This window comes from Methyloligella solikamskensis, from assembly GCF_042676065.1.
GTDB lineage: Bacteria > Pseudomonadota > Alphaproteobacteria > Rhizobiales > Methyloligellaceae > Methyloligella > Methyloligella solikamskensis.
On record NZ_JBHTJO010000001.1, the window covers coordinates 607,753 to 720,063 of the forward strand.

Sequence of the window (112,311 nt, forward strand, 5' to 3'; positions counted from 1 at the left end):
GGCCGAAGAGCATGCCGCCCACGGGCTCGCCTGGGTAACGACCTATGCGGAAGCCATCCGCGAGGCTGCCAAGTATGCCGAGCGCCTGGACGGCGAAGGCCGCTTTGGCGAGATGGAAGCCCTGCTGACCCAGGTCGGCGTCGCGGAATATCTGGCCCAGCTCGCCGGCGGCGTGGTGATGAGCCAGAACGAGATGATCCGGCTGGAAGAGCTGGGCCTCGACGACGACGACCGCCACGAATTCCTGACCGACGACGTGAAGGCCGTGATGGCCGGAAACAATCCGGCCGTGCGGGCGCGGATTGCCCAGATGCTCGACGACGGCCAGGGCAATGTGACTTTCGGCGATACCGGCCTCGACGAGACCTCGGAAGCCATGCGCGAGGAGATGTATCGCTTCTCCCAGGCCGAGGTCGTGCCCCATGCCCATGAGTGGCATCTGAAGGACGATTACATCCCCATGGAGCTGATCTCGGCCATGGCCGAGATGGGCGTGTTCGGCCTGACGCTCCCGGAGGAGTATGGCGGGCTGGGCCTCGGCAAGGAGGTGATGTGCGTCGTCTCCGAAGAGCTGTCCCGTGGCTATATCGGCGTCGGCTCGCTCGGCACGCGCTCGGAGATCGCCGCCGAGCTGATCCTCAATGGCGGCACGGAAGAGCAGAAGCAGGAATGGCTGCCGAAGATCGCCACCGGCGAGATCCTGCCGACGGCCGTGTTCACCGAGCCGAATACGGGCTCCGACCTCGCCTCGCTCACCACCCGGGCGAAGAAGGACGGCGAAAATTATCTGGTGACCGGTCAGAAGACCTGGATCACCCACGCGGCCCGCGCCGATCTGATGACCATCCTGGCGCGCACCGATCCGGAGCAGAAGGGCTATCGCGGCCTTTCCATGCTGATCGCGGAGAAGCCGCGCGGCGATGACGACAAGCCCTTCCCGGCCGACGGCATGTCCGGCGGCGAGATCGAGGTGCTCGGTTATCGCGGCATGAAGGAGTTCGACATCTCCTTCGACGATTTCAAAGTGCCGGCCCAAAACCTGCTCGGCACCGAGGAGGGGCAGGGCTTCAAGCAGCTCATGCAGACCTTCGAGGCGGCCCGGATCCAGACCGCGGCCCGCGCCATCGGCGTGGCCCAGTCGGCGCTCGATCTCGGCATTCGCTACGGCGCGGAGCGCGTCCAGTTCGGCAAGCCGATCATCAAGTTCCCGCGTGTCGCCGACAAGCTGGTGATGATGGCGGCCGAGATCCTCATGGCGCGGCAGCTGACTTACTACTCCGCCCGCCAGAAGGATGCGGACAAGCGCTGCGATCTGGAAGCCGGCATGGCCAAGCTGCTGGCGGCGCGTGTCGCTTGGGCGGCCGCCGACAACGCGCTGCAGATCCACGGCGGTAACGGCTTCGCGCTAGAATATGCGATCAGCCGCGTGCTTTGCGATGCGCGTATCCTGTCGATCTTCGAAGGGGCTGCGGAAATCCAGGCGCACGTGATCGCCCGGCGGCTGCTGGAGGCGTAGGGCGGCGATTATGGCCCAACCCACCAAGCGAATTCAGCCGGACTATCTGAAGATCCTGATGGAGATCCTGATTGCGCTCGCCATCTGCTTCCTGGCGGCGGCGCTGGGCGGCATGTTCACCGAGCCCAATCTGGATTGGTACGAAGGTCTGCAAAAGCCGAGCTTCAACCCCCCGGACTGGATCTTCGGTCCGGTCTGGACCGTGCTCTACGGGATGATGGCGGGCGCTCTGTTCTGGATCTGGCGAGTCGACGTGCCGTCGGAAGAGAAGCAGACGGCATATCGCTGGTTCGGCGCTCAGCTTGTCCTCAACGTGCTGTGGTCGGTCGCTTTCTTCTACATGCACAGCCCGCTGCTCGGCACCCTCGACGCCGTCCTTCTGCTGATCGCGATCTGCGGCACCATCGTCGCGTTCTGGCGCTTGAGCCAGGGGGCTGCGCTGCTGCTGGTGCCCTACCTCCTGTGGGTGATGTTCGCCACGGCACTGACCTTCTCGCTCTGGCAGCTCAATGGCTAATCAGGCGGCCCGCCGCAGCATCCTGATCACCGGATGCTCCTCCGGCATCGGCCTCGCCTGCGTCCGTGCCCTGCGTGACCGGGGGTGGCGGGTTTTCGCAACGGCGCGGAACGATGCCGATCTTGAGCGGCTGAAAGCTCAAGAGAACGTCGAGAGCGTCTATCTGGACTACACCGAGCCGGACTCCATCGCGGCTTGCGCCGATGCGGTGCTCGAGGCCACGGGCGGGACGCTGGATGCGCTGTTCAACAACGGCGCCTACGGCCAGCCAGGCGCGGTGGAGGATCTCCCGGTCGATGTGCTGAAGGCCCAGTTCGAGGCGAACGTGTTCGGCTGGCATGATCTGACCAACCGCTTCATCCCGGCCATGCGCCGCCAAGGCCACGGGCGCATCGTCCAGTGCTCATCGGTGCTCGGCATGGTGGCGGCGCCCTATAGGGGGGCCTATTGCGCCTCCAAATTCGCCCTGGAGGCGCTCGCCGATACCCTGCGGCTGGAGCTTGCCGATACGGGTATCCATGTGGTGCTGATCGAGCCGGGGCCCATCCAAAGCCGCTTCGTGGAGCACGCCCTCAAAGCCTATCGGGCGAATATCGATCTTGAGAGCTCGCCTCATGCGGAGACCTACCGGGCGCGGATCGCCGCCATGGAACAGGGCGGCACCTCGACCTTCAAGCTCGGACCGGAAGCAGTGGCGGCGAAGCTGATCAAGGCGGTGGAGAGCCGGCGGCCCAAGCCGCGCTATTTCGTGACGATCCCAACCTATCTGGCCGATCTTTTCAGGCGCGTGTTGCCGACCCGCGCTCTCGACGCCATCGCGGCGCGCAATTAGTCTCTAGATTGCCGGCAACCCGGCCCAATTTCGGAGTGCTCCAATGGAATCCCTTTTCTCGATCCTCGTTCCGTTCGCCCTGGTGGCCGTCGCCATCGTGCTCATTCTGGGGCTATGGAACATGATGCGCGGCGGGAGCCCGAGCCGCAGCCAGAACCTGATGCGCCTGCGCATCGTGTTTCAGGCCGTCGCCATCGTCATCATCATGACGGCGATCTATTTCATGAGCAAATAGCGGCTTCGTCCATCGAGAGTGTCGAAGGTATAAAGGGGTCGAAGAGGTAAGAATGGTCGTTCTCAACAAGATCTACACGCGCGGCGGCGACGACGGGACGACGGCGCTCGGCACCGGCGATCGTGTGAAAAAATACGATCTGCGGGTGGAGGCTTACGGCACGTCGGACGAGACCAACGCCGTGGTCGGGCTTGCCCGCATGCATACGTGCGAGGCGAACCCGGATCTCGATGGGATGCTGGCCCGGATTCAGAACGATCTTCTGGATGTCGGGGCCGACCTTTGCTTCCCGGCGGAAACCAAGGACGAGCGCGGAAATCTGCGCATTTCCGCCGATCAGGTGGCCCGGCTTGAGGCTGAGATCGACAAGATGAACGGCGAGTTGGAGCCCCTGCGGTCCTTCGTGCTGCCGGGCGGGTCGCCTGCGGCGAGCTTCCTGCACCTGGCGCGCACGGTGTGCCGCCGGGCGGAGCGTCTGATGGTCGAGCTAGCCTCGAAACCGGACGAAGCGGTGAGCGAAGAGGTGATCCGCTATATGAATCGGTTATCTGACTTCTTTTTTGTCGCGGCGCGCTATGCGAACAATAAGGGTGCCGACGACGTCTTATGGGTGCAGGGTCAAAATCGCTAGCAGCGTAGTGCGGGGGAGAGGCTTAAAAGGCCTGAGTTTCAGACGGTGTTTGTTCCTCTCCACGATACCAATCCGCTGAAGTCGATCCGGCACCAATACGTCACCTTCACCATCATTGTGCTGAATGTCGGGATCTATCTCGTCTATCAGAGCGGGCTGGTCTTGCCGGCGAACGCGTATACGGGTATCGCGTTTGCCGTGGTGCCGGCGGAGCTGTTCTCCACGAGCCCCTGGATCGGGGACGCCTCGCTGGGGCCGCCGGGCGTCATCGCCATCCCCGAACGGCTGACGCTGGTCACCTACATGTTCATGCATGCCGGCTGGCTGCATCTTCTGGGCAACATGCTGTTCTTGTGGGTGTTCGGCGACAATGTCGAAGACTCGATGGGGCATCTACGTTTCATCATGTTCTACCTGATCTGCGGTATTTCGGCCGGGCTCGTGCACTCGGTCATGAACCCGCATTCGGACGTGCCGCTGATCGGGGCGAGCGGCGCGGTGGCGGGCATCATCGCCGCCTATCTGATGCTCCATCCCAAGGTGAAGGTCTGGGTGTTGGCGCTCTGGCGCATCCCGATCAAGATCAACGCGGCCTGGGCCTTGGGATTTTGGATCGGGCTCCAGGTGCTCAACATCTTCATCGACAAGGATGGGGACGTCGCCTGGTGGGCCCATGCCGGGGGGCTGGCCACGGGGGCCCTTCTCATTCTATTTATGCGGCGGCCAGGGGTGCCGCTCTTCGACCGTACACGGGGTGGGGCATGAGCGTCTGGGAGCACTTCACAGACCTTGGGTAGCATTGACTACGATAAGGCTCGGCAGTACGTTCCGGGGCCATTTCGCAACTGCGAAAAACTCCGGACTTGCGCGCGTTTTATTTGAGACCGGAAGAGGAATTCGAAGCGTATGAAGATCCTTGTGCCCGTAAAGCGGGTCGTCGACTACAACGTCAAAATCCGAGTGAAATCCGATGGTAGCGGGGTCGATCTCGCCAATGTGAAAATGGCGATGAACCCGTTCGACGAGATTGCCGTCGAAGAAGCGCTGAAGATCAAGGAGCGCGGCGACGCCGAAGAGGTGATCGCCATTTCAATCGGTCCCGCCAAAGCTCAGGATACGCTGCGTACCGCGCTCGCCATGGGCGCCGATCGTGCAATCCTGGTGAAAACCGAAGAGACGACGGAGCCGCTCGCGGTTGCCAAGATCCTCAAGAAGGTCGTCGAGGACGAAAGCCCCGATCTGGTGATCATGGGCAAGCAGGCGATCGACGACGATTGCAATCAGACCGGCCAGATGCTCGCCAGCCTGCTCGGCTGGGCTCAGGGCACCTTCGCCTCCAAGGTGGAGTTCGGCGACGGCAGTGTGAAGGTGACCCGCGAGATCGACGGCGGCCTGGAGACCCTGTCGCTGAAGATGCCGGCGGTGATCACCACGGACCTTCGCCTCAACGAGCCGCGCTACGCGTCGCTGCCCAACATTATGAAGGCGAAAAAGAAACCCATCGACGAGAAGACGCCCGACGATCTCGGCGTGGATGTCTCTCCGCATATCAAGACGCTCTCCGTCGCAGAGCCGCCCAAGCGTGAGGCGGGCGTGACGGTCGAGGACGTTGCGGAGCTGGTGGACAAGCTGAAGAACGAAGCGGGGGTGCTCTAAGATGGCGACTTTGCTGATTGCAGAACACGATAACGAAGAGCTGGCGCCCGCGACCGCGAAGGCGCTCTCCGCGGCGGTTGACTTCGAGGGCGACGTGGACATCCTGGTCGGTGGCAAGGGCGCCAAGGGCGTGGCCGAAGCCGCTGCGAAGCTCGAAGGCGTGCGCAAGGTGCTGCTGGCCGATGCCGATCACCTGGAGCATCACCTCGCCGAGGAGATGGCTGCGCTGATCCTGTCCATCGCCGACGATTACGATGTGGTGCTCGCGCCTGCGACGACCATGGGCAAGAACATCATGCCCCGGGTCGCGGCACAGCTCGACATCATGCAGATCTCCGACATCATCGAGGTGCAGTCCAAGGACACCTTCGTGCGGCCGATCTATGCGGGCAATGCGCTGGCCACGGTGCAGACCACGGACGACAAGATCGTCGCCACGGTCCGGACCACGGCCTTCAGCGCCAAGGAAGAGGGCGGTTCGGCCGAGGTCGAGGAGATCTCCGCGCCGGAGTCCGTCGGTCTGACCGAGTTCGTGAGCGCCGATCTGGCTGAGAGCGACCGCCCCGAGCTGACCTCCGCGCGGGTGGTGATCTCCGGCGGCCGCGGCATGGAATCGGGCGAAAACTTCGAGAAGCTGATCGCCCCCGTGGCCGATCGGCTGAACGCCGCGGTCGGCGCCAGCCGGGCGGCCGTCGATTCCGGCTTCATGCCGAACGACCATCAGGTCGGCCAGACCGGCAAGGTCGTTGCGCCGGAGCTCTATATCGCCGTCGGCATCTCCGGCGCGATTCAGCATCTGGCGGGCATGAAGGACTCCAAGGTGATCGTGGCGATCAACAAGGATGGCGAAGCCCCGATCTTCCAGGTGGCCGATTACGGTTTGGTCGCCGATCTGTTCAATGCGCTGCCCGAGCTCGAAAGCGAGCTTGAGAAGGCCGGATATTAAAAAGAGAAGCGATAAGCGCGATGTCGACAGAGACCACAACGATGGGTGACGAGACTCCTGCGGCCGAGACGAAAGAACGTACGCAAGCCGACAAGCCGATCAAGCGGGTCGGTGTCATCGGTGCCGGCCAGATGGGGAACGGCATCGCCCATGCCGTTGCATTGGGCGGGTTCGACGTCGCGCTTAACGATCTGTCGAAAGAGAAATACGACGCGGCCATGGAGACGATCGAGAAGAACCTCGAGCGTCAGGTCGGCTCCGGCAAGATCACCGAGGAGGAAAAGGAGAAGGCGAAGGGACGTATCACGTTCGCCGAGTCCTATTCCGATTTTTCCGATGCCGATCTCGTCATTGAGGCGGCCACGGAAGAGGAGACGGTGAAGCGCAAGATCTTCGTGGCGCTTTGCCCGTACCTCAAGCCGGAGGCGATCGTATCGACCAATACGTCGTCGATCTCCATCACGCGGCTCGCCGCGGCCACGGACCGGCCGGAGCGTTTCATCGGGCTGCATTTCATGAACCCGGTACCGGTGATGGAGCTGGTCGAGGTGATCCGCGGCATCGCGACGGAGGACGTGACCTTCGGCCGGGCCAAGGAATTCATCACCGGTCTCGGCAAGACCATCGCGGTCTCCGAAGACTTCCCGGCTTTCATGGTGAACCGCATCCTGCTGCCCATGATCAATGAGGCGGTCTACACGCTCTATGAGGGCGTGGGCTCCGTGGATGCCATCGACACGGCCATGCGGCTGGGTGCACACCATCCCATGGGCCCTCTGCAGCTCGCCGACTTCATCGGCCTCGATACCTGCCTGTCCATAATGCAGGTGCTCTACGAGGGGCTGGCGGATTCCAAATACCGCCCCTGTCCGCTGCTGGTGAAGTACGTGGAGGCAGGCTGGCTGGGCCGGAAGTCCAATCGCGGCTTCTACGATTATCGCGGCGACACGCCGATGCCGACTCGCTAAAGCTGCCGCTCTCGCTCCCGCTACAAGCTGACATTCCCGGCATCTGAACAAGATGGGTCTGCGGACGAGATGGGCTTGCACGCCGCAAGACATTTCGCCGCACCTGCCGACACCTTTCCCCCGAACCGGCGTTGAATGGAGAGCCGCCGCAACGGGAGAGAGGGGGCATTTTGCCGATGCTCAACGGGAAGCTTTCTGCAAAATTTCTTGGAGGGGCCGTCATCGGGTTGACCTCCGTATCGCTGTTCGCCGGGGCGTATGCGCTGGCCGACGACGCAGGCTCGAAGGCCGAGACGCCCTTCACGGTCGAGATCACCGGCCATCAGTGGTGGTGGAGCGGCCGCTATCTGAGCAACAGCGAATCCGACCGCACCTTCACCACGGCGAGCGAGTTTCATATCCCCGCCGGCAAGGAGGTCCGCTTTCAGATCCGCAGCGCCGACGTGATGCACGGCTTCTGGGTCCCCAGGGTCACCGAGAGCGTGGACGCAGTTCCGGGACAGGTGACGGAGACCACCATCAAGGTCGACGAGCCCGGCGTCTATCAGGGGCAATGCGGCGTGTTCTGCGGTGCCCAGCACCAGAACATGAAGCTTTCGGTCGTCGTCGACGAGCCTGAAGATTTCGAGGCTTGGTACGACGACCAGCTCAAGGTGCCGGAGCCGCCCGAGGAGGGGACCGAGGCCGCCGAAGGCATGAAGATCTTCGCGGCCACCTGCAGCGGCTGTCATGCGGTGCGCGATACGGCTGCAGGCGGCGTCTACGGGCCCAATCTCAGCCATCTCATGACCCGCAGTACTCTCGGGTCCGGCATGCTGACCAACGACAGCGAGGGGCTGGCCAGATGGATCGACAATCCCCAGCAGATCAAGCCCGGCTGCCGGATGCCCGATCTGGGCCTCGACGAGCAGAAGATCGATAAGCTGGTGGCCTATATGGAGACCCTGGACTGAGGGTTGGGCTCCGGGGCTTCTCAGGCTCAGACACCGGCTAGGTAAAAAGAAGGCCGGCGCCCTTCCGGGGCGCCGGCGCTTTTGTGTCGGCTCCTGGCTTCGGAGCCAGTGCCCGAGGCGGCTACTGCGCTCCGCCGGGATCCTTGGCCTGACGGTCTTCGGTGCCGCCTGAATTCTTGCCGGAGTTATCAACGTCCTCGTCGCCTGAAGATTCTGCGTTCTCGCTGAGGGACTGCACATAGGCGGCCAGTTTATAGACCGTGTCGCCGGCCACCATCGAGCGGAAGGCTGGCATGCCGTTGGGACGGCCTTCGCGGATGGAGCTGGCGATATTCTCCATGGAGCCGCCATAGATCCACACATCATCCATCAGGGGCGGGCCCATGCCGCCGCCGCCGTTGAAGTGGCAGCCGACGCAGTTGAAAGAATGGTAGAGCTGGCGGCCAATCTCGATCGCTTCGGGGTTGCCCTTCGCTTCCTTGGCGGCCTCACTCTGCTGGTCCACGGGCGGCTGGCCGCCGGCGCCAATGGGTACCAAAGAAATTTTCGGCGGGGCCTCGGGCTGATCAGAGGCGGCAGTCTCATCAGGATCGGGCGGCGGCGGCGCGCTCTGAGGCGTCTCCTTCTCGGCCACCTCGGAGGGGTCCTGGCTCGGCGTTTCGGCGGCGTCCTTCTCCGCCTGCACTGTTTCGGTGCTCGTGTTTTCGGCCTTCTCGGCGCTGTCGCCCTCATCGCCGCAGGCGCTGAGAGGCAAGCACAGAGCGAGTGCGAGAAGAGCTGGGGTCAAGGGTTTGTGGAGCTTCATTTCACTTCCCCGAAGCTTGTGGTTTGTCGATACGCGGCACGCCATAGTCCGCAAGGACCGCATCAATTTCCTCGCTGCGCTCTCGAAGCGCCTGCGAGACTTCGCCATGCAGATCGAGGTCGGCATGGCGCGTGCCGATAGAAATCCCGTAGGCCATCTGAAGGACGGGCTGAGAGGGGTCGATGAGGATCGGCGTCAGCTTGAGCGGGACGGGCTCGGCCTTCGCGTAGTACCCGGCGATCGGCCCCCAGACGATGGAGACGTCAACATCACCGTCGGCCACGGCATCGACGACCGGGGAGAGCGGGGTGTCGCTCTCCGGATCGCCATAGACCATGTAGCCCTCGATGTTATCGACGATGCCGCGGCGCCCGAGATCGTGGACCGGCGGCGTGTTGAGCCCATCTTCGCCAATGAGCTGAACGCCGATCTTGAGCTTCTTCAGGGCCGGGTCGTCGTAGGAGCTGATGGTCGGGTCGCCCTTGCGCTGCAGAAAGACATAGGACGACCGGTAGTAGGGGCGCGTGGTCTCCAGGGTTCGCATGGCTGAGGGCACGCCCATCACCACATCGCAATGGCCGGCCTTGATGGTCTCGCGCAGGAAACCCCGCCGCTGGGGCATCCAGTAATATTCGAGCTTCGCGTTCATCTGGTCGGCGAGGATCTCGGCGATCTTGTTCTCGAAGCCCGAACCGTCCTTCTTTGAGTAGGGCAGGTTGTTGGGATCGGCGCAGACCCGAAGGGTCGTCGCCGCAGTGGCGGGTGCGGCCGCAAGCATGGCCACGGCCACACCCGAAAACGCTGCCAGCGCGCTATTCCGGAAGGCGGAACGCATAGAGGGTTCCTCCGGCTGTGGTGTAGTCGGGCAGGTCGGTCATGGCATTGACGAAGCCAAGCGCCGCCGATCCATCGCGCGGATCGAGATTGCCCGCCACGATGGCGCCGGACCAGCCGCCGACGCCGTCAACGACGGAGATGTATTGAGCGCCGTCGGGGCCCTTCCACGTGGTGGGCTGGCCGATGATCCCGGAGGAGGTCTTGAACTTCCAGAGCTCTTCGCCCGTGGTGGCGTTCAGGGCCTTAAACCAACCATCCATCGTGCCGTAGAAAACGACGTTGCCGGCCGTCACCACGGTGCCGCTCCAGACGGGGAAGCGCTCGTTGAGGGTCCAGACGGCCTTCTCCTTCGTCAGATCCCACGCGGTGAACTCGCCGCGATGACCGCCGGGGCCGGCCTTCATGTAGACCTCGGCACCGAGATAGGGCGTTCCGGCGATGTAGCCGACATCCATCTCCTTCAGGTCCATGCAGAGATTCTGATGGGGGATGTAGAGCAGGCCGGTCTCAGGCGAATAAGCGCTGGGCTGCCAGTCCTTGGTGCCTGGGGCGGCGGGGCAAAGATCCTTCTTAGTCTTGCCGTCGCCCGCCGGCATCTTGTCCTCGGCCCATTGGATCTTACCGGTTTTTAGATCCACGCCCTTGGAGGTGGTGATGGCGCCGTAGGGCTTGGCGGAGAGCAGCTCGCCGTTGGTGCGATCCAGGATGTAGAGATAGCCGGTGCGGCCGGGATGGACGACGACCTTCCGCGGCTCGCCCTTCCACTCCATGTCGAGGATCATGTACTCGTTGACGCCGTCATAGTCGTTCCAGTCGTGGGGGCTGGTCTGGTAGTACCAGATGGCCTCACCGGTATCGGCGTCGCGGGCGAACACGCCAGCGGTGAAGAGGTTGTCGCCCGGGCGGATCGACGAATTCCACGGCCCCGGGTTGCCGATGCCCGTGTAGATCATGTTCAGGTCCGGGTCGTAGGACATCCAGCCCCAGGCGCTGCCGCCGCCGGTCTTCCACATGCCCGACGGCCAGGTCTTCACGCCCAGATCCTCGCCCTTGTACTGGTCGTAGAAAGGCTTGAACTTCTCGCCGATCTTCACGTCCTCGTCGGGGCCCGTGCTGTTGGCGGTCCAGACGACCTCGCCGGTCTCGACATCGAGAGCCTTTACCCAGCCGCGCACGCCGAGCTCGCCGCCGGAGTTGCCGATCATGACCTTGTCGCCGGCCAGAAGCGGCGCCGAGGTTATGGTCTCGCCGCGCTCGATCTTGCCGAGTTTGGTGCGCCAGACCTCCTCGCCGGTCTTCGCATCCACGGCGACCGTGGTGACGTTCAATGTGTTGAAGATGATCTTGCCGTCGGTATAGACCGCACCGCGATTGACCACGTCGCAGCAGGCCACGCCCTGGGCGGCCAGGGGCTGGCTGGGCGTATAGGTCCATTTCAGCGGGGCGCCCTCCTTGGTCAGGTCGAGGGCGTAAAGATGGTTGGGATAAGCGGTGACGATGTAGAGCGTATCGTCGACAACGAGGGGGGCGGCTTCCTGGCCCCGGTTGACGCCAAGGGAGAAGGTGAAGGCCAGCTCCAGATCCTTCACGTTCTTCTCGTTGATCTCGTCGAGCTCGCTGAAACGGGTGAGCGCGGTGTTCTTGCCCGGCATGGTCCATTCCGGGTCGCCTGCCGACTTGGCGGCGAACTCCGGCAGTTTCGGCTTGGCGCTGGTGTCGCTAGCTGCTGACTCTTCGCCGGCCGGGCTGGCTTTGTCGTCTGTGCCTGTTTCGGTTTTGTCGGGGGCAGGACTGGTTTGCGGGGCAGAGTCTTGTTCCGGCGGTGCGTCGGTCTCCTGTCCGTAAGACGCAGCAGGAAGGCCGAGCAGGAGGAGTGCCGCGCAGCTTAGTGCGGTCATGCTCGGGATACGCAAAGGAATATGTGGCATGGCTGGAAATCGCTTTATGGGCTTCTCTGTAAACAGGCCAACCCGACGCGTCCCACCGATGTTCCACCCTAAAGCTGCTCTATTCGGTCGCAGTCGGACAAAGTTCAAACGCGGATCTTGGATAGTCTTCCCCCGCGGTCACAAAATTGCCGCGGAACCGAGGAGGCTGCTGCCGCATTCCAAGCCACGCTTATTGCTCGTGTGTTGGAAGGTGAGAGTTGCTTTGGCGCGCCGAATGTCTCATTGACAGGCGTTGCCTTTAAAACCCAACTTTCACAGTCAACAATTCGTCCCCCAGTAGCGGGGCTGAAAAAAGGGAAGGAAACGGTATGATTTCACGCTTCACTACCGCCGCGTTTGCGGCCTTCGCGATGCTCTGCCTGAGCGCCGGCGTCGCTTCTGCCGCCGACCACAAGGTCGAGATGCTGAATGACGGCGGCGACGGCCAGTACATGGTCTTCAAGCCGGAGGTCCTGAAGGTCGAGGTGGGTGACACGATCACCTTCCACCCCGTGGATCCGGGCCATAACGCCCAGACCATGCCCGAGATCTGGCCCGAGGGTGCTGAGGACTTCAAAGGCGAGATCAGCGAGGAAGTCTCCTACACGGTCGAGAAGCCCGGCGTTTACGGCGTGAAATGCCTTCCCCACTACATGATGGGCATGATTATGCTGATCGTGGCCGGCGATCCGGAGAATGCGGATCAGGTCGAGAGCTTCGAGCCGCCGCAGATGGCCGCCGAGCGTTGGGAGAAGATCAAGGGCGAGTTCGAAGAGGCCAAGTAGGGCCGGCTTGCCAAGGAATTTTCGGAAGGGTCGGCGCGCTGCGCCGGCCCTTTCTTTTTGTCTGCTATTCGGCTGAGGCGAGCTTAAGCCCGATCAGCCCAATCACGATGAGGGCTGCGCTGCCGACGCGGAACGGGGTTAGGGTTTCGCCGAGGAAGATCGATCCGATCGCAAACGTGCCGACCGCGCCGATCCCCGTCCAGGCGATGTAGCTGGTGCCAAGCGGCAAGGACTTCATGGCGTAGGAGAGCAGGAAGATCGATGGCGGGATCGTCAGGACGACGATGACGCTGGGGATCAGCCGGGTGAAGCCGTGGGATTCCTTCATGGCCCATGCCCAGGCGATCTCGATCAACCCTGCTCCGATGAGTGCAAGCCACGCCATGGTCTTCGCCCCCTCTCAAGTTTCTTGAATTCGCTGGCGCAGAAGTGAACGAAAGCATCTGGCTTGGCAAGGCGTGGCGAAGGCGCAGGTTCGCCGACGGGCTTAGCCGAGCGCCTTCAAGGCACGGGCGAGCCGGCGCATGGCGGCTTCGGCCCGATGCGGGCTTAGCGCTGCGAAGCCGAGCAGCCAGCCGCTCTTTCGCGCGCCCGCCCTGCCGAAATAGAGCCGGGTCAAGGTCGGCAACTCGATATTCTGTGCCGCAGCCGCCTTCACGGTCTCCGCCTCGTCGAGCCCCTTGTTCAGATAGGCGGCGATATGCAGCCCGCCAGCCGGGTGCTGGGCTTGGGCGAACGGTGACAGATGCTTCTCGAACGCGGTGAGGAACGCATCGCGGCGGCCGCGATAGAGGTCGCGCATGCGCCGGATATGAGCAGTGAAATGGCCCTCGCTCATGAAGCGGGCCAGCACAGCCTGGGGGAGGGTGGCGGTATGTCCGTCGATCAGGGTGCGGGCCGCGACGAAGGCGGGCATCAGGCTTTCGGGCAGCACGAGATAGGCGATGCGCAAGGACGGAAACAGCACCTTGGAGAAGGTGCCGAGATAGAGCACGCGGCCTGACGGATCGAGCCCCTGGATGGCGGAGATAGGGCGGCTATCGTAGCGGAACTCGCTGTCGTAATCGTCCTCGATGATCCAGCTCCCGTTCTCGTTGGCCCAGTGGATGAGGGCCAGGCGCCGCTCCAGGCTGAGGGTGGCTCCGGTGGGATATTGGTGGGAGGGCGTGACGTAGACCGCTCTCGCGCCGGCGGCCTTTTCTCGGAGACGGTCTGTTTTGAGGCCCTCCTCATCGACGGAGACAGGGGCAAGCTTCAGCCCAACACCTTCGAAGCCGAGGCGGGCGCCATGGAAGCCGGGGTTTTCGAGGGCGACCGTATCGCCCGGCTCCAGGAGCAAAGTGGCGATCAGGCCGAGCGCCTGCTGAGAGCTGTTGAGGATGAGGATCTGTTCGGGGCGGCAGGTGACGCCGCGATGGGTGGCAAGGTAGCGGGCGATCTCGCTGCGGAGCTCCGGCAGTCCTTGAGCATCCGCGTAGAGAAGCCGCGGGGGGATGTCGCTCAGCACGCGATTGCTGAGCGTCTTCCATATCGCGGCGGGGAACTGATCCACGTCGGGAAGGATCACGAAGGGATGGGCATCGTTGTGATCGCGCACCCCGCCCGAGCGGGCGATCTCCTTGCCGCGCGCCGAAAGCGCTGCCGTGGTGATCGGTGGACTTGCCTGTGGGCGGCCGGACTTCTGGAGCGGGAAGGCATGGTCCGTCTCTGCGGCGAAGGTGCCGCTGCCGCTCTTGCGCTGCAGATAGCCTTCCAATTCGAGCTGCTGATAGACGCTCTCCACCGTATCGCGCGAGACGCCGGCCTCTTTCGCCAGCAGGCGGCTGGAGGGAAGCCGGTCGCCGGGCGGGATGTGGCCTTCGGCGATCAGGCGGCGCAGGGCGTTCTGCAGCCGCGCCGTGAGCAGTCCGCCATGGGCGTCTTCCTCCTCCAGAAGAGTAATCAGCGTTGCAGGTGTGGAGCGCATAAGCGGTCTGCCTCAAATGGTGCAAGTGGCTGGGTCAAGCAGACCAATCTAGCGCTATGCTTGTTGGGTTGCGATGCGAAATTCTGGGAGATCTGCGGCTATGAGCGTTGCTGGCGATATCGAAACCAAGACCACCTGTCCGCGGGATTGCTACGATGCGTGCGGGATAAGCGTGGTGGTGCGCGACGGCGAGATCCACAAGGTGATGGGCGATCCCGACCATGCCGTCACCCGCGGCTCGCTCTGCCAGAAATGCGCCATCGCGTATAACGGAGCCTTCCTCGATCCAGGACAGCGGCTCGCTTTTCCCATGAAGCGGGTGGGCAAGAAGGGTGACGCGACCTTCCAGGCGGTAACCTGGAATTACGCCCTGTCGGATATCGCCAAGCGCCTGGAGAAGATCCTGGCCAAGCGCGAGGCATCCACGATCCTGCATACCCATTACACGGGCACCGTCTCGGTGATCGCAGGCTCGTTTCCCATGCGCTTCTTCAACCGGCTCGGTGCGACGGAGGTCGATCCCGATACGATCTGCAACAAGGCGGGGCATGTGGTGCTGGAGCATATGTTCGGCACCTCGGTCACCGGATTCGATCCCGAACAGATCGCGAATGCCAACGCGCTGTTGATCTGGGGCGGCAATCCGTCGAGCACCGCGCCCCATATGCATAGCGACTGGATCGGCTCCAGCGACGCCAAGGTGATCGTCATCGACCCGATCGCTCATGAAACGGCGCAAGCCGCCGATCTCCATCTGCAGCCCAAGCCAGGAAGCGACGCGGCATTGGCCTTCGGACTGCTGCATGTGATCAAGCGGGAAGGGTTGCTCGACCGCGGCTTTCTCGACGCTCATGTGCTCGGCTTCGATCTGGTGGAGCCGGCTATCGATGCGGCGACGCTGCAAGTAACGGAAGCGAAGACCGGTGTGCCGGCCGCCCTGATCGAAGAGGCGGCGACGGTTTTCAGCGCCGGGCCTGCACTGCTCTGGCTTGGCCAGGGCATGCAGCGCCAGCCGCGGGGCGGCAACGCCTTCCGGGCAGCTTCCCTGCTTAGCGTGGCGACGGGCTATCTCGGCCAGAAGGGAGCGGGCTTCTGCTATCTCAATGGGGCGGAGACCCGCGGCGTCGATAAGGCGTTTATCGTGGGCGACGAGCTTCGCAGCGATGGCGGCTCCAGCATCAGCCATAATGATCTGGCCGACACCCTGGCCGATCCGGTGCGGGCCTCGGCGCTGTTCACCTGGAACAATAATGTGCTCGCCTCGAGCCCGAGCCAGTCGAAGCTGCGGGCGGCCCTTTCACGCGAGGACCTGTTCACCGTGGTGGCCGATTTGTTTCTCACCGATACGGCGGCCTATGCGGATTACGTCCTGCCGGCGGCGAGCTTCTTCGAGTTCGACGATCTGATCTTTCCCTATTTCAACAACACGATGTCCGCTCAGACCGGGACGATTCCGCCGCTCGGCGAGTCGCTGCCCAATCAGGAGATTTTCCGGCGGCTGGCGCGGCGCATGGGCTATGAGGAGCCGCAGCTCTATGAGAGCGACCGCTCCATCATCGATCGGCTGATGGCGCAGACCAGTTACGACGGTGCCTTCGAGGACTTGCAGGCAGTGGGCACAGTGCGGCTGTTCGATGAGCCGCCGATCCAGTTCGAGTCGCTGGAGTTCGCCACGCCCTCAGGGAAGATCGAGGTGGCGTGCGAAAGCCTGGCGGCGATGGGCCAGCCGCTGGTGCCGGAGCCTCACGCGGACGAGGAGACCCGGGAGGGCTGGCTGCGGGTGCTTTCGCCCGCCTCGCCCTGGCTGATGAACTCCACCTATTGCAACGACCGGAAGATCCAGTCTCGCATCGGCGCGCCGAAATGCTTCCTTGCGAAAGCGGAGCTGGAGCGGCGTGGGCTGAAGGACGGAGACCAGGTCGTGCTCAGAAACGAGACCGGTGCGTTGACCCTGGAGGCGGCCGTCTCCGAAGCGGTGCCCGAGGGCGTCGCGCTGGTCTACAAGGGGCGCTGGCTCGGCCGGTCCCATAAGGACGCCAACGTGAATGTTCTGAATATCGGACTGAAGGCCGACGTCGCCGAAAGCACAGCGGTGCACGGCGTGGCGGCGGAGCTCGTTCCCGCTTAGGTCGCTAGCCGGGCAACCCCCAATTGTGCAGAGTCGTCTGACTGGACGTCTTGATCGTTTCCCCCACACCGCCCGATCTTGGAGGCAGAATGAAAGTTCTCGTATTGCAGCATCTCGAAATCGAGCACCCCGGTATCTTCCTGGACTTCTTTGCCGAGGACGGGATCGAAGTCACCACCGTGGAGCTGGACGAGGGAGAGGCGATCCCCGATCTGGAGCCGTTCGACTTCATGGTCGTGATGGGCGGTCCCCAGGATGTCTGGCAGGAGGACGAGTTCCCCTGGTTCGTTCCTGAGAAAGAGGCGATCCGGAAATTCGTCGTCGATATGGGGCGGCCTTATCTCGGCATGTGCCTCGGCCACCAACTTCTGGCTGCTGCGATTGGCGGCGAGGTCGCGCCCGGCGAGGCCGAGGTTGGCGTGCTGCCGCTTCAGAAGACCGAGGCAGGCAAGGAGGCCCCCTTCCTGAAGGGCGTTCCCGATACGATCAAAGCGCTGCAATGGCATGGCGCGGAAGTGAAGTCAGTGCCGTCAGACGCGACAGTGCTTGCCTCGTCCGATGTCTGCCCGATCCAGATCTTCCGCTACGGTGATTGTGCCTATGGGCTGCAGTGCCACGTGGAGATCACCGAGGAGACGGTGGATGCCTGGGCCCGCGTGCCGGAATACAAGGCCGCGCTCGAGAAGTCGCAAGGGCCCGGCGCGCTGGATGCCTTGCGCGCAGAGGTCGTCGAGAACCTGCCGGGCTTCAATGCCGATGCCCGCAAGCTCTACGACAACTTCAAGGCGATCCTCATGGAGAAGCGCGGCTAACGCCGCTTCAGCCTTCGATCGCGCGCGCGGCCATTTCCTGAGAGGCTTTTTCCAGCACCTTCTGGACCCGGAGCGCCTCGCGCCCATCGGTGCGGGGCGTGGCGCCGGTCGCGATGCAGTCCAGGAAGTGGCGGCACTCTTCTTTGAGCGGCTCTGCCTGGGGCACGGGAACCGGCTCAGCGTCGGCCTTGCTCGGCACGGGCAGGTCGTCGTCCCAGCTAAGCCCGTGGGGGTAGAGCATCAGCTTGTTCTCCCAGGCCTCGCCATCGTTGAAGACGGCCATGGCCTTCGAGCCGATCACCACAAGCTTGTGCTCCTTGAAGGGGTGGAACCAGGAGACGAAGATCTTGGCGTGGGGCTTGCCTGGGAAGTTCAGGTGGATCGTCACGGTATCGGCGACGTCGGGCTTCAGATGGCACGCGCCGACGGCCTCGATCTCGTCCGGCTCCGCGTCCATGAGGGAAAGCACCATGGAAATATCGTGGGGCGCGAGGTCCCAGAGCGCATTCTGATCGCGCACAATGCGGCCCAAGGCCAGCCGGTTGGAATAGACGAAGCGAAGGTCGCCGAGCTTGCCGTCCTCTACGAGCTTCCGCAGGGCCTGGAAGACCGGGTGATACTGCAAGAGATGGCCGACCATGAGGGTCAGGCCCTTTTCCTCGGCCAGGGCGCATAGCTCTTCCGACTGGGCGAGGCTGAGGGTCAGCGGCTTTTCAACATAGACATGCTTGCCGGCCTGAAGCGCTTGCTTGGCGATCTCGTAATGGGCATCGCCCGGCACGGCGACCACGAAGCCGTCGATGGTCTCGTCCTGAAGGGCGGCGGCGAAGTCGAGGGCCCGCGCCCCGTGCTGCTCGGCGAAGGCGGCGGCCGTCCCAGGCGCATTGTCGATCACGGCCTCGAGGGCACCGAGGTCAGCGAAGTTGCGGATGAGGTTCTTGCCCCAGGCGCCGCAGCCGATCACCGCCACGCGTGGCGTCGCCATGCTTCCTCCGCTTCGATTTTCCGGTCGTGTGAGATCTTGCGTGTCAGACATGCGCCACCCGTTTTTGTAGTTCCCCAAGTCGTCTCTCGAGCCCCGTCCGCCGGCCTTCCCTCGTGGGAACGCGCACCTGTGATTGCAGGTGTGCGGCATAACCGATGTCGGGGATTGTCTCTTTTACAGGGCCGGATTTCTGCACGAAGCGCGCAAGGCCAGCAACTCACATCCTGTTACAGTTAATGAGCCGTTGCGGCATAGCGCCGGCTGTCTTCTCCATCCAACGGAAGCCAGGCTCCAGGCACTCAGGCGGACCTCCAGACCCTGAGGTGGAGGGAAGCGCTGGACTCTTCATTAAGGTTGCGTATATTTCTAGATGCAACTTATAGGTTAGTCTGTGGCCGGGTGCGCGGAGCCGACTTCGCATCCGACTGGGGTGGGGCGAGACGGGAGATGAGTACGGAAAAAACGTCCGGGGCGAATTTTTGGGACAAACCGAAAAGTTGGGCATCCACACTTGGCTCCGGAATGTCAGTTTCACGCACGGCATCGCCTACGATGATGAAGGCCAATGTCTACTTCGTGCTTATCGTTGTTGCGCTGCTTCTCTATTGCCTGCCGCTCCTTTTGATCGCTTTGCATTATTTCTCCTACGGGACCGAAGGTACGCCGCTCGATCCCGTTGAGGATACGGTCCAATGGTTTGTGAAATTCGCCACGAATCCCGACCAGCCAGGCGGGACCTTCCACAATATTCTGATGCCGCTGATCACATTCATCGCGGCGACGAGCTTTGCCACGGCAGCCTCCGCCGGGCGCACGCTTGTGCTGTCGCTGCTGATACTGGGCTTCATCTTCCTCGCGATCTTCATGGATGTTGCGTTTCAGGTGAACTTCACCGGTGACGCTTCCAAGCTGGCCCCCTTCTTCAGTCAGATCTCAGAGACCCTCACGACCTACCTGATGCTGATACTCGGTCTCCAGGCGGCCACTGTGGTGGGGCCGGACTACCAACAGATGGTCAAACCAAAGCCGCCCCCGACCGGGGGCGCGAAACCCAAGCCCACGCGAACAGGAGGCAAGTAGCGATGTCCTATCGTTTGAATGTCCTGAGGGTTCTTGTTTTGGGCGTGGCGGTGGCGACGGGTGCCGCGGCTCGGGCGGAGTCGGTGAGGCTGCATTTCATGCCTGATCCAGAGCCCAAGAAGATCATCGTATGGGAGGATTTCTCCTCATCCACCATCAGGCCTCCGGATCCCTTCGAATACGAGCTCAGCTGGAAGGACGGCGATGTGACCCGAGACATCGTCATCCATATCAGCTGGGAGTCCCAATCCGAGGAATTGCCGTTGCGGCTGACCCATCGGCATACGAGAGAGACGGTCTCGCTTCCTTTGAAGGAGCCGCTATTCGAGAGTGGATTTGACGAAGCAGCAGCGCACTGCCGGGACGTTGTCGCCTCCTCATATTCAACGCTCATTCCGCTTTACCTGACATGCCGAGAGCTGTTTCAGCGAACGTCTGACGGCAGCTTTTACAGATTCTGGGCTCTCAAAGGGTGGCTGGACACGGCGTATCGATTGACGACCGGTCATAACAGTCCCTTCCAGTGGGACACCAACGTACAGAAGATCATCGAGGAGTTTGAGGCGAAGGCGAATTCAGACCCGGACTCGAACTTCGCCATAAAGTACCGGAAGGTCTTCCCAAAGACCTATGTGGATCGATTGCTGAGCCAAGTGCGCCAAAGCCAGCTCATGATTGTCCAGGAGGTTCCCACACTTATCAAAGAAGGACGCCTGGAAGAGGCCTTGGCCGTGAACAAATCGGCGATGGAGATCTACTCAGACGTTAGCGCCGAGACCGGGTTGTCGGTCGTCAATGGCATAAACGCTCAGCTTCTTGAGGACAACGAGCGCTACATACGTGGGCGACTGGGAGGCGATAAAGGGTAGCTCCGCCCTAGTAGGGTCAGCGCGCGAAGCTGAGGAGGGCGAAGCGCCAGGCCTCTTGCTTGTCGCCGGGCCAGAGTTCCTCGCGGGTCGGTGGGTTGTGGGGCGGCTCGATGCCGGTCACCTCGGCGGCCATGTAGCGGCCCGTCTCGCGGATGCGCACCGTGCCGTCGGGAAATTCCTTCTCCAACACCTTTTTCAGGTCGTCCGCATCCTCGGCGATGGCGTCGCTGTCGATCTGGCGCGGCGCGCCGTCGATCAGCTCGGCGGTCGCGATCTTGGACGCGCGGAAGCCGTCGTGGACGATGTCGACGGAGATGATGAGGGCGGCCACGGAGTCCGCCCACCAGAAGCCGAAGCCCACGCCCAGGATGCCGAGGGTCGCGGCCAGCCCGGTCATCCAGTCCGCCTTCTGCATGAGGGAGTCGGTGTAGAGCACCTTGTCGTAGAGCTTGCGCGCGATGGGCTGCTTCATGCGGCCGATGATGACGGGCGGGATCACCGAATAGATGAGGGCTGCGATCATCAGCCAGCCCATCCACACTTGCGTGCCTAAGATCTCGATGGGGCCGATGGTCGGGTGCTCCTGCATGATCAGCTTGGAGCCGGCGTCGTAGATCAGATAGCCGCCCATGAAGAAGAGCGCCGTCGCGGCGATGAGGAAGGCGAGGCTGTTGGCGCGCATGAAGCCGAAGGGGAAGTACCGGGTCGGCGATTTGCGCTCGAAATGAAGGGCGAGCAGGAAGACGATGGCTGGGACGAGGCCGAGGGTGTCCTCCACCCAGGCGGATTTCATGGCCTGGCTGGAACCCATCACGAAGGCCATGGCGACCACGATGGTGGCCTGCCAGAAGATCGTCCACCATTCCAGGCGAACGGCTCGGTTGATATCGTCCTGGATGGGCTCCGGCAACTTGCTCATCTCGCGCCCCCTCACTGCGATCTCACCTGCTTCTGCACCAGCATCAGCCAGCGGTTCTCCCCTTTGCGGACAAGGGCGCGGAGCTGAGGCGTCTCGCTCTCTTCGTCCGCTCTTTTCACGGGCTTCGTGACGGCGGCGTGCTTCTTCCACGGCGTGGATTTGGCAAAGCTGCCGATGACGATGTCGAGCTCTCCCGTCTCCAGCTTGGGGACCAGGATCTCGGCCGCGCCTTCGTCGAAAACGGGCTCGGCCTCCGCCGACTTGGCGATGGCCTCGGCTAGGGCCTTCTCGCGAGCATTGTCCTGATCGGCGCCGGCAATCAGCCCGGCGCGCATCTCGCCTGTCTCGCGGACATGCTCCGTGGTCTCGACCGGATCTTTCGGGAAGTCGTCGCAGCCGGCCAGGGTCAGGCCGAGGGCGATAATCGCAAGCGGTATGAAACTTCGTGTGGTGCGCACGGTTGGATCGATGGCTGAGTATCAATTTCCTGGTGTGTTTTCCCAACGCGTGCGCCTTTTTTGGGTTCCTGATGGCTCGGTGTTGGGGGGCAGCCGGAACCGCGCAGGCGAAGGGAGAGGCAGTGATGGCAGAGAACTCAGAACAGGACTCCGAGGCGCAAAAATCACTTTGGATACGGATCCGGGACTCCCTCCTGTCCCATCTGCGGAGCCTCCGCCTGACCAAGGAGCAAGCGCTCCATGCGGGGCGGACGGGGCTTCAGGCGGCGGTCGCCGTGGCCGCCACCTTCGTGGCCATGCGGGCGCTCGGCATGCCGGAGAAGTTCGTAGGGCTGATTTCGGCGATCTTCGTGCTGCAGCCCAGCGTGGGGAATACCCTGGTCACGGCTATCGATCGGCTGCTCGCCACCATCGTCGGCAGCGTGGTGGGCGCGCTCTGCATCTCCCTCATTCCGTATGGCTACGGCACAGCCGTCTCGCTCGCGGTCACCATGTTCGCCATCAACGCCATCGCCGGCATCCGGCCCGATTGGCAATACGGTGTTGTCGCGGGGCTCGCTATCGCGCTGGGCGGCGATGGGAACACTATGGAGACGGCGCTGGACCGGTTCTGGGCGATCGCGCTCGGCGGCTCGATCGGTGTCGCGGTCTCTCTCATCGTCTGGCCCGACACAGGCAACAAGCGCACGCGGCGGAAGCTCTCCACGGCGCTGATGGCCTGCTCGGAGCTACTCGATACCATGATCGCGGCGGTGGCCGGCGGCAAGGCCGAGGAGGTGGACCACGCGATGCAGAACTATTCCAGCGCCATCGGCGAGGCACGGGCCGCGGCGGAAGGCGTCGTGCTGGCCGACAGCAAACCCCTGGAGAACCGGATCGACCAGACGGAGAAGCTCTATACGTCGATCCTCATGCTCAAGCGGGTGACCGAGGCCAACGATTCCCAGGCCATCGCCGATCAGCCGGCGATGCGGGAGGCGATCGACGGCTTCCGCTGCTGCGCCGGCGATCTTGTGGAGCAGCTCGCCCGGGAAGAGACGCTCACTGACGACGCGCTCGACACCTTGAAAGACGATCTCGAAAAAGTGCGGGCGTGCGCGATGAATGACAGCGAGGAGCGCTTCGAGGTGCTGCTCGACAATGCGCTCATGTTCGGGCTGGGCGAGATCGTTCTCTCGATCGAGAATCTGAAGAACGCCTACGACCGGAACTATCGGGGGTCGATCATCGATTGGAGCGCGGATCTCGCGAGCGGCCGTTTCCGGCGGCCGGACCTCGATCCCAGCAAGCTCAATCCGCTGAACGGGCGGTGAGCGGGGTCAGGCCGAAGCCACAGCGTCCAAGGCCCGCTTGCTGAGGTTGGCCAGGGCGACATCGCCGTCGGTCACGTAGTGGTTGACCGTTCCGGTCTCGAGCTTGTCGCCCGCATCGTAGAGGGTGATCCGGTCGATCGCCTTCGCCTGCTTCAGCTCGGCCATGATGAAATCCCGCTCCATGTTGGTGTCGGAGTCCGTAGCGTGGGTGACCTGAAAGGTCAGCTTGGTGAAGGAGAAGCCTGTGTCCTTGGTGCCGGCGCCGATCCAGAGCAGCTCCGCGCCCGGCTTCGGCCGGTCCGTGTTCAGCCAGAATTCCGGCGTCGTCAGCTCGGCTTCGGCCTCCGTTACCTCGGCGAGGCTCTTGGCCCAGAACCGCACATGGTGGCGCCTGCGGGGGCTATCGCCGATGGGCTTCTGGAAGCCGAAATCCTGCCCGCGTCCGAACAGAAAAAGCGTTGAGAAGGGCGCTTTCGGATAGGGCCGGTTGAACAGGAAAGCCTGGGCCATGCGAAGCGAGCTGGTCAGCCCCAGCGGGTCCGCCTCATGCCACCCGGCGGCGGCGAAGGCGGCGCGCAACTCGTCCTCGGTGCCGATGAGGGTGAGGTTCACCGGATCGCCCGGCAGGCCGTCGCCAGTGACCGTGTAGCGGGGGACGTGCTTCCGGAGCTGGATCTTGAGCCCCATGCGCACGGCGTAGGGCAGGATCACATAGGCCCCGATGCCGTATGTGATGGCGAGGGCCAGAATGGTCGGCAGATCGGAATCGGCCCAGTTGAAGACGTAGACGATCAGCCAGACGGCGAGCGCGCCGAGGCCGAAGATCGCCAGGCGTTGCAATGTCAGGAGCAGAAATCTCACAGGCGCAATCGAGCTGAGGCCGGGCTGCCGGCCGGGACAAGAGTTGCGGGATGCTCCCCTGTCCCGAGTGCGGCGTCAAGAAAACGGGGCTGCGCGGCTCCGTCCGCTTGATGCGGGCTGCGAAACGTCGGACCTTGCAGCCCGAGGGCGGAGGCCTATCGACCGCGAGGCGGGGCCAGCCGCCAGATTTGGATGTGAGATGCCGGCGCACGCGCGCCGGGGCGGGTGTTGTGGTGCTTGAAGGTGATGAGATTCAGCCGCTGATCGAGGCGGTCCATGAAGAGTTCGTGCCCTATCTGGGCGAGGGGAAGGTTGCCGACTACATACCCGAGCTCGCCAAAGTCGATCCTCACCGGCTTGCGATCGCTGTCGCGACCGCCGACGGCCGGGTCTACAGCACCGGTGACGACGCGGAAGCGTTCACGATCCAAAGCATCTCGAAGGTGTTCGCTCTGACGCTTGCGCTCGGCAAGGTGGGCGACGACCTATGGCGCCGGGTGGGCCGGGAGCCTTCGGGCACGCCGTTCGATTCCATCATCCAGCTCGAGCACGAGCAGGGCATCCCGCGTAATCCCTTCATCAATGCGGGCGCCCTGGTGGTGACCGATATTCTCCTGTCGGGCTATCAGCCGCGGGAGACGATTGGCCAACTGCTCGAATTCGTTCGGTACGTCGCCAATGACGAGACAATCGCCGTCGACCCGGTGGTGGCGCGGTCGGAGACGGAGCACGGCTATCGGAACCGGGCGCTCGCCAATTTCATGCTTGGCTTCGGCAATATCGAGCACGCCGTCGATCTGGTGCTCGGCGTCTATTTCCATCAATGCGCCATCGCCATGGATTGCCGCCAGCTCGCCAAGGCCGGGCTGTTCCTGGCCACGGGCGGGAAGCTCGCCCACCGGAATACGGGTGTGGTGTCGACCCTGCGGGCGCGGCGGATCAATGCGCTGATGCTCACCTGCGGACAGTATGACGGGTCCGGCGATTTCGCCTTCCGGGTGGGGCTCCCCAGCAAGAGCGGAGTCAGCGGCGGGCTACTCGCGATCGTTCCTAATGTCGGTTCGGTTGCCGTCTGGTCACCGGCCCTCAACAAGCAGGGCAACTCGCTGATCGGCACGCTAGCATTGGAGCGGCTCGCCGAGCGCGCAGGCTGGTCGATCTTCTGAGCTGCCTAGGCGCAGGCCCTAGAAGATCTCTGCGGAGCGCCGAAAGTGGACGACTCTTGCTTGCTGAGGCGCGGGGTTTCGATTTCCCCGTTTCAGTGGCTATGATGACTTCATCCAGCTTCCGCGGGCGTATCGATAGGGAGGGCCATCGTCATGGCGACTGGGGGAGGCCAATGTGTTGGTGCCCGCCGAGCTCTCCCGCCTGCCGCGCGTATGGTGCTGGCTATCGCCGCTTCCTTTCTGCTTGCTTTGGGGCCGGCAAGCGCGGCGAACCTCGCCGAGAAAATCCGGCAGCTCGACGGGTTCGAATGGCAGCTCGTCTCCGAGCAGGTGACGAAACGCCTCCCGAGTATCATCAAAGGCGAGAACGAGCAGGCTTACTTCGAGCGGCTGTTGCGAAGCTCACATGACACGGCAGCGATGCTCCAAGACCTCGAAAGCGGCAGCGACAGATGGCTCGACGCTGTCGCCGCCGATCTCGCCGCTCGCCAACGGGAGAGCGAGCTTCAGGAGATGGTCGCCGATCGCTTCGGCAAGGACTCGAGCACCTACCGATCGCTCCAAGTCGTCAAGCACAGCCGCGAGGCGGCGGAGCGCTTGGTCAGGGCTGCGTTCAAGTCAGACGCGATCGAGGCCAGGAATGCGATCCGCGATGCTCTAACGGATTACGCCGAAGAGGTCGGTACCGAGAAGATCGCCGACCTTCAAAGCGAGGGTGTGCAGTTCTGGAAGGACATGGTCCTGGAGGTCGTGCCGGGCGGCCACCGGCAGGCTTTCGGGTTCACGCCGCTCGATGTCTATCTCCAGATCCTCGTCGATTGGAAGAGTCTCACGGAGAAGCTTCCTTTCGAACTCAACAATGTGGCGTTGGACTGTCTCCAACTGCGCTACGAAAAACTGAGAAGCGACGGGGAGACGGCCCGTCAGGCACGCGAAAGAATCGAGGATACCGGTCTCGGCCCAAGCATGGGGCGGACGTTCGACTGCCGCACTGCAATGGAGGAGCGCGATCCCAGCTACAGTTGGCCTTTGTTCGGCAGCCGTGCCGCCAGCATTGGGAACACATCGGCAGTGGAAGGCGCGCTGAAGCTCGACCGCGGCGAGATTGTCGGTCTCATCCAGCAATATGAGAACGACGGCGGCTTCGAAGGGTACGTGTATTTTTCCGAATGGCTGCGCAAAAGGCTCGCACGCAATATCCGCACGCGGGCCAAGGCGCTGAGGGACGACATCGCCGCAGAGCAGGAGCAGGTGGTTGCGGACCAGCTGTCCGAGGCCGAAAGGCTGCGCGATGCCATCGTGGCCGAGATCGCCAAGCTCGATCGGAGCAGGCCCCGGGAAAAGGATCCCAAAGATCCTGCCGGCAAGGATTCGCCCCTGGCCGGCGGGCCGGGCGAAGAGGACAACACGCCCGAGCGCGCGGCGGACGATAGCGGCGAAAAGGAAGAGCCGAACCCCGAACCCGAAAAACTTACGGTTCAATGCGACAGGCTCACGGCGCTCGTCGCGTCGGCCCGGCGTGCATCCGCCGGCGAGAGCGACAAGGCCTTGACCGAGCTGAGCGCGGCCGAGGCCGGGGCGCGGGAGGAAGGTAATTGCGACGCCGATGTCTTTGCCTCCGCCAATGCGGCGCGAGACCGCCTGCAGAAGATCTCGACCCTCGGCGACCGGCTCCAGGCGGCGATCCGGTCGTGCGATATCGGCGCCCTGCCCTCTCTCAAATCCGAGGCCGCCAGCCTCGGATCGGCGACGTTCGATAACGAGATCACCCTGCTGCAGACGGCACAAACCGGCATAGGCCATTTTGAGCAAGGCAAGGCCACCTACGACAGCGGCAAATACGCCGCTGCCAAAGCGCCGCTCGAACGGGCGTTGGCGGCCTTCAAGGAGCTGCCGCCGGGCGCCTGCCAAACCTATGCCGGCCGGGCGGAGGCCGGACTCGACAGCATCGAGAAGGTCCTGGCGCAGCAGGCCATCGTCAACCGGGCCATCGACCGCTGCAATGTCGACGATATGAAAGCGATTCTCGCGGCGTATAAGGGCCGCAAGTTCCGGTTCTTCACCGACTCCATCGCGCGCATCACGGCGGCGCTGCCGAATTGCGAGGAAGAGGACCACATCATCGCGGAAGGCAAGTTCTGCGACGAGATGCGCGGACAAGTGGATGCCGCGAGCGGTGACTTCATGGCGAACCGGCTGAAAGCCGCGCGGCGGCAACTGAATGCGCTCGACAAGAAGCTAACCCCGTCGAATACGAAACGCTGTCTAGAGCTGAACACACGGGTACGGCGCGGCCTGAACCGGATCGATCGTCTCCAAGCGGAGCAAGCGCGTCTCACCCGGGCGGAAAACGCCTGCGATCTAGAGAGATTGAAAGACCTACCGGCGCGCTACGAGGGCCAGACGCACCCCTGGTTTGAAATTGCGTTGGCCCGGGGACGTAGCGCGATCGAAGAGTGCCAAGACGAGCCACGAGTCACCGAGGCAGAGGCCATCACGGAGTGTCGCCGCCAAACTGCGGCGAAAGGCAAAGTCTACGCCGCGACGGACTACAGGCCGGACGGCACCTATGAGTGCCACTGGTGCGAGAAGGGCCAGGTTTCGAATGGAGTCGCCTGCGTGCCCGATCGGAATGTCGCACAACCGCGATTTGAGCCGCAGACCGGCGGAGGAAAGTGCCGTTTTACCAAGGTGCGATGCCACCCGCGAAAGAACCAGCATATCGACCCGCATCTGGACCAGACTTATCAGCGCTGCCTGGCGGCACAGAGACTGGCGGTGCGGCAGTTCCAGGAGTGCCGGCAGAGGCAGCAGCAAGCGCAGCCCCGCGTTCAACCGCAGCCACGAGCGGCGCGAGACGCGGCGCCGCCGCCGCCGTGCAACCCGGTCGATCCGAACTACGCCAATTGCCGGCGCAGCCAGGGGCTGTCAGTCCCCCAAGGCAACTATCCGCGGTAAGCTAATGAGTACGAAGCAAAGAGCATTCGTCTGCGTCGTCAGAGGCATTCTCGCCGGGGTGGCCGTGGCAGCCATCGTGGCGATGCCCCCTGTTGCGCAAGCCGATGAGGCCGAGATCGAATTCTGGCAAAGCGTGAAGGAAACAACCGTCCCCGAAGAGCTGGAGGCGTATCTCGAGCGCTATCCTGAGGGGGACTTTGCGCCGCTGGCGCGCATCCGCCTCGACAAGTTGAAGAAGAAGGCCGTCCAGCCTGGCCAGGAGACACCATCCACCCACACTGTGGCCAGCGCATCGGGAAACGCATCTACGCCGCCCGTGCATGACTGCGATTGGCTGGCTGCCCATCCGGACTATGCCGTGGAAGGTGTTCTGGGCGTGTCTTCCCACGAAATCGTCACGGCCACGGCGATCGAATCGTGCCGTGCTGCGCTGGAAGAGCATCCCGGTACGGCTCGGTTCGAATTTCAGCTAGCGCGTGCGCTGCACTACGGCGATTCCTTCGATGAGGCGCGTAGCCTATTCTTGTCGCTGGCTGAGCAAGGTCATGCCGGCGCGGCGCTCAATCTCGGGATCATATTCGGCAATGGTCAAGGCGTCGCGAAAGACTATCGGCAATCGGCGAAATGGTTTCGTCAGGCCGCAGAGGCGGATGACGCCGCGGCAATGGCCTCGCTCGGCTGGTACTACAGGAAGGGATTCGGCGTAGAGCAGGACGACGACCAGGCTCTCGCATGGATGCGCAAGGCTGTCAGAAAAAACGCCCCCTGGGGCTTCTACAATCTTGCCGGGATGTATGCCGATGGACGCGGCGTCGCCAAGGACATGAAAGAAGCTGCACGCTTGCGCCGAATAGCAGCCGAGATGGGCGTCGGTCAGTCCATGTTCGCGCTCGGTCGTCAGTACGAGAATGGTGAGGGCGTCGCCCAGGACAAGGCGGAAGCCGTCAAGTGGTACAAGAAGGCTGCCGAGAACGGCTCTGTCTCGGGCATGGTAAGCCTTGGCTATGCCTACCATGCCGGAGAGGGCGTCGCTCAGGACTTCTCCAAAGCTGCGGAGTGGTACCGAGAAGCTGTGCGTGAGGGCGACGCCACGGCAAAGAATAATCTGGCCATCATGTACGACAATGGCCAGGGCGTGCCGCGTGATGGGAAGAAGGCCGCGCGGATCCTCCTTGAGGCGTATCTCGGCGGTGACAGGGCCGCTAAGAAAAATCTCGAAGAACAGAGCGAAGTGCTTAGCCGTGAAACGCGACGCGAGATACAGCGGCGATTGAGAGAGGCTGGTGTTTACGACGGTAGCATCGACGGTCAGCTCGGTCCCGCCACAAGGCGCGCGCTGAGAGCGTATGCGTCGAAGAAACCGACTGAGACTGCACACGACGATCCCGGAAAGCCGGCCGCGAAAGCCGATGATACAAGCCCCAAGTCCCAAGCCATCGAGAGCCTTCCTAACATCGGGGCTTTCTGAGCGCCCGAGGCGGTGCTCTTGGCAAAGGGAATATCGCGACTCACCATCAGCGACGGCGGTCGATCTTCTAATGCGGGTCCTGCAGACGAGATCGCTCCTCAGGCCTCGCCCCTAACTCTTCGCTCCCAGCAACGCCCGTATCTCGCCCAGCTCCTGGCGCATGGCTCGAACCTCGCTGGTTAGGGCCGCCGTCTCCTCATGGACGATCTGCCGTTCGGTTTCGCGCTCCTCCTTTTGCTCGGCCTCGTGGAGGGTCTGCATGGAGTTGACGATGACGGCGACGACCAGGTTCAGGACAGCGAAGGTCGTGATGAGAATGAAGGGTACGAAGAACAACCAAGCCCACGGGTAGACTTCCATCACGGGCCGCACGATGCCCATGGACCAGCTCTCCAGGGTCATGATCTGGAAGAGCGAATAGGCCGATGTGCCGATGGAGCCGAACCAGTCCGGGAACGCGGCGCCGAACAGCTTCGTGGCAAGCACCGAGCCGACATAGAAGATGAGCGACATGACGGCTGCGATGGAGCCCATGCCGGGGATAGCCCCGATCAGCGCCGCTACGACGGACCGCATCTGGGGCACGACCGACAGAAGGCGAAGGACCCTAAGGATGCGCAGCGCCCGGAGAACGGTCAGGGGACCGGCCGCCGGGACGAGCGCGATGCCGACGATGGTCAGATCGAAGATGTTCCAGCCGCTGCGGAAGAAGGACTGTCGATAGACCAGAAGCTTCGCGACCATCTCGAACACGAAGATCGCGAGCACGATTTGGTCGATGGCCACCAGAAGACCGCCCGCGACGTCCATGGCGTAAGACCAGGTCTCCAGGCCAAGGGTCACCGCATTAAAGAGGATGACCGCCGTGATGAATCCGGTGAAGCGCGGCGACTCGACAAGCCTGCGTAGCCGCTCGATGGAATTTTGACCGCGTGGAAGGGTGGCTTCTTGCATCTTCGAAATGGGTTAGAGAGCGCTTTGCGAGCTAGTAGTCCCGTGGGCATCATTCAAGAGGACGTCGTTGAGACCCATGTGCGAAATCGACACGCATAGGTCTCAGGCGCTCGCGGCTAAACGAGGGCGTCCTTGAACTCCTCGGCCACGGTCTCGCGAAACAGGTCGGCGAGGCGCGCAAAGTTGGCTTGCGACGACTTCGTCTTGCGCCAGAACATGCCGATGGTCCTCGTCAGGCCCCGACGTCCGATGTCGAAGGTCTTAAAGCGCGGATCGTTGCGCACGACACTTCGGACATAGAGGCCGGGCAGGAGGCTCACGCCCAGACCCGTGGCCATCATCTCCCGCAGGGTGTCGAGGCTGGTGCCTTCGTAATCGAAGCGTATATTGGCGCCCGCCTCCGCCGCCAGGTTGACCACCAGATCGCGGAGCTGATGGCCGGGCCCTAGGGCCAAAAGATCGACGCCTTCCAGATCGTGGATCGTGATGAGCTTCCGCTGGGCAAGTTCGTGATCCAGGGGTACGGCGAGGTGGAGCGGTTCTTCGAAAAGGACAGCCTCCTCAAGTCCGCTTTGGGTCACCGGCAATGGCGTGACGATCACGTCGTGCAGACCTTCGGCCAGCCCTCGCGGCAGGGTGTGGGGCAGATCCTCCCGCACATAGAGCTTGAGGTGGGGGTAGAGGGCATGCAGGTGCGGAACGACTCTGGGCAAGAGATAGGGGCCGATGGTCGAAGGAAGACCCAAACGAACGACACCGCCCATTCCAGAGCCCAGCCGACCGGTGAGATCGCGGATCCGTTGAGCGTCGCGCAACATGCGGCGCGCGACTTCCACGACTTCGAATCCCAGCGGTGTCACGACGACGTTGGAACGGGACCGCTCCACGAGCTGCGTGCCCAGGCGCTCTTCGAGAGCCCGGAGCTGCTCGCTCAACGTCGGTTGTGTCACGTGAACGCGTTCCGCCGCGCGACCGAAATGTCCCGTATCGGCGACCGCCACCAGATATTCCAACTGACGCAGTGTGGGCATGGGCTCCTTCCTGCTGATTGCAGCACATGTAAGAACCCCGCGCTGGGAGGCAATCTCCATAGGAAATTCCTATCAGGAATGGGCAGGTTTCCGATGAGGCCAGCGGAGGGGCCATAGGCGCTTCCGATCAAACGAAAGGGCGCTTCCGATTGGCCGTCCGGCGTTGCGACACCCACGTCTTCAACTGTCCGAAATCGGTCGGACTCGATGAGCCTAAAGATCAACCAGGAGGACGCTTGAGATGAAGATGTGGAAATCGATTGCTGCCGCTGCTGTGCTCGGTCTGATTGTTGCGGGGCCTGCCCAGGCAAGTGACAAGTCAGGTGACAAGCAGGCTAACCTCTACGAGCGCGTGGAGAACGATGCTTCGTTCTCGACGTTCCTGGCAGCCGTGCAAGCCGCCGACATGGCGGATGCTCTCAAGGGCGACGACAGCCTGACGATACTGGCGCCGACGGATGACGCCTTCGCCAAGCTGCCGGACGGCGAGTTGGACCGGCTGCTGGAGCCGGGCAACAAGGACGAGCTCGCCGCTCTGCTCAAGCACCACATCGTCCCGGGCAGCATCTTCGCCAGCACCTGGGCGAACGAGAAAGTCACCCTCAAGACAGCGAGCGGCGATGAGATCGTGATCGACGCGACAAGCAGCCCCTTCGTGGTGGGAGACGCTCATATCGTGACCAAGAACATCCCGGCGGAGAACGGGATGATCCATGGGATCGACGCGGTGATCCTGCCGCCTTCGTCCTAACGTTTTTCAGCACCCCGACTTACGGCCGCCCGTGGATCCGGGCGGCCTCTTTTTTTGAGGCAAGGTATCGCTCTTTCTCAGCCGCAGTGGCTATCCGCCGCCAATCCTGCCTCTAAGCCGGAGCTGCATCGGCGGGCGGCCTTCCCACCGTCTCACGGCTCGAACGAAGGCAGAGTGGCTGGTGTAACCAAGCTCGCCCGCAACGGCTCCGATCCGCGCCGAGCCGGCGCTGAGGAGCTCCTGCGCGCGCTCCCGCCGGGCATCGTCGAGCAGCTTGGAGAAGGTCGTTTCTTCGGCGGCCAGACGCCGCTGCACCGTTCGCAGACTCAGCCCGCTCGCCTTGGCGAACCTCTCCACCGACGCCGCCCCGTCATCGAGCATCGCGCGGATGAAATGCCGTGCCGTGGTCTCGAAGCGTCCTTCGGCGCGAAGAGGCCGCCAGTCCTTGGACGGATGCTGCAGTCCGGCACCGCGGGCCGACATCAGGAGTGGGCGGTCTAGTACCGCGTCCGGGACGAACACGGTCAGCCGTCCGGACCGCGCGGGCACGATCCTTTGGCCGAGCTTGCTGGCGAGATGTGCCACGCCGAATTCGGGATGTGGCGTGATCTCGATACGGCCGAGTGGCTCGCCGGGATATCCGGTCAGCTTGCAGAGGGATCGTATCAGCGTGGCGACATATTGCTGGACGATGTGGAGGGTTGCTGCGTCCAGATCCAAGGTCATCTGTTCGCTGACGATAACGCCCCCTTGCACTGCAACCACCGAAAAGACTTCGTGGGTGCTGTGGCCGGAGATGGCAGCGCAGAGACGCTTTAGGGCACCCCGGGGCGTTCCGCCGCCGAGCAGCAAGGCTCCCAACTCACCCAGCTCGGCGATGCTCGTGTCTGAAACGACGCGACAGCCGATATCGGGGCCCTCCTGACGGCCCATCGTCTTCATGCAGGCAAGCACCCCGGTCAGCGCTACGAGCTGATCCGGAACCTCCCAAGGGGCGTCGGCCAAGCCTGCCTGTTGAAGCAATTCGTCGATAGGGCGGCCGTTATCGTGCTGCCATCGGACAAAGGGCGAGATGTCGGCGGCACGGACAAGAGGAAAAGCGGACGACATGGGGCTGCCTCGCTTGTCGGCTCAACAGCCATGATCTTGGGGGAAATGTCTGCCGTGCGGCAATCAATTTCGTGGCGCGAAATGCGAAATTTTCTTTCTCCCGGCCGGTAAAATCGGAAGAGCGAATATTGGCGAGCCGCCTTCTTCATTTCCGGCGGCCAAGGATTTTCAGGAGAGTGGGAGCGAATCCCAATCCGGGCGACCTCCCCTCAAGCTGAAGGAATGCAAGGGAGGGAGTGAACAAATGAAAATAGGGCTATTGGCCGCCACGACTTTGGCGGCTGGGGTCGCGCTATGGACCGCGTGTCCTGCCGCGGTCATGGCGCAGGGCTCGAAACAGTCGCTGGAGTCCATTTCGACACCGGACAAGGTTGAGAGCCGGATCGGCACGCTGAAGTTCAAGGACGGCGCACCGGACGCTGAGACCTCCGCTAAGGTCTACGATAATCTCGACTTCACTTACGCGTTCCGGGCCTTCACCGACACGTTCAAAGGCGTCAGCATGCAGGCGCTGCTGGAAGGGTTCGAGGCGGCGGGAATCGAGGACAACGAGATCCTCTTGTTTTCCGAGCTCATGGATTCAGAGTCGCTGTTTCTGACTGCGAATGCGGACACCGTCTACTATGTCGGTTTCCTCAACCTCTCCGACGGGCCGATGGTCGTGGAGACGCCGCCGGACGCGCTTGGCACGTTCGACGATATGTGGTTCCGCTGGGTCATCGACTTCGGCCGCCCGGGACCGGATCGCGGCGAGGGCGGCAAATATCTGATCGTTGGGCCCGGGTATGACGGCTACCTGCCCGAGGACGGCTTCTACGTTGCCCACTCGAAGACGAACCGCGTGGTTATTCTCGGCCGCTCGTTTCTCACCAACGACGATCCGGCGCCGACCGTCAAAGTCATCAAGGACAATCTGAAGATCTATCCTTACGCGCCGGGTGGCGTCGGCATGTCGATCGCCCGCTATCTCGAAGGCGGGGTTCAGCTCGGCCGGAATGCCGAGCCCAAGATGCCCGTCTTCCACGAAGGGTCGGGGCTTGCCATCAACACGATCCCGCCGAACGATTTCAGCTATTACGAGATGCTGGACCGGCTCGTGCAGAGCGAGCCTGCTACGGTCCTCGATCCCGAGCTTATGGGGCCGATCGCGGCCATCGGCATCAAGAAGGGCGAAGCGTTCGAGCTGGACGACAGGATGACGAAGATCCTGAAGGAAGCGGTCGCGGTAGCCAACGCGACCGGCCGCACGCTCGGCTTCGCGCCGCGCGATCCGGATTGGTTCTTCTATGAAAACTCCAATTGGTGGAATCCGCTCTTCGCCGGCGGCTACAATTTCGAGACGCCGCTGCCGGAGATCACCAAGGACGGCGCCAAGCCGTATCCGCCGACGGGTTACAAGCAGAACGATGCGCGGACGTCGTTCTTCTACGACGCCACGGGAATTACGCCGGCGATGGCGATGCGGCTGACCGGCGTCGGATCGCAATATCTCTTCGCGACCAAGGACGCGAACGGCGACTGGTTCGATGGCGCGAAGACCTACAACGTGACACTCCCCAAGGACATTCCAGCCGCGGCCTTCTGGTCCTTTACCCTCTACGACAACCAGACACGCTCAATGCTGAAGACGCCGCAGAAATATCCGCGTCCGGGCTCGCAGAACTACCCGTCGCCGGCCGCCGAGGCAGCAGAAGACGGCTCGACGACCATCTGGTTTTCGCCCCAGCAGCCCGATGGCGTTGCACGCGGCAACTGGATCCAGACGGACCCCGAGAAGGGCTGGGTCACCCTCCTTCGGCTTTACAGCCCGCTGGCGTCGTTCTTCGATAAGAGCTGGCAGCCGAGCGAGATCGAGCCGGTGAACTAGGAGGCGGTGTCGACGGAAGCGGACGGCCTCCAATTTTCGCTTATGCCGAGAAGACAGCAGATTAGAATAGTCTGGTCGGGCGTACGGGGAAGGCCAGGGGCGCGAGATGGATGCGAAGCTAAGCGAGTTGCGGGAGCGATGGCGTGATCCGATCCTCACCGCGCTCACCATCATGCTCTGCTTGCTACTCTTCGTGCTCGCGCCGCTTCGCGCGGAGCGGATCCCCGGCGCGCAAGAAGCAGGCTTTGCGCTTGTTGCGGTGCTCACCGGGGCGGTGCTTCTCCTGACAGGAAAGCGCTATGCGATCTGGGCGCTCGTCACGGCCATCCTGTTCGCAGGCTTCGCCGCGATCCACCGGCTCATACAGCCATCCATGCTGGACGTGTATCTCGATGCCGCTGCGTGGCTGCTCCTGAGCCTCGCGCTGATTTTGGAGGTCGGGCGCACGGTGTTCGGCCCGGGGCGGGTGACCTATCACCGGGTCGTCGGCGCGGTTCTGCTCTACCTGGCGGTGGGGCTCGGCTTCGCGGCCGTCTTTGCCTTCATCGGGGCTGCGTCGGACAAGGCGTTCTCGGGCTTCGTCGTGAGCGACAGCGCGAACCTCGCCGACGTGCTGATCTATTTCAGCTTTGGCGTGCTAACCGGCATCGGTTCCGGCGACATCACCGCGCTGCACCCGATCGCGCGCAGCATCGTGCTTCTCGAAGCCATGTTCGGACAGCTCTACCCGGCCACCCTGCTGGCGCGGATCGTCACCCTGGAGATCGAGGACAGGCGGATCTAGGCATTCGCGCGGACGATCAGAAGATGGTGACCCCGGCTGGATTCGAACCAGCGACCCTCAGATTAGGAATCTGTACGATAGGCCTATAGCAATGTATGGGCAAGCCAATTTTCTTAGGAAAAACAAAGGCGGCTTTCGATATCGATGCGGCTCATTCCGGCGTCTTTCGGCAAATGTGGTTGCTAATTGGTAGCTATTTTGTAGCAATGGACCGTGTTTGTTCTCTCTGCTGAGGGCGATGAAATGAGCGGTCGGCTGACACGGAATGCGCTGAAGAAAATGGCTCCCGGAGACCTTCTTTGGGACAGTGAGCTCAAGGGCTTCGGTGCACGCCGCCAGAGGAATGCGACGACATTCTGCCTAAAGTGCAGGGTCAGGGGACGACAGCGCTGGTATTCCATCGGACGCCTTGGCAGCCCCTGGACGCTGGAGACGGCCCGGCGTGAAGCGCTGCGACTATTGCTTAGCATCGCCGACGGCGAAGAGCCCGTAACTCGCAATACCGACAAGCGGCCCGCGACCGTCGCCGAAGGCATTGAGCAGTATCTCGAAGAGCACGGACCCAAGCTCAAGCCGAGTACGCGCGCAGAGTACACGCGCCTCTGCAGACTCCAGATCATCCCAAAACTCGGCAAGCTCAAGCTCGACGAGGACATGCACCGGGAGGTTGGCCGGCTTCATAGCGGCTTAGCCTCGACCCCCCGCCAGGCGAACCATGTCCTCATGGTCTTCTCAAGCTTCATCAGCTGGACTGAAGCGAACAAACTCCGGGAGGAGGGCAAAAACCCATGCAGAGGGATCGTAAAATATCGGGAGGCAAGGCGGGAGCGCTACCTTTCAGGAGAGGAGCTTGGACGCATCGGCAACGCGCTCGCACGACGGGATGCGGCCGGCGATGAAAGCCCCTTCTCTATCGCTGCCGTCCGACTGCTAATCCTCACCGGCGCTCGCCTAAGCGAGATCCTCACATTGAAATGGTCATACGTTGACATCCCAAGACGCCAACTGCGCCTGCCGGACTCCAAGACGGGGGCAAAGGTCATCCGGCTCAATGACGCGGCGCTCACCGTATTGAAAGCCGTTCCGAGAGTAGCCGGAAATCCCTTCGTGATCGTCGGCGAGAAACATGAGAGCCACATGGTAAACCTGCAAAAGCCTTGGCGACGCATTCGTCGGGAGGCTGGGCTCGACGATGTTCGCTTGCATGACCTCCGTCATTCCTATGCGAGCGTCGCGGCCGAACTTGGCGGGTCATTGCCGATGATCGGCAAGCTGCTGGGTCACAAGCATTCTCAGACCACGGCGCGTTACGCCCACCTAGCCGAAGACCCGATCGACCATCTCAACGAAGAGATTGGCGGCCGTATCGCAGCGGCGCTGTCGTCGGACATCGTGCCGCAACCGCGCAACAGTGCGGAGGACGATAGGCTGCCAAACGCAAACCGGTTGCGCACAGAATGAGCACGTCATGTTGTCAGAAGCGGCGAACGGCGCCTAATCTGCCTGCAAGGTACAGCTGGGAAGCCAGGGCCCTGTCGGTGATAGCGAGAGCTACGCTGGAGGACGCCTCGTCGAGTGGCGTCCTTTTTTGTGGTGTGTCAGTTGCTGGCACTCGGCCTGCGACCGTCCTCGACGATATCCCCATCCTCGATTTTCCAGCCGTCGTTCTTCAATGCCTTGAGGATGAGGTAGCGGAGCGTGGAGCGCGACTTGGCGGCTTCAATGCGCATGGCCTGCGCGAGATAGTCCGGCACGTCCGTTCGGATGGTGACGGACGGGGCGCGAGGTTTTGTCTTCCGCGTCAGAGTTGGGACGCCTCGGGACTTGGCGTAGGCGTCGAGAGTGTCGTCGTCGGCCTTTGGGAGGTCAAGCGATGAGAAGTTCGGCTTGGCGTTGCTCATGCGGCTTTGGCTTTCGTTGGTTGGGACAGAACCGCCAAAACCTCGTCGACGATGGCGTCCAGCTCGGCGATAGCTTTCTTCACTGGCGCCCTTCCCTTGTCCGCCAAATGCGGTGGCATGCCGGAGATGAAGATCTCGCGGTAGGGAGCGCGACGCATCATCAGATTGCTGAAGCGTTTGATGGCGGAACCATCGAGTTCGGCCAACGCGTGACGCTGGTAGAGGGGATCAAGCGAGTCGGCCTCGTTGACCAGGAGGCGGTGAGCGATAGACGAGCCGAAGCGCTGGTTGAAGGCATTGACTTCGCCCAGAAGCTTAGCCGCTTCGCGCAGGTCGGGTTCGGAGAGCTTCGCCGGCGTCACCACCAGGTCCGATGCTGCGATGGCCTTGATCATGGTGGCCTCGTAGGCGCCGGCCACGTCAATCAAAATTGTGTCGGCCCCTCCGGCTTTTGCCGCAAGCAGGGTCTGATTGAAGTTTTCAGGGTCGACCTTCAGCACGGTGATGCCGGTCAGGGACGCGCCATGCTGCTGATGCCAGCGATAGAGTGTCTGGTTCTGATCAAGGTCGAGGATCGCAACCTCCCCTCCCCGGCTCGCCAGCGCGCCGGCGATTGCAGCGCAGACTGTAGATTTGCCCACGCCTCCCTTGGAAGAGGCGAAAGTCATGACGCGTTGAGCGATGTCGGGTCGGTTGCGGGTGTTCATAGAAGAATCATTCGCCGTGCCCTCAGACCGGTCAAGCGGACGAGCCGATCATCCCTCCACTTCGCCATGAGGGGTGTTGCACATATGGCAAAGCGGAGGAGCGTCAGCATGCGCATTTGGGGGAGCCGCCATGTGGGCATACGGCGATGCAGCGGTATAGCGGCATGGACATCCTCACGGACGAGCAAGATGCCGATTGCCTATAAGGATACCTGCACAGGCTTCCGTCCGGAATTACGGCGGCACGGAGGTGAAGCCATCAGGCAGCATTGCCACCCGGATATATGGCGCAGACAGAAACACGGCCTTCTTTCCGCACGGCGTTCCGGGCTCATGGAGACACGGACAAGTGTTCGCATGGAGGCCTGGAGATGAGCCGTTCTTCACGCATTGCGATCTTGCGCGATCGCTTCCGAGGTGTTGCAGACGAAGACGGACAGCGTGACCGGCGAGCCGACTTTCGCGGAGAACGCGTGCGTCTCAATTTGAGAGTACCGCAGAGCCTGGGGCTTCAGCTCGATGAATTGAAGCGTCTCTCTGGTACCGACAAGAACGCCTTTTGCGAGCGGGCCATTGAACAGGCGGTGCGCGAAGCGCTCGTTGGCAACCAAGCGGATGGAGGGGGCTCGTGAAAAAACCGGTCTCTGGTGCGCTCACGCATCTGGTGGTTCTTGGCGGCATCTTGGTTAGCCTGGGACTGATTGCGGTTAGCGCCACACTGAACTTCCGGATGGCGTATCGGATGGGCGACAGCGAGCTCGACGGGCTGATCTTCGGCAGTGGCGCGGCACTCGCCGATTGCCTGAAGGCGATGCTGGTCTTCTTTATTTTCTGGGGTTGGCGGCAGCGGGAATGGTTGGCGGTGTCTGCTGGCTCTCTCGTGTTCGTCGTGTGCAGCGCGTATTCGCTCACCGCCGGCATTGGCTATGCGGCCCAGCTGCGCGCGCACTCGGAAGCTGTCCGGACCGATGCATCACAGGCGCGGTCGGCTGTGACGTCAGAAATCGAGAGGCTTGAAACCCGCCAAGAACAGCTTGGGCCGCAGCGAAGCGCGAGGGAGATTTCTGCGGCTATAGAGACCGTGTACGCCCGTGTTTTGGGAAAGACCACTGTCGGCAAATATTCCGAAAACTGCACCACCGGCGGAAACTGGTCGCGCCATTCGTGCGAGGAGGCTGCGAAGCTACGGCTGGAATTGGCACAGGCCGAGGAGGCGGAGAACGTCGCGCTCCGACTTACGGAGATGCGTGCGGAACTGAGGTCACTAGGTGCGTCCGGTGCGGAGGGTGGCTCGGACCCCCAGCTGGCCGCTCTCAGCGGGATCTTGCAGACGACCGGTCTCGGCGCTGATCAAGGCGGCGTACGTCTTGCGCTGCTGGTGCTCGTCGGGTGTTTGTTCGAGCTTGGAAGTGGTCTGGGACTTTATGTGGCGACTGTTCCCTGGCGAAAGTCCCGCAATGGTCAAGCAGCGATGCCACGCGAGGTCGGTGACGTCGAGGATTTCGCGGTGGAGCGATTGGTCCCGCGACGCGGGGAGGGGCTGAGTATCACGGCACTCTTTTGCGAGTATCTCAGATGGGCCGCTGCGACCGGCGCAGACGCACTGCCGGAGGGCGAGTTTGCGGAGCGCTTTGCGCGTCTCGCCGGTGAGTGTGGGTTGCCGACACGGTACGAGCAGATGCGGCTGTTCTTGCCAAATGTTGGGCTGAGCCAAACGGGAACAGCCGCCACAGATCGCACCGCATAAATACAAATGGCCGAAGGCCTTCGTGATCGTACAGCGCTTAGGATTCGCCGCAGTGGAAGCTTTGGGTGTTCAGGCGCTAGCGAGACACCACGAACCAGAATTATTCCCCGATTTTCTGTTCAGCTAAGCGCATTGTTCATGTGGCGAGAAGGCCCGCTTATCCACAGCCGGGGCGGTCTCTTCTTTCTCTAATAGTCTCTAGAGTAGTCTCTAAGGCTCGCTAAGCATTTGAGCCTTTGCGAGTTTTCAGGGAGGCTGTGGCGGCGCCTCCTAAAACTGCGACCCCACTTCCGGAATCTGTGTGCTGGATTCCGAGAACTGTGACCTCGCCTCCGCTTCTGCCGCCAGGAAATGCAGCGACGGAACTTCAACGACTTAGAGGACGATATCCCATCGGGACCACGGAGAGATGTGACCGCCGTTCCCGGATATGTGATCGCTGTTCCGACTGCTGTGGCGGCCGTTCCGAGAACTGTCGTCGTTGTTCCGAAGTGCCGCTCGTCCGATGAGGGCAAGGCTGGCGGCCATGGTTGCGTCGATCACACAGATGGTTGCCCAATTATGTGGCGACTGTTCCCAAATCTGTTGCCGCTGTTCCCGTGATCGGCTTACGCTGTTTGGGAATGCAAAACACGTCTACCTCACGCGAACTCTCAGCCGCCGAGAAGAAGCGGCTTGAGCGGGTGGGTAACAGACGAGGGCGGAACCGACCGTCTAAGGTGCCGGCAAGACTTGCGCGAACCAGTGCATTCGCACCGAAGCGCCGTGGCCTCATTACGGATTCATCCTTTGAACGTCTTTACATCGTGCGCGGCCATTCTGTGGTCCGCGTCAGCGGCCGCGAACTAGGTTCTCAGCACCGGGATGCTCTCTACGCTGTCTTTCGACTAGGTCACGAGAGAGAGACGGTAAGAGATCCGTCCGCGACGGTGGGGCTGCGTAACTATCTGAAGGTCGAGACCACTTGGCGCGAGCTGCTCAAGTGCATGGGGCTCACCCAGCACGTCAACAACGTCGCGGCGCTTCATTACACTTTCGAGGATATCAAGAAGGTGGTGGTGACCATCTATGAGGGCGACGAGCAGCGTCTGCTGGAGAAGTTTCGTCAGGGCAAGCTGCCCAAAGATGGCGGTAAGATGGGGAACATGCTCCACGATGTGGAATGGACTGGGCTCGGTCTCGACGACCGGGTCTGCGTTTACTACGGGGAGTGGAGTGCTGCCATGGTGGTGTCGGCGAAGCTGGTAAGCCTCAATGCCGACGTGCAGTTCGCGCTCGGCTCTGACTACGCCAAGTCCTTCTGGCCGTATATCGATAGCTTTCAGAAACACACCTGGGTGGACGAAGAGCGTCTCGCGGAGCTCGTCGGCCGCGATCTGTGGGGGCCGCATGAGAGCGCGGAAACCCGTCGCGATTTTCGTAGCAAGTGCCGCAAGGCCCTCGACGACATGGTCAAGGCGGGAGGGCTACGCTCCTGGAGAGCCGAGGTCAAAGGCGACGGCCGCCGTAAGTCCCGGCGCTATCACTATGAGCACGGCCTGGATGCGCAGCTTGAGTTGCCGATGGCGTCGCAAGAAGTCCTTGGGATCGAGGGCAAGGATGAACGAGCAGTGGTCGAGGTCGTCGACGCTTGAACGTTCTCGTCGATAGCCAGCGAAACCTCGTCGCTCCTGCATGGTCGTGCTGCCAGACAATCCAGCAATAGCGTTGTTTGGCGATCGACGTAGTCGCCCGGCTTGGATCCCCGTAGGGCCAGCAGGTGCATTCGTCGAGCGCATAGATGACCGCCGGCGGATTTCCCACGTAGAAGTTATGCCGGATGGGGTGACACAGGCCGCTTAGATTCATCAGCATCGCAACCTTGCCTCCTGTCTCCTTGGTCAGACGCAAAGCATGCCGCACGAATGCATCAGCTAACCCGCGCCCGTAAGGGGGATTGGTGACGATGTGTCTGGCGAGCGGTCGCCGCTCGGCGAGGAAGTCGCGGTCCGCTTCACCGAAGCCGTAATCGACGAGATCGGTGGACACCACGTCGTGGCCGTTCTCAATAAGCACTTTTGCAATATGGCCTTCACCACACGCGGGCTCCCAGATACTTCCGTCGAAGTCTTCTGCGGAGAGGAGGGCACGCGTGGCCTCCGGGGGTGTGGGATAAAACTCGTACGCGGCGCGCATGGGATGAAGTTGCGGTCCCATGCGAAAGGCGCGGGCGGTCTCGGTCACGACCACATGGGGATTAACGAGACGGGCCGGCTTCTGGCGCAAGTCTGTCGAGGGATGGAGCAGGAGCGTCATCGGTCGGAGCTTTCGTTAGCGTCCCACGTGTAGGCGGGATTGTTCTCGTAGTGCTCGGCGAACAGCGCCTCTGCGAGATCGTCGAGCTGATGGGGTGTCAGTCCGGGGTAGGTCTCCCCGAACTGACCGCGCAGGAATGCGCGGTCGGTCGCGGAAAGGTTCATTAGGCCGCTCCTCCTTGGGTGGCCTCGGCCTTCTCCTTGCGGATGCGGATGACAAGTCGTCCGTCATTGCTGGTCGGTACGTAGTCGAGGCTGAGGTTTAGACCTTGCCCGTCCTCATGGATCCAGGCGGCGCCGATCTTGGTCCAGAAGGCGTTCTTGCCTTCGCCGCGCACGTGGCAGATGTCGTGCGTGGGTTTGCGGTTGGTGGTTTGCTGATTGGCCATGGTGGCTATCTCCTGTTTGGTTGAAGGCCACACCCGTTGCGGCCTGTCGGCGGTCAGAAGAGCCATCGGCTGGGACGGGATCGCCATAGGGGAGGGGCATCGCCCGACTGCACGAGGCATATGCCGAGGAAGTGAGGGGAGACCCCTTGGCGAGACTGTGCCGTGGCTCACACCGGCCGACCTTGCTTGGCCGCAGAGGAGGGGAGTCCATCGGACGTAGGAGATATCCAAAGGAGGAGAAGTCAGCACCAGCCTAGCCGAAGCAGGTCATCGGGTTGTGCTCTCGCGAGATGCAACGCATAAATATTGGCTTTGCGTCAGAGTCGGGGGACGGGATGGGCTGGGAGCATATGATGAGACGCGCAGCGTGGAATTTTGGCTACGCTGTCGGTGACAAGATTGGCGAGGCGCTCACGCGGCCCCGGTCGCAGCCGAAGCCGCCCCTTAAGAGCCAAAGGGTGCAAAGCGCACCGGCGAAACGCGTATCCAAGACAGTCCGCTTTTCGGCCCCGGAGTCGCGGCTGGCCAACGAGCTTCCGATGCGGTTGGCCATCTGGGGCAAGGCTAACCCCCTCCTGCTGTTCCGTGAGTACCTGTCAGTCGTCGTCGCCAATGATCCCGATACCCGGCATATGAGCGACGAGCTCATTTCCAGGGTGTACGAGCGGGCGTATGCGGATCGGATGAATCCCATCATCCAGGAGCTCTTGCTTGCTTTCGATCATTTCCGAAAGACCAGGCCAGACGTGTTTCAGCAGATGATCGCCCTTCTAGTGAAGGGCTACCCGGTTCTTGGCGCTATCATCGCGAGTGGAGACTACAGTCCAAACCGGGAAAAGCAGCGCCACGAGGATCACAAAACCTGGCTCGCGTGGCTCTTGACGCACAACCCAAGCCTATTCGCGGAAGCCTATTTCGAGCTGCTATGTCAGTTCATGCCGGAGCTGAACCAGGCCTCACGAGCAGATCAACTAAGGCACATTGACCAACTGGTCTCCAACCACCGGAATCGGAGCTCGATTCAAAAGAGCATCTGCGAAGGATTGGATAGCTGGGCAAATCGAGACCCAAAGGGGTGCAGGCAGTTCCGCCGCAAGGTCGAGTTCATGAGGCTGAGCGTGCGCGCGGCTGAGGAAGCGGGAAGGCGGGAGAACCGCCCACGCTGGGTCAGCGATCGCTGATTAGGGGTCGTACTGTAAATAGGTGATCCGCCATGACCGACTATCATTGGCCATGCCACGTGTCTCAGGACGAAGACGGTAGCTACCGCGTCAGTCCCGCTGGCATGGCGGGTTGCGACGGTACCGGCAAAACCCAGGAAGAAGCCGAGGCCCGTGCTCGCCAGGCGCTTCAGCACTTCCTTCTCTCCAGCGACGAGGAAGCGCTTTTGGCAATCGGCGTTTATCAGCATGGCGATATCGAGAGCGCCCTAACGGGCGAAATGATCCGCCTGAAGGTGGACCTGCCCGATTAGCAGCTCTCACCTGCCGAATCCCGCTTGACCGTGTTCCTATTTTGTTCTGATTTCTCGCCATGCAAGAGGGGCAGGAATTCACCTTCCGGATCGAGGTCCTGGAAGACCATGGCTGGTCGGTCGAGCACGTGATGGCGGGAGCCGACCAGCTGCTCGTCGCCTACGCCGCCTTCCATGAGACGGTGAAGCAGAGACCGGGCCGGCGAGTTGTTCTCTGCCAGCGGGCGCGCATCATTGCCAAGAGTTGGGAATAGCGGTCCGGGGCAGCCGCCGCCATAAGGATAGAGGGGCCATCCGGTCTATTCGGCGGCGTCCCACCGAAGAGGACGTGGTATTGAGCTGCGCCCGGCGCGGCGCAGCCACCGCCTTATTCGCCAACTGAATGGTGGCCCGCACCAATCCTAGGCTGAGACCATTTCAACCACAAGCTGCCTAATCGCTAGGCACCGTTGCTGTGCGCAACTTCTTCAACAGCGGATCGTCGGCTTTGCGGGGACGTTCAACGGTTGGCTGCTGCGGCGGAGGCGGGGTTACACCCATCAGAAGACGATCAGTTATATCGAGCGCCTGCTGGAGCGCATGCAGCGTGCGCGGCGCATCGGCATCAAGGGCGCATTTGAACGCCCGGTCGATGTCCGGCTGACATTGCGGTGGCATGGTGCCGGTGGCTTCGCGGATGAAGTCCATGGTGTCGGAGACCACAGCGAGGCATTGCCGACGCAGCAATTCGTATGGTGAGCGCGACGCTGTGCGGGCCAGAGCCTCAATCTGCTCGTCCAGCTCACGGCGTCGGTCTGCAATCATGCGTTCAGGATAGCACAAGAATTGCGCAGCGGAGTTGAGCGCGGGTCGGCAACCTGCGAAAGTTGCTCGTAATCAAAACAATGAAATCGCTCGCGCCCGTTCGTCTGCTTGGCCTAGTGGTCTGGCTGGTGGCATGGAGCGCTGTCGCTGTGGCCGACTGCACCAGTCCCGACGGTCAGGAAGGGACGATCGACTACAATTCCACCACCCATCAATTCGAGTATTGCGACGAGGCGGATGCGTGGCAGCCCCTGGGCTCCGGTGGCGGTAGTCTGGCTACGCTGTCCGATGTCTCGGCGAGCACGCCGTTTGAGGGAGCGGTGCTGCGCTACAATAATTCGGCAAGCAGATGGGAGACGGTAGATGTCTCCACGGCCATGAGCACCACCAGCATCCAGTCAGAATGGCCGGATGCAATTATGTGCTTCATATCAAACCCGAACTACGGGATGCAGATCCTCTACAAAAGCTCGGCTACGCCAGGTGGAGTGAAGCATTACTCAAAGATTGGACCAGGGACCCAATCGAACTCGATGGATGTAAAATTTGCGAGCGATGGAGCGTTTAGCTCGTACTCAAACATCACAACAACTGACTGCAATCAGAGCATCTCATGGCTGTATGCTAACGGGCGGGCTTTCAACTTCATAGGCGGTACCAGCGGCGATACCGCTGCTCTCGGTGACCGCATCACCTCCGGCACGCTGGCGGTGACGGCGGTGAGCGAAACCGGCTTCATCAATCTCTCAATCGCCGACACCACGTGGGGCTACTTCGGCAACGCGGTGAGCTACCTGCCGACCATATCGGCGACCAGCGTTCGCAGCCGCCATATCTCGTCGAGTTATGTGCAGCTGACCAGCGCCACCACGACGCCTACCTGCAACGCCGGCGCGACCGGAACCATGCGCTACACCAGCGGCACAATGCAGGTCTGCGATGGCTCCGCCTGGGGCAACATCGGTATTGGCGTTCCCACCGGCACCATTGCCGCCTTCGCCCGCAGCAGCTGTCCCACCGGATGGAGCGAGTACACTCCCTCACGCGGCCGCTTCTTGCGGGGGATTGATAACGGGGCGGGGAATGATCCGGATGGCACGCGGGCGGCGGGTGACACCCAAGGCGACGAACTGCGCTCCCATCTGCATTCAGTCGACCCTCCTCTGACGACCACTAGTACAGACGGAGAGCATAATCACCGTAGGTGGTTTCGGGACAACTTGTCTGGGGGTGGGAGCGGAAATGAAGTAACGGGATCGGGTGGTGCCGACAACTACACAACCACAAGCGATGATGGCGCTCACAGTCATGGTGTCGACATCGCGGTGTTTGACAGTTCGGCGACCGGCGGTGACGAAACCCGGCCCAAGAACGTCGCAGTGACCTTCTGTCAATACAACGGTTTTCAAAGTCAGCTCTCCACCGGCGTTGCCACATTGGCCAGCCTGAGCGATGTAAGTGTCGGTGGCGCGACGTCAGGCCAGGCCTTGGTGTTCGATGGTGCCAGCTGGGTGCCGAGCACGACGAGCAGCGTTGGCGGCTTCGATGACCTAAGCGATGTTGACACCTCCGGCGCGTCAGCCGGCGATGTCATTCGCTTCGACGGCTCGGGCTGGGTCGTCAGCACAACCGGCGACAGCACCGCCCTAGGCGACCGCATCACCTCCGGCACGCTGGCGGTAACGGCGGTCAGCGAGACCGGCCTCATCAATCTCTCCAGCAACGACACCACGTGGGGCTATCTCGGCAATGCGGTGAGCTATTTGCCGACCATCTCGGCGACGAATGTCCGCAGCCGTCATGTCTCGTCGAGCTATGTGCAGCTGACCAGCGCCACGACGACGCTTACCTGCAACGCCGGCGCGACCGGCACCATTCGCTACACCAGCGGGACGATGCAGGTCTGCGACGGCTCCAGCTGGGGCAATATCGGCATCGGCGTTCCCACCGGCACTATCGCCGCTTTCGAGGCGTCCAGCTGTCCCACGGGCTGGAGCGAATACCAAGCTGCTCGCGGCCGCTTCCTGCGGGGGATTGATAATGGTGCGGGGAATGATCCGGATGGGACGCGGGCGGCCGGCGATATGCAAGGTGATGCTTTGCAGGGTCACCGGCATGCCCATTACAATACGACAGTGGGTGCGACCTCGGGCAGCAGCGGTCACCTTCATAGCGCTGGCGGAGGGAACACAACTCAAAGTCACGAAAATACTGTAAGAGATCCTATCACGGATGGTACTAATGGCACGCCGCGCACAGCAAACGAAACTCGCCCCAAGAACGTCGCCGTCACGTTCTGCCAATACGCCGGCTTTCAAAGCCAGCTGCAGACCGGCGTTGCGACCCTCGCCAGCCTGAGTGACGTCAGCATCGGTGGTGCGAGCAGCGGCCAGGCTTTGGTGTTCGACGGCGCCAGCTGGGTGCCCAGCACGACGCTCGGCGGAACCACCGCCGCCAGCAGCACCGGAGCCATCCAGTTCAAAGCCGCCGCCGGCGGCCTCGGTGGTGACACGTCCAATCTCTTCTGGGACAATGCGAACAAGCGCCTCGGTCTCGGTACCGACGAGCCAGACCACACTCTGGAAGTCATCACCGCGAACACGTCGAGCTATGCCGCGCGCATCGCCAATACCGGCAATGCGACAACCGCGCATGGGCTGCAAGTTGTCGCCGGCGTCGACGGCACCGGAAGCGGCGCGATGCTGATGCAGTTCACGCGGCCAGACGGTACAGTTCTCGGCTCGCTCAGCCAGTCCGGCGCGAACACGATGGTTTACACCGCTGTTTCCGACAGGCGCACGAAGACCGGCATTGTCGAAACCCGCTTCGGACTCGAAGACCTCATGAAGGTCCAGGTTCGCGATTTCAACTATAGGTCCGACCCATCCCACACCGTGCAAACCGGCTTCATCGCTCAAGAGCTTCAAGAGGTATTCCCGGAAGCGGTCGCCACCAATGGCGATGACGGCCAAGCGCCGCTGGAGGAGGGCGCTCAACCCTGGTCGGTCGATTACGGCCGGCTGACCCCGCTGCTGGTAAAGGCTGTGCAGGATCTGAAAGCGGCCAATGACAACCAGGCGGCGGAGCTTGAGCATCTGCGGCAGGAGCTTCGCGAGCTGAGAGAAGGCCAAGCCATCCGCTAAAGGCTTGATTACCGCTGAGGCGCTATAGCTATCCCTATGGGCAACGTGATCCAGCGGGACTTCAGGAAGAGGGGGCGAAACACGCGTCCCCCCATCCGTGACCAAAGACATGGCCGGCGGAATAGCCTTCGGGCCATATCTCTCCTACTCATCTTGATGTGCCTGTGTGTAGGCGCGGTATGGCTCGTGCTCAGCTCAGGCCAGATTGAGATTGGACACGAGGGCAAGTCGGCGAGCATCACAGTCCTCGATGGAGACACTGTCGAGACCTCTGAGGGCGTTTTCAGACTCGTCGGGTTCAATACCCCGGAAATAAGGGGCGACTGCTCGGAAGAGCGTGCGTTTGCCCGACGAGCTCGTGACCGGCTTCGCGCTCTGGTTACAGCGGGCTCGGCCAACCTGCGCCGCGTCCCGTGCGCATGCCCACCCGGTACCGAAGGGACACGAAGCTGCAACTTCGGCCGCTTCTGCGGTGTGCTGAGCGTCAACGGCCGCAGGGCAGGGGACATATTGATCGGGGAGGGGCTCGCTGAGCCTTATCACTGCCATGGCACGTCTTGCCCTCGGCGGCGAGACTGGTGTCGTTAAGCAAGGCAATCCTCGACGCATATCGCTGACGCCTGGTAGCTGTAGCGAAGTCGAAACGCTCCGCACCTACCCATTTCGGCCGGGACAGCCGTCGGTAGCCATTCTTTCAAAACTCTAAGGAAGGCTTGCGACTGGCTAGGAGACTTTACCTCCCAGCCAAATCGCCAGTTCATCTACTGCAGCCGCTCTATCGAGCCAAATGCTCCAGCGAGAAAAGATGTTGAGACTCGCTCAATGGTGCATGACACGACCGACAGGTATTGAGATCCTTATCCAGCCGCTTGCCATCCGGCGAGAAGATGGCGAAGTCCCAATCGCCATTCTTTAAATCGTCAGGGAATTTCTCGCCCCAACCTTCACCTTTTTCCATGACAGCGATTGCCGCGAGCTTCCCGCGGATTCGGCGGCCTAGCGAGCTGGTTACAACATTACCATCGTCGTCGGTCTTTGCCTTATAGACCTCGCCTACGATGACAGATCCGTAAGGGAGCTCGCGTCCTTGTCCGGCTGCCTCAATAGCTGCGTCATTGGCGAACAGTCGGATGATTTGATCGTGGTTCTGTACCCGATCAAGGCTCAGGTAGTTTTCGAATTGTTTGTAATCAGCTGGAAACGATATGCGCTCCTCCTTAGCGAGCGCGACGCTGGCAATAACGCTGAACCCTAATAACAAAGCTATAGTTCTCTTCATGATTGAACTCCCCATCTCAACGACACCGCACTTGACGGACGGTGATAGGTATCGAGCCTGCCTCTCTGCCAGCGTGGGACTCAACGACATTTTGAAGGCAACTATTGCCGCTGGGTGGGGAATACTTCCCAACACGACAACAAGCTATGCTTTGCATTCGCGCTTTCTAGAGCGATTGCGTGAGGCCTCTCGATTTGGCAACAAAGATTGTGTTTCGAGGCATCACAACGGACTGTGCGATATGAGCTATGGGTTGCGGAGTTGTGCGGATAGATTCCCGCAGCCGGTGCGACTCCATGGGGAAACGAACACATCCAGAGTGCAAGGCTGGCTAATAATAAGAGAACGCTATTGTGAACGTATTGGTTCTTGGGGCAGGTGGCATCGGAGGTTATTTCGGCGGGCGACTGGCCTCGGCGGGGGTCGATGTATCATTTTTGGTCCGGCCGGCGCGCGCCAAACTGCTTTCCCGAAACGGGCTAACGATAAGCAGTCCTCTCGGTGATGTGAAAGAGCAGGTTCGGATTTTGACCGAGGCCGATATGGCTTACGATGCAGTGCTCTTAGCTTGCAAAGCCTACGATCTCGACGCGGCCATAGAGGCGATCTCACCAGCCGTTGGTCCGTCTACACTCCTGGTGCCGTTGCTGAATGGCGTCCGCCATTTGGAGCGGCTTGATAGCTGCTTCGGTCGCGAACACGTCCTCGGTGGACTTTGCCATATTGGAGTCACCGTGAGCGATGCCGGTGAGATCCAGCACCTGAACAAGCTAGAACGCTTTGTCTTCGGCGCGCGGACGGAAGATCAGTCCGAAAGCGCGGAAGCCTTGTACCGAGTTCTCGCGCGTGGCGGATTTCATCCTGTGATGAGCGAGACGATCCTCCAGGAGATGTGGGAGAAATTCGTCTTTCTGGCCACGTATGCGGGGATGACTACACTGATGCGCGCGCCCGTCGGTGCGATTGTCGCGACGCAGGAAGGAGAGGCCGTAATCCGCGAAATGCTGGAGGAGTGTACGGCGACAGCGGCGGCAAGTGGGTATGCTCCGCGTGCGGAGGCAATGCGGTCGATGGTGGGCTCGCTGACCGAGCGAGGATCGAAGGGAACGGCGTCTATGTATCGGGACATGGTCAATAACAAGCGCACGGAGCACGAGCATATTTTGGGCGACATGCTCGAGCGCGCACGGGCCGCAAGCGTTTCCGCACCACTTCTGCGGATAAGTCTGACGAACATGCAAGCTTACGACCAAGAGCGTGCGGTCTCGTGATCCGTTCGCGAGCGCTGCATGCTCCAGGAAGCTAGAGCAGTCTGGCGAAGAAGATCAGGCTCATAGTAGTCCCTGTGACGATCACAATGGCGCGGATGACCTGCGTTGGTAAGGCGCGCGATAGTGGAGCGCCGCAATATCCGCCAGCCACTGCAGCCACCATCATCAATAACCCTTCCGGCCAGGCGACAATTCCAGCCGCAGCAAACGTCAGGAGTGAGATAATTGAGATTGCGATGGAGAGGACGTTCTTGAGGCTGTTCATCACATTGATGTCGGTCATGCCCCAAAGTGCAAAGAGAGCCAGTAGGACGATCCCGAGGCCGCCGTTGAAGTAGCCACCATAGACGGACACAGCGAATGTTCCCGCAGCACCGTAGGGCGTGAAGCTGAGCGACTGATAAGTCAGCCAGCCGCGCAGACGTTTCTCCATTGCGAAGACGACGGTCGCGGCCAGGAGTAGAAACGGCACGATGACGTTGAATGCGTTGTCCGGGGTGACCACTAGAAGGCACGAGCCTATCAGGGCACCGACCATACTCGCCGCTACTGTTCTACCAAGATCACTGCGATCGACTGTGCGCAGCTCGGGTAGGAAGCCCAAAGTCGCCCCGACATAACCGGGACAGACCACGATCGTGCTTGTCGCATTCGCCGCTACGGGCGAGATGCCCACATAAACGAGGGCAGGCAACGTGAGAAATGTCCCGCCGCCTGCGATGGCGTTGAGGACACCGGCTGAGAAGGCGGCACCGGCCAGCACTAGAAAATCGATCATGGATATGGCGGTCTTAATCCAGGAGGCGCAGGGCGTCGAAGTGAGATGAGCGAAAAGACATAAATCAAATATTTCTTTATGAGCGTGCTCTTGATAACCTCGGTGATGGAGAAGCTGTCAAGAAGCTATTCAGGGAGGAAAGCTTCATGAGACTGATGAATATGCCCACTGTATCTGCAATCGCCGGCCTGGTGGCCACATTGGCGTGCGGACCGGCATCGGCGGATAACGCGTCCAAGCACACCGCGGAACTTCAGCCGTTGAACGAGTCAGTGACCGGAAGCGAAACCAAAGGAAAGGCAAGCTTCGTTCGCGACGGTGATAAGCTGACGATCATTGTGGATGTGCAGGGAGCGCCTGCCGGGATTATGCATCTTCAGCATTTTCACGGATTTGCCGACGGCGAAAAAGCAGCTGCCTGTCCGTCCGCAGAAGATGACTCAAATGGAGACGGGATTGTCGATCTGAAAGAGACAGAGCCCAAGGCAGGAACGACCATGGTCCCGTTCCATGACAAGCCTGCGAGCATGGAGATTCCGAGCGAGTCCTACCCCAAGGCGGACGCCGATGGATCGTATCATTACGAACAGACCGTCGATCTTGCCAAGCTGCAAGAAGCCTTTGCCGAGGCGTTCAACGGTCAGGATCTTGACCTCGAGCGCCGGGTGGTTTTCATCCATGGTGTTGATCCGAAGACCGAGTTTCCTGACTCCGTCGCCTCGCTCGGCGATATCCCCGCCCACATCACGCTGCCCATCGCGTGTGGTAAAATTGAAGCAGCGGATTAAGCGAGAGGTGCCAATGCATCTCGCTATTTAGATGATGGAAGGAGGACATTGGAGATCATGTCCTCCTTCCGCTATTAAAGATACTATCGGAATGAGCAAGAAAAGCTGATCGCCTATGCGGCTGACGACCTTCTCGGACTACTGCCTGCGTATTCTCATATTTGTCGGCGTGCATGATGATCGTTTGTGCACGATAGACGAGATCTGCACTGCCTACGGCATATCGCGAGGCCATGTGATGAAGGCCGTTTATCGTTTAGGACAGTTGGGCTACCTCGACACCCTAAGGGGGAAGAACGGCGGAATCCGTCTGGCCAAGGAACCTTCAGACATTGGGGTCGGTGATCTGATCCGACACACCGAGGAGGACATGGCGCTTGTCGAGTGCTTCCAGGCGCCGGGTAGCGGCCGATGTTGCATTGTTGGAAGTTGCATACTGCGCGTCGCCCTAGCTAAGGCACTGGATGAATTCTTATGCGCACTCGACCGCTATACCCTCGCAGATCTCTTGGGGCCTCGGGATCGATTGGCGGCCCTGTTGAGCTTGGACAGAAAGGTTCCTGGCCGGAAGAGTTCTGTCACGAACTGATGAAATTTCTAGCGACGTCGGTTCAGAAATAGATAGGCAACATCGACGCCTCCTGGCCGATGTGGAATGCGAGCGTGCTCGAGAGCCGATTCGACAGCTTCCAGGCCTGCAAGGATGAGATTGTCGTTCGTGTAGCCAAGATGACCGAAACGAAATGCCTTTCCGGCCAATTTCTGTTGACCCATTCCCAACGAAATGTTGAACCGCTCCCGAGCGAGCTTCCTAAACGCGTCCGCGTCGTGGCCAGACGGCATGACCACAGCTGTCACGACAGGAGAATAGTCGCGTGGAACCTTGCACCAGATGCCGAGGTCCCAATAGGCGATACAGCGACGGACGGCTTCCGCATGGCGCTTATGACGCGCAAACACGTTCTCCAAGCCCCATTCATTCAGCATGATCATGCTCTCGGCCAGACCGTAGATTAGGGATATTGGCGGCGTGAACGGGAAGTATCCGTCGGCGTTGTGAGCGAGCATCGATCTCCAAGCCCAATAGGATTTCGGCAGTTTCGCGCTCTTTGCCGCCTCGAGTGCCTTTTCGCTTACGACGTTGAAAGACAGCCCCGGCGGAAGCATCAGGCCCTTTTGAGACCCGCTGATAGTGACGTCGACATTCCATTCCTGGTGTCGATAGTCCATCGCTCCGATGGAAGAGACAGCATCGACGAGAAGAAGGGCCGGATGCCCGGTGGCGTCGATGGCGGCGCGGATGTCGCCAATCTGCGTCATTGCGCCCGTCGAAGTCTCATTGTGCACGACGCACACTGCCTTGATCTTCCGGTCAGCGTCGGAACGAAGATAAACTTCGAGTTCCGCAGCGTCGGCACCCCTATGCCAATTGCTTTCGAGCACGCGGACGTCGAGACCGAATTCCGCCGCCATCCGCGACCACAGCATCGAGAAGTGGCCGGCGACGAGAAATAGAACGGCGTCGCCAGGCGAGAGAGTGTTTACCAGCGCCGCTTCCCATCCTCCGGTTCCGGAAGATGGGAATAGGATCACGGGATCTGTACTTCGAAAAATCTCTGGGAGGCCGTCCAGGACCTCACGGGTGAGAGTCTGGAATTCGGGTCCTCTGTGATCGAGCATTTGACGGTGCATGGCCGCAAGAATCCGTTCCGGGACAAAGGTCGGACCTGGAACCTGAAGGAAGTGCTCTAGATCGGAGGATTCGATTGGTTGGGATGGACGAGTCTGCATGTTGCTCTCCAATCAGCTTCAAGCGCGCGTGGAATTTGAGACCGTTCTCACGGTCAGGCGGTGGTGACGCCCGTCATTGCCTGACCATTGCATCTCCTGCCCGGGTGAGAGGCCGAGTAGCGCGGCGCCTATGGGCGTTAGAATTGAAACCTTTCCCGCGCTGATATCGGCCTCCGCCGGGAGAACCAGTTGAAGCTTGAGCTGCTTGGCATCATCCAGTTCGACCTCTGCGACCGAGTCGAGCCGGATAACGTCGGAGGGCATCTCATTGTCGGGAACCAGGTCTGCGCGCTCAAGCTCGCGGAGCAGAACGGCAGCCACTTCCGGAATGCGTTCGGACGCGCCAGTCGCCATCGCGGTCAAACATTGTTCCTCGACGAGGCTTATGACGATACGAGGAAGTGCATCGGAAAGAACATCAGGCATTGTGGTGTCTCACGAATTGTCGGCACGCGAGTGCGCGACGACGCAGGAAGGCGCGTGCGACCCGATGGTCACCCGCACCTATGAAAAATGAATGTTGTGAAGTAATCCCCGCGCGAGCGGCAGCGTCTCGCCGGGGCTAGATGCCTGCGTCGTTGCTTCCTCTCAGAGGGAGGCGCAAATGAAATGACAATATCCGAGACATTGATCTCCTCTAGGCCGCCAACGGCAACTTGTCAATGCGAACACAGAGTTCGATCGGCAGGCCTCTCCGATGCAATAAACGTCGGTATGGTAGAATTGTCGTGATGGTTGGTATCCCGCGATACAAGGAGTTCAATGGGCCCGCCCTTTTCCGGCAGGGCTTTCGACCGTTCTTCTTGGGAGCGGGGCTGTGGGCTGGCTTGGCGATCTTGATCTGGCTGATCGTCATCCGTGGAGATGCATCCTTACCCAGCAATTTCCCACCAGCTCAATGGCATGCCCATGAGATGCTGTTCGGATTCGCGGCTGCGGCGGCAACCGGTTTTTTGTTGACCGCGATTCCAAACTGGACAGGGCGGATGCCGCTCCAGGGAGTGCCCCTTATCGTCCTCTTCGGTGTTTGGGTGTTGGGACGCGTGGCGATGTCGATTTCCGACGCCATCGGAGATATCGCTGCGGCTGCTCTGGATCTTGCCTTTCTGGCTTTGTTGTTTGGTGTCGTGCTCCGGGAAATCCTCGCCGGCCGGAACTGGCGCAACCTGCCAGTCGTCATTGCGGTCGGAGTGTTGTTTGCCGCGAATGCCATCACGCATCTGGAGGTCAATAGTATTCTGCCCAGTACCCTCCTGGGCGAACGGCTTGGAGTGGCGGTCTTTGTGATTTTGATCAGCCTCATCGGGGGACGGATAATTCCAAGCTTCACGCGAAACTGGCTCGTGAAGCGTGACAGTCCGGTCCTTCCCGTGCCTTTCAGCCGCTTCGACACGGTGACCTTGGTTCTGGTTTTGGTCGCGTCCGCATTTTGGGTGGCGCTGCCGACGTCGACGTTGACGGCGTTTGCCCTGATAGCCGCCGGCGCGATCAGTGCTGCCCGGCTCGTCAGGTGGCAGGGATGGCGAACCTATTCAGAGCCACTGCTCTGGGTCCTGCATCTCGGCTACGCATGGGTCGCATTTGGCTTGGTCTTGCTAGCCGGCAGCGTGTTGTTCTCAGCCGAAATACCTTATGCAGCGGGGCTGCACGCTCTTACGGCCGGTGCTATTGGCACTATGATCCTAGCGGTCATGACGAGAGCTTCGCGTGGCCACACCGGCCATCCACTGACTGTCGGGCTGCCTACCGCGGCGATCTACGCACTGGTAACCCTAGCGGCGGTAATGCGGACTGCGGCTCCATTCACGTCAGGATCCTATCTCACGCTGGTATCGGTTTCTGGCTGGCTTTGGATCTCCGCATTTGCGCTTTTCGCCATCTTATACGGCCCCATACTACTAGGAGACAGGCCAACGACCTCGGGCGTCAAAGCCCGGCAAGAGTGAACTCCGTTGGGCCTGCGTGGGATGGCTCTAGCCGATCGATCATCCGTGCGGAGCCGACCGCTAAAACAAATACGTTGTATATTGCTTTATCCGCTGATCTCTGGATAAGATGTATTTCCTGTGCATGTTTAGCGGTTAAAAGCATATGTCAGAGGTTCGGCCTTCCGAAATGGTAGGAGAACGGAGCGCCTCCGCAGCGAAAGAAGCGATCGTTCGGCTTGTAGACAGCTTCTACGAAAAGGTGCGTCAGGATCCGCAGCTTGGATCTGTCATCGGCAGCCAAATCGGTAATGACTGGACCGGGCACATTGAGAGGATGCGCAGCTTCTGGTCGAGTCAGATTTTACCTGACGAAGAGAGTCCGCGTGATCCAGAGGGTGTACATCTGCGCCTGACCATCGACGAGAAGCTGCTATCTCGGTGGATGGATCTGTTTAACGTCACTTGTGATGAGCTTTCGGATCAACATCTCGCGACTGTATTTCGAGAGAAGGTCTCTACAATAGGACGACGGCTGCAGCGCCAGCTGCCTAGCGGAGGCGATCATCCGAATGGGGATGGCTCGTCATGACCTATGTCGTCACCGACAACTGCATCAGATGCAAATACATGGATTGCGTGGAGGTATGTCCAGTGGACTGCTTCTACGAAGGCGAGAACATGCTCGTCATTCATCCTGACGAATGCATCGATTGCGGTGTGTGCGAGCCGGAGTGTCCCGCAGAGGCGATCGTCGCCGACACGAACTCAGGTCTCGAAATGTGGCTCGAGCTCAACGCCAAATATGCGGAGCTCTGGCCGAACATTGCCGCAAAGGGAGAGCCGCCGGCCGACGCCGAGCGGTTCGACGGAGTCCCAGACAAATTTGAGACATACTTTTCTCCCCGTTCCGGCGGCGACGGGGAGCTCGAAACGCAATCGAGCGAACAGGGCGGAACAGGCGGAGAGCCCGGCTAGAGATTAAAGGTCGACGCGTCCCGGTCCCCCACCGGAGCGCGTTGTAAGAGGAAGGTTGCGGGCATGACGCATCCAGCCCGCAGCCTTCCTATCAGGGCAGCACAACACCCCGGGAGGATTTGGCAGTGGTCGATTCTCAGGTTTTCGATGTCGCTCAAGAAGGTCGACCGCACGGTTGGCGGCGGTGGGCTTTTTCTACCAACCACAAAGACATCGGTACGATGTATCTGATTTTCGCAATTTTCGGCGGCATGATCGGTGGATTGCTCTCAATGATCATGCGCGCCGAACTGATGTTTCCGGGACTCCAGCTATTCGGCAACCCAGATGCCTTCAACGTCGTCGTGACCGGTCACGGTCTGATCATGATCTTCTTCGCCATCATGCCGGCGATGATCGGAGGATTTGGAAACTGGATGGTGCCGCTAATGATCGGCGCACCCGACATGGCCTTTCCCCGCATGAACAACATCTCGTTCTGGCTTCTTCCGTCGGCTTTTGCGCTCCTCCTGATTTCATTCTTTATGCCGGGAACGCCTGGGACGGCCGGTGCCGGTACGGGTTGGACAGCTTACGCTCCGTTATCGACGAGCGGCAGTCCAGGAGGTGCGATGGATTTCGTCATCCTTTCCATCCATCTGGCAGGTGCGTCTTCGATCCTTGGTGCGATCAACTTCATCACCACGATCTTCAATATGCGTGCACCGGGTATGACGTTGCACAAGACGCCGCTGTATGTCTGGTCGATACTCGTGACGTCGTTTCTGTTGCTTCTGTCAGTTCCGGTTCTGGCGGGCGCGGTGACGATGCTTCTTACCGACAGGAATTTCAGTACCGCGTTTTTCGACGCAGCGCAGGGTGGCGATCCAGTGCTGTATCAGCACCTGTTCTGGTTCTTTGGCCATCCGGAAGTCTACATCATGATCCTTGGCGGCTTCGGTATGATCAGCCATGTCGTTTCGACGTTCTCTCGCAAGCCGATCTTCGGATATTTGGGCATGGTGTACGCACTCGTCGCGATCGGCTTCATTGGCTTTGTGGTCTGGGCCCATCATATGTTCACATCCGGGCTCGGAGTGCAGACGCAGGCTTATTTCGCTTTCGCATCGATGGTCATTGCCGTGCCTACCGGAATCAAGGTGTTCTCCTGGATTGCGACGATGTGGGGCGGATCGATAGCTTTCCGCACGCCACTACTGTGGGCGCTTGGGTTCATCTTTCTGTTCACAGTCGGCGGCGTTACCGGGGTCGTTTTGGCGAACGCCGCGCTCGATCGCTCTCTTCACGATACGTACTATGTCGTCGCTCACTTCCACTACGTGCTGTCGGTCGGTGCCGTGTTCGCGATCTTTGCGGGCTGGTACTATTGGTGCCCCAAGATGACGGGGTACATGTATTCGGAGACACTCGGAAAGCTGCATTTCTGGCTCATGTTCCTGGGGGCCAACATGGCTTTCTTCCCCATGCATTTCCTGGGACTTGCAGGCATGCCGCGACGCATTGTCGATTATCCCGAGAGCTTCGCGGGTTGGAATTTCATTGCCTCGATTGGAGCGTTCACAGCTTTCGCTGGTTTCCTGGTCTTCTTCGTAAGCGTAGCGAATATGTTCTGGGTTCGGCGGCGAGCTCCCGCGAATCCTTGGGGCGCTGGAGCCACCACCTTGGAATGGACGCTTCCATCACCGCCGCCGTTTCACAGCTTTCAGACACTACCTAGGGTGCGATAGGCGAGTCGTTACAGTGACCGTCTGCGCGGACAGTCCGCACGTCGCGTAACGCTTGTATGCTCCAGACGGGCAAGTTTGTTCACTGAACACGCGAAGCATAGAAGGTAGGCGCGGCTGGGAGTAATCCCGGCCGCGCCTACCGTGATGCAATTCGCTACGCGGCCTTAGCCGTCTCCAACTCGCCGCGTGGTCCGAAGAACTCGAAGTGGAGATTCTCGTTAGGAATTCCCCGCGCCGTGAGCTGCCGGTAAATCGAAGTCATGAAAGGTCGTGGTCCGCAGAAATAGTATTCTGCGTTGTCCGCCGGCAACAGCGGATCGAGAACGGCGTCGTCGACCAGGCCCGTCGTCATATGGGCCTCACGTTGAGCCCCGTCCCTGGCGGGCTCGTCGTAGCAGTAATGACGTCGGAAGTTGGGGTGTTTCTCAGCCAGTTGTTCGATCACAGGCTTGAAGGCCTGGAGACTCTCATTCAGCGTTCCGTGAACGAGTAAAATTTCGCGGTCCGGAGTTGTCTGCAGTGCATCTGCAAGAATGCTAAAGAGAGGGGTGATGCCGACTCCACCGGCGAGCAGCACCAAAGGACGCTTTGGGTCCAGATCGGGATGAAGATAGAACTCGCCGCAGGGCGCCGCCACGTCGATCTCGTCGTCAACATCCGTCTCGCGGTGAAGCCTGGTCGAGACATAGCCTTCCGGTGCATCCGGTCCCTTGCTCTCTTCATGCTTCACACTAATCCGGAACCAAGCCTTCCCAGGTCTGTCGGACAAGCTGTAATTGCGCATAGTTGTGCTGCCGTCGCGCGTCGGCACCTGAAGGGTAATGTATTGTCCCGGCTTGAAGTGGGGTAGCGGCTTTCCGTCTATCGGCTCCAGATAGAAAGAGGTGATGATATCGCTCTCCTTTTCCTTGCGAGCGACGCGGAAGCGCTTGAATCCGGACCAGCCCCCCGGCTCCGACGCGATCTCCTTGTAGATCTGAGCTTCTCTTCCGATCAGGACCTCGGCCAGAAAACCATAGGCTTCTCCCCAGGCCTGAATGACCTCGTCGGTGGCTCCGTCGCCGAGTACCTCTTTGATCGACTCCAGCAGGTTTTCGCCCACGATAGGATACTGTTCCGGCTTGATCTGGAGCGAAACGTGTTTTTCAGCAATCAACTCAACGGCAGGACCGAGAGCGTCGAGATTATCGATATTCGCCGCGTAGGCGCAAATGGCACCCGCAAGCGCCTGTTGCTGCAAACCAGCACGCTGATGTGCCTGATTGAAAAAGGGCTTCACCTCCGGATTGTGAGAGAACATCCGCTTATAGAAGTGCCGTGTCAGGGCCTCTCCGTGAGCCTCCAAGACAGGCACTGTCGATTTCACGATCGAGATGGTCTCTGCGCTGAGCATCGCGTTCCTCCTTTTAATATGTATAGAAAGTACATATTATAAACCGCACCACTTTGAAAGCGCTATTAGGCCGCACCATGCAGCTCACAATGTTCACCGATTATGGATTACGCAGCCTGATGTATCTGGCCAGCCGTCCAGACAAACTCTGCAGCGTCGGCGAGATTGCCGAGCGCTACGGTATTTCACGCAATCACTTGGTGAAGGTCGTTCATCGCCTTGCGCAGCTAGGCTATATTGCCAGCTCCAAGGGCAAGGGTGGCGGTATCCGGCTCGCATGCGATGCACGAGAAGTGCGGCTCGGCGATCTGGTCGAAGCATTGGAACCCCATATGCACATCGTCGAGTGCTTCGACCGTGACACCAATAGCTGCCTGATTGTCGATGCTTGCCGCCTGAAGCGCTACCTGCACGAGGCGACGCGTTCCTTCCTCGACGATCTCAACCAGCACACTCTCGCCGATGCCACTGGTAACCGCGCGATCTTCAAGGCGCTGAACGAGGTGAGGCCATCTTAGATGGTGAGCTTCGAATGTCGGTGTTGACAGGGCACGAATGTTTTCAGCTGCCCGACAAACCAGCCTCAGCGCGAAATAGTCGAACTTTGCCACACACATTTAGGAGGGTGAAAGACAGTGCCGCTTCCAAAGGATCTCGTTGAAGGTCATCGCCGGTTCCGGCGGGATATCCATGCTTCCGAGCGGGGCCGCTATCGGCAGCTCGCGGAGCTCGGTCAGACGCCCACGGCTTTGGTGATCGGCTGCTGCGATGCGCGGGTCGACGTCTCCAAGATCTTCGATGCGGAGCCGGGCGAACTGTTCATCCTGCGCAACGTCGCCAATCTTGTCCCGCCCTACGAGCCGGAGGGCTTCTATCACGGCACGTCTGCGGCCATTGAGTTCGCCGTGCTGGGCCTGAAGGTGCCCCACATCATCATCGGCCATTCCCATTGCGGCGGCATCTCGGCCTACCGGAAGATGCGCGAAGGCGAAAATATCGCCTCCGAAGGGCCGAGCTTCCTGGGCGGCGGCGACAGCTTCATTTCGCGGTGGATGACGCTTCTCGAAGGCATCGAGCTGAACGAGTCTGACGTCGCGACCTACGGCGAGGTGATGGCTATGGAGCTCGCCGGCGTGCGGTCGTCGCTTGCCAAGCTGCGCAGCTTCCCGGCGCTCAAGGAGCGTGAGGCGCAAGGGCTCGTCTCTCTGCACGGGCTGCATCTCGATATCGGAGACAACAAACTTGTTCAGCTTGACCCCGCACATGGATATTTCGCGCCGATCATCTAGGCGAGGAGGCAATGACAGTGTAAATCGCTCGTGTCGCGCTGAAAATGCCGAAATTCTCTCACGGTCAAAGGCGTTCAGCCGGATCCCGGACGTGTGGGCGTTCCGATGCTCACAACTGTCTGTTGCCCTCGATTTCGGAAGACGATGGCGCATTGGCCTCACGCCGGATTGAGCACATGGGTTTAGCGATCACGCTTTGGAAAAGATTATTCTGTTGCAGAAGGTAGCGACTGGGGAGAGGGGTGAGGAAAGAATATCGTCAATAGCAGGGACGCGTCCTCAATGCCCTTGAGCGAATGGGGTTCTCCACCTTCCAGGTAAGCCCATTCATTCGGTCCGAGCTCCAAGTGTGAATCCGTCAAGCTTACATGAACGCGACCTTCGAGGCAGTGCAAAGTGATGTTACCTGGCACCTCGTGTTCAGGGATCTCGGCGCCAGCATGCACGACGAGGCGGATTGCTTCGAATTGACCTGTCTTTATGATCGCGCTGGTTCGGGCGTTAGCAATCGCCGATCCTAGCGGTGCAAGGTCGACGATTTCTCCGGGTTGTGCGTGATGAAGCGCCATATAAGCGTATCCTTTCTGGATCTCACGAAAACAGATTGAAGAAGGCTTGTTCGGGGCGTTTCAGATAACGTTCCGAGTCATCGGTGCAACCCTATATCCAGAGTCACATTTTTCCTGAGTGACATAGGGTGGAGCGCCAGCGGTGATCATTGTGCGACTAACCTGTTTTCTCGGCGATAATATAGATCGCGTTCAGGTTCTGCTGATGCCGCTCGAATAACTCACGCATTCCATAGACGCGCTTTCTCGCTTTTCGGTTGGTCAGTATGTTTTTCGCAATCCGGATCGCACCGAAAAGCCCTTCGTCTCCGATCAAGCGCCTCAAGCGGAGAAGGTGCATCGGCGCATAACCGACCTCGGTAACAACGAAACCGGCATTCTCTAGGAGCTTCCGCCACTCGAGCTCCTGCAAAGGCCGTGCGCCGACGCGAATAGCGGATGACAGATCACTCTCGATAGTCTCCCGGTGCTCAGAATCGAGCCCGCTCGGAACGATGCACAGCTCGTGAATGCCATAGCGTCCGCTTGGCCGCAGCAAACGTTGGGCCTCTTGCACGATGCGCTTCTTATGTTCAGGCGGATTCATTGTCAGCATGGCTTCGCCGATGACGACCGAGGCGCATTCGTCAGGTAGGCCGGTCTTCTCAGCTATGCCTTCGACGAACGAAACGTTGGCCGACTGGAAGCAATTTCGCGCTACGGCGATTGCTCGAGGGTCTCTTTCGACGCCGACATAGCGTTTAGGCGCCAATGCGAGAATCCTACGGGCGGTAGATCCAAGGCCCGGTGCAAATTCGACGACCTCATCATCAGAGGTGATCATCAACCCTTTGATGAGCGCTTCCGTCGCCTCAAGACCTCCTGGCCGAAGCACACGTTTTCCGAGCCGTGCTAGGAGCCAATGCCCTGGCATTTTGGCGATGTCGAGGTCATCCCCTGGGAAATCAGATGAAGCAGTCGAGTGGCTAGTCATGATGAGCTTCCTTACCGGTCGCAGCTGGACGATCGACAGTGCGGCTGGTCGAGCTTCACGATGGAAGGTCCGCACACACCCCATCACCTCTTCGAAACGATCGGCCGTGGACTTTAGAAATATTCGTGATATATCTTTAAACCAACGTCGGTGAACTTCCAATAGTAATGGAAGGGCTGAACGGGTAGGCCCCACAATTTTAATTTTTCGAATCCAATAATAAGTGAAGTTGTGTGTATAGCTAAGAGCTAGAAGACAATAGGTTTAGGTTAGAGGTCTAGTTAAGAATGGAAGTAACAATACATAGAATTTATGATCAACCGCTTCCGTCCGGATATAAAGTATTGGCGGACCGTCTGTGGCCTCGTGGAATCTCAAAAGAGGAAGCACATCTCGATGCTCACTGGGCGGAATGTGCGCCGTCAGACGAGTTGAGAAAGTGGTTCTCTCACGACGCTGAAAAATGGGGTGAGTTCAGGAAGAAATATCTGCATGAACTTAGTGAGAAAAAGGACACAGTTAGATCATTAGTCCGAGAGTCTAAGGAAGAAAGGATAATACTGCTTTATGGAGCCAAGGATACTGATCATACTCATGCAAAAGTACTGAAAGAATACATAGAGAAGCTGCAGTAGCAGGTTTGAAGCCCGTCGATTGAGATACCGATCTCGAATCGAAAGAGAGATTTGTGTGCACCGTGGCGCGCCGGTCATGGTGCTTCCTTTCCGGTCTTCCTTTGGAGGGCCGGTCTTTTTTCGTCGGCATGTGAAGCATTCGCAGATTGATTCTGTGATTGAAGGACAGGTGAATGAGGCGTTTGCGCCATGGTCGAGCTGTCGTCTGCGGTGTTGCCGTATTATTGGCCTTGCAGGGTAATGCGGGCGGAGGGTCTCTATCGCGTGAGTCCGGTGGCCATGGTCGGTTGTGATGGCTTAGGTAAGACGAAAAGAGAGGCGGCCGCTCGCGCTAAGCAGGCACTTCAATCTTATTTGTGTTCGCGGAAGCACGAGGCGTTCTTGGCGCTCGGTCTTCCCCGGCATCCTGAGGTGAGCTCTTACCTTTCTGGTGAGATGATACGATTGGAAATCGAGTTGCCTCTCTGAGACCCCTTCCTCACAAGGTGAGTTCCTTCTTGGATCGAAGCATCGAGCGCTGTTCTTTGCCCTGAGCGGTTCTCACTCGAAGAGCCATTAGCGCGGACGGCTTAAGCGGCGTCTGACCTGGTCAATCATACGGCTCCAGTTTTGATCATGACTGAGAAAACAAACCAATTGGCTATATTGATAGAGCGGTACCAGGAGGATCAGGCGGCTCTGAGAGACTCGTCCGGTCGCATGCGTGGCGATGGATGCTTAGAGAGAACCGTTGAACAGATGATAGGGACATCGGTTGAATCGTCGGAAGATGCCCTAGCGGCGCTCGATTGGCTTCAAAAGGAGGTGGGCGTCACGATTCTGGATCTTCGGGGGGACTTTCTTTACGAGCGTGCTGGTTCCTGGTTGATGAAGAGCCTGCGCAGCTATGTTGAGCGATCATATCGCTAGCGCTGGAACCGCTCTAAAAGTGCCAAAGGTCAAGTTGTCCGCGAAATGCGTTGTCCTCATTCATTCCTGGACGACGCGTCGCAGCCCCTCTAAGGCAGTCTCAAGGAGCGCCTCATCGCTTTGAGCTGAACAGACCGCGTAGACCGGATAGAAAAAGCTCGGAGCGCCTGGAACGAGATGGAGTTTGCCAGAGCTAAGATGCGCCTCAACCATCCTCTTGCGGAAATAGCCGCAGCCGCCGCCCTCGACGATGTAGTTCAGTCCGAGCAGGCCTAGTCCGCCCACGACGATTGGCGGATTGCTGATCTCGGGGAAAGCCATCGCGTGTTGCTTCGCGAACTCCGGGCCCCAATCGACATAAACGTATTTTTCCGGTTCGCAGTCACGCATATCGGGATCGGAGCTGACGAGGACGAGCTTTTCTTCCAGGAGGAGCTCAACCCTCACGCCGGGTCGATATTGCGGTGCATACATGATGGCGAGATCGAGAACGCCGGCCGTAACTTGTTCCATTAGGGACCCTGGAAGATCCACCTGTATGCGTAGGGCGATCTCCGGAGCCGCTTGGCGCATCCAGTGCAGCCATTCAAGCATCCAAGGATGCCATAAGATCAGCTCGCCCCCCACGGCGAGAGATGCGCGGTGACCTTCCGGAATGGCCACCTGGTGTCGAGCCCGTTCCCAGAGCTGAAGAAATGTTGGTGCATAGCGCAGGAACTGTTGCCCTTCCGGGGTCAAGGATGCGCCACTTTTGTTGCGCACGAACATCCGCTTCCCAAGCTTCTCTTCCAGCGATCGGATACGGGCGCTCACCGTCGTTTGACTGACATTCAATTGCTCAGCGGCGCGTATGAAACTTTGGGTGCGCACAATCTCGAGGAAGGTACGCGCTAGCTCGATGTCCACGGGACGTTCCTTAAATCGATATGATGCAGAATTCCTGCACTAAACGAACGATTATATTCGTTTGTCTGAACGGCGGGAATGCACCCAGTATGATCAATCGAGGCCCTTGCCGAAAGGCGACTATCAGCGTTTGCGAACATGCGACAGAGCCGGCTTTCATCACCTCCCTGCTACTTGGAAATGTTCGATACGGCCGAGGAACAGGAGCAGCCCCCTTACGACCTGAAGCGTTGGAGGCATACGCAACGCAACCGGCTCATTGAGGAGCGGCTCTATCTGAGTCCGGAGATCCGGAGCTTTTACGCCAGACAGATCGTAGAGAAGCTCAATCAGTATTTGCCCGACGTAAAAGGGCTGACGATCAGCGGATACTGGCCATGTAAGGGCGAGCCAGATCTCCGACCTTGGTTGAATTCGCTCCCTCGGAGAGGCGCTCGTGCCGCCCTTCCGGTCGTTATAGCGAAAGACGAACCACTCAACTTCCGAACATGGCGTGAAGGGGATCCGCTTGAGCGCGGCGTGTGGAATATTCTCCATCCCGCCGAAGGATCAAACGTACTTCCTGACGTCACAATCGTGCCGCTGGTCGGATTTGATTCCTCTGGTTACCGGCTGGGTTATGGCGGCGGGTATTTCGACCGGACATTGGCCGTTACGCACGACCGCCGCGCGATCATCGGAGTCGGCTACGGCGAATCTGAGCTTCTGACCATCTACCCGCAAGCCCATGACATCCCGATGGATGTCATCGTTACCCAAACCCAAATCAGATCCTTCGAACGATGATAGTCATCCGATACCGGTAGATCGACTTCCCAAATCCAGCAAAATAAATGCACTGAAATACGAATTATATTCGTTTGTCGGGACACAGGGCAGGCGCGACACTATCTTGGGTTTACCGCGCAAGGGTGATCCCACTCGCCCCCAGTTCAGGATATCGATGAGTTGGCATGAGCGTCTTTGACTTTCAAAAGCTTGGTCTCACGGAAGAGCAGTGGAGCCGCATCAAGGAGTTGGCAAACAGCCTGAGCCCTGAGCAGTCTCTGTGGTTGAGCGGCTATTTCGCAGGCATAGATTCTCGGCTTCGAGAGCCCGGGCATCCGGTCGAACAAGCTCTTGAGGACGAAGCATCGTCTCGGTGCGTAACGATTCTTTTCGGTAGCGAGACAGGCAATAGCCGTGAGCTCGCCTCCGCGCTTGGGAATGCGCTGCGAGAAGATGGGCATAAGGTCTCCATGCAAGACATGGCGGTTTACAAGCCTCGCCAGCTCAAGAGTGAGCATGAGGTGTTGATCGTTACGAGCACCCATGGAGAGGGCGATCCTCCCGCGACCGCGCTGAATTTTTTTGAGTTCTTGGAGAGCAAGAAGGCGCCTGAGCTCTCTCATCTCCGCTATTCGGTTCTGGCTCTCGGCGATTCCACCTACGATCAGTATTGCGAAGCAGGCAAACGGCTTGATCGCCGCCTTGAGCAGCTTGGCGCAATGCGCCTTGTCGATCGTGTCGACTGTGACGTCGACTACGAAGATGCCGCTGCCGACTGGATGAGAATGGTCACCGACCGCCTTAAGAAGTCGAATGACCAAGCTTATCGCGGTGGCGGGGCGGCGGACGTCCTCTCGTCGTCAAACCCAGCGTCCGCCGCCATTTTCGATCAGTCCAATCCGTTCAATGCGAGTGTTATCGATAATTTCGTGCTGACGGGGCGTGGATCGAGCAAGGAGACTCGACATGTTGAACTTTCCGTCGAGGGGGCAAGGTTAGAATTTGAACCTGGCGATGCGCTGGGAATGTTCGCTCGCAATGACCCTCGATTGGTGGAGAGAGTCATCGGAGCGCTCGGGCTGGCAGCCGAGTCCGAGGTCGTAATCGACGGCGAACCCTGTCGTCTGGATGCCGCATTATCCGAAAGGTTTGAGCTTACATCTGGAACCACCCGCTTCATCAACAAGTGGGCCGAGCTTACGGACGCGGAAGAGCTGAATGCTTTGCGCGGCAAAGAGCAGGCGTCCGAGCGTGCGGCGTTCTTAGAGCAGAACCACATTATCGATATCGTTAGTCGTTTTCCGGCGACTGGTGTCGATCCGGACGACTTCGTCGCCGGTTTGCGCCGGATGCGTCCTCGTCTCTATTCTATTGCTTCGAGCCCTGCTTTCGCGCCGGACGAGGTCCATCTGACTGTTGCGACCGTCAGATATCCTCTGAACGGAGACGAGCGCACCGGGATCGCGACGGGGCACGTAGCGGGTCTTTGTGAGACGGAAGCCGTACTTCCCGTCTACATCCAGCCTAACCCCCGGTTTCGCTTGGCGCCGGACGACGTGCCGATACTCATGGTGGGGGCTGGGACAGGCGTCGCACCATTCCGCGCATTCATGCAGGAGCGCGAGGCGCGCGGATCTTCAGGTCGTTCTTGGCTCGTCTTTGGCGAACGGAATTTCCATACCGATTTCCTCTACCAGACCGAATGGCAGCAATGGCTGGCGGACGGAACCCTGAGCCAGATGGATGTCGCATTTTCACGGGACCAGTCAGCCAAGGCTTATGTGCAACACCGCTTGGCCGAACGGTCTCGGGACGTTCTCGACTGGCTCGAAGACGGGGCGACCCTCTACGTTTGCGGGGGACGAAATCTCGCTCCGGCTATTCACGCGACCCTCACCGACATTCTAAAGCAGGAGGGTGGACATAGCGATGTGTCGGCGGCCGAGTATCTCGGTGCGATGCAGAGCGATGGCCGCTATCAGATCGATGTCTACTAGCTCCGAAGGCTCCACTCGGTCGGATCGTAGCGCCGACCTCTCTCAGCCTCTGGAAAAGCTGCACGACGACGAATCCTTGAAGGCTGAAAGTGACCAGCTTCGGGGAAGGATTTCGGAAGGGCTCGCTGATCCAGTGACGGCCGCCGTTCCCGGCGAGGACCCCAAGCTCATGAAGTTTCATGGGCTTTATCTTCAGGATGATCGAGACATTCGCGATGAGCGCCGGCGCCAGCGACTGGAGCCCGCTTTCTCCTTTATGGCGCGCGTGCGCCTTCCGGGCGGAGTCTGCAGTCCATCCCAATGGCTCAAGCTCGATAAATTAGCTCGCGACTACGGTGGAGAGAGTCTGCGTCTGACCACCCGACAGACCTTCCAGTTTCACCGCGTTCAGAAGCGGAATCTACCTTCGTTGATGAGAGGGCTGGACGAGGTTCTGCTCGACACCAAAGCGGCGTGTGGAGACGATTGCCGCGGCGTGATGTGTTCGGTCAATCCGTCTATGTCCGACCTTCATGCAAAGGTGTACGCGATCGCGAAGAACGCGAGCGATTGGGCCATTCCCAAGACTGGAGCGTATCGAGAGATCTGGTTCGGAGAGGAACGGTTGTCTCCGCGTGGGCCGGAGGAGCCGCTCTACGGAAAGACCTATCTGCCTCGCAAGTTCAAGATTGGTTTCGTCCTGCCACCGAGCAACGACATCGACGTTTACGCTCAGGATCTCGGGTTTATCGCTATCGTCGAGAAGGGCAAGCTGGTCGGCTTCAACGTCGCTATTGGCGGCGGCATGGGACGGATCGACCGCAATCCGAACTCATATCCTCGTCTTGCGGACGTCATCGGCTTTGTGGAGGTAGAGGATGTCCTCCCCATGATCGAAGCCGTTATGTCGACCCAGCGAGACTATGGCAATCGTGCCGATCGCGCTCGCGCCCGCTTCAAATACACCATCGACGACAAAGGGCTGCAATGGATCAAATCCGAGATTGAAGCCCGACTCGGCTTCGATCTGGCGCCGGCTCATCCCTTCACCTTCACCTCCAACGGGGACGTTCTCGGCTGGCAGAATGGGAGCGATGGGTTCCATCACTTCACGCTCTTCATTCAGAGTGGCAGGCTCATCAACCGAGAGGGGGCGAAGCTTCTAGACGGTGTCCGAGAGATCGCGGAAATCCATACGGGAGAGTTCCGGGTCACGCCGAACCAGAACCTGATCATAGCGAAGGTTTCTGAAGATGAGCGGGATGAAATCGAACGCTTGCTTGAAGCAAATGGGCTTTCCGACCTGAACCGTGGAAGCGGACTGCGGTTGAATTCCATGGCTTGCGTGGCGCTACCGACTTGCGGTTTAGCCATGGCGGAAGCAGAACGCTACCTCCCGACGCTCATTCCAAAGATCGAGTCCATTCTCGATGACCACGGTCTCTACGACGAGCCTATCACGCTCCGTATGACCGGTTGTCCGAATGGCTGTGCGCGGCCTTACATTTCCGATATCGGTCTCACGGGTCGAGCCCCCGGCAAATACAACCTCTATCTCGGCGGAGGATTCCACGGTCAGCGCCTCAATCGTTTGGTGCTGGAGAATGTCGGAGAAGAGGCCATTCTCGAAAAGCTCGCAAGCGTCATTGCTCATTATGCCTCCGAGCGGGAAGCATCGGAGCATCTCGGCGACTTCGTGGTGCGTGCCGGCTATCTCTCTGAACAACGAATTGGATCGGACACTTCGCGCCGGCAAGAGTGAAAGGAGACCCATGTCATTAGAGTTGGGACAAATCGCACCGGACTTCGAACAGCAAAGCACGGAGGGCCGGATCCGTTTCCATGAGTGGCTGGGAGATTCCTGGGGACTCTTCTTTAGTCATCCCAAAAACTTTACGCCGGTCTGCACCACAGAACTGGCCGAGGTCGCGCGTTTGAAACCCGAGTGGGATAAGCGAAACGTCAAGCCGATCGGGCTGTCTGTCGATCTGCTCGACAGTCACGCGACCTGGGAGCAGGATATTTCAGAAACGCAGGGCCACGCCCTCAATTTTCCGCTCCTGGCCGACGCAGATAAGAGCGTGGCCTCGCTATACGGGATGATCCACCCGGAGGCCGATCCCGCCGTGACCGTCAGGGCGGTCTTTCTCATCGACCCCGCGAAGCGCATTCGGTTGGTGCTCGTCTATCCACCAAGTGCAGGGCGAAATTTTGCCGAGATCATTCGCGCCATCGATAGCATCCAGCTCAGCGACAAGTCGAAAGTGGCGACCCCGGTAAATTGGGAGCCGGGAGACTCCGTAATTGTCTCGCCAGCGCTTACCGATGAACAGGCGAAAGAATTGTTCCCGCAGGGCTGGCGAGCGTTGAGACCTTATCTCCGTATGGTCGATCTGCCGGATTGATCTCATCGATAGGAAACGCCATGAAGCGCAATCTCAAGCCTGAAACCGTCGCTGCCGGCAATGGTATTGCGACTGACGAGACTTATGGTGCCGTCACGCCTCCAATATACCTGTCGAGCACGTTTGCGTTCGAAGGCTTCGAGAGAAGTGGGCCCTACGATTACTCACGGACCGCAAATCCTAGCCGGGCCCTGCTGGCCGACACGATCGCTCGACTCGAAGGAGGGAGTGGAGCGATCATTACCTGCTCTGGAATGTCTGCAGTCGACCTGCTTCTCAGCCGCCTTTCGGCAGATGAGCTTGTCGTCGCACCGCACGATTGCTACGGCGGCACCTATCGACTTCTGGCCAATAGAAGTGAGCGAGGGCATTTCTCCGTCAGCTTCGTAAATCAGGCCGATGAGATAGCTCTGGCGGCTGCGATGGAGCAGTATCCAGCGTTGGTCCTGATAGAGACTCCGAGCAATCCCCTGATGAGGATCGTGGACATTGAGCTGGTCTCAAAACGGGCGAAAAGCGTTGGCGCCAAAGTCGCTGTCGACAACACGTTTCTCACGCCGGCGCTACAACGACCGCTCTCCCTCGGCGCCGACTACGTAATCCACTCCACAACAAAATACTTGAATGGTCATTCCGATGTCGTCGGCGGTGCTTTGGTTTGTGCTGAAGCTACCGAGGTCGACGAATTGGCATCGTGGGCGAACATCACGGGCGTCACGGGTGCACCCTTTGATTCATATCTCACTCTACGGGGACTGCGAACCTTATTCCCAAGGATGGGTCGCCAACAGTCAAACGCCAAATATATAGCCAGCTACTTGAACAAGCATCCGCAGGTCTCTGTGGTCCACTATCCGGGCTTGCCGGATCACCCAGGGCACAAGATCGCGGGACGTCAGCAGAGCGGGTTCGGAGCTATGCTGAGCTTCGAGCTGGAAGGAGGTGCCGCAGCTGTTGCGCCCTTCGTCGAGAATCTCTCGGTTTTTACCCTGGCGGAGTCTCTTGGTGGCGTAGAGAGCTTGGTCGCGCATCCTGCGAGCATGACGCATCTCGGCATGGGTGCGTCAGCGCGCGATGCGGCCGGGATCGACGCTGGACTTCTCCGCCTTTCCATAGGGGTTGAGGCCGTTGATGATCTGATCACAGATCTCGAAGAAGGCTTCGGCGCAATCCAAGATCGGACAGCAGCTTGAGGAGAAGCTCGATCGCATCGTTTGCGGGCACTCTTTCTAATGCCAGCGTCTCGGCTCCAAGGCGACCTTAAGGATGAGAACCCGAATTAGTGGGCCTAGAGAATCCTGAAATCCAGCTGTCGATCAAGCCGGCGAATGCCGCACACCAAGCAAGTCCGGCGATTATCATGAATCCTTTGGACAGCGGTAGTAGGAACGGCTCGTCAAATGTCCGTGCGAGATGAAACGTGCACACCGAATACATTCCAAGGGGGAACACGCCGCCCCAGTAAAGCGGGTCGTAGACGAAGGGCACTCCACGGATCGCATACCGCCAAAATCCAAGGAGCAGAAGCATCGGTATCCACCATGTTCCAGCGGACCAAAAAGAGAGCGTGACGCCCTGGATGAACGGCATCAATTGGGCTATCACAGGTGATATTGGAGCGGCCTGCAGCAGGAGTGTGCCGGTAAGCGTGGAGATCGCCAGCGCACCCATATTAATCCAATAGGGCGGTGTGAGATCTTCCGGTGACATCGGATAGAACGTGTACCGGAAGAAGATCAGAGTGATCAGAAGAAGGTAAAGTGCGCCTCCGCCTAGCCACAATACCAAGGCCGCAAAGAAAAGCTGTTCGCTGAAAGCGTCAGCGACTCCGGCACCGACCAAAAGAATCGTTAGGATCGCTAGGGATTGGGCTGCGACAACACTAACGAGCCATCCCCCATTTATACCATCGGTCAGTGCTGGCTTGTTCGGAATGACCGTGAGTAGTGCGAAGAGGCCGTAGGTCACCAGCAGCCAGAGAGCTGCGGCTACAGCCCAAAATACGCTGGCCAGGCTCGGCGCGTCCGCCTGAATAAGCAATTGGCTGCCGAAAACGGCGGATGCGGCTACCAGAGTGAAGAAGCCAACGCCGCGACTGTGACTTTGGAGATCGGCCATGAAGGCGCCTGGGCGAAGCAGCGCCCGGGCTGCCGTCAGAACGATCAACGAGCCAAAGAATACCGCGTTTAGCCACAGTAGCAGCGTCGGCAGAACCGACACCTGGTGCAGATGCATTGAGATCGAAACGATGCCGGTGGCCATGACGAGCGCGAAATAAGCCGGATGGAGCGTCTCCAACTCGTCGGGATGAGCTCGTTGAATCCGAGCGCAAAAGAACTTCATCTGTCGAATGCCGGTGCTTCAAATTACGCCAAGGAAGCTCATTGCGTCGGCGACACGCACAAAGCCCGCGATATTGGCGCCGAGGACATAGTCGCCAGGGGCGCCGTATTCTTCGGCCGTGGCCGCACAACTGTCGTGGATGTTCCGCATGATCGAGGCCAGCCGCATCTCCGTCTGCTCGAAAGACCAGCTATCGCGCGAAGCGTTCTGCTGCATTTCGAGAGCCGACGTGGCGACGCCGCCGGCATTTGCCGCCTTGCCCGGACCGAAGAGTACGTCGGCCTCCTTGAAGAGTCGCGTCGCTTCGGGCGTACATGGCATATTGGCCCCTTCGCCCACGGCGATGACCCCATTCTCGATGAGCATCTTGGCATCTTTACCGCTAAGTTCGTTTTGGGTTGCGGAGGGCATGGCGACATCGCAAGGCACCTCCCAGATTGAGCCGCCGGCAATGTAGTCGACATGGTCGCCTCTCAGGCGTGCATATTCAGAGATGCGTTCGCGACGGCTCTCCTTGATCTTCTTGAGCAGCGTGAGGTCGATTCCCTTCGCGTCCAGGACGTAGCCGCCCGAGTCCGAGCAGGCAACGACCGTTCCCCCTAGCGATTCGACCTTCTCGATGGTGTAAATGGCGACGTTGCCAGAGCCAGAGACGACCACGCGTTTGCCGTCGAAGTTGTCGTTCTTCGTGGCCAGCATCGACTGAACAAAATACGTATTGCCGTAGCCGGTGGCTTCGGTCCGCGCCCGCGAGCCTCCAAAAGATAGCCCCTTGCCCGTTAGAACCCCCGCCTCGTAGCGATTGGCGAGCCGCTTATATTGACCAAACATGTAACCAATCTCACGTCCGCCCACTCCAATATCTCCCGCCGGCACATCGGTCTTGTCCCCGATATGGCGGGAGAGTTCGGTCATATATGACTGGCAGAACCGCATGACTTCGGAGTCCGAGCGACCTCTCGGAGAGAAATCGGATCCCCCTTTGCCGCCGCCGATCGGTAAGCCCGTCAGGGCATTCTTGAAGATTTGTTCGAAGCCCAGAAACTTGATGATCCCGAGATTGACGGATGGGTGGAAGCGAATCCCTCCCTTGTAGGGGCCGAGGGCAGAGTTAAACTGAACGCGAAAGCCACGGTTAATGTGGACTTGACCTTGGTCGTCCGTCCAAGGAACTCGAAAAATGATCTGACGTTCAGGCTCGCAGATTCGCTCGATCAAGGCATGGTTGGCGTATTCGGGATGTTTGGCGACTACCCGTCCCAGGCTCTCAAGTACCTCGCGAACAGCTTGAAGAAATTCCGGCTCTCCGGCATTCCTGCGACAGACCTCGTCAAAAATGGGTTCGAGCTTTTCGTCGAGACTAGGCATCGATCTCCTCTGATGAGAATGCGTAATTTCTAGGCAGGATGTAAACAGTAGTACCGCAATGCACTGGCCGCTTGCAGCTAGAAATGCTCAAAAAATAAGCGCGACTGTCAAAAAAATGTTCAGAGGGTGAAGGGATGTTGTCCGAAGCGATGAGCGTAAATGTCGGGCGGCCAAACTGCCGCATCCCGTAGGTGGCCTTGCATAGCCTCTGCGAGCCATGAGCGCTCTGGCGCTGTCATCACGGTAGCGATGCTCGCTGCGTAGTGGGTAGGCTTATTGTAGCCTTGAGGCCGGGCTCATTATCAGCAATCTCGAGCTGGGCGTCGTGAAGCTTCGCAATAGCTGCACTGAGGGGTATTCCCATCCCATGCCCCGCCACGCCACGTGTGGATTCTGGTCGGAAAAAGGGCGTAAAGACCTGTTCTCGATCATCTGAGCTCATTCCCGGTCCATCATCTGCGATGACAATAATCCAACCAGTCCGATTGCCATTCTCGGTGAGAGAAATGGTGATGGTTGTGCCCGCCGGACAATACCGGATGGCATTTTCAACGAGGTTGCTGAGCATTTGGAACAAGAGTTCTGGTTCGCCCAAAATGTTTCCATCGCCTGCTGTCAGCTCCTTGTTGAGATTCTGGCCAGCATCCTGGATGACAGGCTCGTAGACATCCATCAGCTTGTTCACCAGGCCTTGGAGGCTCGTCTTCACGAACCGTGAGCGCAAATGACCTGCTTCGATCTGTTTTATGTCGAGCATGGAATCGACCATGCTCAACATAGAGTCGATCTCGCAAACCGACGCTTCCAAGATGTCCGTAATATTCTCGTCCGAGCTGTTGCTCGCATGCTCCAACTGACCGCGCAATCGGATCAAAGGATGCTTCAGCGTATGGGCGATTTCTGCCGATGAATTATTGAGGTTCTGGATCAGCATATGCATCCGGTCGAGCATGATGTTAATCTCGGTCATTGTCCTGCCGAGTCCGGTGCTCGATGTGGTGATCGGGATGCGTGCTCCTAAATCGCCCGCCGCGACACGAGTGAGCGTCGATGTGATCCGATTCAGATGTCTGTTGTAACGGGAATAGAGGTACAGAGCGGTGAGCACACCGGCCGAGCCAAGGATCCCAAGCAAAAGAGCGATGGCAAGGGCCGACGTGTGTAGCAACACCGAGATGCTGGTACATAGGTCGCTCATGATTGCCTTCGCTTATTCGCCACTGTCGACGCAATAGCCGCTACCGCGGACCGTGCGGATCAGAGGAGAAAAGGGGGCTCGATCCACCTTGGCTCGCAATCGGGAGATGTGAGTCTCTATGACGCTGGTCTTTGGTTCGAACCGAAGACCCCAGACGCTCTCCAGCAGCATCGTTCGCGTCACGACACGCCCCTTGTTTCTTAAAAGCACCTCAAGAAGGGCGAACTCTCGCGGTAAGAGATCAATCCGACTGGTTTGTCGTGTGACGCTGCGCGTGGCTGTGTTCAACTCGAGATCTCCGGCTCGAAGTACATCATCTTCGGCACGCATCGGGGGGCGGCGTGCGAGTGCATTGACCCGAGCGAGAAGCTCGGAGATCGCAAACGGTTTTACGAGGTAGTCGTCACCTCCTACATCGAGTCCTTGGACCCTGTCGTTGATGCTGCTGAGAGCCGTGAGAAAAAGGATGGGACACGCGATCTGGCTGCTGCGCAATGATTTCGCCACCGAAAGACCGTCAAGACCTGGCAGCATTCTATCCAGAATAATCAGATCGTACTCTTCCTGGATTCCGAGCACTAGGCCATCCCGTCCGTCGGCGATCACGTCGACGGAATGGCCGGCCTGGCTCAGCCCTCCTACGATTTGGGACGCGGTTACTTCGTCATCCTCAACAACCAGCATACGCATCCAAATACCTTAGCACTTAGATCGGACGCAGGTGGATAGACCAATCAATCCTGCGAGCGAAAAGTCATTACAGAATTTGTAAGGTTGGTGCCAAGAAACCCCAAGGTCGAGGGGTTACGTTACCCAGGTGGCTACTTCTGAGAGCACTTTGCTGCTTGCACGGTCAGATGGTTCTTATTGCCACCCATCAACAGACCGTAGGCTGAGTGTGATTGGAGCTGATTATTTCCTAGCCTTGTCCGGTGCGATATCGGACGCTCGGCCTGCTCAATGTCCGTTCTCTGACATCGAGCAGGCCATTTTTGTTTGGACGGCTGGCTCCACCTTGAAATGCCTACAACGTGTCACATAGTCGTCAGAATGACGGCTCGAAGGAGCGGCGAATTTGCCGCCTAGCGTTAGCGTCACCCTCCATTTGTTCACTATCTGCCGACCTCTCGTCAGGACATAGGACAAAGAGAGATCATGAGACATAACAACAGGACTTGGCGATACGAGCTCTGGCTGCAGGGTCGTGCGTGCAGCTCCTCGCTGCTCACAAGCGCGCGAATGTTAACCAGCCTCAGCCGACGTATCTGGTTCGGCTTCTCACTCTTAACGGCCATTCTGGTAATATCGGTTCCGGTCGCCGCCGACGATCTCGACCGTGAGCAAGTGATCGATTTGCTTGCGGCGACGGGCACGGGACAGGTTCCTGATCTTACCCGCAAGGATCTTACAGGCTTGGATCTGTCGGGAGTTGATTTTAAAGGGGCCGACCTATTCGCAGCTGATTTAAGCGGCGCGAAGCTTCGCGGTTCTAACCTGTCACGGGCCAATCTCAACCGCGCCGTGCTTACGGAAGCTGACCTAACTGAAGCCAACCTGCGCGCCGCCAATATGTTTGCTGTCATTATGAACGGCGCTGACCTCACAGGCGCCGATCTATCCCATGCACGCATCATCGGCGAACTGCGGAACACGCGGTTGAACGAGGCCAAGCTGATCGAAGCTGATCTGGGTTTCGACCCCACCAACCAGAACATGGTGCCCGCTATCGTCGACCTCTCAGGAGCCATCCTCGACGGAGCGAACCTGACAGGCGCGAATCTCACCAGTGCATCGATGCAATATGCCAGCCTCCAAGACGCAGTTCTGCAGAACGCACGTTTAAATTGGGCGAAGTTGGCCGGCACGGATTTCAGCGGCGCAGATCTGTCGGGCGCCGATCTATCGGATGCGGATCTCACTAACGCGGTCCTAACAGGTGTCAGCGGCGCCGACAGTGCTACCGGTCTTGGGGGTGATACAGCACAGTAGCTGTCCCTCGGAAGCACGGTCCGTTATTTCGTACTTGCGCAATATCAGAGGTCGTTCATTTGGGCAGGTGAAGGGGAGACTCCACGGGTTGCGCCGGCGGCGCCAGGCCTCCCAGCCATATCCACGATATGGTCAGTATAGGTCGGGGAGGCGCGCGGTGGGTGATCGCCGCCTCCGCAACGAAATTCTCTAACCACGGCCTCTCAGCCATGTGACGGCTTCGGACGCCTTCGCGGCACCGGTGAAGATGGCGCGATTGTCGGTCTTCAACAGCTCGAGCCAGCTTGCAAGATATTTGGCGTGGTCGGGCCGGGTGTCCTGGGTGATGCCAAGCTCGCTGCACAGGAAGGCCGAGCCGATCTCGGCGACCAGCTCCTCGGCCGCATAGGCCTTGGTGCCGAAGCGCTTGGCGAATTGGCGATCGAGACGGGACTTGCCGCCGGTCCAGTGCACCAGCTCGTGCAGCAAGACCCCATGATAGGCCTCATGGCGGGTCATGGTGTCGGTCCCGCAGAAGAGACCTTCATCGGGCATCTGGATGTGGTCGGTCGAGGGGCTGTAGAAGGCACGCTGTCCGCCATGCTCGATCCTGGCGCCGCTGGCGCCAACGAGCCTCTCGGCGGATCCGATCCGCTCTACGGGTCCAAGAGATGCAAGAGACGGCTCGGGAGACGGTATGGAGAATCCGTCCACCTGATCGGCGTTGAAGACGGCCGAGGCTCGGGCGACGCGACGGCTGCGGTCGTCGCTCTCGTCCTCAAGATCCGGGTCTGCCCGATACTCCTTGTAGAAGATGACGGTGGCGGCTTTCTCGCCCTTGCGGACTTGAGCTCCCTTCTCGGCCCATTGGCGATAGGTCGCCCAGATCGGCGTGGTGAAGTGACGAAGCTCGGCTGCCACCCACAGGGCGATGACGTTGATGCCGTTATAGGCGTTGCCCGTCTGGGCGTTGACCGGCATGGAGAGCGGACCGGATGATTTGCGCCAGGGGAGCTGTGGCTCACCGGGATCGGCTTCGATGGCGGCGATGAGCTTGTCGGTGATTTCGGCGTGCAGGTCTCGCGGGCCGTTGGGATTTCTCGATATAGACATGACGTCGCTCCTTTCGCTTTCGGAGCCCGCCAGGCGGGGGCTCGAATGCCGGCGAAAAGCGACGGGGGCAGGCGGTCGTGGAACCGGGCTGAAGGCCCGGCGGCCCGGCGATAGCCGGAAGCCGAGGGCTTGTCCCTTGAAGCGGCCGCGCCCCGGCGCAAGGTCGGCATCTGTAAAGAGCCGCCCGGCAGGCGCAGGAAACAGCAAAGGGCCGAGTGCCTGGTTAGGGAGGGCCGAGGGCCGCGTTAGGCGAAATTGCGTGAATCTATCGATGACTGAAGCGACATCGATTGCCGCAGAGCTGTCGTGGGACGGTGTGCAGGATCTTGGCACGCCTTCAAAGCAGCTCATCGGCCGGGCATTCTGCAAGAGCTGCAACTTTGGCCGCTTCTGCGGCGTGCTGACCGTCAGCGGTCGTAGGGCAGGGGACATATTGATCGGGGAGGGGCTCGCCGAGCCCTACCGCTGCCGAGGAACGTCCTGTCCGATGAGACGAAACTGGTGTGACTAGGTTGTGCCGCACTTCCATAGCAGCGGTGCGCGCCAATTACTCTAAGCGGGACCTGATGCAGCGCCGAGTGTTTGATTTTGATCGCACGCAAACTGGATGCTGAGGATCGGGCGGCTCTCGCATAAGGAGTTTTATTCAGTCGATCGACTAGAGAGGCTCCTCGACATGCGCGCAGTGCCGAAGGCTTATCCGGAGATCACCGCCTTGGAGTGGGGGCTTGCCCCAAACCTCATGGCTAAAGCTGATTGTGACCCCATTCACTTCCGCCCTCCCTTCAGCGTTGACTATCTGCTGCAAAATCGACTTCGCTTCATCCCCTATGGCTCTCCGGGCGAGGAGCCGCGCCGTCTCCCAGAACGCATGGGTGTCAGGCTGTTCGCCGTCCACGAGGTCCATCGTGAACTGGAGCTCCAACAGGGTGGCAGCGTATTCGGTGCCACGTATCGTGTAGCGGAAGTGGCCGACGCGTTTACCGGATTCCGGTTCTCGCCTAAATGCCTCAGCCCGCCAAATGTCGAACGATTGATGGTAATCGTCAGGCACAAGTGCTGCATCGATCAGAAACTCTCTAGCCTTGTAGGGAGACCAGCCTTCCGACCATTCGACTTTCGGAGGATTCGCTTCGCGTCGCTTGAGCGTCCGAAGGTCGTCGATGATTCGTCGGATGGTCGCTCGATCATTAACTGGTGTCAGTTGCAAGTTGCGGACGTAGCGCTTGAGGAAGTCCAGGTTCAAGCGGAACCCAAATAGGCCACGCCAAAAGGCGTAGCGTCGCAGTTTCTCGTCGGGAACCGCGTTATCCAATCGCTGGGATGCGTTCTCGTACGTTGTGTAAACCAGCAGACCATAGAGAAACGGCAAAAACATCAACGAGAGAATTATCGGCAGCGCAAACTCCCGGGCTGTTTCAAGTGTGAAGAAGGCGCTTGGATCGGCGAAAATGCGATAGCCACTGTAGGCAATGAATAGCAGGCCAAACAACGCTACCAGTGTCGACAACGGAGCGATGAGGGAGGCGTACTCTTTGCGATACTCCGCCATCGCCAACAGCATGCTGCTTACGAAGATGAGCGGGACAAGCAGGAGCTCCAGCAAAAGCGGGAGCACGTAAAACTCGCCGATAAAGATGACGATCGCAGCACCACTAAGGGCATCCTTCGCGAGCGTTTGGATTGCTTTCTCACCTTTTTCGCTCTGGACCACCTCCATCATGGCCAGAAGAATGAAGGTTACGCCCCAAAGGATCGTGGTCTTCAGGTTGCTGATGCTCCAGACGCCGATCGCATAAAGGAGCCAAACGCAAACGGCGGTGTAGGCCGTGGCGAGCAACATCAGGATGATGATTGGAAAGAATCCCCTGACCAACCCAAGGGCGGCCTCGCGCGTATCTCTGGAGCGCAAGCTCCACAGCAAAAATCCTCCCACCCAAAGCAGGATTGCGATTTCACGGTTATCGAGCTCAAACGCGGGAATTGGCGCATCCATCGGCAGAGGTTGGCTGACGATGATTCAGGCTGACAAGATGATGCGTAGCAACAAAGTGCAAGGATGCAGCAGAAATTTCCGTTCTATGCACTGATGGATCGCGGAAAGCATGTGCGCGAACGGCATTTAACATAACGATCATTATGCGTCTAAAATGTTGATTTAATAGGATTTTTGTGATGGGCGTCAGCCGGACGACTGAGAGCTCATCTACTTTCGTGATCTCGTCATGATGGATCTGAAGCTAAGGCTATGGGCCACGGCTTACCGGAAAAAATATTTGGATGCCTGGGCTCAAGATCGGGCCTACCGTGTTCGTCACGCAACTTGTCAATGTAGGTTAGGCAGTCGTTTGCAAGCTCCTGTTCCTCAGGAGTGCCGGATAACAGTTCGAACAGGTCCTTGCGTAATTCTGTAGCCGGCGCGGGGATGATTTCAAAGGCCCCTTGCCAGTGCTCGACGGGCTGGCGCGCAGTGACCACAGTCTCCAGAGCGTCGCGGAGGTTGCGGTCCAGTTTTCTGCCGAAGTCGGTGTGCTGGCCGACAATCATCATTACGATAGATCTATCAGCAATCTCCGCCAATGCACGCTCAACAATCTCTAGCGCAGGACCTTCTGCCTGGGCGTATCGTGTTTGAAGCTCTAAACGCACTTCCTCATTCTCGCGCGCAAGGGATGCTAACTGTCGCGCCAGATGCCAGGTATCGATGCTCGAACCTCGGCTGCTTACGGGTCCATTCTGGATAAAGTCTAGGAGCATTCGGACTGCCTGAGCGGTATTTCGACTCAGTAAGGCTTGTGTCCATTCGTATTCGGCGGCGAAGCGTGGGTCCTTGTTGGCAAGTGCGAGAAGGAGCTCCTCTCCCTCTCCCGGAGCATAAGCCAGCGCAGTGACCAAGCTGCGGAGAGACCACGGGGCTAGATGGATATCGTCGAGAAGGTCTAGGCCTTCCAAGAGCAGCGCGGGACGATCTGAGAAGGCGAGGAGCTCGAGCCACTGGGTGAGTCCGGGGCTGTTATCGACACGCCAAGACTCGGTCTTGGTCTTGTCGAGAAACTCCTTAAGACCTTGCATTATGAGATTGGCACTAAGCATTTCTCCGGATTCGACGAGCGTGAGAAGCAAGCGTTGTTTGCTGATCAAACCTAGCGGAAGGTCAAGCAGGGTTGAGATGAGTTCCTGTTTTTCCTCATACGGCATGCTAAAGGCGACACTGGCGAGTTCGATAGCGCGCCGTTGTGACGGCTCGTCGGAGGCGTTGGCAAGTTCTCGGACTGCGGTGAAAATGCTTTCGGCCAATGGATCGGCTTCAATCTCATTCCTGCGTCTTGCTTCTCTTTTTGCTGGAACGAGGGAGTAGTCCGGCCAAGTGGCGCCAATTGAAGGTTCCCTCTCTCGACCACGTTTCCGGGAAGAGATTTGCTTTAGAACAAAGGCCGCGCGCTCGCCGAAATCCGGATGTCTTAAGAGGCCCTCCATGGTCCTGACCACATCGGAGTTGCCTATGGCCGCGAAAGCCCGGCCGTATTGCAAGACCCAGGAATGTGCCGCTTCCGATGATCCGGCAACTCCCCGTAAGAGAGCTTCACGGCGTTCCCGCCTCTCAATATCCCAACGACCCAGGTCTTTCGTGAGCAATCGCGTGAGTAACGTGACTAAGTCCGGATGGGCAAGTCTCTCTATCGCCGTCGCCACTTCGGCCATTTGATATCTGGTAGACGATTTATCAGAGAGTAATGTTTCGCCCCATTCATTGATCGTTTTAACAAGGCGTTCAAGACGCTGTTCATCTAACTGAAGGGGTTTACGGTCGTAGTCTGTGCCGTGACGAGCTAGGAGATCGGCTAAGAGAGCGATTTTCTCTGTGTCCGTAGTAGAGGCATGCTCTTGCAGTGCGTCGACAAATGGCTGGATGCGGGTGTTTTGGATCAAGGCTCTGATCCGATGGTACTCATCGTGAGAGTGAGGCGAAGACCGATCAATAGCTGCATGAGCGTCGAGAAGCTGGTCGATTAGACAACTCACCGTATTCATGCCGATAACATTGGAGGCTGCTGACGCCACTTCTTTAGGAGTGTCCCTGTTGAGAACGGCTTCTCTCAGGGGGCCCTGATCGACAAGGGGTGCATCTCTCAAGAAGTCAGAGCAGCCGTAAGGCAGTTCTCGCCCCCCTTCGAGGCGTGCGAGTAGTCCTTTGACTACCGCGCCCGGACGATGTTCGTAAGCTCGGTAGATCGTAGATGCAGCGTGCTCTGCTTCAGATTCGAATGCCGGCGCCGAGATGATATCAGCAATAGCTTGATCGGCACCCTCCGCATGCTCGCGTAGGAGAACTTCTTCAAGTTCAAGGAGTGGATTGGGCTGATCAGCCAGCTGCTTTGCTCGTTCCGAGGCGAGCCGTGCTGCTGCTTCTTCTCCTGCGAGTTCTGGTCCGTACGAGTGACGAGCTAACAGTGACCAGACTTCATCGGGGGCCCCGGCGAGCAACTCGCTCACCCAGCGGTCGGCACGGCGAAAATGGAGCGCCTGAATAATCTCGGCAAGTATCTCAGGAACGAGCTCGAATTTAGCGAACTTCCCAACTAGTTCGATCCCCTCCGTGCTGCCATTGGCAACAATCTCGGATGCAACATCGCCGCGGAGCTTATCTGGTAGATCAGCAAGTCTTGTTGATGCGTCTGATCCCAAGACCGAAGGGCGGAACCGCCGGGCGATCCGCGTTGCTCTAAGATGGACTTGGGAATCAGGGTGACTGACAAGTGGCCAGATCTGGTTCTCGAATTCGGCGCGGCCCGTCGTTATCATAAAGCGTGCAGCCCGATCGACGCGGCCAGGGTGATGCCATTTGGCAGCGAATGCCACCACGTCGCTTTTGACACGGGTCCAGACGGCTTCGGCGGAGTGATAAATCATCTCGGCAGCGAGCATGGGATCTATCGTCAGCGTCTGAATTATGGCCTGGCCAACGGCGTCTTGACTGGTCTCGTCGCGGCGCGACATACGCTGACAAGCAAACAGGATTGACTCTTCCCACGATGGACGGTCCAGCACTTCTACGCGTAGCGTCTCTACCGCAACTTCATCGACAGTTGCCGATGCGGACATGAGCCGCTCGACCTCAAAGGAGGCAAACCACTCTTGAAACTGCTGATGTTGAAAAGAGATCGTGGAGCTAACGCCGGGGGTGCGGACCAACGCATGTTGATCGACAAGTAGATCGAGCACATCGTTCGGCTGGGGTGCAGCTGAAATCTGACGTGAGAGAACTAGCTCGTCTCCCACCGACCTCACCACCTCGCGTGAGCGGACCTCCGTAATGACTACGTTTGCAGAGCGGGTGGCTTCGGCGGCTAGGGCGCCTAGGTAGTCTCGATGCGTATCCTGAAGTTCCGAACGAAAGATCTGGGCTTTCTCTGCTACTCGCTCGTGCCGTTCGACGAAGAGACGAAGGATCTCCTCTTTTGTTGTGGGGAACACGCTGGCGGGCGCTTCTGTCAAGAGAGCCGTGAGGTAGAGCGGAATAGACATCAAGTCCGGAAGGCCTGGTGTTCGCCAGGCTCGATCGAGCAATTGCTCGCCTTCATCTCTACGCAGGCTTGTGCCGATCTCTAGCTGTTGATCTTCCGAAAGGGGGGCCAGCTGCACCACACGGCCCGCCGTTGGGACGTCAAGTGCTTGTTGGCGTGTGGTGATTGCTAGCCCGAGTAGCGGAAACTCACGCCTAAGCTCCTTCAGTGCCGCTAGGCAACGAAGACGCGAGTCACCTCCTATTTCGTTCCAACCATCGAGAAGCAACGCCAGTTTGCCGTGATGAGCGACGAACATGAAATGTTCCTCACGGAAACCTCGGAAGGCAGCTCGATGGGATAAGGATTGTAGGAAGCGGTCGGGTTGGAGGACCCACTCGCTCAGAGGGATAATGAGAGGGATGGTGCTGCTATCGGGAGACAGCAGTTCAGCAGCAAGCTGAATCAATGATGTTGTTTTTCCTGTGCCGGGAGACGCAACGATTGCCAACTCATCCCATCGCGTCAGAGCAGCGGCCAATGTTGCAAGAGTGGTGGATCGGTAACCGGCGGTGTCCTTTACCCGAAGAGTGAGCGGTATGGGATGGGCAGGCCAGCCTGGTTGACGTTTAAAGGCTTCAAGATCCGCGATTGCCGCTTCCTTCAGACGCCTGGCGACAGAATCAAGATCTTCGGTTGCCGGGAGTGCCAGTGCATTGATCGCAAGTAGGTCTAGTTCATCGGTGGGGACTGGGGAGCGACGACCAGTGGTCAGCTCGAAAAAGGCTCTATCCTCTGCCTCCTTCTTCCATTTGTGGAGGAGTTCAACGGTGAAGTGCTCTTCATCAGAGTCGATTTGATCGGCATGCACTCCACACATCCACATGCCGTTCGACTGGTCACGGCGATCTTCCCGGGTCAGAGTAGCGTCATAGCGGGGACCTCCTGGTGAGGCTGCTGTGATATGTGCCGCTTTGCCCACATTTACAGGTTGATTGCTTCCAGCCGCTGGACCTGCCGTGGGTCTGCGACAGTTCGGGTGCGAGCATTGATAGCCCGCCCGCGCCGCTAGTTTACGAATGGTTGGTGCAGTGAATTCGTCCCTCACGATTGATAACCAGAGTTGCCGGAGGTTATCTCACTCATTTCTCCCTCGTTTCCGCCTAGCTGTCAGTGGCCAGGCTCGCCTCATCGGCGAGTAGCCGGAGAACAGCCCGCCGTAACTGTGACGCGTGATTGATCGCGATATCCCAGATGATCTCCGGATCGACGCGATGGTACTCATGCCGGAGCTTGTGACCAATCGAGATTATGTTTGGCCAGGGAACCTCGGGTGCGCGTTGCTTCAGCTCAGGTGGCAGATGATTGGCGGCCTCGGCGATAACCAGAACAGCGTATTGGCAGGCGTAGCGAAGGACGCGGCTGTCGCGGAAATCCTCAAAGCTGTGTTCATCGGCCACGCGCAGCAGAAAGTCGATATGGTCGCGCATGTCCTCTAGCCGGGGGCGTGCACTGCGAACCACACTCAGAGGATCCTGATTGCGTCGTGTTCAATGGTGGAGCGAAGCATGGGATGCAGCGCAGTGCGGGTGGAGAGATCGACTTCGGTCTCAAGCAATCCGCTGAGGTACTGTTCGAGACCGGTGAACTGCATGAAGCCGAATGGCCGCTCGGGATCGCGATCGATGAAGATATCGACATCGGAGTCGGGTCCCGCACGCCCGTGGCGGGTTGAACCGTATAGGAAGAGAGCTGCAGCACCGTAGCCACGTATATCCTGCTCACGGGAGCGAATACGGCGTGTTACTTCCTGCAAGTCCAAAATTAGCATCTCCTCTCTTCTTTATATTATGGAGTGAGAACTGGAATTAAGCAACTCCAAGTTGATCACATCATTCTTACTGTTGAGCTTGACTTTCAGAGCTGCGGTTCGTCCTGAACCCGGTCGGGCTCTATCTTGCCTGTTCGCCCGTCGAGCCACCGCTCGAACGCGTTGCGGACGCTCGTCCCCTTCTCGTCCGGCGGCACAGAGGCGAGAAGCTCTTCGCGATAGAGAACATGGTGGGTCTCTGGCGGCGCGGATACACGAGCAGCCTCCTCGAAGGCTTCCTGGGCCGAGGCTCGATCTGCCCTGGCGCGCATAAGGTCGCGCTTCAGCCGAGTTATAAGGCGGCCTACTTCTTCCACCGGAACGCTGTCACGCTTCCAATCGCCCCACTTGTAGTACCAAACGGCTCGCTGATAGGCCTCCTTGGCCAACCTTTCGGCGCGGGTCAGGCCGACCACGTAGAGCGCCTGGTTCTCTAAGACAGGCTTTGGGGTGATCGCGACCCGACCCTCGGCATTGCGGGCCGGCGACCGGTCGAGGCCGGCAGCCTTGCGGTCCGAGGGGGACGCGGGAGATCGCTTGGCTCCCTTTGGACCCTCCAGTTCAGCCTGTTCCATTTTTCGGAGTCGTTGGCGCAGCGTCGGATCGGCCTCGATGATGTCGAGCACCCGTTTGCGGTCCTCACTCGCCTGGCGAAATTTCTTCGACAGCCGCGCGATGAACCGGTCGCGCGTAGCTGGCATCCAGAAAGCCGCTTGCACTCGCGCTTCGTACTCGCTTAGGCGCTTGCGCCGACGGTCGAGACGCCTCAGCCGCGCTATCGGATCCATGGATTGTCCCTCCGAGAATACCGGGCTGGAAGATGATGCTGCACTGTGGCACGGGCGCTCGAAGGCTTCTAGGGTGAGACGATGAGTGATGAGCCACGACAGAACTGGGACGTGCGCATTCTTGAGAAGTGGATCGCGGAGCGTTCTGGCAGCGCCAATACCGAGCCTGGCGTTGAGGAGGTGCTCGTCGCCTTCGCGCGGTGGAAGTCGTGGGAGGGGTCTTACGAAATCGGCGCGGCCCAGGAGAAGGAACGTCTTGACCGACTGCTGAACCGGCTTCCGCCTGAACGCTGGGATGATCTCAAGGAGCTTGTGGGCCAGGTCGACGATGGGCTGCTTCTGGAAGTCATGCACTACTCCGCTCAGAACGCGCTAGCGGAGAGCAAGCAGATGGTTCGCGATCTGGAAAACGCGACCGAGGCATCGGATCGGGACGCAGACAAGAGCAGGTCCGAACCCGATGGCGACCAGGGAGGCGAACCCCGTATGTAATCACGGCGATATGGAGATGCGGAGAGACCGCCGTATCGCCATCCCTCCCCCATTTCAAACCACTCTACCGCGACAGTTCGGCCTCGCTTTGCTTGCCTCTGCGGCTACGCTGCGGCTTTGCATCCGGTGCGGCGAGAGCCTGGGCTTCTTCGCGGCTCAGCGGATACTGGGTGGCGCCGTCGAGGAACGGGCCGTAGCGGCCGGACCGATCCCATAGGGAGCCGCGTACTTCTTTCTCACCGGAACCGCGCTGCCATTTGAGCCAGTAAAGCGGCCGGCGGTCGTTGGCTTCGGCCTGTTCAGCATTGAGCTCGGCTGCTTCAGACTTCAGGACCTTGGCCTTGTTCAATCGGATAACGATCGTGTTCGGATTAAGCTCGTAAGGATTCCCCTCGATCTCTCCCGTCTCCGGATCGACCTGAGCAGCTTCCGCCTTGCTCATCCGGGCGGCGGCAAGGTGGTCCTCTACCCCGGCCCGTGTCGAGAGCGGACGCACCGGTCCTGCCAGGAACGGTTTGTCGCCCTTGCCGACATAATCCCACACCGCGAATTCGAACTGCTCGTCGGGCTTCTCCGGCGACGAGATCGTTCCGCGAAACAACGGCTGGCGGTCGTTGTCCTTTTTCTCAGTCGGTGTCATGCGCTGGTAGCGCGCATCGTGGGGAAGAATGCGGACGAAGTTCGCCTTCACTTTGCCTGTCAGTTGTTGAAGGGGTGATTCCATAGACCTCTCTTTCCTTGATTGATGGTCCAGGGAATCGTGCGGGCTCGGCGCCCGGCCGGTCAACGCGCCTGCGCATTAGCGCGGCAGCAACTAGCCATTGTGACGTCGGGCCGTGTGTAAGGTCCGATGTATGACATCCGACTGACCACTTAAGTGCCGCTCCCCTCACCTTCAGACCACGGCGGCGGAAACGGCGAGCCCGACACCAGCGGGACTTCGGGAGGCTTCTGGATTAGATAGCCGAGATCCTGGAAGGCGGGGCGCCGCTCCAGGACCACGGGATAATCCTCTGAGGCGAATACGAAGGTCTTGTTGCGGTATTTCGGGCCGCGAATCTCGGCTGCAGAAGCGATGGGTCGCCGCTCGCCGGTGAACAGGTTCTCCGTCTCGCCAAGAGTGCGGGAGATATGTTCGGCGAGTCCCTCATCGGGCTTCATATAGCAGCGCACGCGTGCATCTTCCGGAATCGCGCGGCCGGCCTCAAGACCATAGGCCGAGTGGAGCTGGCGGAGGTTCTGCACGAACATCCAGAGCCTTAAACCGGCTCCTCGGCCCACCGCCTGCATCTGGAGGATGCTCTTGAAATTGCCGAGCTGGGGGAGCTCGTCGAGGAAGAACGTGATTGGGGGCTCGCCCGGCGCTGCGGCGTGGTCCAACAGGATCCGCATGTGTTGATAGATCATCAGCCTCAAGAGCGGCGTGAAGCTCGGCAGCTCGCTGGTCGGGACGTGGAGATAGAGCGTGGTGCCCGGCTCATAGCGAAACGCCAGCGGATGCCAATCGCTTGAGCGGGTTACATTCTGAACGAAGCTGCGCTGGCTGAAAGGTGCCAGGTGATTACGGGCGATGTCGAAGATGCTTTCAGCCCGATTGCTCGTCAGGCCAATACCGGAGCGGATCGCGTCTGAGATCGAACAGAGGTCGTGGATGCCATGCTTATCCCCCAGCGCGGCCAGCATCTGCAGTGCGGCCTCGGTGGAATTCTCCAAAATGACCTTGCCGTTCTCTTTGGACCCGTTCGTGTTGATGTTCAGACACTGGGCGAGATGGGACATATTACGCAGGCTCTCCGGAGCACTGATCGCAATCATGGTCGCGAAGGCCCACAGGTAGTTGCGGGCGCGGTTTTCCCAGTAGGGGTCTCTGGTGTCCGGATTGTCTGAGATGATCTCGTAGCCGAAGGCGTCGCAATCGGCGGTGGCCTGGGCCGGATCGTTGGATATGAAGTCGAACGGATTGTAGCAGTGCGACCGCCCGTCCCTGGCGGCGGGCGAGAACCTATAGACGTCTCCGAAATGCGCCGCGCGGTGACCCGCTGTCTGCTCCCAAAGTTCGCCTTTCACGTCCAGAACGATGGCGGAGCCAGGATAGGTCAGGAGGTTCCGGATCACTTGCGAGGTGGTCTTATAAGAGCCCGGTCCGCCGGCCGTGATGAGGCTCTCGTTACCATTGAAGTAGACCGGGCGCTGACTGGCGTCGTCGGTAAAACCCAGCGTCAGCGAGGCCGGTGTCCAGTCGAGCGAGAGCGATGCCGCATTCTCCATGTCCGCCGGTGTCATCAGACGAGGCGTGGAGAAGGGTTCGGGGATTGGCGGCGCCGTACGGGGCGCGGCAGAGGGTGTTGGCGGTGTCGGACTGTGGACAGCCGGGGATGTTGGCGGTGGAGCATAGGCAGGCGTGGCCAGCTTTTTGCTGGCTGCCACGACGCGTCTTCCGGCCTGGGCAACGACCGCCTGATAAGGCGACAGGGTCTGTTGCAGCAACAGCTGAGCAAGGCCGTAGGCGTCATTGATTTTGGGGTGGTGAGCCACAGAGGAATCGGGTTCCAGATAGGCGTAGTTGCCCTCGCCCCAAGCGAGCCGGGCCACGAACGCTTTCCAGTCCTCAAGATCGAGCTCCTGGAGCATCAGCAACCGTGCCATGCCGCGTAAGGTTTCCTGCTCGCGGGTATCGAAGGTGACGGTTGGGCGGCGAATGGTAAAAGCGCCCATCAGATTCGCGGCCTTACCGTGCATGACGGCATGGGTCACTTGCTTGGTGGCGAAGCTGCCGATTGTCATGAACAGATCAACTGCTGAATCGATCTGCCCGCCGAACGAGCTTCCGCCAGGCTTCTTGGAAAACGACTCCCAGATCGCCTGGCTCTTCTTTGGCGGCTCTGCATAGTTCTTGTTTAAGAACTGGTCCAGCTGACGCTTGGTCAGGAGCGACAGGAAATGGCTGAACGGAACGACGATCTCCTCGCTCGGCTCGCGCAGGAGGTAGTCAATGGTGAGAAGGAAATGATCGGGATCGTCCAGAGCCTCAGGGTAATACACGAGCTACGCTTCCCGTCGGGCCTGTGCGCTGCAACTATCGTTTGGGTTCGAAATCATGATCATCATCACGTTCATTGCTGCGCGCCTTCTGAGGCTTTGTGACCCGCTTGCCTGAGGCAGCCCTTCGCTCTTCGGGGCTACCGAAGAGTGTTTTTGTAGCATCGACAACCAGCTGATCAACAGCGGCTTGGTGGTTGGCTAGAGTGCTGGCTGCCGCTTCGCGTTCCGCCACCGCCTTCGCCAGCTGATTGTCATCGACCAATCCCATCCGGTGCAGACAGAAGGCAAAATCAGCCGAGGCTGTTGCCTCCGCAAAGGCGAGATGAGCGCCGTAGCGCTTCTCGTCTTTGGATAGGGTTGCCAGCGGCCAGGCGGCGTCCTCCAGGTTTTGGTGGTGCTCGCGCTGCCGTTTGAGCTCTGCCTCCTCGATGAGATGCTCGCTGCGCAACAGCTTGGCGAGCGTCACGCGCTGGAGCGATGCTCGCCGGTGAGGCTCTGCCGGCAGCTCCCATGTAGTTGCGTCTGCTTTCCGAAACTCGGTAAGACTCTCTCCCATCCGCGCCTGGAGGTCCTTGAGCCGAGCCTCTTTTCCAAAGGCGGAGAGTTTGTATTCGCGATCGCCGCCAACCAGCACGGCCCCTTGCCCCTTGGCCTCAAGGCGCAATCCCAGAGCGGATAAAGCATCGCCGAATTGGCTCCAGCCGCTGGCGCCGTGATAAATTGCCATGAAGGCGGCCTGCAGGTTCTTGTTGATGTCGTTGAATGTCACCGATCCTTCCAATCGGCGGGAACGCTGATAGGCACCGTCCTTCGGCCTGCGCCGGCGTTCGCGATAGAACCTCTCGGGATCGTTGTGGCGGCCGGGGATGTAGTCGCGGCCCATCTCTTCCGACTGACGCCTGAGGCTCTTCTCGATCCGGCGGTAATCGTTCGAGGTCTTCCATGCACGGTGGGTCTCGGGATGCACCCGGTTCACCACGATGTGCACGTGCCGGTGCTCGGTGTCGTTGTGAGCGATGTAGAGCGCCTGGTGCTCGGTCAGCCCGAGATCTTCGCAGGTGGTGTCGGCGACTTGGCGCATGAGCTCGTCGGAGGGCGCCTCATCCCGATGCCATGAGATGACGTAGTGATAGACCGGCTTTTTGACCCGCTTGGATAATGCGGCCGTCGCCCGCATGATGGCCGGCACTTTCTCCGGATCGTCGACCAGCAGATTGCGGGTCTCACACCAAGCGACGCGGTCGGGGTTGTGAGGCTTCTTGCGGTCGCCGTAGAGGAGGTAGCGAACGACGCCTCTGAATCCCTTGCCCGGCTTCGGCACCTTGCCAATCATGCAAGCGCACGCTCCAGGGCGGCGATGGCCTTGCTCATGACGACCTGATGCTGATTGAGCATGTAGATCACCTCAGCGCGGGTGATAGGCACCATGCCCGCATTGGACTGGCGTGCAAGCTGATTGATGTTGGTGCCAAGCTTCTTGATCTGCATGGCGAGTGCATGGATCTCGGCAAGCTGCAGCATCGCCGCGTGCTGACGCGCGCTGCGAGCGCGACCCCCCTTCTCTGCGGTTTCTTCCAGCGTTGCCAGGACTGTTCCGCGAATATACCCGGCGACTGTTTGTCCGGTCGCGTCTGCCTGGCGCGCAAGGGCCTCCGCTTGCGCATCGGTGAACTGGACCTTGATGCGATTGGACAAGGGTTCGGTCTTGCTGTGGCCACTCGCTGGCATCGGTCTTCAAGCCCTCCCGGCGTCTGGGGGACAAGCAATTTGCTCTTGAGGCCACATGCCGAATGAGCAGCCTTTGGGTCCATTTTTGGGCCCAAAGGCATTGCTTGCTCCCACTATGCAGACGATACAGGTGTTGCGCGATTTGTCTCCATACTGCCTGCATAACGAGTGTGCACGAACGTGCCGATGCGCCACGCCTGCAGCGTGACATTTTTGTCGGCGCGGGGGCGCTGCCCCCGGAGCCCCGGGATTTACTGTCAGTGATATCGCGCCCTGAGACTCTGGCCCTCAACACCCCCCTCAGAAGCAATGGGAGCGGGTCTGATAGCTTTTCGAGACCGATAACGACCGGTTTCCCTCAGAGGTAGGCAAAAGCGCAGCTGGGATCGTTAGCGGCGGTGAGTGTTGGCGCGGTTCTGGCTGCGCCGCGCATAGCGGTAATGCTCGGGGAGCGGCGGGTCAGCAAGCTCCTTGATCTGCTCGAAACGCATTGCCAGAAGTTGTCGCGGATCGATGTCGAGTCGGCCGGCAACGTCGGCTATCACGGCCATGCGCACGAGTTCGGCGTTGCGATCAAACTCCGACGCAAAAGCCAGGTGCCCCGGCTCGACATGTAAGACAACACCGCCACCTTCCTCGTCGGAGGTGAAGTAGGTCACCACGGACGCGAAGCGACTTATGTAGACGCGCTGCTCGCCGTTCTCATTTGATAGGGTCATTACCATGGCACCAGGATCGAATTAGGTTGGACCTGTGCCAAGGCACCTTGGTGCCAAGCTATGCACTAAGTTCCAGCTGGTGTCTGTATGGTCGAGGGGCCGTGGCAGCGCCGCTACAGATTGTCGGACAAGGTGGGGGCTTAGTCCGACATTGCGCCCGCCGTTTAAGCGGTGGTTTTCGGAGCCGCCCGTCGCTGGTCATCGAGGCGCGGCGGGCCAGGGCCCCGTCAAGCGGCGCGCGAAGCTCTCATCCTCGCTTGACGGGAGAGGCCGCCGGGCCAGGCCAGCGACCGACCGGGCGGCTCGCCACCGCGTGCGGGTGGTTTTTGGTGAGGCTGGATTAAAACTTCGGCTCGTTTTCCCGATCAGGATCTTGCCGATCGCCCAGGCGTCGCTGGTCTCGATGAGCATCTAATACCACCGAGTCCTCCGTCTTCACTTCCTGAAGTCGGTACGCCCGCTTTGGGTCATCCATGAAGGTGACTGTGTTTGATATGGGATCGATTACACATTCGCGCGCGTCGATGCAGTAGCGGCGGAGCCGCGTTGGATCGGCGGCGCAGAGAAAGTTCTCCCGTTCGGCAAACAGCTCGTCGAGTCTCTGGGTGCGCTCCATAAGGGTGGCGAGCGCCTCATCGAGGCGGTCCGCTGTCGAACTGTCTAGGGATGAGGACCATCCGAACCGGGTGTGGTTCTCTTTCAAAAGCCGCAAAGCGTGCTCGCTTCCGAATTCGTCCGCCGCTTCGATCACTGTCTCAAGCTTGACCGTGGATGGAGCAAGATTGCGCAGGGCGTTCATCGCATCGGCGTAGTTCTGCCGGGCGCGCTCGATATTCCGTTGGATGTTGTCGATATCGGGAGCTTCGGTCACAATCCCGCCCATCGATGATTCAGCTGGCCTTTAAGTCGTGACAGACAATTCCGGGGATCGCAAGAAGTCGCCATATATGCGACCGGCTGAGGCCGCCGAGTATGTCCGGCTCACCGTTTCCACCCTCGCACAGATGCGTGTCGAGCAGCGCGGTCCAAAATACTTCAAGGCCGGTGGACGTGTCCTCTACCGACTGCAGGACTTAGAGGAGTGGGTTGAATCGAGGATATTTTACGGAACCGGGAGCAGTCAGGTCCGAGATCGAGAGTGATGACTACCCACCAAGATATTGCTGAAGCAGCCATCTCGATGATTGGGAGTTCTGAGTGAATGCTTCCGAGGAAAGGGTAGGTTTCATGCAACCGTAGTGTGCGACAAGCCCTGATCGCCAATGATCTAGAATGTTTGGCTGTAGCCGATCCGCCCGTTGAGGGTGGCGAAATCGTCGAACTCCGTCGACACGCGACCCGATACCGAGACGACGCCTGCCTGGCTCACCTGGTAGCGAGCACCGCCCATAAACTCCGCCCAACCGTCGATATTGCCGGCCCCATCGGAAGACACTTCGAAGATATCGAGCACGGCCCCCCGCACCTCCGGATTGTCCGCATCGAGCACCTGCGCCCAGGCGATGGAGCCGAAGACGGTGATGGTCTCGCTGACGTCCGTCTCCTCCATCACGCCGATCTGGCCGACCGTGGTGTTGGTGTCGATGTCCTGGAAGGTCACCGGGAAGGGACCGCCAGTCTCGCGATAGCCGTCGATATGCGCATCGGTATAGGAAAGCTGCACGAAGGGCGTAATGAGGGTTTGCTCACTTGCGCGCATCCCATAGCCCACGCGGCCCAGCACGCCCCAGCCTTCGCCTTGGGTGTCGCCAAAGGATTGGCTAAAATCGACACCGTTCAGATAGCCGCGTGCGATCTCCACGTCGGAAAGATCGCCCCACAAGCCGGCGCCGAACAGACGCAGCCCGGTATCGGGCATATGGGCGAAGTAGCCTCCGACATGGAGTTCGTCGCTCCGGTAGTTGCCGTCCCAGAGTAGGTCGGTGTCCGCCTGCCCTGCACCGATGCTAACGCCCGCCGAGGTCAGCGGCGTGAAGTAGTGGGCCAGCCCCACATCACCCGCGAACTGATCGCCCCCGTCGATATCGTCGCCATTGAAGAATCCACCCGTCCCGAAGGTGAAGAAGCACCAGCCCTTACCGTCCTGATCTTCGGGCCGGATGCAGCGGTGGTTCTCCGCCATCTCGTTCAGACCGGTGAGGGTTGCGCCGATATTGTTGCTGATGGCAAGCGCCGTCGTGGAGATCCCGCTGAAGGAAACCGCCTGCTCGCCCAATGTCGTGAAGCCGGGATCGCGGCCGAGGCGCGCGATGAAGCCTGGAAGCGGTGCCCCCCGGATCTCACCGGTGTTGGAGCCGTCGCCGGAGATGATGAAGAAGTCATCCTGCTCGCGGACCCCGGTGGCGTTGAAGAGGATCCAGGAGCCGATATCCACGCCCTCGGCCTTCAGAACGTCGCCGAGATACTGGCCCTGCTTGCCGTGTTCCTCGCTCCAAAAATAGGCTAGGCGGAAGAGCGGATCTCCGCCTCTCTCGGTGTCGTAGCCGAAGGTCTGATAACCGGCGATGCCCTTGCCGCTCTCGCTGACTCCCAGCGCGACGGAGCCGAGAGGAATGATCGGTCTTCCCTCGATGTCGCCGGAGAAGTCGGAGGCGACCGTTGCCGCGAGGCTCTCGGGAAGATCGAAAACGCCGAGGCCCTGCGCTCCGGACCAAGCGCTGCCGGACCGCGTCCAGCGGACGGCTTCCAGATAAGGTTGACCGTCGCTCCGTGCCGGGCGCTCGCTCCAGCCGACGACGGTGCTCGTATCTGAACTGATGGCGGTCGCCTCGCTTCGGTGCAGGTTTGCAGCCTCGCCGGATAGGCTGAGCAGCGCCTCCATGCCGGTTTCCTGCGTCCAGACGAACGCGTGCGGATTGAAGCTGGAGCTGAACAGATTAGAATCGTCGTCACTGCCCTGGATTACGTGACGTTCAGAGCCTGCGCGGCCGCTCCAGCCGACCACGACCGGGTTGCCGTCATGATCGACCGCGACGCCGTTGGCCACGCTGTCGTCGTCGTCATCGGTGAGATAGTAGAGCCTCCGGGCCGCGTCCCAGCTGGCGGCGCCGGTTCTCACCCAAAGGGCAGCCTGGGTGTTGATGAACCCATCGAGATTGTCCTGGCTGTTCCAGCCGACGGCGAATTTGCCATCGTCACTCACGCCGCGAGCACCGGCAAAATCAAAGTACTCGTGGGGCTTCAGTTCAGTGACGCGCGCATTGGCTTTGGACCAAGGCGCGTTTGCATTGCGGGTCCAGACAACGGCGCGGAAGCGGGGCCCGTCATTGGTGAAACTGCCCGGCGGATCCTCGACAAAGTAGTCGAACTGATCGCGCCCGACGATGGTATCGCCGTCGGCGTCGATGGCGCGGGCCTGAGACCAATACCGATCACGCCCAGTCGGCAGGCCCGTGGTCAGCACAGGCAGCATGAAGGGATCGTCGACCCCCGGACCTCCGTCGAAGTTCGGCGACCAGACAACCGCCATCGTACAGACCGAGCCGGGACCCGGACGGATGGTGTTAACGCTGCAACCTTCGACGTTGGCTTCACCGGCCACATAAGCCCCGCCGACAGACGTGCCCCACGCGAAGGTGTAAACCTCGGAGTCGTTGTCTGGATTCGGGCCCTGATGGCGAAAGTCGGCTTGGGCTATGTCGAACGTAAAGCAATAAAAAATGCCCGCCGCTGCGACGGCAGCGACTTTGAAATAAATATTCACAACTCCCCCAAGGCTAATATGAGCCCCGGACGCGCCGCCGCACGGCCCGCTGGAGGAGCAGCTTACCGAGCGCTCCTCGTAGATCAATCCGCAGGCTGACAATAGTCAGCGGACCTGCGTGATTCTGAGAGAGCTGTGACATTTGTGCAGCGGGGTAGCGGATCGCGAAATTCGGTTGCAGCAACCGATGAGCGCGTTTTAGCCACGAGCAAGACGAGCGCGTTGCAGGAGAGAGCGCAAGTGAGAGGTGGTAGCTATTTGGTAGCTAGACAGGTGAGAGACTAAGGCCTTCTATCCCTAAGTTATTGGAAACACTGGTGACCCCGGCTGGATTCGAACCAGCGACCCTCAGATTAGGAATCTGATGCTCTATCCTACTGAGCTACGGGGCCAGTGGCGCGCATACTGGGCTGCGCCGCCGCGAAGCTCAAGAGGAAGCCGGCGTTTCGCTGTAGATTGCGAAAAGTGAAGCCGGCCCGCTAGCATCAGCCATGGGTATTCGGTGGCGTCTTGCGTTGGGTTTGGTGCTGCTCCTCTGCTGGGCCGGTAAGGCGCTCGGAGCGGAGGGGGCGCCCGATTGCGCGCTATCCGAGCCGGAGCAGGGGACGGTGGTCCAGATCGTCGACGGGGAGACGATCACGCTCGCCGATGGCAGCACGGTGCGTCTGGTGGGGGCGAAGGCGCCCCGGCCGCCTTCCGGGACGGCTGAGGTCGATTGGAGCTTTTCGCAAGAGACACGGGACGCGCTGGAGGCGCTGACCAAGGGGAAGACCGTCTCCTTGCGCTTCGGCGGCAGCCGGACGGATCGGCACGGCTATCTCATGGCGCAGGTCTTCGTTGAAGGCGGGCCGTCGCCCCTCTGGGTTCAGGGGGAGCTGGTTAGCGAGGGCCTCGCCCGGGTCTACAGCCTCTCGGACAATGCCGCGTGCACGGATGCACTCTTAGAGAGGGAAGAGGAAGCTAGGACGGCCCGTCGCGGGCTCTGGGCGTCCGGTTTCTACAGGGTGCGCGATGCGGTTGCCGTCGACCGGATGCGGCGTCTCACGGGCACCTATCAAATCGTAGAGGGCGGGGTGCTGGAGGTGGCAGACGTCCAGGACTGGATCTTCCTGAACTTCGACGAGGATTGGCGGAAGGATTTCACCGTCGTCATCGACAAGAGCGACGCCAAGGCTTTCGCGGAGGCTGGTCTTGACTTGCCAAGTCTCGAAGGCAAGCCGATCCGCGTGCGGGGCTGGATGGAGTGGCGCTACGGCCCATCCATCACGGCGACTCACCCCGAGCAGATCGAGGTGCTGGAGGAGGACGGCACGGCAAAGTCTCCACCGTCTCCTTAGGCCTCCGGTTCTTCCTGGCCATATGCGCCGGTCTTGCGGCCGACCAGACAGTAGCACATGGGGATTTGTGCCGTTCGCCCTTCATAGATGTCGTATTCCGGCTCGCGGATCGTATGAGCGAATTCCTGCAGCGAGACGATGCCGATCCCTGCCTGTATGCAGGCGGTGACGATCTCGCCGAGCCCATGGACGAACCAGTACCCGGTCTCGCCTTCGCCGTGATCCTGACCGTCATAGGCAATCGCCTCGGTCACCTCGTGGGGTCTGCGTTCAAAATAGCTGAAAGCCGGTTCGTATGGCTTCTCGGCGGCCGGATCGAACATCTCCAAAAGGGGATGGGTCTCATAGATCACCAAGGCCCCACCGGGCTTCAGCAGGCCGGCGGCGATGCGGAAGAATTCCGGTAGGTCCGGCATCCAGTTAAGAACGCCGATGGTGATGAGGCCCAAGTCGAATGAGCCGAGTCCGGCGGGCAGATCGTAGACATCGGCTTCGAGCAGCTGCGGTGACAACCCCGCCGCATCGGCGAGTTGCCGGCCTTGCGCCAGAAAGCTTCCGGACTGATCGATCCCCAACGCCGGCTCGATGCCGAGCGCTGCGAGGGACAACAATTCGCGCGCGTTGTTGCAGCCGATCTGCACGGCGGACTTTCCGGAAAGGTCGAGTCCGCGGAGGACCGACGTCAAATGGGTATCGAGCACCGAAAATCCCGGCCGGGCCGCGCTGGCCAACAGTTGCTCCCAAGCTTCGCCTTCGGCGTGGAGCGGGGCGGATGTCTCCCATGCGGCCTTGTTGGCCGCGGTGAAGGCTTTGGTGGTTTTTCGGCTCATGATCGTACGGCAGCTTGGTCAAGGAGAGCGCAGCGCATCTGTCCTTGCGCGCGTCAGAAGACAGGAAAGGGATTCGTTTGCTGGGGCGTGGTCGTTTGAGAAACGATTTGTACGGCCGCAAAAGGAAAGGGCGGGAAAAATCCCGCCCTTCGAACGCGTTCTGAAGAAGCCTGGCTGCTTACGCTGCCTGGTTTTCAGCCTCTTCCGCTTCCTGGGCTGCGTCCTGCGCCGCCTTCAGGCTTTTGGCGCTTTTGGCCAGCAGGTCGTCGATCTTGGCGACGGCCGCGTCGGTCTCGGTCTTCTCGACGGCTGCGATCTCGCGGCCCATACGGTCCAGAGCGGCTTCGTAAAGCTGACGCTCGGAGTAGGACTGCTCGGGCTGAGCCTCGGAGCGATAGAGGTCGCGAACCACCTCGGCGATGGAGATGAGATCGCCGGAGTTGATCTTGGCTTCGTATTCCTGGGCGCGGCGCGACCACATGGTGCGCTTCACGCGGGCCTTGCCCTTCAGGATCTGGAGCGCTTTCTTGACCGTCTTGTCGTCGGAGAGCTTGCGCATGCCGACGATCTCCAGCTTGGAGGTCGGGACGCGCAGGGTCATCTTGTCCTGCTCGAAATTGATCACGAACAGTTCGAGGCTCGCGCCGGCAATCTCCTGCTGCTCGATCTCGTGAATGCGACCGACGCCGTGGGCAGGATAAACGATGAACTCATTGGTGCGAAAACCATGCCGCTGCTGTGGCTTCTTTTTCTTCTCAACCATACTCTCTCGCTTTGCTTTCTTGGGGGACGCGGCGCTCAAGCCGATACTCCTACGCTTTCGGCATCGAAATACCTGCCGCGGACGGAACGCGCCGAATGCGGCCTAACAAATCGATTGATCCACGCTGAAATCTCTGACGCCGGCCATTGTTCCCGGTAAGATGGGGCCGGGAGGCCTGCCGCAGGCGCGGGACCGGGCACAGCAAGCGATGGCAGGACTCCTGCTCGTTCAGCTTTCCCAAAGCTGGAAACAAGGCCTCGTGCCGGAAATGACGATCCTAAGCGGCTCGCCCACCTGCTTTTCGCTCGTTTATGCCCAATTGACGGGCAAATGACCGCCAATTCACGACCCTACCACATTTTGGGCTATTTCGGAAGACGTGCTGCATCGCAAGGCGGTCGAAACGCGCCTTCCCCCTGCGACATTTTATCCTACCGGTAAATGGGCGGTGAGCGGCGGTGCGGTCCAGCTGCCTGTCGGCCTCGTTGGGCTCGCGCGTCTGCTAGTCGCCTTCGCCGGGCTCGGAGCTGAAATACTTCTCGTATTTGCCGTCTACCTTTGCCATCTCGTCGGCGTCTTCGGGCGCCGGCTTCTTGGTCGTGATGTTCGGCCACTCCTCGGAGAACTTGGTGTTCACCTCGAGCCATTTGTCGAGATCCGGTTCCGTATCGGGCTTGATGGCCTCGACGGGGCATTCCGGCTCGCACACACCGCAATCGATGCATTCGTCCGGATGGATCACGAGCATGTTTTCGCCCTCGTAGAAGCAATCCACGGGGCAAACTTCGACACAGTCTGTGTATTTGCACTTAATGCAAACTTCGGTGACGACGTAAGTCATCTCATCTCACACGTGCTAAGGGATCGGCCGGGTGTCTAGGCCGAAATTGCGTCCCTGAAGGCTCCCAACCGGATGGCCTGCCTATAACACTCGCCGGGTTTGCACAAGGCGTCCGGTGGCCGCTCCCGGAATTCGAAGGCTTTGTCGCAATGGTCAGGGATTGGTCGCAAAATAATTCCAAGGCGGGGCGATAATCAGAGAAATCTTGCTAGGCCGTACCAGGCATTCGGGGCTTGCGGGGAACGGATTTCTCAAACAACCAACGCGTCAGCCGCGCATTCGATCCGTCGCGGGCTCCGGGGTGAGGTTCTCGTAGAGGTCCGCCACGGCACTCGCCGGGACCCGGCGTTCGGCGGAATCGATCACCCGTACCACCCAGAGTCTGCCGCCATGGGCTCCGGTCAGCACGTCGCCGGGGCGCACGCGGCGGCTCGGCTTTCGGACACGCTCGCCGTTGAGGCGTATCTTGCCGGCCTCCACCAGGCTCGTGGCGAGGCTGCGGGTCTTCACCAGCCGGGCACACCAAATCCATTTGTCGAGACGCTGACCGTCGGGACGTTCGGATTGGTCGGCTGGGTATCGCACGAAGGCGTCAGTTCCCCTCAGTCCCGCGGGCCATCATGTTGCGCTTGAGCTCTTCTAGGGCGGCGAAGGGCGAGTGGGCCGGATCGGGGGCCTTCTCACGCCGCTCCCGCGGCGGGCGGTTGTTCGGCTTGTTGTTTGGCTTGCCGCCGCGATTCTGGGGTGGACGGCTGCGCTTGCGCTGGCCCTCCTGCTTCGGCGCCCCTCGGCCCCGCCGGGCGTTCCGCTCCTGGGGACGGCCCTGAGCGCGGCGGGAGGGCCGCCAAATCTCGTCGAAACGCTCTTCGGGTTCCGAAGCCTCTTTCGGCTCGTTGGCGCCCTTTTGCGGCTCAGACTTGGCTTCGGTCTCGGCGCCATCGGCTGCAGGCTCCTCAGCCTCGGCCGTGGCGGGCGCCGCAGTCTCCGTCGCAGTCTCCGTCTTGGCCTCTTGGGTCTCCGGCGGCAGCGGGATGCGCTGGCAGCGGAAGCCGAGGGCCTTGAGGATGGACGTGAAGTCCTCGCCGGAGCAGCCGACGACGCTCATGAGCTCGGGCACGACCCGGAAGCCGCCATCGCCCGTGGCGCCGCTGGGCGGCTCGTTCGACGGCTGCTTCTTTTTCTTGGTGCCGGCTCGCTTTGCCAGAGCATCGGAGCGCATGCGGCTCGGCTTCTCTTCCGATTTTTTCTCTTCGGTTTTCGCAGCCTGGTCGGAGGCCTCAGCGGTCGCCGGCGCCGTCTCGCTTTCAGGCGTTTCGGCCGCGGCTGCGGTCTCAGGCTTCGCCTCTGTTGTCGGCTCCGTCTGAGTTGCGTCCGCCGGCTTGGCTTCGGCTTTCGCCTCCGTCTCGGGCTGCGCAGTCTCTTCGGCTTTTGCCGCTTCGGCCTTCACCGGCTCGGTAGGAGCCTGCGCGGATGGCGGGCGCCAACTCACACGCTGGCGGATCAGGTCGGAGAGCCGCTCCAGCATGTCGATGCGCACGGCGCGAGCGCCGGCGACGTGGAAGCCGGCGGCATGCCAGAAGGCGACAGGCACGGATTTGTCGACGGGCACCGAGGTGAGGCCCTGGCTCGGACGCTCGGGCATGGAATCGGGCGTGATGCCGTGGGCCTCGCCGTCATGCAGCACCCAGAGGAGGAGCAGGAGCTCCGCCGCATCGGGCTTCAGGAGCGCCGGCACATATACGTTGAAGCCGCCGAAGCGAAGGCCGTGCTGGCGGAGCTGCCGTCGGGTCGGCTGGTCGAGGGCGCGGATCTCTTCGGCCAGAGCGTCGCGTCGGAGCACGCCGAGATTTTCGGTGAGGCGGAAGGCGAAGCCGCGGGCGAGCCCGGTGAGGTGCTCCGCCTTGGCAAGGGCCAGGAGTGGGCCGATGCGGGCTTCCAGATGATGGTCGAGCCAGGTTTCGAGACGGTTCTCGATGCGCTCGCGGTCCGGTGGCGTCAGATGCTCGCCGGCGATGATCTGAATCCGGGGCTTCAGCGCCGTTTCGCCGCGCTCCAGCCGGGCGATCTCCGCCCCCTTCCAGACCACACGGCCATGGGGCGTGAGCGCGATCTCCGAATCGGGCGCGTCCGACAGGGCCTGGGCCCGGTCCGTCAGCTCCTGGGAGACCACCTTGCTCGCCGCATGGCGCGCAGCCTTGCCGTGAATGCCCTCGCCGCCGGCATCCGCCGTGAAGAGAAAGCCTTGCAACTGGCCGACATAGTGGTTCTCGACCAGGATCTTTCCGTCGCTACCGACCTCCGCCACGAATTCCTCCTTGTCGCGCAGGCGCCGCATCAAGACCGATGTCCGCCGATCGACAAAGCGCAGGGCCAGCCGCTCGTGCAGAGCATCGGAAAGCGTGTCCTCTATCTCGCGGCTGCGTCCTTGCCAATACTCTGGATCCTCGAGCCACTGACCCCGATGAGAGACGAAGGTCCATGTCCGAATTTGGGCAAGGCGCGCCGAAAGGGTGTCGATATCGCCATCGGTGCGTTCACATCTCTCGATTTGCTGCCGGAACCAGTCTGCCGGAATGCGCCCCGAATCGCTCATCACAAAGCCGTAAAGCGTGGCGATGAGCTCCGCATGGCTGGTGGCCGAGATCTTCCGGTAGTCGGGGATCTGACACATTTCCCAGAGCAGGCCAATGGCGGCCGGCGCCTTGGCCATCTCGCGGATCTTATCGTCTGACGAGACATTCTCCAGGGCGATGACGTCGTCGACCATACGTGCGCGCATCAGCCGCCGGTTGTCCGGCGTCACCTTCAGGCTTTCCTTCAGCCGGTCGATGGAGCCGTAGTCGAGCTTACGGTTGCGCCATTGCAGTGTCGTGACGGGATCGAAGTGATGGTCCTCAAGCTGGGTCACCAACTCCGGATCGAAGGGCGGGACCTTGCCCGTCACCCCGAAGGTGCCGTCGTTCATGTAGCGCCCGGCGCGGCCGGCGATCTGACCGAGCTCCGATGCGCTCAAGTTGCGGTGGACCCGGCCGTCGAATTTGCGGATGCCGGCGAAGGCCACGTGATCGACATTGAGGTTCAGCCCCATGCCGATGGCATCCGTGGCGACCAGGAAATCCACATCGCCGTTCTGATAAAGCGCGACCTGGGCGTTGCGGGTGCGGGGCGAGAGCGCGCCGAGCACGACCGCGGCTCCACCGCGCTGGCGGCGCACCAGCTCGGCGATGGCGTAGACCTCGTTGGCCGAGAAGGCGACGATGGCCGTGCGCCGGGGCAGGCGGGTGATCTTCTTGTCGGCTGCGTAGGTGAGCTTGGAGAGCCGGGGCCGCGAGACCAGATTGGCGCCGGGCAGGAGATCGTGGATCGCCTCGCGCATGGTGGCGGCGCCCAGAAGCAGCGTCTCGTTGAGCCCCCGGGCATTGAACAGCCTATCGGTGAAGACATGGCCGCGCTCGTCGTCGGCTGCGAGCTGGATCTCGTCGATGGCCACGAAATCCGCCTCGATATCCATCGGCATGGCCTCGACCGTGCAGATGTAATAGCGGGCGTTGGCCGGTTTGATCTTCTCCTCGCCGGTGATCAGCGCGACTTGGGAGGCGCCGATGCGGGCCACGACCTTGTCGTAGACTTCGCGGGCGAGCAGGCGCAGCGGCAGGCCGATGATGCCGACATCATGGGCCAGCATCCGCTCGATGGCGAGGTGGGTCTTGCCGGTGTTGGTGGGGCCGAGCACCGCCGTGACGCCCCGGCCGCGCAACTGTGCGCCGCGGCTGACGGGGCCGCCGGATCTCGGAGCTGACGGAGAACTCATCCTCGCCACCTTTCAGGCTTGCGACGGGGAAATCAAGGTGAATCCCGGAACGGGCCGGGAACGAATCTCGTCCGAATCGCTGACTCTCGATGATTCCTGCTTCGTTCTTGTGACTCGGGCGTCTACGCCACGTGAAGCGGGTCAGATCGATCGAAATCGCTCAGACTCTCGGATGGAAACAGCGCGAGAACAGAGTCGGACCGAATCAGGGGGGTGTTAATTTTCCGGCTCTGTTCCCTACGACATGTAGTGTTTCGAGGGGGCGCCGTTAAGGTTTGGCGAGCTGGCTCGGCTAGCTTTTCAGCGACTTTCGCAGCTTTGCTTCCCGTTCCAGGGTCTAGGGCGTGCCCATCTCGGCAAAATCGGCCGACTCGTAGAGCGGGCGGATCTCGATCTCGCTCGGCCCCGGCATGGGGTTCGGGCAGCGCTTCACCCATTCCACGGCCTCAGCCATATCCTTCACCTCCCAAAGCCAGTAGCCGGCGACCAGCTCGCGGGTCTCGGTGAAAGGACCGTCGATGACCTTGCGGCTCTTGCCGTCGAAGGCGACGCGCTTGCCGTCCTTGGACGGTTTCAGCCCATCGCCGTCCAGCAGAATGCCCGCGGCCACCAGCTCTTCGTTGAACTTGCCCATCTCCTCCATGAGCCGGGCGAACTCTGCGGTCGGGTTGAGGCCCTCTTCGGAGTCTTCCGTGGCTTTCACCAGGACCATCACTTTCATCGTGGTGTCTCCTCAAGGTTGGCGGCTCCAATTAGCCGTCCTGTCCTCATGACGAATGAAGCCCGGACAATTCGACATCAGGAAGAAAATTTTCTGTCGGGGAGAGCAAAAGGGCATGGAGAAACCATCCGGGAACGAACACCGCACGAATCAGGGGAGTGTTAATCTTCGCCCTCTGTTCCCCGCAGAACACGGGGCTTTACGGAGGGGCCGTTAACTTTTGGGTGGAAGCGATGCAGCGTCGGCTGGCAGATCAGTCGAGGCTGGCGCGCTTGGCGCCGGAGACCTGGAACGAGGTCGCGGTGGCGACGCCGTAGCCGATAGAGGTCGGGATCGAGACCTTATAGGGCACGTAGAGGCCGGTGCCGGCCATGGGGACCAGCCAGAGCTCGATCTCTTCGGTGGTGGAGAGCATGCGCACCCCGTCGTTGGACGGGCGATGGCCGCTTACGGGCACGTATTTTGCCTTGCAGACGACAGCGGGGCCGGAATAGGCGCCGCCCTTCGGGATATCCACCCGGCGCTTGGGGCTCAGCTTGATGTCGAAGCGCATCCGCCCATCGAAGACCGGCACGGTCTGGCGGCAGACGCTCAGATCGCCGCTAGTGTCCGTGGAGCGGGCGAACAGGAACGCCGCGCTCATGGGATCGAGAGAATTCCTGAGCTGCTTGGCCGTGATCGGCACGGTGTCGGCCTGGGGCTCCTTGCGGGGCACGAGGTCGAGCTCGGTCACGGTGCCCTTGGCGAAGGACATGCGGACCTCTTCCACCGCCTTGCCGCCGCGATAGCTCAGCAGGTACTGGGCGGGCTGGATCCCGTCGGAGGTGACCCGGCCGGTGCTGGCCGTCGTGCCCTTCCACTTGTAGAGCAGACCCTCCAGGAGGGAGAAGTTGCCGACGCCCGTGGTGCGGTAGGCGGTGCCCTGAATGGTGGTGGTGAGCTTGAAGTCGCCGAGATTGATCCTGGCGAGACGGACATTGTAGCTCGCCCGGATGGTGGCGTTCTCGGCCAGTGCCTGCTTGCTGCCGTCCTGGGCGGAGGCACTGCTTGCGGGCAGTACCGCGCTGGCGCCGCAGAGAAGTGCCGCGAGGCCCAAAGAGGTGAAAAGTTTCCGGCCAGGCCGCATCGATGGTATTCCCCGTCTGGTTGCCGCAATTGTGCGACTCACCGCCTAAATTTCAGGCTATTCGCAGCTTTCGTCAATTCCGAGGCGAGGTCGGGACTGAAATCGAGGCTTCCCCGGCTTGACCGCAGCGCGTCAGCCCCGTATATGACGGGCCGCTGTCAATAAATTTCCGGTGCTGTTGCTTCGCTTGAGCGACGCCTTCGGATCGACGGCTTCCGAACTTACTTGAAGAATAAGGACGAACGCGATGGCCCGCCGTTGCGAGCTGACAGGAAAAGCAGTGCTCACGGGCAATAATGTGAGCCACGCCCACCGCAAGACCCGGCGGCGGTTTCTGCCGAATCTTTGCAATGTCACGCTGCAGAGCGAGACGTTGAAGAAGAGCGTGAAGCTGACGGTCAGCGCCTCTGCGCTCCGCTCCGTGGAGCATCGCGGCGGCCTCGACGGGTTCCTGCTCAAGGCCTCGGATGAGGGGCTGTCCCTCAAGGCCAAGCGGCTCAAGCGCGAGCTGAAGAAGGCCCAGGCGCCGGAAGCTCAGGCCTCCTAAAGACCAGTCTCTTTAGACAATGCTGCAAAGCGGTGGGCTCGCCCCGCCGCTTTTTGCGTTGTGGCGCGCGTTATTCACTCATCCCGCACTGTCTTGCCGCTCCGGTCCCTTAAGCGTGAACTGCAGGATCAGGGTGCGCTGAAGCTTCAGGAAATTGTCGTCGGACATGATGGTCAGAACGGTCTGGCCGTCCGATTCCTCGTGGGCGCCGATCGCTTCCATATTGTCGATATTGAAGGCGTTCTGCACTTCGAGCAGGACTTCGCCGTGAAGCACCGCGCCGGGCTTTATCTCGCTTGCAGGCACCCGGCGGATGCGCATTTCCATGCCATGGCTCAGGCTCAGCCGCCGCTCCAGCATGACGAGATCGCCGCCCGGCAGCACCGTCATATCGGTGATGGTGAAGTCGCCGATATCCTCCAGAGCAAGCGTGCCCGGTGATAGGCCGCCGATGATCCAGCCCACGAGAGCGCCGGAGGAATTGTGCCGCTCTTGCGAGAATGCCAGGAGGCCGCCGTTTGCCGGTCCTGCTTTCAGGAAAGCGAGGGCCTCGATGCCCGCATTTCCGTTCAGAGTGTTGTCGGGCAGGGGCACCGATCCGTCGGGCGGACCGAAGCCGTTCGCATCGAACGGATAGCGGTCGATGCGGTGGTCAACCTCGAAGGCGATATAGGCTTCGCCGCTCTTGGTGCCGGGGGACTTCAGGGCGATCGCCTCGGCGTCCCGGCGAGAGAAGCTCGCCAGCGGCTTGCCATCCTTGGCGAGCAAGGGGCCGATCGCCGCGTTGCTCAAACCTTTGAGGAAACGCCCGTCATAGTCGAGATCGGCGCGGAGCCATGTGCCGGCATCGGAGATGGCGATGAGCTGATCGCCCGAAGGGTCGATCGCCAGGGCCGAGTAGCCGCCGAAATGGTTTGAGTTGGCGTAGAGGGTGAGGCCGCGGCGGAAGACGAGCTTGCCGAAGGCCTTGCGGTCCGGATCATTCCGATCGAAATCGACGGGGAGGGCCGTGATCTCGATCTTCGTCGGCTTGGAGAGCGGCGTCCAAGGCTTGCTGGCGACCGCCACGCCGGCCGCGGCCAAGGCCAGCAGGAAGCCCGCCCCCAACAGCGAAAGAAGGAGCCAGCGGCGGCGAAGACGGCCGCGGGGCTTGGCACCCGCCATCTAGTGGACGCGGCGCCGCTTGATGCGGGCGTCGGAGGAGCCGTTCCGGTGCAGCTCGCGCCAGGTCATGTCTTCGTCGAAGAGCTCCGCCAGCTTGTCGGTAAGCGCGCCCGCCAGCTCTTCGGCATCGGTAATGGTGACGGCCCGGCGATAGTAGCGGGTGACGTCGTGGCCGATGCCGATGGCCAGCAGCTCGACGGGCGAGCGAGTCTCAATCTCCTTGATGACCTGGCGGAGATGGCGCTCCAGATAGGCGCCGGAATTCACCGAAAGCGTCGAATCGTCGACCGGGGCGCCATCTGAGATCATCATCAGGATGCGGCGCTGCTCGGGCCGACCCAGCAGGCGGTTATGGGCCCAGGCGAGCGCCTCGCCGTCGATATTCTCCTTCAGTAGCCCTTCGCGCATCATCAGGCCGAGATTGCGTCTGGCGCGCCGCCAGGGCGCATCCGCCGATTTGTAGACGATGTGGCGGAGGTCGTTCAGGCGGCCGGGCAGGCTCGGCTTGCCGGCGTTCAGCCATTGCTCGCGGGATTTGCCGCCCTTCCAGGCGCGGGTGGTGAAGCCGAGGATCTCGACCTTCACGCCGCAGCGCTCCAGGGTGCGCGCCAGGATATCGGCGCAGCAGGCGGCGACCATGATGGGCCGGCCGCGCATGGAGCCGGAATTGTCGAGTACCAGGGAGACGACAGTGTCGCGGAAATCCATGTCCCGTTCCTGCTTGTAGGAGAGGGGGTGCATGGGATCGGTGATCACCCGGGAGAGCCGGGCGGCGTCGATCATGCCTTCCTCGAGATCGAAATCCCAGGCGCGGCTCTGCTGGGCCAGAAGGCGCCGCTGGAGGCGGTTGGCAAGCCGGGCCACGGCGCCGTGCAGCGTGTCGAGCTGCTTGTCGAGGAAGGCGCGCAGGCGGCTCAGCTCTTCCGCATCGCACAGCTCTTCTGCGCCGACGATCTCGTCGAAGGCGCGGGTGAAGACCTTGTAGCCGAAGCCTTCCGGGTCATCGAGAACGGAGGTGTTGGGCTGGAACAGCTCAGCCGGGACCGGAGCCTCGGTGAGCTCTTCGTCGGAATCGACCTGGTCCGTGGTGGCTTCGTCGCTGACGTCGCCTTCCATGCCCGAGCTGTCCTGCTCGCTCTGCTGGTCCGAGTCGGCCTCGGCCCGATCCTCGCCTTCGGAATCCTCGCCCTGGGCCTCGGCCTGATTGGTGTCGCCCTCGTCCTCGTCGTTCTCCTGGGCCTCGCTCGACTGCTCGTCGAGCTGGTCGGAGAGATTGAGGGCAGCCAGCAGATCGCGGGTCAGGCGCCCATAAGCCTCCTGATCGAAGATCTCGTCGGCCATGCGGTCGATCAGCCCTTCGGCGCGCTCCTGGATCCAGGGGCGCCAAGCATTGGCGATGGCTTGTGCCTTCTCCGGCGGCGGCTCGTTGGTCAGACGCTCGCGGACCAGAAGCCCCAGGGCATCGGAGAGCGGCGCCTCAGACTTGTCGTCGCCTTCGCCGAAACGGCTCTTCTCGTATTTCTGATTGATCTTGGCGGCGAGGTTCTTGGCAACGCCTTCCATGCGGCGGGCGCCGATCGCCTCAACGCGAGCCTGCTCGATGGCCTCGAAGATCGCCCGTCCCTCGCCGGAGCCCGGCGCGAGTTTCTTGTGCACGGCCGGATCGTGACAGGCGATGGAAAGTGCCGCCGAATCGGCCTGGCCGCGGATCGTGGCGATCTCGTCTTCCGTCGGCACGCGAGAGGGTTCGGGCAGCTTCACCGCCTTGCCCACTTGCGAGGGCTGCTCGGTGGAGAAGGACACCTCGACGTCCTTGTCGTTGGCGAGCGCCCGGCAGGTCATGGACACAGCCCGCTTGAAGGGATCGAGCGGGAGCTCTTTCCGCTTCGGGATGGCCATGGGCTTAGCTCAACGCCACGTTGGCGGTCGACTGGGGCAGATCCTCGCCGAAGCACCGCTGATAGAACTCGGCGATCAGGCCGCGTTCCAGCTCGTCGCACTTGTTCAGGAAGCTCAGGGCGAAGGCGAAGCCGACATCGCCGAAGATCTCGGTGTTCTCCGCCCAGGTGATGACCGTGCGCGGGCTCATGACCGTGGAGAGATCGCCGTTGATGAAGGCGTTGCGGGTCAGCTCGGCGACGCGGACCATGTTGCTGATGGTCTTGCGGCCCTTCTCCGTGTCCCAGCTCTTCACCTTGGAGAGGACGATCTTCACCTCGTCGTCATGGGGCAGATAGTTCAGGGTCGCGACGATGGACCAACGGTCCATCTGGCCCTGGTTGATCTGCTGGGTGCCGTGATAGAGGCCCGACGTGTCGCCCAGACCGATGGTGTTGGTGGTGGCGAAGAGCCGGAAGGCCGGGTGGGGCCGGATCACCTTGGACTGGTCGAGCAGGGTGAGGCGGCCTGAGACCTCCAGAACGCGCTGGATCACGAACATCACGTCCGGGCGGCCGGCGTCGTATTCGTCGAAGACGAGCGCGGTGTTGGTCTGCAGCGCGTAAGGCAGGATGCCTTCCTTGAACTCGGTGACCTGCTTGCCGTCCTTCAGGACGATGGCGTCCTTGCCGACCAGATCGATACGACTAACATGGCTGTCGAGATTGATGCGGATGCAGGGCCAGTTCAGGCGGGCGGCGACCTGCTCGATATGGGTCGATTTGCCCGTGCCGTGATAGCCCTGGATCATCACCCGGCGGTTGTGCTTGAAGCCCGCCAGGATGGCCAGGGTCACGTCGTGATTGAACTGATAGTCCGGATCGAGCTCGGGCACATGCTCGTCGCCCTTGGAATAGGCCGGGACTTCAAGATCGGTGTCGAGGCCGAAGACCTGCCGCACCGAAACCTCCATATCGGGTAAGGGGGCAGTCTCGCCGGAAGTGTCAAAGCTCATGGGTACTCAGGCGCCTGTATTTCGCTTGTTTTCGAGGCTCGTCGGGGGTGAGCCGTTCGGATAGGGCAAGATCGACGCGCGCTTAGGCGAGCCCTACCTCTCGAAGATAATTATAGGCTTGGATGGCCTCACGCAACTTGTCCTCGGTGGAACGGTCGCCACCATTGTGGTCCGGATGATGGCGCATCACCAGTTCCTTGAACCGGGCGCGGATCTCCTTCTTGCTGGCGCCCACCTCCAGGTTGAGCTGGCGCAGGCATTTCCGCTCCGCCTTCATCAAGGGACGGCCGTTATTGGTGTTCTGGCGCGCCGTCTGCTCCTGGGCGTCCTCGCGGAAAAGATCGAAGGGATCGTGCACGCCGAACGCATAGGCATAGGCCTTGGCGGCATCGGCGTTGGCCCGGCTTGAGGAATTCTCCGAAGACCGTCCGCCCATGCCCCAGGTGGGGCGATGGCCGATCACGTCGTCCTTCAGATGCTGGGCCATGGCGTCGTCGGAGAGGCCCTCGAAATAGTTGTAGGACTTGTTGTACTGGCGGACGTGATCCAGGCAGAAGCGATAGTACTGTCCTTCACGCCCGCGGCCCTTCGGGGCGGGATAGCGCGCGGATTCGGCGCAGTCCTTCCATTCGCAGAGCGGTCCCGGATCGCGCACCCGGCGGTCGTCTTGCGGCTTTACGCGCAGGCGGTCGAAGAATTTTGAATCAAGCTTCATGGTGGCCATTATGGGAAGCACATCGGTACAGAACAAGAATGGCTCGGACGTCTCGTCCGCGGTATACTGACCGATAAAGGCGACACAGCCGAACCAGTTCCAACGAGTCAGATTCGGAGCGGCAAAGCACGCATTTATGACCCTCGAGAATGCAATCAAAGAAAAGTTGACGAAGGCCTTCGCGCCGGCCGGCCTCAAGGTGGTGAACGAATCTCACCTCCATGCGGGGCATGCGAGCTCGCCGGGCACGGGCGAAAGCCATTTCGCCGTTGTGGTCGTGGCGGACGCGTTCGACGGCAAGTCGCGGGTGGAGCGACACCGCATGGTCAACGAGGCGCTCGCGGACGAGTTGGCGGGCGGCATCCATGCGCTCGCGATCCGCGCCATGACGCCTGCGGAGCACGAAGACGCGAAGGCCGCGGCGGAGAGCTAGGCTCTTCCCCGATCCGACCTTTCGGCTGTTCTCAACGCATCCCAAATTTTATTTTTGCCTGCGAGGCCCGGCGCCGGAACCGCGGTGACGGAGCGGCGTTCATTGTCGCGCTCGCCCATCATGGGCGGCCCCATCGAAAGGCAAAGGCCATGAACAAGGATCGTGCAAAAGGTTCGGCCAATCAGGCCAAAGGCAAGCTCAAGGAAGCGGCCGGCAAGGTCACCGGCGATGCCAAGCTGAAGAGCGAAGGCAAGGCCGATCAGGCCAAGGGCAAGGTTCAAAACGCCGTTGGTGGCGCAAAGGACGCCGTCCGCGGCCGCTAGGTCCTCACTCCAAATCGGTAGCAGCAATGCCGCGTCCGAGCGGCACGGAACGGCGTCACCTGG

General features: G+C 60.4%; 104 protein-coding genes, 1 tRNA gene and 1 pseudogene (1 of these 106 only partly in view). 52 read left to right on the plus strand and 54 right to left on the minus strand.

Going from position 1 to position 112,311, the window contains the following annotated elements; translation table 11 throughout:
- From ACFQ2F_RS03035 to ACFQ2F_RS03080, 10 genes are all read left to right on the plus strand, one after another.
- On the plus strand, positions 1-1,516 hold the 3' portion of the coding sequence (locus ACFQ2F_RS03035) for an acyl-CoA dehydrogenase family protein (protein ID WP_379090584.1). It extends 149 nt beyond the left edge of the window; only the last 1,516 of its 1,665 coding nucleotides appear in the window; its start codon lies beyond the left edge, outside the window; the stop codon is at positions 1,514-1,516.
- 10 nt (positions 1,517-1,526) lie between these two features.
- A complete protein-coding gene (locus ACFQ2F_RS03040) occupies positions 1,527-2,033 on the plus strand; it encodes a TspO/MBR family protein (protein WP_379085506.1) in 507 nt (168 codons plus the stop codon).
- A complete protein-coding gene (locus ACFQ2F_RS03045) occupies positions 2,026-2,865 on the plus strand; it encodes an SDR family oxidoreductase (protein WP_379085509.1) in 840 nt (279 codons plus the stop codon). Before ACFQ2F_RS03040 ends, ACFQ2F_RS03045 begins: the two co-directional genes overlap by 8 nt.
- Before the next feature lie 43 nt (positions 2,866-2,908).
- Positions 2,909-3,100, plus strand: coding sequence for a twin transmembrane helix small protein (locus ACFQ2F_RS03050; protein ID WP_379085512.1), 192 nt, complete (start codon positions 2,909-2,911; stop codon positions 3,098-3,100).
- A 52-nt stretch (positions 3,101-3,152) separates the two neighbouring features.
- On the plus strand, positions 3,153-3,731 hold the full coding sequence (locus ACFQ2F_RS03055; RefSeq protein ID WP_379085515.1) for a cob(I)yrinic acid a,c-diamide adenosyltransferase: 579 nt from the start codon (positions 3,153-3,155) through the stop codon (positions 3,729-3,731).
- 45 nt (positions 3,732-3,776) lie between these two features.
- Positions 3,777-4,496, plus strand: coding sequence for a rhomboid family intramembrane serine protease (locus ACFQ2F_RS03060; protein WP_379085518.1), 720 nt, complete (start codon positions 3,777-3,779; stop codon positions 4,494-4,496).
- A gap of 141 nt (positions 4,497-4,637) precedes the next feature.
- Positions 4,638-5,387: an electron transfer flavoprotein subunit beta/FixA family protein gene (locus ACFQ2F_RS03065; RefSeq protein WP_379085521.1), complete on the plus strand. Its 750-nt coding sequence runs from the start codon at positions 4,638-4,640 to the stop codon at positions 5,385-5,387.
- A gap of 1 nt (position 5,388) precedes the next feature.
- On the plus strand, positions 5,389-6,333 hold the full coding sequence (locus ACFQ2F_RS03070; RefSeq protein WP_379085525.1) for an electron transfer flavoprotein subunit alpha/FixB family protein: 945 nt from the start codon (positions 5,389-5,391) through the stop codon (positions 6,331-6,333).
- A gap of 41 nt (positions 6,334-6,374) precedes the next feature.
- Positions 6,375-7,301, plus strand: coding sequence for a 3-hydroxybutyryl-CoA dehydrogenase (locus ACFQ2F_RS03075; RefSeq protein WP_379085528.1), 927 nt, complete (start codon positions 6,375-6,377; stop codon positions 7,299-7,301).
- Positions 7,302-7,528: 227 nt separating this feature from the next.
- Positions 7,529-8,254, plus strand: a complete 726-nt coding sequence (locus tag ACFQ2F_RS03080; RefSeq protein WP_379085531.1) for a cytochrome c oxidase subunit II — start codon at positions 7,529-7,531, stop codon at positions 8,252-8,254.
- A gap of 121 nt (positions 8,255-8,375) precedes the next feature.
- Here the strand turns inward: ACFQ2F_RS03080 and ACFQ2F_RS03085 are convergent, their stop codons facing one another.
- The 3 genes from ACFQ2F_RS03085 to ACFQ2F_RS03095 are packed head-to-tail and all read right to left on the minus strand — an operon-like array spanning position 8,376 to position 11,794.
- Positions 8,376-9,059, minus strand: a complete 684-nt coding sequence (locus ACFQ2F_RS03085) for a c-type cytochrome (protein WP_379085534.1) — start codon at positions 9,057-9,059, stop codon at positions 8,376-8,378.
- Between the two features lies 1 nt (position 9,060).
- Entirely contained in the window at positions 9,061-9,894 is an 834-nt protein-coding gene (locus ACFQ2F_RS03090) for a quinoprotein dehydrogenase-associated putative ABC transporter substrate-binding protein (RefSeq protein WP_379085537.1), read from the minus strand.
- On the minus strand, positions 9,872-11,794 hold the full coding sequence (locus ACFQ2F_RS03095; protein WP_379085540.1) for a PQQ-dependent dehydrogenase, methanol/ethanol family: 1,923 nt from the start codon (positions 11,792-11,794) through the stop codon (positions 9,872-9,874). Before ACFQ2F_RS03095 ends, ACFQ2F_RS03090 begins: the two co-directional genes overlap by 23 nt.
- Before the next feature lie 359 nt (positions 11,795-12,153).
- Between ACFQ2F_RS03095 and ACFQ2F_RS03100 the strand changes: the two genes are divergently transcribed.
- Positions 12,154-12,609 carry a pseudoazurin gene (locus ACFQ2F_RS03100; protein WP_379085543.1) on the plus strand — a complete coding sequence of 152 codons (456 nt, stop codon included), beginning with the start codon at positions 12,154-12,156 and terminating at the stop codon, positions 12,607-12,609.
- 64 nt (positions 12,610-12,673) lie between these two features.
- Here the strand turns inward: ACFQ2F_RS03100 and ACFQ2F_RS03105 are convergent, their stop codons facing one another.
- Both ACFQ2F_RS03105 and pdxR read right to left on the minus strand, forming a co-directional pair.
- Positions 12,674-12,994: a DMT family transporter gene (locus ACFQ2F_RS03105; RefSeq protein WP_379085546.1), complete on the minus strand. Its 321-nt coding sequence runs from the start codon at positions 12,992-12,994 to the stop codon at positions 12,674-12,676.
- Positions 12,995-13,096: 102 nt separating this feature from the next.
- Positions 13,097-14,575, minus strand: a complete 1,479-nt coding sequence (gene pdxR / locus ACFQ2F_RS03110) for a MocR-like pyridoxine biosynthesis transcription factor PdxR (protein WP_379085549.1) — start codon at positions 14,573-14,575, stop codon at positions 13,097-13,099.
- A 100-nt stretch (positions 14,576-14,675) separates the two neighbouring features.
- Here pdxR and ACFQ2F_RS03115 point away from each other — a divergent pair, with 100 nt between their 5' ends.
- Positions 14,676-16,703, plus strand: a complete 2,028-nt coding sequence (locus ACFQ2F_RS03115; protein ID WP_379085552.1) for a molybdopterin-containing oxidoreductase family protein — start codon at positions 14,676-14,678, stop codon at positions 16,701-16,703.
- An 89-nt stretch (positions 16,704-16,792) separates the two neighbouring features.
- Positions 16,793-17,515: a type 1 glutamine amidotransferase gene (locus tag ACFQ2F_RS03120; RefSeq protein ID WP_379085554.1), complete on the plus strand. Its 723-nt coding sequence runs from the start codon at positions 16,793-16,795 to the stop codon at positions 17,513-17,515.
- Positions 17,516-17,522: 7 nt separating this feature from the next.
- On the opposite strand, the gene ACFQ2F_RS03125 is transcribed toward ACFQ2F_RS03120, so the two are convergent.
- Positions 17,523-18,500, minus strand: coding sequence for a Gfo/Idh/MocA family protein (locus tag ACFQ2F_RS03125; RefSeq protein WP_379085557.1), 978 nt, complete (start codon positions 18,498-18,500; stop codon positions 17,523-17,525).
- 447 nt (positions 18,501-18,947) lie between these two features.
- Here ACFQ2F_RS03125 and ACFQ2F_RS03130 point away from each other — a divergent pair, with 447 nt between their 5' ends.
- The gene (locus tag ACFQ2F_RS03130; protein ID WP_379085559.1) at positions 18,948-19,580 is read left to right on the plus strand and encodes a hypothetical protein; all 633 of its coding nucleotides are present in this window, start codon (positions 18,948-18,950) and stop codon (positions 19,578-19,580) included.
- 2 nt (positions 19,581-19,582) lie between these two features.
- The gene (locus ACFQ2F_RS03135; protein ID WP_379085562.1) at positions 19,583-20,449 is read left to right on the plus strand and encodes a hypothetical protein; all 867 of its coding nucleotides are present in this window, start codon (positions 19,583-19,585) and stop codon (positions 20,447-20,449) included.
- Between the two features lie 16 nt (positions 20,450-20,465).
- On the opposite strand, the gene ACFQ2F_RS03140 is transcribed toward ACFQ2F_RS03135, so the two are convergent.
- Positions 20,466-21,368 carry a cation diffusion facilitator family transporter gene (locus ACFQ2F_RS03140; protein ID WP_379085564.1) on the minus strand — a complete coding sequence of 301 codons (903 nt, stop codon included), beginning with the start codon at positions 21,366-21,368 and terminating at the stop codon, positions 20,466-20,468.
- Positions 21,369-21,379: 11 nt separating this feature from the next.
- Positions 21,380-21,826, minus strand: a complete 447-nt coding sequence (locus ACFQ2F_RS03145) for a hypothetical protein (RefSeq protein WP_379085567.1) — start codon at positions 21,824-21,826, stop codon at positions 21,380-21,382.
- A 125-nt stretch (positions 21,827-21,951) separates the two neighbouring features.
- On the opposite strand from ACFQ2F_RS03145, the gene ACFQ2F_RS03150 reads away from it, so the two are divergent.
- On the plus strand, positions 21,952-23,139 hold the full coding sequence (locus tag ACFQ2F_RS03150) for an FUSC family protein (RefSeq protein WP_379085569.1): 1,188 nt from the start codon (positions 21,952-21,954) through the stop codon (positions 23,137-23,139).
- 6 nt (positions 23,140-23,145) lie between these two features.
- Here ACFQ2F_RS03150 and ACFQ2F_RS03155 read toward each other — a convergent pair whose 3' ends face one another.
- A complete protein-coding gene (locus ACFQ2F_RS03155) occupies positions 23,146-24,000 on the minus strand; it encodes an LssY C-terminal domain-containing protein (RefSeq protein ID WP_379085572.1) in 855 nt (284 codons plus the stop codon).
- 251 nt (positions 24,001-24,251) lie between these two features.
- Between ACFQ2F_RS03155 and ACFQ2F_RS03160 the strand changes: the two genes are divergently transcribed.
- The 3 genes from ACFQ2F_RS03160 (at position 24,252) to ACFQ2F_RS03170 (ending at position 29,592) form a co-directional block, all read left to right on the plus strand.
- Positions 24,252-25,166, plus strand: coding sequence for a glutaminase (locus tag ACFQ2F_RS03160; protein ID WP_379090586.1), 915 nt, complete (start codon positions 24,252-24,254; stop codon positions 25,164-25,166).
- A gap of 153 nt (positions 25,167-25,319) precedes the next feature.
- On the plus strand, positions 25,320-28,124 hold the full coding sequence (locus ACFQ2F_RS03165; protein WP_379085575.1) for a hypothetical protein: 2,805 nt from the start codon (positions 25,320-25,322) through the stop codon (positions 28,122-28,124).
- A gap of 4 nt (positions 28,125-28,128) precedes the next feature.
- A complete protein-coding gene (locus ACFQ2F_RS03170; protein ID WP_379085578.1) occupies positions 28,129-29,592 on the plus strand; it encodes a peptidoglycan-binding protein in 1,464 nt (487 codons plus the stop codon).
- 111 nt (positions 29,593-29,703) lie between these two features.
- Here ACFQ2F_RS03170 and ACFQ2F_RS03175 read toward each other — a convergent pair whose 3' ends face one another.
- Together ACFQ2F_RS03175 and ACFQ2F_RS03180 are read right to left on the minus strand one after the other, a co-directional pair.
- Entirely contained in the window at positions 29,704-30,546 is an 843-nt protein-coding gene (locus tag ACFQ2F_RS03175) for an ion transporter (protein WP_379085581.1), read from the minus strand.
- A 116-nt stretch (positions 30,547-30,662) separates the two neighbouring features.
- Complete coding sequence (locus ACFQ2F_RS03180) at positions 30,663-31,577, minus strand: LysR substrate-binding domain-containing protein (RefSeq protein WP_379085584.1); 915 nt, start codon at positions 31,575-31,577, stop codon at positions 30,663-30,665.
- Between the two features lie 241 nt (positions 31,578-31,818).
- Between ACFQ2F_RS03180 and ACFQ2F_RS03185 the strand changes: the two genes are divergently transcribed.
- A complete protein-coding gene (locus ACFQ2F_RS03185) occupies positions 31,819-32,328 on the plus strand; it encodes a fasciclin domain-containing protein (protein ID WP_379085587.1) in 510 nt (169 codons plus the stop codon).
- Between the two features lie 90 nt (positions 32,329-32,418).
- Here ACFQ2F_RS03185 and ACFQ2F_RS03190 read toward each other — a convergent pair whose 3' ends face one another.
- Positions 32,419-33,438: a helix-turn-helix domain-containing protein gene (locus tag ACFQ2F_RS03190; RefSeq protein ID WP_379085590.1), complete on the minus strand. Its 1,020-nt coding sequence runs from the start codon at positions 33,436-33,438 to the stop codon at positions 32,419-32,421.
- Positions 33,439-33,682: 244 nt separating this feature from the next.
- Here ACFQ2F_RS03190 and ACFQ2F_RS03195 point away from each other — a divergent pair, with 244 nt between their 5' ends.
- From ACFQ2F_RS03195 to ACFQ2F_RS03205, 3 genes are all read left to right on the plus strand, one after another.
- The gene (locus ACFQ2F_RS03195) at positions 33,683-35,305 is read left to right on the plus strand and encodes a DUF1254 domain-containing protein (RefSeq protein WP_379085593.1); all 1,623 of its coding nucleotides are present in this window, start codon (positions 33,683-33,685) and stop codon (positions 35,303-35,305) included.
- Between the two features lie 106 nt (positions 35,306-35,411).
- Positions 35,412-36,089: an ion channel gene (locus ACFQ2F_RS03200; protein WP_379085596.1), complete on the plus strand. Its 678-nt coding sequence runs from the start codon at positions 35,412-35,414 to the stop codon at positions 36,087-36,089.
- Positions 36,090-36,302: 213 nt separating this feature from the next.
- Complete coding sequence (locus tag ACFQ2F_RS03205; protein WP_379085599.1) at positions 36,303-37,550, plus strand: tyrosine-type recombinase/integrase; 1,248 nt, start codon at positions 36,303-36,305, stop codon at positions 37,548-37,550.
- A 137-nt stretch (positions 37,551-37,687) separates the two neighbouring features.
- Here ACFQ2F_RS03205 and ACFQ2F_RS03210 read toward each other — a convergent pair whose 3' ends face one another.
- Together ACFQ2F_RS03210 and ACFQ2F_RS03215 are read right to left on the minus strand one after the other, a co-directional pair.
- On the minus strand, positions 37,688-37,990 hold the full coding sequence (locus ACFQ2F_RS03210; RefSeq protein WP_379085602.1) for a hypothetical protein: 303 nt from the start codon (positions 37,988-37,990) through the stop codon (positions 37,688-37,690).
- Positions 37,987-38,697, minus strand: coding sequence for a ParA family protein (locus ACFQ2F_RS03215; protein WP_379085605.1), 711 nt, complete (start codon positions 38,695-38,697; stop codon positions 37,987-37,989). Before ACFQ2F_RS03215 ends, ACFQ2F_RS03210 begins: the two co-directional genes overlap by 4 nt.
- Positions 38,698-39,068: 371 nt before the next feature.
- Here ACFQ2F_RS03215 and ACFQ2F_RS03220 point away from each other — a divergent pair, with 371 nt between their 5' ends.
- The 3 genes from ACFQ2F_RS03220 (at position 39,069) to ACFQ2F_RS03230 (ending at position 42,078) form a co-directional block, all read left to right on the plus strand.
- Complete coding sequence (locus ACFQ2F_RS03220) at positions 39,069-39,329, plus strand: hypothetical protein (protein ID WP_379085608.1); 261 nt, start codon at positions 39,069-39,071, stop codon at positions 39,327-39,329.
- Positions 39,326-40,444, plus strand: a complete 1,119-nt coding sequence (locus ACFQ2F_RS03225) for a hypothetical protein (RefSeq protein ID WP_379085611.1) — start codon at positions 39,326-39,328, stop codon at positions 40,442-40,444. The genes ACFQ2F_RS03220 and ACFQ2F_RS03225 overlap by 4 nt, the downstream gene beginning before the upstream one ends.
- A 929-nt stretch (positions 40,445-41,373) precedes the next feature.
- The gene (locus ACFQ2F_RS03230) at positions 41,374-42,078 is read left to right on the plus strand and encodes a hypothetical protein (protein ID WP_379085614.1); all 705 of its coding nucleotides are present in this window, start codon (positions 41,374-41,376) and stop codon (positions 42,076-42,078) included.
- A gap of 657 nt (positions 42,079-42,735) precedes the next feature.
- Here the strand turns inward: ACFQ2F_RS03230 and ACFQ2F_RS03235 are convergent.
- On the minus strand, positions 42,736-42,903 hold the full coding sequence (locus ACFQ2F_RS03235) for a hypothetical protein (RefSeq protein ID WP_379085616.1): 168 nt from the start codon (positions 42,901-42,903) through the stop codon (positions 42,736-42,738).
- Entirely contained in the window at positions 42,903-43,127 is a 225-nt protein-coding gene (locus ACFQ2F_RS03240; RefSeq protein ID WP_379085619.1) for a hypothetical protein, read from the minus strand. The genes ACFQ2F_RS03235 and ACFQ2F_RS03240 overlap by 1 nt, the downstream gene beginning before the upstream one ends.
- A 539-nt stretch (positions 43,128-43,666) precedes the next feature.
- Between ACFQ2F_RS03240 and ACFQ2F_RS03245 the strand changes: the two genes are divergently transcribed.
- From ACFQ2F_RS03245 to ACFQ2F_RS03255, 3 genes are read left to right on the plus strand one after another with little or no spacing between them, the layout of a single operon-like run.
- Positions 43,667-44,308: a hypothetical protein gene (locus ACFQ2F_RS03245; protein WP_379085621.1), complete on the plus strand. Its 642-nt coding sequence runs from the start codon at positions 43,667-43,669 to the stop codon at positions 44,306-44,308.
- A 32-nt stretch (positions 44,309-44,340) separates the two neighbouring features.
- Positions 44,341-44,601: a type II toxin-antitoxin system HicB family antitoxin gene (locus ACFQ2F_RS03250; RefSeq protein WP_379085624.1), complete on the plus strand. Its 261-nt coding sequence runs from the start codon at positions 44,341-44,343 to the stop codon at positions 44,599-44,601.
- A 59-nt stretch (positions 44,602-44,660) separates the two neighbouring features.
- A complete protein-coding gene (locus ACFQ2F_RS03255) occupies positions 44,661-44,855 on the plus strand; it encodes a hypothetical protein (protein ID WP_379085627.1) in 195 nt (64 codons plus the stop codon).
- A gap of 178 nt (positions 44,856-45,033) precedes the next feature.
- On the opposite strand, the gene ACFQ2F_RS03260 is transcribed toward ACFQ2F_RS03255, so the two are convergent.
- Positions 45,034-45,405 carry a hypothetical protein gene (locus ACFQ2F_RS03260; protein ID WP_379085630.1) on the minus strand — a complete coding sequence of 124 codons (372 nt, stop codon included), beginning with the start codon at positions 45,403-45,405 and terminating at the stop codon, positions 45,034-45,036.
- 80 nt (positions 45,406-45,485) lie between these two features.
- On the opposite strand from ACFQ2F_RS03260, the gene ACFQ2F_RS03265 reads away from it, so the two are divergent.
- Positions 45,486-48,548 (plus strand): tail fiber domain-containing protein, encoded by a 3,063-nt coding sequence (locus tag ACFQ2F_RS03265; protein ID WP_379085633.1) that lies wholly within the window; start codon positions 45,486-45,488, stop codon positions 48,546-48,548.
- 775 nt (positions 48,549-49,323) lie between these two features.
- Here the strand turns inward: ACFQ2F_RS03265 and ACFQ2F_RS03270 are convergent.
- Positions 49,324-49,827, minus strand: coding sequence for a cytochrome P460 family protein (locus ACFQ2F_RS03270; protein ID WP_379085636.1), 504 nt, complete (start codon positions 49,825-49,827; stop codon positions 49,324-49,326).
- A gap of 353 nt (positions 49,828-50,180) precedes the next feature.
- Between ACFQ2F_RS03270 and panE the strand changes: the two genes are divergently transcribed.
- Entirely contained in the window at positions 50,181-51,098 is a 918-nt protein-coding gene (panE, locus tag ACFQ2F_RS03275; RefSeq protein WP_379085639.1) for a 2-dehydropantoate 2-reductase, read from the plus strand.
- Between the two features lie 31 nt (positions 51,099-51,129).
- Here the strand turns inward: panE and ACFQ2F_RS03280 are convergent, their stop codons facing one another.
- The gene (locus ACFQ2F_RS03280; RefSeq protein WP_379085642.1) at positions 51,130-51,876 is read right to left on the minus strand and encodes a sulfite exporter TauE/SafE family protein; all 747 of its coding nucleotides are present in this window, start codon (positions 51,874-51,876) and stop codon (positions 51,130-51,132) included.
- Between the two features lie 146 nt (positions 51,877-52,022).
- On the opposite strand from ACFQ2F_RS03280, the gene ACFQ2F_RS03285 reads away from it, so the two are divergent.
- Both ACFQ2F_RS03285 and ACFQ2F_RS03290 read left to right on the plus strand, forming a co-directional pair.
- A complete protein-coding gene (locus tag ACFQ2F_RS03285; protein WP_379085645.1) occupies positions 52,023-52,664 on the plus strand; it encodes a hypothetical protein in 642 nt (213 codons plus the stop codon).
- Positions 52,665-52,779: 115 nt separating this feature from the next.
- Entirely contained in the window at positions 52,780-53,253 is a 474-nt protein-coding gene (locus tag ACFQ2F_RS03290) for an Rrf2 family transcriptional regulator (protein ID WP_379085648.1), read from the plus strand.
- 8 nt (positions 53,254-53,261) lie between these two features.
- Here ACFQ2F_RS03290 and ACFQ2F_RS03295 read toward each other — a convergent pair whose 3' ends face one another.
- Positions 53,262-54,455 carry a pyridoxal-phosphate-dependent aminotransferase family protein gene (locus tag ACFQ2F_RS03295; protein ID WP_379085651.1) on the minus strand — a complete coding sequence of 398 codons (1,194 nt, stop codon included), beginning with the start codon at positions 54,453-54,455 and terminating at the stop codon, positions 53,262-53,264.
- Positions 54,456-54,473: 18 nt separating this feature from the next.
- The gene (gene rnk / locus ACFQ2F_RS03300; protein ID WP_379085654.1) at positions 54,474-54,881 is read right to left on the minus strand and encodes a nucleoside diphosphate kinase regulator; all 408 of its coding nucleotides are present in this window, start codon (positions 54,879-54,881) and stop codon (positions 54,474-54,476) included.
- A gap of 305 nt (positions 54,882-55,186) precedes the next feature.
- On the opposite strand from rnk, the gene ACFQ2F_RS03305 reads away from it, so the two are divergent.
- The 4 genes from ACFQ2F_RS03305 to ctaD all read left to right on the plus strand — a co-directional run bounded on the left by ACFQ2F_RS03305 (position 55,187) and on the right by ctaD (position 59,085).
- Positions 55,187-56,401: an NnrS family protein gene (locus ACFQ2F_RS03305; protein ID WP_379085657.1), complete on the plus strand. Its 1,215-nt coding sequence runs from the start codon at positions 55,187-55,189 to the stop codon at positions 56,399-56,401.
- A gap of 145 nt (positions 56,402-56,546) precedes the next feature.
- A complete protein-coding gene (locus tag ACFQ2F_RS03310; RefSeq protein ID WP_379085660.1) occupies positions 56,547-56,972 on the plus strand; it encodes a group III truncated hemoglobin in 426 nt (141 codons plus the stop codon).
- Positions 56,969-57,358: a ferredoxin FdxA gene (gene fdxA / locus ACFQ2F_RS03315; RefSeq protein WP_379085663.1), complete on the plus strand. Its 390-nt coding sequence runs from the start codon at positions 56,969-56,971 to the stop codon at positions 57,356-57,358. Before ACFQ2F_RS03310 ends, fdxA (ACFQ2F_RS03315) begins: the two co-directional genes overlap by 4 nt.
- A 125-nt stretch (positions 57,359-57,483) precedes the next feature.
- Positions 57,484-59,085 carry a cytochrome c oxidase subunit I gene (ctaD, locus tag ACFQ2F_RS03320; protein ID WP_379085666.1) on the plus strand — a complete coding sequence of 534 codons (1,602 nt, stop codon included), beginning with the start codon at positions 57,484-57,486 and terminating at the stop codon, positions 59,083-59,085.
- A 154-nt stretch (positions 59,086-59,239) separates the two neighbouring features.
- On the opposite strand, the gene hmpA is transcribed toward ctaD, so the two are convergent.
- On the minus strand, positions 59,240-60,478 hold the full coding sequence (gene hmpA / locus ACFQ2F_RS03325; protein ID WP_379085669.1) for an NO-inducible flavohemoprotein: 1,239 nt from the start codon (positions 60,476-60,478) through the stop codon (positions 59,240-59,242).
- 89 nt (positions 60,479-60,567) lie between these two features.
- Here hmpA and ACFQ2F_RS03330 point away from each other — a divergent pair, with 89 nt between their 5' ends.
- Together ACFQ2F_RS03330 and ACFQ2F_RS03335 are read left to right on the plus strand one after the other, a co-directional pair.
- Positions 60,568-60,996, plus strand: a complete 429-nt coding sequence (locus ACFQ2F_RS03330) for an Rrf2 family transcriptional regulator (RefSeq protein WP_379085671.1) — start codon at positions 60,568-60,570, stop codon at positions 60,994-60,996.
- 117 nt (positions 60,997-61,113) lie between these two features.
- A complete protein-coding gene (locus ACFQ2F_RS03335) occupies positions 61,114-61,767 on the plus strand; it encodes a carbonic anhydrase (RefSeq protein ID WP_379085674.1) in 654 nt (217 codons plus the stop codon).
- Between the two features lie 206 nt (positions 61,768-61,973).
- Here the strand turns inward: ACFQ2F_RS03335 and ACFQ2F_RS03340 are convergent, their stop codons facing one another.
- Both ACFQ2F_RS03340 and ACFQ2F_RS03345 read right to left on the minus strand, forming a co-directional pair.
- A complete protein-coding gene (locus tag ACFQ2F_RS03340) occupies positions 61,974-62,336 on the minus strand; it encodes a cupin (protein WP_379085677.1) in 363 nt (120 codons plus the stop codon).
- 157 nt (positions 62,337-62,493) lie between these two features.
- On the minus strand, positions 62,494-63,309 hold the full coding sequence (locus ACFQ2F_RS03345) for a class I SAM-dependent methyltransferase (RefSeq protein WP_379085680.1): 816 nt from the start codon (positions 63,307-63,309) through the stop codon (positions 62,494-62,496).
- 287 nt (positions 63,310-63,596) lie between these two features.
- Between ACFQ2F_RS03345 and ACFQ2F_RS03350 the strand changes: the two genes are divergently transcribed.
- The gene (locus ACFQ2F_RS03350) at positions 63,597-63,944 is read left to right on the plus strand and encodes a DUF488 domain-containing protein (protein ID WP_379085683.1); all 348 of its coding nucleotides are present in this window, start codon (positions 63,597-63,599) and stop codon (positions 63,942-63,944) included.
- A gap of 969 nt (positions 63,945-64,913) precedes the next feature.
- Here ACFQ2F_RS03350 and ACFQ2F_RS03355 read toward each other — a convergent pair.
- Positions 64,914-65,759, minus strand: coding sequence for a LysR family transcriptional regulator (locus ACFQ2F_RS03355; protein WP_379085685.1), 846 nt, complete (start codon positions 65,757-65,759; stop codon positions 64,914-64,916).
- Between the two features lie 180 nt (positions 65,760-65,939).
- Here ACFQ2F_RS03355 and ACFQ2F_RS03360 point away from each other — a divergent pair, with 180 nt between their 5' ends.
- From ACFQ2F_RS03360 to metB, 5 genes are all read left to right on the plus strand, one after another.
- Positions 65,940-66,545: a 5-formyltetrahydrofolate cyclo-ligase gene (locus ACFQ2F_RS03360; RefSeq protein ID WP_379085688.1), complete on the plus strand. Its 606-nt coding sequence runs from the start codon at positions 65,940-65,942 to the stop codon at positions 66,543-66,545.
- 167 nt (positions 66,546-66,712) lie between these two features.
- Positions 66,713-68,524 carry an assimilatory sulfite reductase (NADPH) flavoprotein subunit gene (locus ACFQ2F_RS03365; RefSeq protein ID WP_379085691.1) on the plus strand — a complete coding sequence of 604 codons (1,812 nt, stop codon included), beginning with the start codon at positions 66,713-66,715 and terminating at the stop codon, positions 68,522-68,524.
- Entirely contained in the window at positions 68,514-70,265 is a 1,752-nt protein-coding gene (gene cysI / locus ACFQ2F_RS03370; protein ID WP_379085694.1) for an assimilatory sulfite reductase (NADPH) hemoprotein subunit, read from the plus strand. Before ACFQ2F_RS03365 ends, cysI begins: the two co-directional genes overlap by 11 nt.
- A gap of 10 nt (positions 70,266-70,275) precedes the next feature.
- Complete coding sequence (locus tag ACFQ2F_RS03375) at positions 70,276-70,908, plus strand: peroxiredoxin (RefSeq protein WP_069096171.1); 633 nt, start codon at positions 70,276-70,278, stop codon at positions 70,906-70,908.
- A gap of 20 nt (positions 70,909-70,928) precedes the next feature.
- Positions 70,929-72,101 carry a cystathionine gamma-synthase gene (gene metB / locus ACFQ2F_RS03380; RefSeq protein WP_379085697.1) on the plus strand — a complete coding sequence of 391 codons (1,173 nt, stop codon included), beginning with the start codon at positions 70,929-70,931 and terminating at the stop codon, positions 72,099-72,101.
- Between the two features lie 67 nt (positions 72,102-72,168).
- Here the strand turns inward: metB and ACFQ2F_RS03385 are convergent, their stop codons facing one another.
- The 4 genes from ACFQ2F_RS03385 to ACFQ2F_RS03400 form a co-directional block, all read right to left on the minus strand.
- On the minus strand, positions 72,169-73,251 hold the full coding sequence (locus ACFQ2F_RS03385; RefSeq protein ID WP_379085700.1) for a tellurite resistance/C4-dicarboxylate transporter family protein: 1,083 nt from the start codon (positions 73,249-73,251) through the stop codon (positions 72,169-72,171).
- Positions 73,252-73,269: 18 nt separating this feature from the next.
- Complete coding sequence (gdhA, locus tag ACFQ2F_RS03390) at positions 73,270-74,619, minus strand: NADP-specific glutamate dehydrogenase (protein ID WP_379085703.1); 1,350 nt, start codon at positions 74,617-74,619, stop codon at positions 73,270-73,272.
- Positions 74,620-74,857: 238 nt separating this feature from the next.
- Complete coding sequence (locus ACFQ2F_RS03395) at positions 74,858-75,817, minus strand: sensor histidine kinase (protein ID WP_379085706.1); 960 nt, start codon at positions 75,815-75,817, stop codon at positions 74,858-74,860.
- 12 nt (positions 75,818-75,829) lie between these two features.
- Positions 75,830-76,507 carry a response regulator transcription factor gene (locus ACFQ2F_RS03400; protein ID WP_379085709.1) on the minus strand — a complete coding sequence of 226 codons (678 nt, stop codon included), beginning with the start codon at positions 76,505-76,507 and terminating at the stop codon, positions 75,830-75,832.
- Positions 76,508-77,056: 549 nt separating this feature from the next.
- On the opposite strand from ACFQ2F_RS03400, the gene ACFQ2F_RS03405 reads away from it, so the two are divergent.
- On the plus strand, positions 77,057-77,806 hold the full coding sequence (locus ACFQ2F_RS03405; RefSeq protein ID WP_379085711.1) for a pentapeptide repeat-containing protein: 750 nt from the start codon (positions 77,057-77,059) through the stop codon (positions 77,804-77,806).
- A 189-nt stretch (positions 77,807-77,995) separates the two neighbouring features.
- On the opposite strand, the gene ACFQ2F_RS03410 is transcribed toward ACFQ2F_RS03405, so the two are convergent.
- The 6 genes from ACFQ2F_RS03410 to ACFQ2F_RS03435 all read right to left on the minus strand — a co-directional run bounded on the left by ACFQ2F_RS03410 (position 77,996) and on the right by ACFQ2F_RS03435 (position 86,973).
- Positions 77,996-78,898, minus strand: coding sequence for an ArdC family protein (locus tag ACFQ2F_RS03410; protein WP_379085714.1), 903 nt, complete (start codon positions 78,896-78,898; stop codon positions 77,996-77,998).
- Between the two features lie 658 nt (positions 78,899-79,556).
- Positions 79,557-80,894, minus strand: coding sequence for a hypothetical protein (locus tag ACFQ2F_RS03415; protein ID WP_379085717.1), 1,338 nt, complete (start codon positions 80,892-80,894; stop codon positions 79,557-79,559).
- A 227-nt stretch (positions 80,895-81,121) separates the two neighbouring features.
- Positions 81,122-85,273, minus strand: a complete 4,152-nt coding sequence (locus ACFQ2F_RS03420; protein ID WP_379085720.1) for an NACHT domain-containing protein — start codon at positions 85,271-85,273, stop codon at positions 81,122-81,124.
- Between the two features lie 292 nt (positions 85,274-85,565).
- A complete protein-coding gene (locus ACFQ2F_RS03425) occupies positions 85,566-85,892 on the minus strand; it encodes a HepT-like ribonuclease domain-containing protein (protein WP_379085722.1) in 327 nt (108 codons plus the stop codon).
- A gap of 35 nt (positions 85,893-85,927) precedes the next feature.
- Positions 85,928-86,233, minus strand: coding sequence for a nucleotidyltransferase family protein (locus ACFQ2F_RS03430; protein ID WP_379085725.1), 306 nt, complete (start codon positions 86,231-86,233; stop codon positions 85,928-85,930).
- An 86-nt stretch (positions 86,234-86,319) separates the two neighbouring features.
- Positions 86,320-86,973 carry a hypothetical protein gene (locus ACFQ2F_RS03435; protein ID WP_379085728.1) on the minus strand — a complete coding sequence of 218 codons (654 nt, stop codon included), beginning with the start codon at positions 86,971-86,973 and terminating at the stop codon, positions 86,320-86,322.
- Positions 86,974-87,141: 168 nt separating this feature from the next.
- Between ACFQ2F_RS03435 and ACFQ2F_RS03440 the strand changes: the two genes are divergently transcribed.
- Positions 87,142-87,552: a hypothetical protein gene (locus ACFQ2F_RS03440; protein WP_379085730.1), complete on the plus strand. Its 411-nt coding sequence runs from the start codon at positions 87,142-87,144 to the stop codon at positions 87,550-87,552.
- A gap of 64 nt (positions 87,553-87,616) precedes the next feature.
- On the opposite strand, the gene ACFQ2F_RS03445 is transcribed toward ACFQ2F_RS03440, so the two are convergent.
- From ACFQ2F_RS03445 to ACFQ2F_RS03470, 6 genes are all read right to left on the minus strand, one after another.
- The gene (locus ACFQ2F_RS03445) at positions 87,617-88,339 is read right to left on the minus strand and encodes a hypothetical protein (RefSeq protein WP_379085733.1); all 723 of its coding nucleotides are present in this window, start codon (positions 88,337-88,339) and stop codon (positions 87,617-87,619) included.
- Between the two features lie 86 nt (positions 88,340-88,425).
- Positions 88,426-90,594 (minus strand): type IV secretory system conjugative DNA transfer family protein, encoded by a 2,169-nt coding sequence (locus tag ACFQ2F_RS03450; RefSeq protein WP_379085736.1) that lies wholly within the window; start codon positions 90,592-90,594, stop codon positions 88,426-88,428.
- A 34-nt stretch (positions 90,595-90,628) separates the two neighbouring features.
- Positions 90,629-91,915, minus strand: coding sequence for a relaxase/mobilization nuclease domain-containing protein (locus ACFQ2F_RS03455; protein ID WP_379085740.1), 1,287 nt, complete (start codon positions 91,913-91,915; stop codon positions 90,629-90,631).
- A gap of 8 nt (positions 91,916-91,923) precedes the next feature.
- Positions 91,924-92,289: a plasmid mobilization relaxosome protein MobC gene (gene mobC / locus ACFQ2F_RS03460; protein WP_379085743.1), complete on the minus strand. Its 366-nt coding sequence runs from the start codon at positions 92,287-92,289 to the stop codon at positions 91,924-91,926.
- Positions 92,290-92,711: 422 nt separating this feature from the next.
- Entirely contained in the window at positions 92,712-93,041 is a 330-nt protein-coding gene (locus ACFQ2F_RS03465; protein ID WP_379085745.1) for a hypothetical protein, read from the minus strand.
- Positions 93,042-93,381: 340 nt separating this feature from the next.
- On the minus strand, positions 93,382-93,924 hold the full coding sequence (locus ACFQ2F_RS03470; protein ID WP_379085748.1) for a hypothetical protein: 543 nt from the start codon (positions 93,922-93,924) through the stop codon (positions 93,382-93,384).
- A 64-nt stretch (positions 93,925-93,988) separates the two neighbouring features.
- Between ACFQ2F_RS03470 and ACFQ2F_RS03475 the strand changes: the two genes are divergently transcribed.
- Positions 93,989-94,183: a helix-turn-helix transcriptional regulator gene (locus ACFQ2F_RS03475; RefSeq protein WP_379085751.1), complete on the plus strand. Its 195-nt coding sequence runs from the start codon at positions 93,989-93,991 to the stop codon at positions 94,181-94,183.
- Positions 94,184-94,308: 125 nt separating this feature from the next.
- Here the strand turns inward: ACFQ2F_RS03475 and ACFQ2F_RS03480 are convergent, their stop codons facing one another.
- Both ACFQ2F_RS03480 and ACFQ2F_RS03485 read right to left on the minus strand, forming a co-directional pair.
- Positions 94,309-96,510 (minus strand): autotransporter domain-containing protein, encoded by a 2,202-nt coding sequence (locus tag ACFQ2F_RS03480; RefSeq protein WP_379085754.1) that lies wholly within the window; start codon positions 96,508-96,510, stop codon positions 94,309-94,311.
- Between the two features lie 549 nt (positions 96,511-97,059).
- Positions 97,060-97,136, minus strand: a tRNA-Arg gene (locus ACFQ2F_RS03485).
- Positions 97,137-97,235: 99 nt separating this feature from the next.
- Between ACFQ2F_RS03485 and ACFQ2F_RS03490 the strand changes: the two genes are divergently transcribed.
- Positions 97,236-98,081, plus strand: coding sequence for a thermonuclease family protein (locus ACFQ2F_RS03490; RefSeq protein ID WP_379085757.1), 846 nt, complete (start codon positions 97,236-97,238; stop codon positions 98,079-98,081).
- Here ACFQ2F_RS03490 and ACFQ2F_RS03495 read toward each other — a convergent pair.
- The 7 genes and pseudogenes from ACFQ2F_RS03495 to ACFQ2F_RS03525 form a co-directional block, all read right to left on the minus strand.
- Positions 98,078-98,911 (minus strand): class I SAM-dependent methyltransferase, encoded by an 834-nt coding sequence (locus tag ACFQ2F_RS03495; RefSeq protein WP_379085760.1) that lies wholly within the window; start codon positions 98,909-98,911, stop codon positions 98,078-98,080. The two genes, ACFQ2F_RS03490 and ACFQ2F_RS03495, sit on opposite strands and share 4 nt — an antisense overlap.
- 178 nt (positions 98,912-99,089) lie before the next feature.
- Positions 99,090-99,707 (minus strand): annotated as a pseudogene (locus ACFQ2F_RS03500) (CarD family transcriptional regulator); the annotation flags it as partial.
- A gap of 469 nt (positions 99,708-100,176) precedes the next feature.
- Positions 100,177-100,515: a ferredoxin FdxA gene (fdxA, locus tag ACFQ2F_RS03505; protein WP_379085763.1), complete on the minus strand. Its 339-nt coding sequence runs from the start codon at positions 100,513-100,515 to the stop codon at positions 100,177-100,179.
- Positions 100,516-100,782: 267 nt separating this feature from the next.
- On the minus strand, positions 100,783-101,100 hold the full coding sequence (locus ACFQ2F_RS03510; RefSeq protein WP_379085766.1) for an RNA-binding S4 domain-containing protein: 318 nt from the start codon (positions 101,098-101,100) through the stop codon (positions 100,783-100,785).
- A 7-nt stretch (positions 101,101-101,107) separates the two neighbouring features.
- Entirely contained in the window at positions 101,108-104,326 is a 3,219-nt protein-coding gene (locus ACFQ2F_RS03515) for a helicase-related protein (RefSeq protein WP_379085768.1), read from the minus strand.
- A 337-nt stretch (positions 104,327-104,663) separates the two neighbouring features.
- Complete coding sequence (locus ACFQ2F_RS03520) at positions 104,664-105,047, minus strand: YciI family protein (RefSeq protein WP_379085771.1); 384 nt, start codon at positions 105,045-105,047, stop codon at positions 104,664-104,666.
- A 253-nt stretch (positions 105,048-105,300) separates the two neighbouring features.
- Complete coding sequence (locus ACFQ2F_RS03525; RefSeq protein ID WP_379085774.1) at positions 105,301-106,173, minus strand: DUF3108 domain-containing protein; 873 nt, start codon at positions 106,171-106,173, stop codon at positions 105,301-105,303.
- A 247-nt stretch (positions 106,174-106,420) separates the two neighbouring features.
- On the opposite strand from ACFQ2F_RS03525, the gene rpmB reads away from it, so the two are divergent.
- Positions 106,421-106,720, plus strand: coding sequence for a 50S ribosomal protein L28 (gene rpmB / locus ACFQ2F_RS03530; RefSeq protein ID WP_379085777.1), 300 nt, complete (start codon positions 106,421-106,423; stop codon positions 106,718-106,720).
- Positions 106,721-106,798: 78 nt separating this feature from the next.
- Here rpmB and ACFQ2F_RS03535 read toward each other — a convergent pair whose 3' ends face one another.
- The 4 genes from ACFQ2F_RS03535 to ACFQ2F_RS03550 form a co-directional block, all read right to left on the minus strand.
- Entirely contained in the window at positions 106,799-107,884 is a 1,086-nt protein-coding gene (locus ACFQ2F_RS03535) for an esterase-like activity of phytase family protein (protein ID WP_379085780.1), read from the minus strand.
- The gene (gene cobT / locus ACFQ2F_RS03540; protein WP_379085783.1) at positions 107,885-109,783 is read right to left on the minus strand and encodes a cobaltochelatase subunit CobT; all 1,899 of its coding nucleotides are present in this window, start codon (positions 109,781-109,783) and stop codon (positions 107,885-107,887) included.
- Positions 109,784-109,787: 4 nt separating this feature from the next.
- Positions 109,788-110,777 (minus strand): cobaltochelatase subunit CobS, encoded by a 990-nt coding sequence (gene cobS, locus ACFQ2F_RS03545; protein ID WP_379085786.1) that lies wholly within the window; start codon positions 110,775-110,777, stop codon positions 109,788-109,790.
- 82 nt (positions 110,778-110,859) lie between these two features.
- Positions 110,860-111,492 carry a J domain-containing protein gene (locus ACFQ2F_RS03550; RefSeq protein WP_379085789.1) on the minus strand — a complete coding sequence of 211 codons (633 nt, stop codon included), beginning with the start codon at positions 111,490-111,492 and terminating at the stop codon, positions 110,860-110,862.
- A 136-nt stretch (positions 111,493-111,628) separates the two neighbouring features.
- Here ACFQ2F_RS03550 and ACFQ2F_RS03555 point away from each other — a divergent pair, with 136 nt between their 5' ends.
- Positions 111,629-111,925, plus strand: a complete 297-nt coding sequence (locus ACFQ2F_RS03555) for a BolA family protein (protein WP_379085791.1) — start codon at positions 111,629-111,631, stop codon at positions 111,923-111,925.
- 149 nt (positions 111,926-112,074) lie between these two features.
- Positions 112,075-112,248: a CsbD family protein gene (locus ACFQ2F_RS03560; protein ID WP_379085794.1), complete on the plus strand. Its 174-nt coding sequence runs from the start codon at positions 112,075-112,077 to the stop codon at positions 112,246-112,248.
- Positions 112,249-112,311 lie beyond the last annotated feature (63 nt).

Coding starts and splice junctions, on each gene's coding strand:
- ACFQ2F_RS03535 (WP_379085780.1), bottom strand. CDS start 107,884: ATGGCGGGTGCCAAGCCCCGCGGCCGTCTTCGCCGCCGCTGGCTCCTT.
- ACFQ2F_RS03260 (WP_379085630.1), bottom strand. CDS start 45,405: ATGATTGCAGACCGACGCCGTGAGCTGGACGAGCAGATTGAGGCTCTG.
- ACFQ2F_RS03290 (WP_379085648.1), top strand. CDS start 52,780: ATGCGGCTGACGACCTTCTCGGACTACTGCCTGCGTATTCTCATATTT.
- ACFQ2F_RS03115 (WP_379085552.1), top strand. CDS start 14,676: ATGAGCGTTGCTGGCGATATCGAAACCAAGACCACCTGTCCGCGGGAT.
- rpmB (WP_379085777.1), top strand. CDS start 106,421: ATGGCCCGCCGTTGCGAGCTGACAGGAAAAGCAGTGCTCACGGGCAAT.
- ACFQ2F_RS03135 (WP_379085562.1), top strand. CDS start 19,583: ATGTCCTATCGTTTGAATGTCCTGAGGGTTCTTGTTTTGGGCGTGGCG.
- ACFQ2F_RS03305 (WP_379085657.1), top strand. CDS start 55,187: ATGGTTGGTATCCCGCGATACAAGGAGTTCAATGGGCCCGCCCTTTTC.
- ACFQ2F_RS03430 (WP_379085725.1), bottom strand. CDS start 86,233: ATGCTAATTTTGGACTTGCAGGAAGTAACACGCCGTATTCGCTCCCGT.
- fdxA (WP_379085663.1), top strand. CDS start 56,969: ATGACCTATGTCGTCACCGACAACTGCATCAGATGCAAATACATGGAT.
- ACFQ2F_RS03350 (WP_379085683.1), top strand. CDS start 63,597: ATGGAAGTAACAATACATAGAATTTATGATCAACCGCTTCCGTCCGGA.
- ACFQ2F_RS03435 (WP_379085728.1), bottom strand. CDS start 86,973: ATGCCAGCTACGCGCGACCGGTTCATCGCGCGGCTGTCGAAGAAATTT.
- ACFQ2F_RS03360 (WP_379085688.1), top strand. CDS start 65,940: ATGTTCGATACGGCCGAGGAACAGGAGCAGCCCCCTTACGACCTGAAG.
- ACFQ2F_RS03055 (WP_379085515.1), top strand. CDS start 3,153: ATGGTCGTTCTCAACAAGATCTACACGCGCGGCGGCGACGACGGGACG.
- ACFQ2F_RS03495 (WP_379085760.1), bottom strand. CDS start 98,911: ATGAGCCGAAAAACCACCAAAGCCTTCACCGCGGCCAACAAGGCCGCA.
- ACFQ2F_RS03140 (WP_379085564.1), bottom strand. CDS start 21,368: ATGAGCAAGTTGCCGGAGCCCATCCAGGACGATATCAACCGAGCCGTT.
- ACFQ2F_RS03240 (WP_379085619.1), bottom strand. CDS start 43,127: ATGGCCAATCAGCAAACCACCAACCGCAAACCCACGCACGACATCTGC.
- ACFQ2F_RS03105 (WP_379085546.1), bottom strand. CDS start 12,994: ATGGCGTGGCTTGCACTCATCGGAGCAGGGTTGATCGAGATCGCCTGG.
- ACFQ2F_RS03255 (WP_379085627.1), top strand. CDS start 44,661: ATGCAAGAGGGGCAGGAATTCACCTTCCGGATCGAGGTCCTGGAAGAC.
- cysI (WP_379085694.1), top strand. CDS start 68,514: ATGTCTACTAGCTCCGAAGGCTCCACTCGGTCGGATCGTAGCGCCGAC.
- ACFQ2F_RS03045 (WP_379085509.1), top strand. CDS start 2,026: ATGGCTAATCAGGCGGCCCGCCGCAGCATCCTGATCACCGGATGCTCC.
- ACFQ2F_RS03085 (WP_379085534.1), bottom strand. CDS start 9,059: ATGAAGCTCCACAAACCCTTGACCCCAGCTCTTCTCGCACTCGCTCTG.
- ACFQ2F_RS03385 (WP_379085700.1), bottom strand. CDS start 73,251: ATGAAGTTCTTTTGCGCTCGGATTCAACGAGCTCATCCCGACGAGTTG.
- ACFQ2F_RS03185 (WP_379085587.1), top strand. CDS start 31,819: ATGAAGATGTGGAAATCGATTGCTGCCGCTGCTGTGCTCGGTCTGATT.
- ACFQ2F_RS03480 (WP_379085754.1), bottom strand. CDS start 96,510: ATGGCGGTTGTCTGGTCGCCGAACTTCGACGGAGGTCCGGGGGTCGAC.
- ACFQ2F_RS03130 (WP_379085559.1), top strand. CDS start 18,948: ATGAGTACGGAAAAAACGTCCGGGGCGAATTTTTGGGACAAACCGAAA.
- ACFQ2F_RS03395 (WP_379085706.1), bottom strand. CDS start 75,817: ATGAGCGACCTATGTACCAGCATCTCGGTGTTGCTACACACGTCGGCC.
- ACFQ2F_RS03405 (WP_379085711.1), top strand. CDS start 77,057: ATGTTAACCAGCCTCAGCCGACGTATCTGGTTCGGCTTCTCACTCTTA.
- ACFQ2F_RS03560 (WP_379085794.1), top strand. CDS start 112,075: ATGAACAAGGATCGTGCAAAAGGTTCGGCCAATCAGGCCAAAGGCAAG.
- ACFQ2F_RS03525 (WP_379085774.1), bottom strand. CDS start 106,173: ATGCGGCCTGGCCGGAAACTTTTCACCTCTTTGGGCCTCGCGGCACTT.
- ACFQ2F_RS03280 (WP_379085642.1), bottom strand. CDS start 51,876: ATGATCGATTTTCTAGTGCTGGCCGGTGCCGCCTTCTCAGCCGGTGTC.
- ACFQ2F_RS03415 (WP_379085717.1), bottom strand. CDS start 80,894: ATGGATGCGCCAATTCCCGCGTTTGAGCTCGATAACCGTGAAATCGCA.
- ACFQ2F_RS03040 (WP_379085506.1), top strand. CDS start 1,527: ATGGCCCAACCCACCAAGCGAATTCAGCCGGACTATCTGAAGATCCTG.
- ACFQ2F_RS03125 (WP_379085557.1), bottom strand. CDS start 18,500: ATGGCGACGCCACGCGTGGCGGTGATCGGCTGCGGCGCCTGGGGCAAG.
- fdxA (WP_379085763.1), bottom strand. CDS start 100,515: ATGACTTACGTCGTCACCGAAGTTTGCATTAAGTGCAAATACACAGAC.
- ACFQ2F_RS03250 (WP_379085624.1), top strand. CDS start 44,341: ATGACCGACTATCATTGGCCATGCCACGTGTCTCAGGACGAAGACGGT.
- ACFQ2F_RS03150 (WP_379085569.1), top strand. CDS start 21,952: ATGGCAGAGAACTCAGAACAGGACTCCGAGGCGCAAAAATCACTTTGG.
- ACFQ2F_RS03180 (WP_379085584.1), bottom strand. CDS start 31,577: ATGCCCACACTGCGTCAGTTGGAATATCTGGTGGCGGTCGCCGATACG.
- ACFQ2F_RS03375 (WP_069096171.1), top strand. CDS start 70,276: ATGTCATTAGAGTTGGGACAAATCGCACCGGACTTCGAACAGCAAAGC.
- ACFQ2F_RS03075 (WP_379085528.1), top strand. CDS start 6,375: ATGGGTGACGAGACTCCTGCGGCCGAGACGAAAGAACGTACGCAAGCC.
- ACFQ2F_RS03490 (WP_379085757.1), top strand. CDS start 97,236: ATGGGTATTCGGTGGCGTCTTGCGTTGGGTTTGGTGCTGCTCCTCTGC.
- ACFQ2F_RS03345 (WP_379085680.1), bottom strand. CDS start 63,309: ATGACTAGCCACTCGACTGCTTCATCTGATTTCCCAGGGGATGACCTC.
- ACFQ2F_RS03190 (WP_379085590.1), bottom strand. CDS start 33,438: ATGTCGTCCGCTTTTCCTCTTGTCCGTGCCGCCGACATCTCGCCCTTT.
- ACFQ2F_RS03550 (WP_379085789.1), bottom strand. CDS start 111,492: ATGAAGCTTGATTCAAAATTCTTCGACCGCCTGCGCGTAAAGCCGCAA.
- ACFQ2F_RS03295 (WP_379085651.1), bottom strand. CDS start 54,455: ATGCAGACTCGTCCATCCCAACCAATCGAATCCTCCGATCTAGAGCAC.
- ACFQ2F_RS03235 (WP_379085616.1), bottom strand. CDS start 42,903: ATGAACCTTTCCGCGACCGACCGCGCATTCCTGCGCGGTCAGTTCGGG.
- ACFQ2F_RS03265 (WP_379085633.1), top strand. CDS start 45,486: ATGAAATCGCTCGCGCCCGTTCGTCTGCTTGGCCTAGTGGTCTGGCTG.
- ACFQ2F_RS03465 (WP_379085745.1), bottom strand. CDS start 93,041: ATGACCCTATCAAATGAGAACGGCGAGCAGCGCGTCTACATAAGTCGC.
- ACFQ2F_RS03195 (WP_379085593.1), top strand. CDS start 33,683: ATGAAAATAGGGCTATTGGCCGCCACGACTTTGGCGGCTGGGGTCGCG.
- hmpA (WP_379085669.1), bottom strand. CDS start 60,478: ATGCTCAGCGCAGAGACCATCTCGATCGTGAAATCGACAGTGCCTGTC.
- metB (WP_379085697.1), top strand. CDS start 70,929: ATGAAGCGCAATCTCAAGCCTGAAACCGTCGCTGCCGGCAATGGTATT.
- ACFQ2F_RS03165 (WP_379085575.1), top strand. CDS start 25,320: ATGGCGACTGGGGGAGGCCAATGTGTTGGTGCCCGCCGAGCTCTCCCG.
- ACFQ2F_RS03170 (WP_379085578.1), top strand. CDS start 28,129: ATGAGTACGAAGCAAAGAGCATTCGTCTGCGTCGTCAGAGGCATTCTC.
- ACFQ2F_RS03095 (WP_379085540.1), bottom strand. CDS start 11,794: ATGACCGCACTAAGCTGCGCGGCACTCCTCCTGCTCGGCCTTCCTGCT.
- ACFQ2F_RS03330 (WP_379085671.1), top strand. CDS start 60,568: ATGTTCACCGATTATGGATTACGCAGCCTGATGTATCTGGCCAGCCGT.
- ACFQ2F_RS03100 (WP_379085543.1), top strand. CDS start 12,154: ATGATTTCACGCTTCACTACCGCCGCGTTTGCGGCCTTCGCGATGCTC.
- ACFQ2F_RS03340 (WP_379085677.1), bottom strand. CDS start 62,336: ATGGCGCTTCATCACGCACAACCCGGAGAAATCGTCGACCTTGCACCG.
- ACFQ2F_RS03285 (WP_379085645.1), top strand. CDS start 52,023: ATGAGACTGATGAATATGCCCACTGTATCTGCAATCGCCGGCCTGGTG.
- ACFQ2F_RS03470 (WP_379085748.1), bottom strand. CDS start 93,924: ATGGGCGGGATTGTGACCGAAGCTCCCGATATCGACAACATCCAACGG.
- ACFQ2F_RS03555 (WP_379085791.1), top strand. CDS start 111,629: ATGACCCTCGAGAATGCAATCAAAGAAAAGTTGACGAAGGCCTTCGCG.
- ACFQ2F_RS03065 (WP_379085521.1), top strand. CDS start 4,638: ATGAAGATCCTTGTGCCCGTAAAGCGGGTCGTCGACTACAACGTCAAA.
- ACFQ2F_RS03175 (WP_379085581.1), bottom strand. CDS start 30,546: ATGCAAGAAGCCACCCTTCCACGCGGTCAAAATTCCATCGAGCGGCTA.
- ACFQ2F_RS03400 (WP_379085709.1), bottom strand. CDS start 76,507: ATGCGTATGCTGGTTGTTGAGGATGACGAAGTAACCGCGTCCCAAATC.
- ACFQ2F_RS03310 (WP_379085660.1), top strand. CDS start 56,547: ATGTCAGAGGTTCGGCCTTCCGAAATGGTAGGAGAACGGAGCGCCTCC.
- ACFQ2F_RS03215 (WP_379085605.1), bottom strand. CDS start 38,697: ATGAACACCCGCAACCGACCCGACATCGCTCAACGCGTCATGACTTTC.
- ACFQ2F_RS03200 (WP_379085596.1), top strand. CDS start 35,412: ATGGATGCGAAGCTAAGCGAGTTGCGGGAGCGATGGCGTGATCCGATC.
- ACFQ2F_RS03270 (WP_379085636.1), bottom strand. CDS start 49,827: ATGAAGAGAACTATAGCTTTGTTATTAGGGTTCAGCGTTATTGCCAGC.
- ACFQ2F_RS03070 (WP_379085525.1), top strand. CDS start 5,389: ATGGCGACTTTGCTGATTGCAGAACACGATAACGAAGAGCTGGCGCCC.
- ACFQ2F_RS03425 (WP_379085722.1), bottom strand. CDS start 85,892: ATGCGCGACCATATCGACTTTCTGCTGCGCGTGGCCGATGAACACAGC.
- pdxR (WP_379085549.1), bottom strand. CDS start 14,575: ATGCGCTCCACACCTGCAACGCTGATTACTCTTCTGGAGGAGGAAGAC.
- cobS (WP_379085786.1), bottom strand. CDS start 110,777: ATGAGCTTTGACACTTCCGGCGAGACTGCCCCCTTACCCGATATGGAG.
- ACFQ2F_RS03520 (WP_379085771.1), bottom strand. CDS start 105,047: ATGAAAGTGATGGTCCTGGTGAAAGCCACGGAAGACTCCGAAGAGGGC.
- ACFQ2F_RS03050 (WP_379085512.1), top strand. CDS start 2,909: ATGGAATCCCTTTTCTCGATCCTCGTTCCGTTCGCCCTGGTGGCCGTC.
- ACFQ2F_RS03475 (WP_379085751.1), top strand. CDS start 93,989: ATGCGACCGGCTGAGGCCGCCGAGTATGTCCGGCTCACCGTTTCCACC.
- rnk (WP_379085654.1), bottom strand. CDS start 54,881: ATGCCTGATGTTCTTTCCGATGCACTTCCTCGTATCGTCATAAGCCTC.
- ACFQ2F_RS03210 (WP_379085602.1), bottom strand. CDS start 37,990: ATGAGCAACGCCAAGCCGAACTTCTCATCGCTTGACCTCCCAAAGGCC.
- gdhA (WP_379085703.1), bottom strand. CDS start 74,619: ATGCCTAGTCTCGACGAAAAGCTCGAACCCATTTTTGACGAGGTCTGT.
- ACFQ2F_RS03365 (WP_379085691.1), top strand. CDS start 66,713: ATGAGCGTCTTTGACTTTCAAAAGCTTGGTCTCACGGAAGAGCAGTGG.
- cobT (WP_379085783.1), bottom strand. CDS start 109,783: ATGGCCATCCCGAAGCGGAAAGAGCTCCCGCTCGATCCCTTCAAGCGG.
- ACFQ2F_RS03515 (WP_379085768.1), bottom strand. CDS start 104,326: ATGAGTTCTCCGTCAGCTCCGAGATCCGGCGGCCCCGTCAGCCGCGGC.
- ACFQ2F_RS03090 (WP_379085537.1), bottom strand. CDS start 9,894: ATGCGTTCCGCCTTCCGGAATAGCGCGCTGGCAGCGTTTTCGGGTGTG.
- ACFQ2F_RS03120 (WP_379085554.1), top strand. CDS start 16,793: ATGAAAGTTCTCGTATTGCAGCATCTCGAAATCGAGCACCCCGGTATC.
- ACFQ2F_RS03220 (WP_379085608.1), top strand. CDS start 39,069: ATGAGCCGTTCTTCACGCATTGCGATCTTGCGCGATCGCTTCCGAGGT.
- ACFQ2F_RS03245 (WP_379085621.1), top strand. CDS start 43,667: ATGCGGTTGGCCATCTGGGGCAAGGCTAACCCCCTCCTGCTGTTCCGT.
- ACFQ2F_RS03440 (WP_379085730.1), top strand. CDS start 87,142: ATGAGTGATGAGCCACGACAGAACTGGGACGTGCGCATTCTTGAGAAG.
- ACFQ2F_RS03410 (WP_379085714.1), bottom strand. CDS start 78,898: ATGTCTATATCGAGAAATCCCAACGGCCCGCGAGACCTGCACGCCGAA.